This window comes from Natronospira bacteriovora, assembly GCF_030848495.1.
Lineage (GTDB): Bacteria > Pseudomonadota > Gammaproteobacteria > Natronospirales > Natronospiraceae > Natronospira > Natronospira bacteriovora.
Genome location: NZ_JAVDDT010000004.1, coordinates 1 through 115343, shown reverse-complemented (window position 1 = coordinate 115343; position 115343 = coordinate 1). Strand labels below are relative to the sequence as shown.

Annotated in this window: 103 protein-coding genes (1 of these 103 running past the window's edge); 50 read left to right on the top strand and 53 right to left on the bottom strand. The window is 63.2% G+C overall.

Annotated elements, in window-relative coordinates:
- Window positions 1-430 carry the start of a DUF885 domain-containing protein gene (locus tag RBH19_RS07775; protein WP_306728266.1) on the bottom strand. Its footprint begins 1358 nt before the window's first position, so the window shows 430 of its 1788 coding nt (coding positions 1-430); its start codon is at window positions 428-430; the stop codon falls past the left edge of the window.
- 144 nt (window positions 431-574) lie between these two features.
- Between RBH19_RS07775 and RBH19_RS07770 the strand changes: the two genes are divergently transcribed.
- The gene (locus RBH19_RS07770; protein ID WP_306728265.1) at window positions 575-1603 is read left to right on the top strand and encodes a YeiH family protein; all 1029 of its coding nucleotides are present in this window, start codon (window positions 575-577) and stop codon (window positions 1601-1603) included.
- A 134-nt stretch (window positions 1604-1737) separates the two neighbouring features.
- On the opposite strand, the gene RBH19_RS07765 is transcribed toward RBH19_RS07770, so the two are convergent.
- Genes RBH19_RS07765 through RBH19_RS07755 form a run of 3 tightly spaced genes read right to left on the bottom strand, consistent with a single transcriptional unit; the run spans window position 1738 to window position 6087 of the window.
- Window positions 1738-4152, bottom strand: a complete 2415-nt coding sequence (locus RBH19_RS07765; protein ID WP_306728264.1) for an FtsX-like permease family protein — start codon at window positions 4150-4152, stop codon at window positions 1738-1740.
- 26 nt (window positions 4153-4178) lie between these two features.
- Window positions 4179-4871, bottom strand: a complete 693-nt coding sequence (locus RBH19_RS07760) for an ABC transporter ATP-binding protein (RefSeq protein WP_306728263.1) — start codon at window positions 4869-4871, stop codon at window positions 4179-4181.
- 22 nt (window positions 4872-4893) lie between these two features.
- Entirely contained in the window at window positions 4894-6087 is a 1194-nt protein-coding gene (locus RBH19_RS07755; protein WP_306728262.1) for an efflux RND transporter periplasmic adaptor subunit, read from the bottom strand.
- A gap of 385 nt (window positions 6088-6472) precedes the next feature.
- On the opposite strand from RBH19_RS07755, the gene RBH19_RS07750 reads away from it, so the two are divergent.
- Together RBH19_RS07750 and RBH19_RS07745 are read left to right on the top strand one after the other, a co-directional pair.
- The gene (locus RBH19_RS07750; protein ID WP_306728261.1) at window positions 6473-7756 is read left to right on the top strand and encodes an acetyl-CoA C-acetyltransferase; all 1284 of its coding nucleotides are present in this window, start codon (window positions 6473-6475) and stop codon (window positions 7754-7756) included.
- Between the two features lie 342 nt (window positions 7757-8098).
- A complete protein-coding gene (locus tag RBH19_RS07745) occupies window positions 8099-9838 on the top strand; it encodes an alanine/glycine:cation symporter family protein (protein WP_306728260.1) in 1740 nt (579 codons plus the stop codon).
- A 613-nt stretch (window positions 9839-10451) separates the two neighbouring features.
- On the opposite strand, the gene gyrB is transcribed toward RBH19_RS07745, so the two are convergent.
- The 4 genes from gyrB to dnaA all read right to left on the bottom strand — a co-directional run bounded on the left by gyrB (window position 10452) and on the right by dnaA (window position 16850).
- Window positions 10452-12869: a DNA topoisomerase (ATP-hydrolyzing) subunit B gene (gene gyrB / locus RBH19_RS07740; protein WP_306728259.1), complete on the bottom strand. Its 2418-nt coding sequence runs from the start codon at window positions 12867-12869 to the stop codon at window positions 10452-10454.
- Window positions 12870-13075: 206 nt separating this feature from the next.
- Window positions 13076-14152 carry a DNA replication/repair protein RecF gene (gene recF / locus RBH19_RS07735; protein WP_306728258.1) on the bottom strand — a complete coding sequence of 359 codons (1077 nt, stop codon included), beginning with the start codon at window positions 14150-14152 and terminating at the stop codon, window positions 13076-13078.
- 24 nt (window positions 14153-14176) lie between these two features.
- Entirely contained in the window at window positions 14177-15277 is a 1101-nt protein-coding gene (gene dnaN, locus RBH19_RS07730; RefSeq protein WP_306728257.1) for a DNA polymerase III subunit beta, read from the bottom strand.
- A 241-nt stretch (window positions 15278-15518) separates the two neighbouring features.
- Window positions 15519-16850 (bottom strand): chromosomal replication initiator protein DnaA, encoded by a 1332-nt coding sequence (gene dnaA, locus RBH19_RS07725; RefSeq protein ID WP_306728256.1) that lies wholly within the window; start codon window positions 16848-16850, stop codon window positions 15519-15521.
- Window positions 16851-17067: 217 nt separating this feature from the next.
- Between dnaA and rpmH the strand changes: the two genes are divergently transcribed.
- From rpmH to yidC, 4 genes are read left to right on the top strand one after another with little or no spacing between them, the layout of a single operon-like run.
- Window positions 17068-17202, top strand: a complete 135-nt coding sequence (gene rpmH / locus RBH19_RS07720) for a 50S ribosomal protein L34 (RefSeq protein WP_253449863.1) — start codon at window positions 17068-17070, stop codon at window positions 17200-17202.
- An 8-nt stretch (window positions 17203-17210) separates the two neighbouring features.
- Entirely contained in the window at window positions 17211-17588 is a 378-nt protein-coding gene (rnpA, locus tag RBH19_RS07715) for a ribonuclease P protein component (RefSeq protein ID WP_306728255.1), read from the top strand.
- Complete coding sequence (gene yidD, locus RBH19_RS07710) at window positions 17564-17800, top strand: membrane protein insertion efficiency factor YidD (protein ID WP_306728254.1); 237 nt, start codon at window positions 17564-17566, stop codon at window positions 17798-17800. The genes rnpA and yidD overlap by 25 nt, the downstream gene beginning before the upstream one ends.
- Complete coding sequence (gene yidC, locus RBH19_RS07705; protein WP_306728253.1) at window positions 17793-19481, top strand: membrane protein insertase YidC; 1689 nt, start codon at window positions 17793-17795, stop codon at window positions 19479-19481. Before yidD ends, yidC begins: the two co-directional genes overlap by 8 nt.
- Window positions 19482-19528: 47 nt before the next feature.
- On the opposite strand, the gene RBH19_RS07700 is transcribed toward yidC, so the two are convergent.
- Window positions 19529-20755, bottom strand: a complete 1227-nt coding sequence (locus RBH19_RS07700; RefSeq protein WP_306728252.1) for a bifunctional alpha/beta hydrolase/OsmC family protein — start codon at window positions 20753-20755, stop codon at window positions 19529-19531.
- Window positions 20756-20855: 100 nt separating this feature from the next.
- Here RBH19_RS07700 and mnmE point away from each other — a divergent pair, with 100 nt between their 5' ends.
- Window positions 20856-22196 carry a tRNA uridine-5-carboxymethylaminomethyl(34) synthesis GTPase MnmE gene (mnmE, locus tag RBH19_RS07695; RefSeq protein WP_306728251.1) on the top strand — a complete coding sequence of 447 codons (1341 nt, stop codon included), beginning with the start codon at window positions 20856-20858 and terminating at the stop codon, window positions 22194-22196.
- Between the two features lie 6 nt (window positions 22197-22202).
- Here the strand turns inward: mnmE and RBH19_RS07690 are convergent, their stop codons facing one another.
- From RBH19_RS07690 to RBH19_RS07675, 4 genes are read right to left on the bottom strand one after another with little or no spacing between them, the layout of a single operon-like run.
- On the bottom strand, window positions 22203-23366 hold the full coding sequence (locus tag RBH19_RS07690; RefSeq protein WP_306728250.1) for a GGDEF domain-containing protein: 1164 nt from the start codon (window positions 23364-23366) through the stop codon (window positions 22203-22205).
- 16 nt (window positions 23367-23382) lie between these two features.
- A complete protein-coding gene (locus RBH19_RS07685) occupies window positions 23383-24552 on the bottom strand; it encodes an ABC transporter permease (protein ID WP_306728249.1) in 1170 nt (389 codons plus the stop codon).
- The gene (locus RBH19_RS07680) at window positions 24549-25286 is read right to left on the bottom strand and encodes an ABC transporter ATP-binding protein (RefSeq protein WP_306728248.1); all 738 of its coding nucleotides are present in this window, start codon (window positions 25284-25286) and stop codon (window positions 24549-24551) included. The genes RBH19_RS07685 and RBH19_RS07680 overlap by 4 nt, the downstream gene beginning before the upstream one ends.
- Window positions 25287-25298: 12 nt before the next feature.
- Window positions 25299-26729 carry an alpha/beta hydrolase gene (locus RBH19_RS07675; RefSeq protein WP_306728247.1) on the bottom strand — a complete coding sequence of 477 codons (1431 nt, stop codon included), beginning with the start codon at window positions 26727-26729 and terminating at the stop codon, window positions 25299-25301.
- 186 nt (window positions 26730-26915) lie between these two features.
- Here RBH19_RS07675 and mnmG point away from each other — a divergent pair, with 186 nt between their 5' ends.
- The 3 genes from mnmG (at window position 26916) to RBH19_RS07660 (ending at window position 30101) form a co-directional block, all read left to right on the top strand.
- Entirely contained in the window at window positions 26916-28820 is a 1905-nt protein-coding gene (gene mnmG, locus RBH19_RS07670; RefSeq protein ID WP_306728246.1) for a tRNA uridine-5-carboxymethylaminomethyl(34) synthesis enzyme MnmG, read from the top strand.
- 27 nt (window positions 28821-28847) lie between these two features.
- Entirely contained in the window at window positions 28848-29585 is a 738-nt protein-coding gene (locus RBH19_RS07665; protein WP_306728245.1) for a winged helix-turn-helix domain-containing protein, read from the top strand.
- Between the two features lie 105 nt (window positions 29586-29690).
- Window positions 29691-30101, top strand: coding sequence for a hypothetical protein (locus RBH19_RS07660; RefSeq protein ID WP_306728244.1), 411 nt, complete (start codon window positions 29691-29693; stop codon window positions 30099-30101).
- A 97-nt stretch (window positions 30102-30198) separates the two neighbouring features.
- Here RBH19_RS07660 and RBH19_RS07655 read toward each other — a convergent pair whose 3' ends face one another.
- A complete protein-coding gene (locus RBH19_RS07655; protein ID WP_306728243.1) occupies window positions 30199-31611 on the bottom strand; it encodes a DUF945 family protein in 1413 nt (470 codons plus the stop codon).
- Window positions 31612-31736: 125 nt separating this feature from the next.
- On the opposite strand from RBH19_RS07655, the gene RBH19_RS07650 reads away from it, so the two are divergent.
- On the top strand, window positions 31737-33515 hold the full coding sequence (locus RBH19_RS07650) for an SLC13 family permease (RefSeq protein WP_306728242.1): 1779 nt from the start codon (window positions 31737-31739) through the stop codon (window positions 33513-33515).
- A gap of 9 nt (window positions 33516-33524) precedes the next feature.
- On the opposite strand, the gene RBH19_RS07645 is transcribed toward RBH19_RS07650, so the two are convergent.
- Window positions 33525-34646: a histone deacetylase family protein gene (locus tag RBH19_RS07645; protein ID WP_306728241.1), complete on the bottom strand. Its 1122-nt coding sequence runs from the start codon at window positions 34644-34646 to the stop codon at window positions 33525-33527.
- A gap of 168 nt (window positions 34647-34814) precedes the next feature.
- On the opposite strand from RBH19_RS07645, the gene RBH19_RS07640 reads away from it, so the two are divergent.
- Window positions 34815-35774, top strand: a complete 960-nt coding sequence (locus tag RBH19_RS07640) for an MBL fold metallo-hydrolase (RefSeq protein ID WP_306728240.1) — start codon at window positions 34815-34817, stop codon at window positions 35772-35774.
- A 6-nt stretch (window positions 35775-35780) separates the two neighbouring features.
- Here the strand turns inward: RBH19_RS07640 and RBH19_RS07635 are convergent, their stop codons facing one another.
- The gene (locus RBH19_RS07635) at window positions 35781-36140 is read right to left on the bottom strand and encodes a hypothetical protein (RefSeq protein ID WP_306728239.1); all 360 of its coding nucleotides are present in this window, start codon (window positions 36138-36140) and stop codon (window positions 35781-35783) included.
- Window positions 36141-36233: 93 nt separating this feature from the next.
- Between RBH19_RS07635 and RBH19_RS07630 the strand changes: the two genes are divergently transcribed.
- Both RBH19_RS07630 and RBH19_RS07625 read left to right on the top strand, forming a co-directional pair.
- A complete protein-coding gene (locus RBH19_RS07630; protein ID WP_306728238.1) occupies window positions 36234-36428 on the top strand; it encodes a hypothetical protein in 195 nt (64 codons plus the stop codon).
- A gap of 91 nt (window positions 36429-36519) precedes the next feature.
- Window positions 36520-38715, top strand: a complete 2196-nt coding sequence (locus RBH19_RS07625; RefSeq protein ID WP_306728237.1) for a prolyl oligopeptidase family serine peptidase — start codon at window positions 36520-36522, stop codon at window positions 38713-38715.
- A 138-nt stretch (window positions 38716-38853) separates the two neighbouring features.
- Here RBH19_RS07625 and RBH19_RS07620 read toward each other — a convergent pair whose 3' ends face one another.
- Window positions 38854-39684 carry an aldo/keto reductase gene (locus RBH19_RS07620; protein WP_306728236.1) on the bottom strand — a complete coding sequence of 277 codons (831 nt, stop codon included), beginning with the start codon at window positions 39682-39684 and terminating at the stop codon, window positions 38854-38856.
- A 267-nt stretch (window positions 39685-39951) separates the two neighbouring features.
- Between RBH19_RS07620 and RBH19_RS07615 the strand changes: the two genes are divergently transcribed.
- Both RBH19_RS07615 and RBH19_RS07610 read left to right on the top strand, forming a co-directional pair.
- Window positions 39952-40155, top strand: a complete 204-nt coding sequence (locus tag RBH19_RS07615) for a cold-shock protein (RefSeq protein WP_306728235.1) — start codon at window positions 39952-39954, stop codon at window positions 40153-40155.
- Between the two features lie 142 nt (window positions 40156-40297).
- Window positions 40298-41290 (top strand): oxidoreductase, encoded by a 993-nt coding sequence (locus RBH19_RS07610; protein WP_306728234.1) that lies wholly within the window; start codon window positions 40298-40300, stop codon window positions 41288-41290.
- 94 nt (window positions 41291-41384) lie between these two features.
- Here RBH19_RS07610 and RBH19_RS07605 read toward each other — a convergent pair whose 3' ends face one another.
- Window positions 41385-41588: a cold-shock protein gene (locus RBH19_RS07605; protein ID WP_306728233.1), complete on the bottom strand. Its 204-nt coding sequence runs from the start codon at window positions 41586-41588 to the stop codon at window positions 41385-41387.
- A 387-nt stretch (window positions 41589-41975) separates the two neighbouring features.
- Between RBH19_RS07605 and prpB the strand changes: the two genes are divergently transcribed.
- The 22 genes from prpB to RBH19_RS07495 all read left to right on the top strand — a co-directional run bounded on the left by prpB (window position 41976) and on the right by RBH19_RS07495 (window position 65363).
- Window positions 41976-42851, top strand: a complete 876-nt coding sequence (gene prpB, locus RBH19_RS07600; RefSeq protein ID WP_306728232.1) for a methylisocitrate lyase — start codon at window positions 41976-41978, stop codon at window positions 42849-42851.
- 105 nt (window positions 42852-42956) lie between these two features.
- A complete protein-coding gene (gene prpC / locus RBH19_RS07595; protein ID WP_306728231.1) occupies window positions 42957-44084 on the top strand; it encodes a bifunctional 2-methylcitrate synthase/citrate synthase in 1128 nt (375 codons plus the stop codon).
- Window positions 44085-44271: 187 nt separating this feature from the next.
- Window positions 44272-45717 (top strand): bifunctional 2-methylcitrate dehydratase/aconitate hydratase, encoded by a 1446-nt coding sequence (locus RBH19_RS07590; RefSeq protein WP_306728230.1) that lies wholly within the window; start codon window positions 44272-44274, stop codon window positions 45715-45717.
- A 232-nt stretch (window positions 45718-45949) separates the two neighbouring features.
- Entirely contained in the window at window positions 45950-46600 is a 651-nt protein-coding gene (rsmG, locus tag RBH19_RS07585; protein WP_306728229.1) for a 16S rRNA (guanine(527)-N(7))-methyltransferase RsmG, read from the top strand.
- 9 nt (window positions 46601-46609) lie between these two features.
- A complete protein-coding gene (locus RBH19_RS07580; RefSeq protein ID WP_306728228.1) occupies window positions 46610-47401 on the top strand; it encodes a ParA family protein in 792 nt (263 codons plus the stop codon).
- A gap of 361 nt (window positions 47402-47762) precedes the next feature.
- On the top strand, window positions 47763-48638 hold the full coding sequence (locus tag RBH19_RS07575; RefSeq protein WP_306728227.1) for a ParB/RepB/Spo0J family partition protein: 876 nt from the start codon (window positions 47763-47765) through the stop codon (window positions 48636-48638).
- 424 nt (window positions 48639-49062) lie between these two features.
- Window positions 49063-49458, top strand: coding sequence for an ATP synthase subunit I (locus tag RBH19_RS07570; RefSeq protein WP_306728226.1), 396 nt, complete (start codon window positions 49063-49065; stop codon window positions 49456-49458).
- Window positions 49459-49479: 21 nt separating this feature from the next.
- Window positions 49480-50271: a F0F1 ATP synthase subunit A gene (gene atpB / locus RBH19_RS07565; RefSeq protein WP_306728225.1), complete on the top strand. Its 792-nt coding sequence runs from the start codon at window positions 49480-49482 to the stop codon at window positions 50269-50271.
- Between the two features lie 85 nt (window positions 50272-50356).
- A complete protein-coding gene (atpE, locus tag RBH19_RS07560; protein WP_445353969.1) occupies window positions 50357-50644 on the top strand; it encodes a F0F1 ATP synthase subunit C in 288 nt (95 codons plus the stop codon).
- Window positions 50645-50725: 81 nt separating this feature from the next.
- Window positions 50726-51196 (top strand): F0F1 ATP synthase subunit B, encoded by a 471-nt coding sequence (locus tag RBH19_RS07555; protein ID WP_306728224.1) that lies wholly within the window; start codon window positions 50726-50728, stop codon window positions 51194-51196.
- 13 nt (window positions 51197-51209) lie between these two features.
- Window positions 51210-51752, top strand: a complete 543-nt coding sequence (locus RBH19_RS07550; RefSeq protein WP_306728223.1) for a F0F1 ATP synthase subunit delta — start codon at window positions 51210-51212, stop codon at window positions 51750-51752.
- Window positions 51753-51770: 18 nt separating this feature from the next.
- Window positions 51771-53306, top strand: coding sequence for a F0F1 ATP synthase subunit alpha (gene atpA, locus RBH19_RS07545; protein ID WP_306728222.1), 1536 nt, complete (start codon window positions 51771-51773; stop codon window positions 53304-53306).
- A gap of 41 nt (window positions 53307-53347) precedes the next feature.
- Complete coding sequence (gene atpG, locus RBH19_RS07540; protein WP_306728221.1) at window positions 53348-54211, top strand: F0F1 ATP synthase subunit gamma; 864 nt, start codon at window positions 53348-53350, stop codon at window positions 54209-54211.
- A 51-nt stretch (window positions 54212-54262) separates the two neighbouring features.
- Window positions 54263-55660: a F0F1 ATP synthase subunit beta gene (atpD, locus tag RBH19_RS07535; protein WP_306728220.1), complete on the top strand. Its 1398-nt coding sequence runs from the start codon at window positions 54263-54265 to the stop codon at window positions 55658-55660.
- A gap of 13 nt (window positions 55661-55673) precedes the next feature.
- On the top strand, window positions 55674-56096 hold the full coding sequence (locus RBH19_RS07530) for a F0F1 ATP synthase subunit epsilon (RefSeq protein ID WP_306728219.1): 423 nt from the start codon (window positions 55674-55676) through the stop codon (window positions 56094-56096).
- A 611-nt stretch (window positions 56097-56707) separates the two neighbouring features.
- A complete protein-coding gene (glmU, locus tag RBH19_RS07525) occupies window positions 56708-58066 on the top strand; it encodes a bifunctional UDP-N-acetylglucosamine diphosphorylase/glucosamine-1-phosphate N-acetyltransferase GlmU (RefSeq protein ID WP_306728218.1) in 1359 nt (452 codons plus the stop codon).
- Window positions 58067-58219: 153 nt separating this feature from the next.
- Window positions 58220-60058 (top strand): glutamine--fructose-6-phosphate transaminase (isomerizing), encoded by a 1839-nt coding sequence (glmS, locus tag RBH19_RS07520; RefSeq protein ID WP_306728217.1) that lies wholly within the window; start codon window positions 58220-58222, stop codon window positions 60056-60058.
- Between the two features lie 171 nt (window positions 60059-60229).
- Complete coding sequence (locus RBH19_RS07515; protein WP_306728216.1) at window positions 60230-60625, top strand: hypothetical protein; 396 nt, start codon at window positions 60230-60232, stop codon at window positions 60623-60625.
- 326 nt (window positions 60626-60951) lie between these two features.
- A complete protein-coding gene (locus RBH19_RS07510; protein ID WP_306728215.1) occupies window positions 60952-61599 on the top strand; it encodes a methylamine utilization protein in 648 nt (215 codons plus the stop codon).
- A gap of 65 nt (window positions 61600-61664) precedes the next feature.
- Window positions 61665-64013: a putative bifunctional diguanylate cyclase/phosphodiesterase gene (locus RBH19_RS07505; RefSeq protein ID WP_306728214.1), complete on the top strand. Its 2349-nt coding sequence runs from the start codon at window positions 61665-61667 to the stop codon at window positions 64011-64013.
- Window positions 64014-64050: 37 nt separating this feature from the next.
- Window positions 64051-64917, top strand: coding sequence for a DUF3034 family protein (locus RBH19_RS07500; RefSeq protein ID WP_306728213.1), 867 nt, complete (start codon window positions 64051-64053; stop codon window positions 64915-64917).
- 14 nt (window positions 64918-64931) lie between these two features.
- Entirely contained in the window at window positions 64932-65363 is a 432-nt protein-coding gene (locus tag RBH19_RS07495) for a group I truncated hemoglobin (RefSeq protein WP_445353971.1), read from the top strand.
- Window positions 65364-65385: 22 nt separating this feature from the next.
- On the opposite strand, the gene xth is transcribed toward RBH19_RS07495, so the two are convergent.
- Genes xth through RBH19_RS07480 form a run of 3 tightly spaced genes read right to left on the bottom strand, consistent with a single transcriptional unit; the run spans window position 65386 to window position 68890 of the window.
- Window positions 65386-66174: an exodeoxyribonuclease III gene (xth, locus tag RBH19_RS07490; RefSeq protein WP_306728211.1), complete on the bottom strand. Its 789-nt coding sequence runs from the start codon at window positions 66172-66174 to the stop codon at window positions 65386-65388.
- Window positions 66171-66845 (bottom strand): SH3 domain-containing protein, encoded by a 675-nt coding sequence (locus RBH19_RS07485; protein WP_306728210.1) that lies wholly within the window; start codon window positions 66843-66845, stop codon window positions 66171-66173. The genes xth and RBH19_RS07485 overlap by 4 nt, the downstream gene beginning before the upstream one ends.
- Complete coding sequence (locus RBH19_RS07480; protein WP_306728209.1) at window positions 66842-68890, bottom strand: M3 family metallopeptidase; 2049 nt, start codon at window positions 68888-68890, stop codon at window positions 66842-66844. Before RBH19_RS07480 ends, RBH19_RS07485 begins: the two co-directional genes overlap by 4 nt.
- A gap of 145 nt (window positions 68891-69035) precedes the next feature.
- Between RBH19_RS07480 and gorA the strand changes: the two genes are divergently transcribed.
- Together gorA and RBH19_RS07470 are read left to right on the top strand one after the other, a co-directional pair.
- Window positions 69036-70394: a glutathione-disulfide reductase gene (gorA, locus tag RBH19_RS07475; RefSeq protein WP_306728208.1), complete on the top strand. Its 1359-nt coding sequence runs from the start codon at window positions 69036-69038 to the stop codon at window positions 70392-70394.
- A 243-nt stretch (window positions 70395-70637) separates the two neighbouring features.
- The gene (locus RBH19_RS07470) at window positions 70638-71165 is read left to right on the top strand and encodes a gamma carbonic anhydrase family protein (protein WP_306728207.1); all 528 of its coding nucleotides are present in this window, start codon (window positions 70638-70640) and stop codon (window positions 71163-71165) included.
- A 160-nt stretch (window positions 71166-71325) separates the two neighbouring features.
- On the opposite strand, the gene aroE is transcribed toward RBH19_RS07470, so the two are convergent.
- The 4 genes from aroE to RBH19_RS07450 all read right to left on the bottom strand — a co-directional run bounded on the left by aroE (window position 71326) and on the right by RBH19_RS07450 (window position 74648).
- Window positions 71326-72129: a shikimate dehydrogenase gene (gene aroE / locus RBH19_RS07465; RefSeq protein ID WP_306728206.1), complete on the bottom strand. Its 804-nt coding sequence runs from the start codon at window positions 72127-72129 to the stop codon at window positions 71326-71328.
- Between the two features lie 8 nt (window positions 72130-72137).
- On the bottom strand, window positions 72138-72815 hold the full coding sequence (locus RBH19_RS07460; protein ID WP_306728205.1) for a TIGR00153 family protein: 678 nt from the start codon (window positions 72813-72815) through the stop codon (window positions 72138-72140).
- Window positions 72812-73831 carry a porphobilinogen synthase gene (hemB, locus tag RBH19_RS07455; protein ID WP_306728204.1) on the bottom strand — a complete coding sequence of 340 codons (1020 nt, stop codon included), beginning with the start codon at window positions 73829-73831 and terminating at the stop codon, window positions 72812-72814. Before hemB ends, RBH19_RS07460 begins: the two co-directional genes overlap by 4 nt.
- 82 nt (window positions 73832-73913) lie before the next feature.
- Window positions 73914-74648, bottom strand: a complete 735-nt coding sequence (locus RBH19_RS07450) for a protein kinase domain-containing protein (RefSeq protein WP_306728203.1) — start codon at window positions 74646-74648, stop codon at window positions 73914-73916.
- A gap of 230 nt (window positions 74649-74878) precedes the next feature.
- Here RBH19_RS07450 and RBH19_RS07445 point away from each other — a divergent pair, with 230 nt between their 5' ends.
- The 3 genes from RBH19_RS07445 (at window position 74879) to RBH19_RS07435 (ending at window position 76976) form a co-directional block, all read left to right on the top strand.
- A complete protein-coding gene (locus RBH19_RS07445; RefSeq protein WP_306728202.1) occupies window positions 74879-75436 on the top strand; it encodes a peroxidase-related enzyme in 558 nt (185 codons plus the stop codon).
- The gene (locus RBH19_RS07440; protein WP_306728201.1) at window positions 75433-76410 is read left to right on the top strand and encodes a hydrogen peroxide-inducible genes activator; all 978 of its coding nucleotides are present in this window, start codon (window positions 75433-75435) and stop codon (window positions 76408-76410) included. Before RBH19_RS07445 ends, RBH19_RS07440 begins: the two co-directional genes overlap by 4 nt.
- Before the next feature lie 149 nt (window positions 76411-76559).
- Window positions 76560-76976, top strand: a complete 417-nt coding sequence (locus RBH19_RS07435; protein WP_306728200.1) for a VOC family protein — start codon at window positions 76560-76562, stop codon at window positions 76974-76976.
- 505 nt (window positions 76977-77481) lie between these two features.
- Here the strand turns inward: RBH19_RS07435 and RBH19_RS07430 are convergent.
- From RBH19_RS07430 to RBH19_RS07375, 12 genes are all read right to left on the bottom strand, one after another.
- Entirely contained in the window at window positions 77482-81291 is a 3810-nt protein-coding gene (locus tag RBH19_RS07430) for a translocation/assembly module TamB domain-containing protein (protein WP_306728199.1), read from the bottom strand.
- The gene (locus tag RBH19_RS07425) at window positions 81288-83033 is read right to left on the bottom strand and encodes an autotransporter assembly complex protein TamA (protein WP_306728198.1); all 1746 of its coding nucleotides are present in this window, start codon (window positions 83031-83033) and stop codon (window positions 81288-81290) included. Before RBH19_RS07425 ends, RBH19_RS07430 begins: the two co-directional genes overlap by 4 nt.
- Complete coding sequence (locus RBH19_RS07420) at window positions 83033-84952, bottom strand: S9 family peptidase (protein ID WP_306728197.1); 1920 nt, start codon at window positions 84950-84952, stop codon at window positions 83033-83035. The genes RBH19_RS07425 and RBH19_RS07420 overlap by 1 nt, the downstream gene beginning before the upstream one ends.
- 41 nt (window positions 84953-84993) lie before the next feature.
- Window positions 84994-85785 carry an NRDE family protein gene (locus tag RBH19_RS07415; protein WP_306728196.1) on the bottom strand — a complete coding sequence of 264 codons (792 nt, stop codon included), beginning with the start codon at window positions 85783-85785 and terminating at the stop codon, window positions 84994-84996.
- A gap of 21 nt (window positions 85786-85806) precedes the next feature.
- Window positions 85807-86376 carry a putative outer membrane beta-barrel protein gene (locus RBH19_RS07410; protein ID WP_306728195.1) on the bottom strand — a complete coding sequence of 190 codons (570 nt, stop codon included), beginning with the start codon at window positions 86374-86376 and terminating at the stop codon, window positions 85807-85809.
- 21 nt (window positions 86377-86397) lie between these two features.
- Window positions 86398-87861 (bottom strand): 1-acyl-sn-glycerol-3-phosphate acyltransferase, encoded by a 1464-nt coding sequence (locus RBH19_RS07405; RefSeq protein WP_306728194.1) that lies wholly within the window; start codon window positions 87859-87861, stop codon window positions 86398-86400.
- Between the two features lie 200 nt (window positions 87862-88061).
- Window positions 88062-88958 (bottom strand): DMT family transporter, encoded by an 897-nt coding sequence (locus RBH19_RS07400; RefSeq protein ID WP_306728193.1) that lies wholly within the window; start codon window positions 88956-88958, stop codon window positions 88062-88064.
- Entirely contained in the window at window positions 88955-89371 is a 417-nt protein-coding gene (locus tag RBH19_RS07395) for a hypothetical protein (RefSeq protein ID WP_306728192.1), read from the bottom strand. The genes RBH19_RS07400 and RBH19_RS07395 overlap by 4 nt, the downstream gene beginning before the upstream one ends.
- Complete coding sequence (locus RBH19_RS07390) at window positions 89364-90728, bottom strand: MFS transporter (protein ID WP_306728191.1); 1365 nt, start codon at window positions 90726-90728, stop codon at window positions 89364-89366. The genes RBH19_RS07395 and RBH19_RS07390 overlap by 8 nt, the downstream gene beginning before the upstream one ends.
- A 50-nt stretch (window positions 90729-90778) precedes the next feature.
- Entirely contained in the window at window positions 90779-91654 is an 876-nt protein-coding gene (gene nudC / locus RBH19_RS07385; protein WP_306728190.1) for an NAD(+) diphosphatase, read from the bottom strand.
- Window positions 91651-92106, bottom strand: coding sequence for a hypothetical protein (locus RBH19_RS07380; protein WP_306728189.1), 456 nt, complete (start codon window positions 92104-92106; stop codon window positions 91651-91653). The genes nudC and RBH19_RS07380 overlap by 4 nt, the downstream gene beginning before the upstream one ends.
- A 209-nt stretch (window positions 92107-92315) precedes the next feature.
- Complete coding sequence (locus tag RBH19_RS07375) at window positions 92316-92960, bottom strand: class I SAM-dependent methyltransferase (RefSeq protein ID WP_306728188.1); 645 nt, start codon at window positions 92958-92960, stop codon at window positions 92316-92318.
- 221 nt (window positions 92961-93181) lie between these two features.
- Here RBH19_RS07375 and RBH19_RS07370 point away from each other — a divergent pair, with 221 nt between their 5' ends.
- Entirely contained in the window at window positions 93182-94687 is a 1506-nt protein-coding gene (locus RBH19_RS07370) for an aminotransferase class III-fold pyridoxal phosphate-dependent enzyme (RefSeq protein ID WP_306728187.1), read from the top strand.
- 165 nt (window positions 94688-94852) lie between these two features.
- On the top strand, window positions 94853-97417 hold the full coding sequence (locus RBH19_RS07365; protein WP_306728186.1) for a M14 family zinc carboxypeptidase: 2565 nt from the start codon (window positions 94853-94855) through the stop codon (window positions 97415-97417).
- A gap of 92 nt (window positions 97418-97509) precedes the next feature.
- On the opposite strand, the gene RBH19_RS07360 is transcribed toward RBH19_RS07365, so the two are convergent.
- Together RBH19_RS07360 and RBH19_RS07355 are read right to left on the bottom strand one after the other, a co-directional pair.
- Window positions 97510-98028, bottom strand: coding sequence for a BsuPI-related putative proteinase inhibitor (locus tag RBH19_RS07360; protein ID WP_306728185.1), 519 nt, complete (start codon window positions 98026-98028; stop codon window positions 97510-97512).
- Window positions 98029-98135: 107 nt separating this feature from the next.
- Complete coding sequence (locus RBH19_RS07355; protein WP_306728184.1) at window positions 98136-100667, bottom strand: putative bifunctional diguanylate cyclase/phosphodiesterase; 2532 nt, start codon at window positions 100665-100667, stop codon at window positions 98136-98138.
- Window positions 100668-100873: 206 nt separating this feature from the next.
- On the opposite strand from RBH19_RS07355, the gene uvrD reads away from it, so the two are divergent.
- The 3 genes from uvrD (at window position 100874) to RBH19_RS07340 (ending at window position 106507) form a co-directional block, all read left to right on the top strand.
- Window positions 100874-103039 carry a DNA helicase II gene (uvrD, locus tag RBH19_RS07350; RefSeq protein WP_306728183.1) on the top strand — a complete coding sequence of 722 codons (2166 nt, stop codon included), beginning with the start codon at window positions 100874-100876 and terminating at the stop codon, window positions 103037-103039.
- Between the two features lie 572 nt (window positions 103040-103611).
- A complete protein-coding gene (trkA, locus tag RBH19_RS07345) occupies window positions 103612-104988 on the top strand; it encodes a Trk system potassium transporter TrkA (RefSeq protein WP_306728182.1) in 1377 nt (458 codons plus the stop codon).
- A gap of 67 nt (window positions 104989-105055) precedes the next feature.
- Complete coding sequence (locus RBH19_RS07340; protein WP_306728181.1) at window positions 105056-106507, top strand: TrkH family potassium uptake protein; 1452 nt, start codon at window positions 105056-105058, stop codon at window positions 106505-106507.
- Window positions 106508-106620: 113 nt separating this feature from the next.
- Here RBH19_RS07340 and RBH19_RS07335 read toward each other — a convergent pair whose 3' ends face one another.
- The 4 genes from RBH19_RS07335 to RBH19_RS07320 form a co-directional block, all read right to left on the bottom strand.
- Window positions 106621-106872 carry a putative signal transducing protein gene (locus RBH19_RS07335; RefSeq protein ID WP_306728180.1) on the bottom strand — a complete coding sequence of 84 codons (252 nt, stop codon included), beginning with the start codon at window positions 106870-106872 and terminating at the stop codon, window positions 106621-106623.
- 30 nt (window positions 106873-106902) lie between these two features.
- Complete coding sequence (locus RBH19_RS07330) at window positions 106903-107613, bottom strand: LOG family protein (RefSeq protein ID WP_374728966.1); 711 nt, start codon at window positions 107611-107613, stop codon at window positions 106903-106905.
- Window positions 107614-107674: 61 nt separating this feature from the next.
- The gene (locus RBH19_RS07325; RefSeq protein WP_306728178.1) at window positions 107675-107989 is read right to left on the bottom strand and encodes a tetratricopeptide repeat protein; all 315 of its coding nucleotides are present in this window, start codon (window positions 107987-107989) and stop codon (window positions 107675-107677) included.
- Window positions 107990-108022: 33 nt separating this feature from the next.
- On the bottom strand, window positions 108023-108964 hold the full coding sequence (locus tag RBH19_RS07320) for an EamA family transporter (RefSeq protein ID WP_306728177.1): 942 nt from the start codon (window positions 108962-108964) through the stop codon (window positions 108023-108025).
- Window positions 108965-109163: 199 nt separating this feature from the next.
- On the opposite strand from RBH19_RS07320, the gene RBH19_RS07315 reads away from it, so the two are divergent.
- Window positions 109164-109511 (top strand): hypothetical protein, encoded by a 348-nt coding sequence (locus tag RBH19_RS07315; protein WP_306728176.1) that lies wholly within the window; start codon window positions 109164-109166, stop codon window positions 109509-109511.
- A 108-nt stretch (window positions 109512-109619) separates the two neighbouring features.
- Here RBH19_RS07315 and tatC read toward each other — a convergent pair whose 3' ends face one another.
- The 10 genes from tatC to dtd all read right to left on the bottom strand — a co-directional run bounded on the left by tatC (window position 109620) and on the right by dtd (window position 115041).
- Window positions 109620-110369 carry a twin-arginine translocase subunit TatC gene (gene tatC / locus RBH19_RS07310; protein WP_445353968.1) on the bottom strand — a complete coding sequence of 250 codons (750 nt, stop codon included), beginning with the start codon at window positions 110367-110369 and terminating at the stop codon, window positions 109620-109622.
- The gene (locus tag RBH19_RS07305) at window positions 110362-110589 is read right to left on the bottom strand and encodes a Sec-independent protein translocase subunit TatA/TatB (RefSeq protein ID WP_306728175.1); all 228 of its coding nucleotides are present in this window, start codon (window positions 110587-110589) and stop codon (window positions 110362-110364) included. Before RBH19_RS07305 ends, tatC begins: the two co-directional genes overlap by 8 nt.
- Before the next feature lie 5 nt (window positions 110590-110594).
- A complete protein-coding gene (gene tatA, locus RBH19_RS07300; RefSeq protein WP_306728174.1) occupies window positions 110595-110849 on the bottom strand; it encodes a twin-arginine translocase TatA/TatE family subunit in 255 nt (84 codons plus the stop codon).
- A gap of 114 nt (window positions 110850-110963) precedes the next feature.
- Window positions 110964-111296, bottom strand: a complete 333-nt coding sequence (locus RBH19_RS07295; RefSeq protein WP_306728173.1) for a phosphoribosyl-ATP diphosphatase — start codon at window positions 111294-111296, stop codon at window positions 110964-110966.
- The gene (gene hisI, locus RBH19_RS07290) at window positions 111286-111669 is read right to left on the bottom strand and encodes a phosphoribosyl-AMP cyclohydrolase (protein ID WP_306728421.1); all 384 of its coding nucleotides are present in this window, start codon (window positions 111667-111669) and stop codon (window positions 111286-111288) included. The genes RBH19_RS07295 and hisI overlap by 11 nt, the downstream gene beginning before the upstream one ends.
- Window positions 111670-111685: 16 nt before the next feature.
- Window positions 111686-112498: an imidazole glycerol phosphate synthase subunit HisF gene (gene hisF / locus RBH19_RS07285; RefSeq protein WP_306728172.1), complete on the bottom strand. Its 813-nt coding sequence runs from the start codon at window positions 112496-112498 to the stop codon at window positions 111686-111688.
- Window positions 112499-112502: 4 nt separating this feature from the next.
- A complete protein-coding gene (gene hisA, locus RBH19_RS07280; protein ID WP_306728171.1) occupies window positions 112503-113258 on the bottom strand; it encodes a 1-(5-phosphoribosyl)-5-[(5-phosphoribosylamino)methylideneamino]imidazole-4-carboxamide isomerase in 756 nt (251 codons plus the stop codon).
- Between the two features lie 12 nt (window positions 113259-113270).
- Entirely contained in the window at window positions 113271-113888 is a 618-nt protein-coding gene (gene hisH, locus RBH19_RS07275; RefSeq protein WP_306728170.1) for an imidazole glycerol phosphate synthase subunit HisH, read from the bottom strand.
- Between the two features lie 20 nt (window positions 113889-113908).
- Window positions 113909-114502, bottom strand: a complete 594-nt coding sequence (gene hisB / locus RBH19_RS07270; protein WP_306728169.1) for an imidazoleglycerol-phosphate dehydratase HisB — start codon at window positions 114500-114502, stop codon at window positions 113909-113911.
- A 77-nt stretch (window positions 114503-114579) separates the two neighbouring features.
- Entirely contained in the window at window positions 114580-115041 is a 462-nt protein-coding gene (gene dtd / locus RBH19_RS07265; protein ID WP_306728168.1) for a D-aminoacyl-tRNA deacylase, read from the bottom strand.
- Window positions 115042-115343 lie beyond the last annotated feature (302 nt).

Below are 115343 nucleotides of genomic sequence, written 5' to 3'. Positions count from 1 at the left end.
CGGAACCCAGCTGGGCCATGGTGTTGCCCATGTTCCGGAACTGATTGAGGGGAAGCAGGTGGGAGGGAAACTGGTAGCCTCGGATGGCGCCCTCCCGCTCGCGGATGAAGATCTCCCGGCTGAGGCGATCCTGGTGATCCAGCAGCTCGGGGTCGATGGCCTCCACCCGCTGCAGATATTCCTTCTCGATGGCCAGGGTTTCAACCCGGTAGTCGGGCGCAATGGTAATGGCGAGACGGTCATTGAAACGATGATCGCCAAGGAAGGTTGCATACAGAGGGTTGCGCTCGATCTGTGTGTCGAAATAGTCATCGAAGGCGACATGCAATGCATCGGATGCCGCTTCGCGCTCGCGCTCCACGGGGGTGGCGCAGGCCGCTAGCAGTGCAAGGATCAGGCTGGCGGGAATCAGTGAGTATGAACGGGACATTCGGGCTCCATCCGGTCATGTCATTGGGAAAGGCACATCATTAGGCAGGTCGGGCGGCAGGTCAACGCCAGTGCGTTCTTTTATGTTATATTTCTCTAATATATAACCAGTGGCCGAGGGGGTCTGGTGTTTCGGGATATTGGAGTGAAAAAACAGGGCCTGCTGTTGGCCACCACGCTGGGGGTTTCAGTCAGTTTGGTGGCCTGGTGGCTGAGCCAGTTTGAAGCCATTGCGACACGGCTGCCGGTCAGTGCCGCCTTGCTGGCCATCCTGCTTGGCCTCGCCCTGGCGCCCTGGGCGGCGCGCCGACCCGGGTTCGGGCCCGGCCTTAAATTCGCCGCCGGGGACCTGCTGAAACTCGGGGTGGTGCTGCTGGGGCTGCGGCTCAGCCTGGCCGAGCTGTGGCAGATCGGGGCTTCGGTCTGGGTGCTGGTACTGCTGGTCATTGTCAGCGGGCTGCTGTTGATGGCCCTGCTCAGCCGCTTGCTGGCTCTGCCGGCGCGGCTTGGCATCCTGCTCGGTGTGGGCACCGCGATCTGCGGCGCCTCGGCCATTGCGGCGACCGCGCCAGGCATCCAGGCGCGCAGCGAAGAAACCGCCTACGCCATTGCCTGCGTGGCCCTGTTCGGCCTGTTGGCCACGCTTGCCTATCCCCTGCTGTTTCACTTCCTGCTCGACGACCCGCGCCTGGTCGGCATGGCCCTGGGCGCTGCCATCCATGACACCGCCCAGGTCACCGGCGCAGCCCTGATGTACGAACAGAGCCAGCAGGCACCGGAGGCCCTGAGCAGCGCCACGGTCACCAAGCTGATGCGCAACCTGGGCATCCTGGCCGTGGTGCCCCTGGCCATCTGGTGGGCCCGGCGGGGGGAGGCTACGAAAGGCGCTGGGCCGGCCTTCCCGCTCTTCATCCTCGGCTTCATCGCCCTGGTCGGCCTGCGTAGCCTGGGTGATGCCCTGTTCGGCGCGGACCAGGCGCACTGGCAGCAGTTCCTGTCCCTGGCCGGCCAGCTCAGCGCCCTGCTCTTCGCCATCGCCCTGGCCGCCATGGGCCTGGGAATCCGTCTGTCTGCCCTCCGCGCCCTGGGACCACGCCCGGCTATCGCCGCCCTGAGTACCGCCGTGCTGGTTGGTGTTGTCGCCATTGCCTGGCTGCAGTTTTTCATGCCCTAGGCAAAGCGCCGCTGTGAATATTCTACGGCTACCGCCGCTCCTCAATGAGCTCGTAGCCAGGCGCGGCCGGCTCGCGCATGGCCATGTGCTGGCGCTCCCTGGCTGGTGGTGTGGGCTGAAAGATTGAGGCGCGCTCAATCGCTGCGCAAGGCCGGCCCCGGATCGCGCCGGGCGGCCTGACGTGCGATGGGATGAATGGCCAGTAACAGCGCCAGGGCGAGCAGCGCTACAGCCACCAACACCGAGGGCAGTGCCAAGGCATCCACCGCGCCCAGGTAATCACTGAGCAAGGCGATGACGATGGTGGCGGCGGGCAGGCCCAGCAGCAGACCGGGCAAGGCCAGGACCAGCCCCGTCGACATGGCACTCCGGTACAGACTGGCGGGTCCGGCGCCCAGCGCGGCATTGAGCGCGAATTCGAATCGATGGGAGTCCATCAGGAAGCGCAGCGTCCCGTAGAAACCCAGGACCGCCATGATCAGCACGATGATGGCGCCCAGGCCGGTGAGCAGGGCCCGGGAACGGTCCTGCGCGAACAGTTCGCGGCGCTGGTCGCTGAGGCTGTTGACCGCCTGCACCTGAAGCGGCACCGAGTAGCTGTTGAGAAAGTCATCGAGTGCCGCTTCCGCCTGTTCCCGACTGACCTGTCCGTCAACCAGAATGTCGGCCATGATGAAGGGGCTGTCCCGGCCGCTCAGGACCATCGGACGCATGGGCTCCCGCGGGTGGCCGAAATGGACGTCCTCCACCACGCCGACGATTTCATGCGGGTCGGCCTCGTTGCTGCTGCCGCCACCCCAGGCACGCCTGTCGCGCTCCACATGTTCACCGATCACATCGCTGCGCCCCCAGAACACCTCGGCCAGGTGTCGGTTCACCAGGACCTCCTGCGGCGCGTCCGCATCGGGATAGCGGCCATGAATCAGGCGGATATCCATCATCTCCATCACATCCCGATCCCAGCCGCTGAAGATACCGGGCACCTGGGTTTCCAGATCCTCCGTGGTGTGGATGGCGTGATAGACAAGATTGCGTCCGCCGGGGCGGGTGGAGGCAAAACCAATCGCCTTGATGTTGCCAGCCGCGGTCAGGCGCGTGCGGATCTCCTCGCGAAAGGCGGCCACCTCTTCGGCATCGGCGTGAAGGGTGGCGAAGTCGGCAGCGGGCCGAAGCTCGATGGCGTGCAGCCCCTCGCTGTCATAGCCGGGATCCAGGGCCAGGCCCGCCATCAGGCTGTGCTGGGCGAAGAGGCCACCGGCGACAATGATCACGGCCAACAGCACTTGGGCGGTGGCAATCATGTGACGGGGGCCGGTGGAACGGCGACGCCCGCGGCTGTACTCCGCCAGGGAGGCCCGGGCCATGCCGAGTGAGGGAACCAGACCGACTGCAAAGGCAAGCAGCAGGGCCAGGGTAAAGGCGAACAGGGGAACCCGCCAGTCCATTCCCTGAGCCAGGAAGCTGCCGCCATCGAACAGCGGCAGACCCCGCAACGCCACGGCCAGCCACAGGGAGAGCAGGACTCCGAGCACGGTACCGAGCATCACCAGCGCGGACGATTCCGTCATCAGCTGGCGGACCAGGCGGGCGCGTGTGGCGCCCAGGCTCAGGCGCAGTGCCATCTCCCGCTGGCGGGCCGGTGCCCGGGCGAGCAGGAAGAGGCCCAGATTGCCTGCTGCTATTAGCGCAACCAGCACGGCGGCGCCGGCCATGAGCTGAAGCTGCTGGCGGGCCGCCCGATAGGCGCCCGGATCCGCCGACAGCTCCGGGGCGACACGAATGGACTGGCCCCTCAGGCGGCCGTGGAGTTCGCTGGGCAGGTCCGCGGCAATGTTGCGCACTTCGACAGCCGCCGCCGCCGGGGACACGCCGCTGGCGAGACGGCCGATGGCCTGCATGGGCAGCTGATGGAAGAATTGCTCAGGCACACTCCAGACCTGGGTGAGCAGCATCTCGCGGGAAATCCATAGATCCTGTGTCCGGCCCCGGATCAGCCCGTCGAAGCCCGGCTCGGTAACGCCGATGATCCGCCAGCTGTTGTCGTGGAACTGCAGCTCCTGGTTGAGAGCCGCGTCGGCCGCGCCGAACAGGGCAAGGGCAAGATCGTGGGAGATCACCGCGAGATGGCCGTCGCTGTCTGTCTCTTCCAGGGGGCGCCCATGCCGGATCCGGACGCCGAGCTTTTCGAAGTAGGCATCCGTGACGCCGCCGGCCGTCACCCGCTCGGGATGTTCCGGTGCTTCCAGCTCAAACTGGGTGAGTTGATAGCCTTCCACTGCTGCCAGGGAAGTGGCCTGTTCGGCAATGTGGTCACTTATACCGGTAGTCAGCAGATCGAAACTGTCGCCTTCACTCAAACCCAGAGCCACCAGCTGGCGCGAATCGTCCACGCCCGGCAGCGTGCGTAAGGCCAGGTCGCTGTAGAGACTGAAGAAGGCGGTGGCAAACGCGATGGCCACGCCCAGGGTGGTGATGGCCAGCGCGGACTGAAACGGCGTGCGGCTGTAGACACGCCAGCTGTGAAGCAGGTCATCCCTGATCCCCAACATTATCCTGTCTCTCCCTTGTCTTGAATTCAGGCGGCGTCGCGTTCGGCGATACGGCCATCCAGCATGGGCAGGCGGTGGGCGGCCTGGGAGGCATAACGCGGGTCATGGGTCACCATGACGATGGTGGCGCCATTGCCATGCAGCTCATCCAGCATCCGCATCACGGCTTCGCCGTTTTCACTGTCCAGATTGCCGGTGGGTTCGTCGGCCAGCAGCAGGGAGGGCCCACCCACCAGGGCGCGGGCGACAGCCACACGCTGCTGTTGGCCACCGGACAACTGGCCCGGGAAATGCCCGGCCCGGTGTTCCATGTTGACGCGCTCGAGTGAGGCCATTACCCGCTCCCGGCGTTCTTTCGCGTACACGCCTTTTCTATAAGTCAGAGGCAGGCCCACGTTATCCGCGACCGTCATTTCCGGTATCAGATTGAAGCTCTGAAAGATAAAGCCGATCTCCTGGTTGCGCAGGCGCGCCCGCTCCTCGGCATCAATCTCGTGGATCGGCACACCGGCCAGCTCATATTCACCGCTGGTGGGTGTATCCAGCAGACCGAGAATCGACAGCAGCGTGGACTTGCCGCAGCCCGATGGCCCTTCCAGGGCGAGGAAATCCCCACGCGCGACATCCAGATCGAGCCCCCCCAGGGCATGAGTTTCCACCTCCTCGGTGGTGTAGACGCGGGTGATGCCCCGCATGCGAATGAGAATGTCCTTGCTCATGCTTCCCTCCCTTCAATGTTGATCAGTTGATCCTGAGGCGCGCGTGATCCTGCCAGCGCGACATGTCTGGCAGCACGACCTGCTCACCCGGGACCAGACCTTCGAGCACCTCGATCTCGGTATTGGATGCCTGGCCGAATCGGACCTCGCGACGGTGCGCCTCACTCCCGGAGACCACAAAGACCACGGCACTGCTGTCCGGGTCCGCCCAGGGCGGACGCGGCATGTAGAGGGTGTCTTCCAGGCGGGCGACCTCTACCCGGGCGTTCACGGTGAGATCGGGGCGTAGATTGCCGGGGCGTTCATTGGGCAGGGTCACGTCCACTTCCACCCGGCGCTCGCGGACGGTGGGATCGATTCGATGAATCCGGCCTTCGAGGGTATGGCCGCCCACCGCGATGCGAACCGGCATCTCCAGCATCAGCTCGCCGGCCCGCCGCTCGGGCACGCGCAAGCGGGCAATCAGCATCTCCGGATTGACGATGCGTGCGACGGCCTCGCCGGCGGTCAGGCGCTGACCTTCTTCCACATTGATTTCCTGCACCACGCCGGCAAAACCGGCCGCAACGGAAAGGGAGTGGACCCGCTCCTCCAGCTGCGCCACTTCGGCCCGGCGCTCGGACAACTGCGCGGCCGTGGCCTCTTCCCGCGCGGTCTGGAGTTCATCAAATCGGTTCAGGCGTGATTGCTCAGCCTGCAGTCGGCGGTGAAGGGCTTCCACTCGCAGGCGGGTACGATGCACTTCCAGTTGCGACACAACCTGTTCCGCCTCGAGTTCTTCCAAGGCCTCGAGCTCCATTCGCTCGCCCAGGTACTCGGATTCCGCATTGGCCACGGTGGCTTCCAGCTGTAGGAATTCGTTGGCGGTTTCCACCCGCTCGCGGGCGGCATCGGCGCGGCTGGCTTCCAGCGCCCAACGGGACCGGGCCAGGTCATCCAGCAACTCGGGGCTGGACATCTCGATCAGGACGGTATCGGTGTCGGCCTCGGCCCCGGGCAGGAGCAGCACCTGCTCCACCACGCCGTCACTGCGGTTGGTCACCGCGCGAATCTCCGGTGCCACCAGCTGTCCGGTGGCCGTCACTTCAGCAAGCAGTTCACCCTGGCTTACACGGCCGGTCCAGATGTCGGCCTCGTTGATGGCGGGGGGCCGATTGAGCAGCCAGACGGCGACGATGACGAGTGCGAGCAGGCCTGTGAGCAGGGATCCCCACAAGGCCTGTCCCCTGCGCTTTCCCCGGCCCGAATTCCTCTTTATGTCCATGCGGCCCCCTTGAAGAACAATCTGTCGATGGCTGATTCCGACGGGACAATAGGCGCTTCACCTCCGACAGGAGGAATAGAGGGGTTTCAATGTACTTGCTGCTGGCATGCAGGATGGCAGTGCAATGACGTCCCTTTGCGCGGAATAGCTTGCTGTTTTCCCCAATCAAACAGAGCGTCCATAGCCTGCCAGCATTTTCCCGCTTTTACGAGACCCGGCAAGACGAGGTGTGGCTAGGACAGAATTCAAACGGTTGTTCGACTCGGTTCTGCGGTTGTGGCATGATGCTCGGCATCAGTAGAGTCAGCCTATCAACCGCTCTCAGGAGGTTTTCGCCATGAGCGAGAGAACCATGCGCCGTGTTGCCATTCTCGGTGGCAATCGCATCCCCTTTTGCCGTGTTGGCACCAATTACGCCTCGGCCAGCAACCAGGACATGGCCACGGCGGCCCTGCAGGGCCTGGTGGAACGCTGTCAGCTCAAGGGCGAAAAACTCGGCGACGTGAGCCTCGGCGCCGTGCTCAAGCACTCCAAGGACTGGAACCTTGCCCGAGAGTCCGTCCTGGGAACGGATCTGCACCCGGACACCCCCGGTTTTGACGTCACCCGTGCCTGCGGCACCAGTCTGGAAGCAGCCAATCTGATTGGCCTCAAGATCGCTGCCGGACAGGTCGAGGCGGGTATTGCGGCCGGAACCGATACCGCCAGCGACGTGCCAGTCACCGTCAATGAGGAGTACCGGCGAATCCTGATGGAAATGCGCTTTGCGCGTTCCGCCGGTCAGCGCATCAAGGCCCTGCTCAAGCTGCGGCCCCGGCACTTCAAGCCGGCCTTTCCGGGTGTGGGTGAGCCGCGCACCGGCAAGGGCATGGGCGAGCATTGCGAGATGATGGCAAAGGAATTCGGTCTCACTCAGAAGGAGCAGGACGAGCTGGCCTACGAGAGCCACCAGAAGGCGGCCAAGGCCTGGCAGGATGGTTTCTACGATGACCTGGTCACGCCGTTCCGAGGCGCCGAGCGAGACAACAATGTGCGTCCGGACAGCTCCCTGGAGAAGATGGCCACCCTGAAGCCCGCCTTCGATCGCAAGTCCGGCAAGGGCACCATCACCGCCGCCAATGCCACGCCGCTGACCGATGGCGCCGCCGCGGTGCTGCTCGGCTCCGAGGAATGGGCCAAGTCCCGGGGCATGGAGCCGATGGCCTACCTGGCGGATGTGGAAGTGGCCGCGGTGGACTTCGTCCAGGGCGAGGGCCTGCTGATGGCCCCGGCGTTTGCTGTCCCCCGCCTGCTGGCGCGCAACAACCTCACGCTGCAGGACTTCGACTACTACGAAATCCACGAGGCCTTCGCGGCCCAGGCCATCTGCACCCTGAAGGCCTGGGAATCTGCCGAGTTCTGCAAGGAGAAGTTCGGCCTGGACAAACCGCTGGGCAGCATCGACCGCAACAAGCTCAACGTGAAGGGCGGCAGCGTTGCCCTCGGCCACCCCTTCGCTGCCACCGGGGCGCGGGTACTGGCCACGGCGGGCAAACTGCTCAAGGAGAAGGGCTCCGGCCGAGTACTCCTGTCCGTGTGCACAGCCGGCGGCATGGGCGTGACCGCCATCGTGGAGCGGTGATGGTGTAACGCGGCAGCATCTGTGTTCTGGAACGGGGCCTTCGGGCCCCGTTTTTTCTGGGTTCTTCGAAAAAAGTCGGGGAGCGCCGGGCGGTTAGGCGGCGTCGGGCTGGTGGGCGCGTCTGGAGGGTGGAAAAGCTTGCGCGGCGTCAACTTTGGGGACGACATTGGTAAAGGGTCTTTTGGGCCGAGAAGCCCGTTGCGTCAAGACAACTTGCGGGCGGCGGCCGTTGCCGCCATCATGTTGCGCTGTCGTTTTTCGGTCAACGCTTACCTGGCCGACCTTTTCCGACGGCGCGAATGCCTGCGTCGACAACTGTGATTGCAGACCTCGGGGGTCTAAATGGATAGCTTCAACCAGACCATGGCAGCCATTGGTGATGTCATCTGGCATCAGAATGTGCTGTTCGTCCTGCTCGCCACGGGTGTGTTGTTCACCATCTGGAGTGGCTTTTCGCAGTATCGTGCATTGACGCACGGTCCGGCCGTACTCACCGGCCGCTACGACAACAAGGACGACAAGGGCGCGATCAGCCATTTCCAGGCGCTCTCCACGGTGCTTTCGGCCACTGTCGGCCTGGGCAACATCGCCGGTGTCGCGCTTGCGGTGGCCCTCGGTGGTCCCGGCGCGGTGTTCTGGATGTGGGTGATCGGCATCGTCGGCATGGCCATCAAGCTGACGGAAGTCACCCTGTCCATGCTGTATCGCAACATGGACGATCCGGACAATCCGCATGGCGGCCCCATGTGGGTCATCTCGCGCGGCCTGGCCGAGGTGAAACCCTCCCTGGGCTGGCTGGGCAAGACCATCGGCGCGATCTTCTGTATCACGCTGCTGGTTTCCACCATCACCGGTGGCAACATGTTCCAGGCCTGGAGCGTGGGTGAGATCACCAATGCCTACTTCGGCGTGCCGACGGTTCTGTCCGGCATCATCCTGGCCGTTGTCGTTGGCATGGTCATCATTGGTGGCGTGAAGCGCATCGGCCAGGTGGCATCGAAACTGGTGCCAATCATGGTCATCATCTACCTCATTTCCGCCTTCATCGTGATTGGCGCCAATTGGCAGGTGGTTCCGGAAACCCTGACGCTGATCGTGGTTTCCGCCTTCAATCCGCAGGAAGCGGCCGGCGCCTTCATCGGTGGCGGCATGGGGATGGCTCTGCTGATCGGTATGCAGCGCGCCCTGTTTTCCTCTGAAGCCGGTCAGGGCTCGGCCCCGATTGCCTATGCGGCTGCCAAGACACGCGAACCGGTCCGCGAGGGCGTCGTCGGTGCCATGGGCCCCTTCATCGACACCATCGTGGTGTGCACCCTGACGGCCATGGTGATTCTGACCACCGGCACGTGGAACCGCGATGCCGAAGGACGTTTCGATACCGTTCCGGAGATCACCCAGATCAGTGCCGAGGAGAACCTCTGGTCGCTGGGCACCACGCCGCTGCCCGAGCGCGACCTGGTTCGCGGTGACTGGAGCGGTAACGAGAATGTCTTCATGGTCGTGCGCGGCAGCACCAACCCCTCCACCGACATGCCCTATCACCGGGTCTACGGTGAGATCTTCGAGGAGAACGGCCAGCTGCATGTGAGCTGGGCCACCGTGACATCGGCCGAGCGGCCAGAACACACCGACATGGGCGTCTATGTCAGCTACCCGGGTGCCACGCTGACGGCACAGGCATTTGACAGCGTCATTCCCGGGCTGGGTATGTGGATGGTGACCATTGCCGTATGGCTGTTCGCCATCTCCACCATGATTGCCTGGAGTTATTACGGCGAACAGGGCGTGATTTTCCTGGCCGGTGAACGGGCGGTGCTGCCGTACAAGTTCGCCTTCTGCGCGCTGATCATCGTGGCGACTCTGGGGCTGATCACGACCGATGAGGAGATCAACAACTTCTCCACCATCGGTACCGGGGTGATGCTCTGGGCCAACATCCCCATCATGCTCTTCTTCGGTCACAAGGCCATGAAGGCGTACAAGGAGTACATCCGTCGCCTGAAGAGCGGGGAGATAAAGCCCTCCGAGAATCCACCGTCCTGGAAGGACGTATTCATTACCGGCAAGGACGTGGATCGCTGATCCAGCCTGTCATTCGACAGACCAAAGGCCGCAGCACCCGCTGCGGCCTTTTTTTGTTTGACGGAAAAGCGGGGAGGAAATTCGGGCATGGCTGCCGGGGCGGGTCTTGGTGGCCCTGACCAGAACACGCCGTGAATACGTCCCTGTAGGCTCGAGGGAAACACCCCTGTTTCCCACGGTTCTGGGCAGGGCCACCAAGACCCTTTCCAGAGCGGTGATTCGTCTCGTCCTGAGGCTCACCCCTCCCTTCGATCGGGGCCTCGCACGGGGTGCGAGTTCAAATGCGTTCCGGACGCATTTGTGTCGTTATTCGTCTCATCCATGAGACTTACCCCTCCCGCTGGTCGGGGCCTCGCGCGGGCGCGAGTTCAAATACGTTCCAGACGCATTTGTGTCGTTGTCGTTGTCGTTGTCGTTGTCGTTGTCGTTGTCGTTGTCGTTGTCGTTGTCGTTGTCGTTGTCGTTGTCGTTGTCGTTGTCGAAAAAAGGATAACCGCAAAACGCTAACTTAAATATAAATTACGTTTCACATATCGTTACATAAATCACCCCAGGCGCAAAAAAAACCGCCCCCAAAGGGGGCGGCTCCCAATCTACTCAAACAACAACTTTCTCAGATATCCAGATTGGCCACGTCCAGGGCGTGCTTCTCGATGAAATCTCGACGGGGCTCCACCTGATCACCCATGAGGGTCGTGAAGATCTCGTCAGCGCCCACCGCATCCTCGATCTGGACCTGCAGCATGCGCCGGTTGTGTTCGTCCATGGTGGTCTCCCAGAGCTGGTTCGGGTTCATTTCACCCAGGCCCTTGTAGCGCTGAATCTGCTGACCGCGCTTGGATTCTTCAAGCAACCATTCAATCGCTTCGGAGAAATCCGTCACGATCTGGCGACGCTCTCCGCGAGCCACGTAGGCACCCGGTTCGAGCAGCCCCTGCATGCGCTCACCAAGCTTGGCAATGGAAAGGTAATCCGCTGATTCAAAGAACTCCGGCTGGATGGTCTTTTCTGAGGTGATGCCGTGATGGGTTCTCAGAACCCGGATGGCGGTCACCGCCCCGGTTTCGGCGTCGTGCGCCAGTTCAATGCGATAACGGCTGCCCTCGGTCTGGCTCTGCACGGCTTCTTCGAGCTTTCCGCGCCAATCTTCCATCCAGCTGGCGTCGTTGAAGCGATCCGATCCGACCGTGGGCAGATAGACCATCCGGCGCAGCACGTTCTCGTCATAGCGGCGGGCCTTGCGGTGGATCATGGCATGGACACCCATGTAGGCGTCGGACAGTTCCGCCAGCGCTTCGGCGCTGATGGCTGGAGCTTCCGGGCTTACATGCAACTCGGCCTTCTCCAGTGCCGTGTGCAGCAGATAGGCATCGAGTTCGGCGTCGTCCTTGAGGTACACCTCCTGCTTGCCGCGCTTGATCTTGTACAGCGGCGGCTGGGCAATGTAGACATGGCCGCGCTCGATCAGCTCCGGCATCTGCCGATAGAAGAAAGTCAGCAGCAGGGTGCGGATATGGGAGCCATCCACATCCGCGTCAGTCATGATGATGATGCGATGGTAGCGAAGCTTGTCGGGGTCGAATTCTTCCTTGCCGATGCCGCAGCCCAGGGCCGTAATCAGGGTGCCGACTTCGACCGAGGACAGCATCTTGTCGAAACGGGCCTTCTCCACGTTAAGAATCTTGCCCTTCAGGGGGAGAATGGCCTGGGTACGGCGGTCACGGCCCTGCTTGGCGGAGCCGCCGGCGGAATCACCCTCGACGATGAAGATTTCTGATTTGGTGGGATCCCGTTCCTGGCAGTCCGCCAGCTTGCCGGGCAGGCCGGCCACATCGAGCGCACCCTTTCGGCGGGTCATCTCGCGAGCCTTGCGTGCAGCCTCCCGCGCCCGGGCGGCATCCACCACCTTGTTGCAGATGGCCTTGGCCTGTTGTGGATACTCCAGCAGAAAGTCATGCAAGGCTTCGTTCAGCAGACCTTCCACCACACCCTTCACCTGCGAGGAGACCAGTTTTTCCTTGGTCTGGGAGGAGAACTTGGGATCTGGCAACTTGACCGAGAGTACAGCGGTCAGACCCTCGCGGGCGTCGTCCCCGGTGGTGGCCACCTTTTCCTTCCTGGCCAGGCCTTCGGATTCGATGTAGGCATTGAGGGTTCGGGTCAGGCCGGCCCGGAAGCCTGCCATATGGGTCCCGCCATCACGCTGCGGGATGGTGTTGGTAAAACAGAAGACATTTTCCTGGAAGGAATCATTCCATTGCATGGCCAGCTCGAGCGTGACGTCATCACGCTCGGCGGTGACGTAGAAAACCGTCTCATGCAGCGGGTTCTTGTTGCGGTTGAGATGCTCGACAAAGGCGCGGATGCCGCCCTGGTATTCGAACACGTCTTCCTTTTCGCTGCGCTCATCCCGGAGGACGATGCGAACACCACTGTTCAGGAAGCTCAACTCACGCAGGCGCTTGGCCAGCAGGTCGTAGTGGAATTCCAGCTCCGTGAAGATATCCGCGCTGGGCTTGAAGCGAATCTCGGTACCGGTGCGCTCAGTCGGGCCCACATCCTTGAGCGGCGACTGCGGTTCACCGTCCCGGTACTCTTGTTCCCAGATTCGGCCTTCCCGCTGAATGCGCAGGGCCAGGTGCTCGGACAGGGCATTGACGACGGAGACCCCCACGCCGTGCAGACCGCCGGAGACCTTGTATGAGTTGTCGTCGAATTTCCCACCCGCATGGAGAACGGTCATGATGACTTCGGCCGCAGCTCGCCCTTCGTCTTCATGCCAATCCACCGGGATGCCGCGCCCGTCATCCCGAACGGTAACGGATTCATCGGCGTGGATTTCGACGACGATCTCGGTGCAGTAGCCCGCCAGGGCTTCGTCGATGGAATTATCGACCACCTCGAAGACCATGTGGTGAAGGCCGGTGCCGTCATCAGTGTCGCCGATGTACATGCCGGGACGCTTGCGTACCGCCTCCAGGCCCTTGAGTACCTTGATGTTACTGGAATCGTATGTCGGCTCACTCGCCATAGGGTCAACCCACTGCCGTGTAAATGGCTCAGTATACCAGTCTCCCGGGCCTGACGGCAGCTCAGGGACGGTCTTTTGCGACGGGACTGAGAGGATGTTTCACGTGGAACCGCGCGGGTGCCCGGGCGACAGAAAACAACCCTGCATTCGGGTAACGCCAAGCGCTTTGGTGACGGTGCCGGTGGTGCTGGAGAGGGGCCTGACTGTCACGCCTGAACCGGAACGAGTCCCCCCTGTTCCACGTGGAACAAGGTACTTCCTTCCGGAGCCAGGCTGACGAGCCGTTCGGACTCGATGCCGGTAATGAAGCACTGACCCTGTACGGTCGCCAGCAGCTCGGCAAAGCGGGCGGCGTGGACTCTGTCCAGCTCTGATGGCAGGTCGTCCACCAGCACCACCACCCCGCGCTGGCGCTCCTCCTCGAACACACGGGCACCGGACAGCAACAGGCAGGCCGCAAGCATCTTCTGCTGCCCTCGCGAGACCCGTTCCCGGGCCGGCGCACCCTTAACGCGGATCTGGAGTTCAGCGCGATGCGGTCCGGACAGGGTATGCCCCATGCGGATATCGGATGCGCGGTTTCGCTGCAATGCCTCCGCCAGTGGCAGACCTTCCTTCCAGCCGGACTGATAGCTCAAGACCACCCCATCGACACCTAGCGCACTCGCCGCCATGCTTTCGAAGACCCCGGCCAACCGCCTGACCTGTCGCTGGCGACAGGCGTCCAGCTGTTCACCGGCATCCGCAACCGCCTGATCCCAGGTGGCAATGGCACGCTCATTCAGCCTTCCCCGTATTGCACCATTCCGCTGGGCCAGCGCCTGGCGGTAGCGGCGCCAGACTTGCATGAACCCCTGTTCCACGTGGAACAAACCCCAATCCAGAAAACGCCTCCGGTTCTCCGGCCCGCCTTCGATCATCACCTGAGCCCCGGTATCGATCGAAAGCACCGGGAAGACATTGGCAATATCGGCCATCCGCCTCAGGTCACGCCCGTCCAGCCGCCACCTCGACTCCCTGGCCGCCCGGCGCACGCCAAGCCGGTGGTTGCGATCCGAATGAATGTCCCCCACCAGCTCAAAGGCCTGGGCTCCGGTACGGATCAGCTTTTCATTGCGTGCCGTACGGAAGGAGCGTCCACGGCCCAGAAAGAAAATCGCCTCGAGCAAGCTGGTCTTGCCCGAGGCGTTCTCCCCACTGATCAGCGTCCAGCGCTCCCCGGGATACCAGTCCAGCTGCTCGAAGCAGCGGAAGTCCCGCAGGCGCAAGCGAGTCAGTGTCATTGCATTCCTGTCGACCGCCGCCAATCAGAGCCGCATCGGCATGACCACATACTTGCAGTCATCCCGGCCCGGATCCCGAATCAGACAGCTGTTGTTTCCGTCGATTAGATCGATTCGTACCTGTTCACAGTCCAGCGCGGCCAGGGCGTCGAGCAGATAATTGACGTTGAAGCCGATCTCCATGCCCTCACCGTCAAATCCAACCTCGAGTTCTTCCTCGGCCTCTTCCTGCTCCGGGTTGTGAGCCTGAATCTTCAGGGCATTGGGCACCAGCTCCAGCCGCACACCCCGATACTTCTCGTTGGAAAGAATCGAGGCACGCTGCAGGGATTCCCGCAACCGCAGTCGTTCGGCGTCCACCACCTTTTCGCCAGTCCGCGGGATCACACGCTCGTAATCCGGGAAGCGGCCGTCAATCAGCTTCGAGGTGAACTGAAGACCCTCCACGCGAACCTGAAGGTGATTGGTTCCCAATGCCACTTCAACAGGGGTGTCCTGATCCGAGAGCAGCTTCTGCAATTCCAGCACGCCCTTGCGCGGCACGATGACCTGGTGCGTACCCACATCGGACAACTCCACTTCCCGTTCAGCGAGAGCCAGGCGATGCCCGTCGGTCGCCACTGCTCGCAGTCGATTGTCCGTTACCTCCAGCATCAGGCCGTTGAGGTAATAGCGCACATCCTGCTGCGCCATGGAGAACTGGGTGCTCTCCACCAGATCACGCAACATTCCCTGAGGAATCTCGAAGCGTCGCTGAACCTGAATGTCTTCCACCACCGGAAACTCGGCTGCGGGCAAGGTGGACAGGGTGAAGCGACTCTTGCCGGAGCGAATGATCATCCGTTCGCCCTGCAGCTCCGCCTTGACCTCGGCCCCGTCTGGCAGCGCCTTGCAGATATCCAGCAGTTTTCGACCCGGCACCGTGATCTCGCCGGGTGCCTCCACTTCCGCCAGACCTTCGGCCACCAGTTCGACCTCCAGGTCGGTACCGGTAAAAGTCAGACGGCCATCTTCCGCCGTGATCTGGATGTTGGCGAGCACCGGCATGGTCTGACGTTTCTCCACCACCCCGCTGACTGCCTGAACGGGTTTGAGCAACTGGTCTCTGTTGAGTTGGAATTTCATGTTTCCACCCTGTTGTCCACTGGCCTACGGTTTAAAAGATTAAGTGAATATATAAAACCTGTTGTTACTGCTAGGGCTGCCAGATTTTGTGGATAAAATACTTTTATCTTTTAATATCAGTATCTTGCTTCGTATAATCCTATCGACGAACACCGTTACCATCGCCTGAACGGGCGTGGGACAAACTGTGGATAACATGGGACAAAATCCGCCGCTCGATTTTATCCACAGCTTGTACACATCAAGTCGTCAGGGTTCTCAACAGGTTCTGATAGTCCTGGCTGATCTTGGTGTCCGTCTCCCTGAGCTCTTTCACCTTGCGACAGGCGTGCAATACCGTCGTGTGATCGCGGCCACCGAATTCCTCACCGATTTCCGGCAGGCTGTGGTTGGTCAGCTCCTTGGCCAGCGCCATTGCCACTTGGCGGGGCCGCGTGATGGCCCGACTGCGGCGCTTGCCCAGCAGGTCCTTCATGCCCATCTTGTAATAATTGGCCACCGTCTTCTGGATATTGTCGATGGTCACCAGTTTCTCATGCAGCGCCAGCAGATCCTTGAGCGCTTCCTTGGTGAAATCCATCGTAATTGGTTGACCGGTGAAGCGACTGGTGGCGATGACCCGCCTCAGTGCGCCTTCCAGCTCACGCACATTGGAGCGAATGCGCTGCGCAATGAAAAAGGCCACCTCGTCCGGCAGCACCACGCCATCCTGAGCAGCCTTGCGAATGAGGATGGCCACGCTGGTTTCCAGTTCCGGCGGCTCGATGGCCACCGTCAGCCCCCAGCCGAACCGGCTCTTGAGCCGTTCCTCGAGTCCGTCCACCTCCTTCGGGTAGCGGTCACAGGTGAGAATGACCTGTTGCTGACCTTCCAGCAAGGCATTGAAGGTGTGGAAGAATTCTTCCTGCGAACGCTCCTTGCCGGCGAAAAACTGGATGTCGTCGATCAACAGGGCATTGAGCCCCCGGTACAAGCGCTTGAATTCATTGATAGTGTTGTGCTGCAGCGCCTTGACCATGTCGCCGACGAAGCGCTCGGAATGCACGTAGGCGATGCGGGCGCGAGGGTTGTCCTCCAGAATCCGGTTGCCGACGGCGTGCATCAAATGGGTCTTGCCCAGTCCAACGCCGCCATAGATGAACAGTGGGTTGTAGGCCTTGCCCGGATTCTCCGCCACCTGGCGAGCCGCCGCCCGGGCCAGTTGATTGGATTTGCCCTCGATGAAATTCTCGAAGGTATGCTCGCCGACCAGGCGGCTTCCAAGCACCACCTCGGGAGTCTGCGCCGGCGCCTCGGTGGAATCGCTCTTCTTGCGCCGGGGCGCACGCCCCGCGCTGCCAATCTCCAGCGAGACCCGGGGCCCGCCGTCGCCGGCCAGGTCCGTCACGGCCATGCGGATGTGTTCCAGGAACTGGTCGCGCACCCAGTCACGCACGAAGCGGTTCGGCGCAAGCAGGCGCAGTGCATCGCCCTCTTCGGCCACCTGCAGGGGGCGGATCCAGGTGTTGAGTTCCTGTTCGCTCAGATCCCTGGCCAGACGATCGAGACAGCGTTGCCAAAGCGAGTCGCTCACCGAGTACTCCAGTTCGCCGAAAAATTGAGTGCGGAAAAGGCTGCCGGGAAGCCCGGCGAACCCCGCAGTTTATACCTCCCGAGGCTACTTATCCACAGCTTGCAGTGCTTGACATGCGAGGGTCATCGCGCTACATTTCGCCGCTTCCCTGACCGGGCCCCACAAGACCGCGTGCGGTGCACGGCCCGGCCAACACGGCAACATCTGGATCATCGCCATGAAAAGAACATTTCAGCCCAGCAATCTGCGTCGCAAACGGACTCACGGCTTTCGCGCCCGCATGGCCACCAAGGGCGGCCGCAAGGTGCTCAAAGCCCGTCGCGCCAAGGGCCGCGCTCGCCTGACCCCCTGAGGGTCGATATGGCCGTACCCGGGGAAAGGGGCTTCCCGCCCTGCGTACGCCTGAATCAGGGTGATGATTTCCGGCAGGTCTTCCGCCGGGGAAAGCGGTCGAAAGACCGCTTTTTCACGATTCTGGCCCGGACAAACGGTCTCGATCAGGCCCGTCTGGGCATGGCGATTTCCCGCCGCCATTCAGGCTCCGCGGTTACACGAAATCGCCTGAAACGTCTGGTACGGGAAAGCTTTCGTCACCACAAGGCCCAGCTGGCCGGTCTCGACATCGTGGTGATGAGCCAGCCCCAGGCCAGCCGGGCAGACAATGCCCAGTTGTTCGAGAGCCTGACACACCACTGGCAGCGGCTGATGAAGCAATGCGCGCCTTCTTCATCTTCTTGATCAAATGCTATCGCGTCCTGATCAGTCCCCTGTTCGGGCAGTGCTGCCGTTTCCATCCCAGTTGTTCCGAATACGCCATGGAGGCGGTTCAGACTCACGGCGCCCTGCGTGGCTGCTGCTTGAGTGTGCGCCGCATCCTTCGCTGTCACCCCTTCTCGGAGGGGGGCTTTGATCCGGTCCCGGAAAGTTGCCGACACAAACATCATGGATAACCAACGCTTTTTCCTGCTGCTTGCCCTGACCATCCTCGCCTTCTGGACCTGGATGGAGTGGAACGCCTATTTCGATGACAGCCCGGAGCCCGTCACCGAACAGGCCGAGGAACGTTTCGTCGATGACGATGTGCCGACTCCGGACGAGGCACCCGATGCCCCGCGCCCGGATCTGGATGACGATGAGGCCCCCGTCATCGACGACCTCCCCGAGCGTGTCGAGGGTGAGCGCATCGAGATAGTCACCGCCTCCAAGCGAGCCGTCATCAATACGCTGGGTGGCGAACTGCTGGAACTGGACCTGCTGGACTACCGCGAGGATCTGGATCAGGAAGCGCCGGTTCGTCTGCTGGACAGCCGTGAGGAGCGCCTATTCGTTCTCCAGCCGGGACTGATCGCTGCCGGTGACTCCGAAAGCATCCCTCGTACCATTCCCTTCCGTCAGGATCGGATATGGTCCATCAATGCCGATGGTGAAGAAGTGGCGGGCAATGAGGATGCGGGCAAGGCAGTGCGTCTGGTCTGGGAGTCCGAACAGGGCCTGCGTCTGTATCGCACCTTCAAGTTCCTGCCGGGCAGCTATCAGGTAAAGATGGAACAACGCCTGGAGAACCGGGGCGAACGGGAATGGCGCGGTGGCAGCTTCGTGCAGATCGAACGGACGGACCCACTTATCTCCCGTTCCATGTTCAACCCTTCCACCTTCTCCCATAATGGTCCGGCCTACCATGATGGTGATCGGTATGAGCGCTTGAGCTTTTCGGATCTGGCCTCCCAGAATCTGCAGCTCAACGTCCAGGGTGGATGGGCGGCCATGGTGGAACACTACTTCGTGGCTACCCTGATCCCACAGAGCCCGGATCATGCCGTGCGTTACTACACCCGGCATCGGGGTGCCAATCGCTATCTGATCGGCATGGCGGATCAGCGCGCCGCCCGTGTTCAGCCGGGAGAGAACCTCACTTTCAACCAGACCTTCTATCTCGGCCCCAAGATCCAGCGTGAACTGCGTGAAGCCGCCCCCAATCTGGAACGGGTGGTGGATTACGGCATCATGTGGATCATCGCCCAGCCGCTGTTCATCGCCCTCAGCTGGATCCACAAGGTTGTGGGCAATTGGGGCTGGGCCATCATCCTTCTCACCGTCCTGATCAAGCTGGCCTTCTACAAGCTGTCAGAAACCAGTGGTCGATCCATCGCGCGCATGCGCAAGCTACAGCCCCGACTGCAGACCATCCGTGATCGCTACAAGGACGACAAGCAGAAGATGAACCAGGCGATGATGGAGCTGTACAAGCGGGAAAAGGTCAATCCGGCCGCCGGCTGTCTGCCCATCCTGATTCAGATCCCGGTCTTTATCGCCCTGTACTGGTGCCTGCTGGAATCGGCCGAACTGCGTCACGCACCCTGGATGCTCTGGATTCAGGATCTGTCATCACCGGATCCCTTCTACATTCTGCCGGTGATCATGGGTGCCTCCATGTTCTTCCAGCAGAAGCTGAATCCGCCCCCGCCGGATCCCATGATGCAGAAGATGCTGATGCTCATGCCCCTGATGCTGATTGGTATTGGCATCTTCATGCCGGCCGGTCTGGTTCTCTACTGGGCGGTGAATACCATTCTCTCCGCTGCCCAGCAGTGGAAGATCAACCGCGTGGTTGAGAGCGGTATGGAGAAGTAACCGGATTGACGGGCGGGGTGTGCGAGCGCATCCCGCCCTTTATCCGCTCAAGCTTCATCCAGGCGTGTTTCGATCCGTATTTCGTTCTCCAGAGTGCGGTGAACGGGACAGCGATCCGCGATTTCAAGCAGGCGTTGCCGCTGTGATGAATCCAGCTTTCCCTTTATCCGGATGGTACGGGTGAAGCGATCCACCTTGCCTTCTTCCTTCTCGCAGTCCTCACAATCCCGGGCATGAATCCGATCGTGGCTGACCTGTACGTCCGTCTGCTCAAGTGACCATTGCTTGTGGCGGGCGTACATGGCCAGGGTCATGCCCGTGCAGCTGCCAAGAGCCGCGCCGAGCAGATCATACGGCGTTGGCCCCTGGTCGCTTCCGCCAACATTGGCCGGCTCATCGGCAATCAGGGAATGGCGGCCTGCACGGACATGACTGAGGAAGCCGCTACCCTGCGTGATGGTACGAACCCCCTCGCCCGGCTCCACTCCGCGCTCCACTTCATCCCCAACATTGCCCGCTGTCAGATAGCGTCCTGACCAGGCGCTGATGACCTCCGCCGCCCAGTCCGCATCCCGTCGTCGACTGAGAAGATGATCCGCCTCATCCAGCGAAACGAAACTCTTGGGGTGTTTGGCCGCCAGGAAGATCTCGGCCGCATTTTCAATCTCAACGATGTCATCCAGGGGGGCATGCATCACCAGCAGGGGTTTACGCAGCGCCGCGATACGCTCCCTCCATGGACGGTTCTCCATGCCCCTGATGAAGCCCTTGTGAATGTTGAAGGGCCGGCCGCCGATATGCACTTCCGCCACCCCTTCCGACTCGATCGTGTCCCTTTGATCACCCAGCAGATGCAGCACGTGGGCCGGGTCCGCGGGTGCACCCAGCGTGGTGACTGCCCGCACACCATCCAGGTCGCCGGCGGCATGGAGAACGGCTGCCCCACCCAGGGAATGGCCAATCAGCAGCGCGACGGATCGCCCGCTTTCATCCATGGCCCGCACCGCCGCCTTGATGTCTTCGATATCTCCACCGATGCCATCCCGGCCGAACGCACCCTCGCTTTCCCCCAGGCCGGTGAAATCGAATCGCAGCACCCCGATGCCGCGTGCGGCCAGCGAACGGCTGATGGCCACCGCCCCCACCGACTGGCTGCCGCAGGTGAAGCAGTGGGCAAACACCGCCCACCCGCGTGGCTCCCCACGCGGGTTCTCGATCACACCCGAGAGCCGCTGGCCCTGTCCACCGTCAAACTCGAAGCTTTCTCTTGCCATGCAAAAGCCCTCCTTATGGTCTTTGTCCCGAGGATACAGAGGTTACGGATACTGGCCTGTTACAACGGAGCAGGCAGGCGCATGCGGTACACTCTGCACCATGAGCCGGACAGACGACATCATCGCCGCCGTTGCAACACCGCCTGGCCGCGGTGGTGTCGGTATCGTCCGCCTTTCAGGCCCGGCACTGCAGGGCTTTGCGCGGCAACTGACGGGGCGTGATCCCGCCCCGCGCAAGGCCATGCTGGCCGAGTTTCTCGACGAACATGGACGCGCGATCGATCAGGGAATTCTGCTCTATTTCCCGGCGCCGCATTCCTTTACCGGTGAGGATGTCCTGGAACTGCAGGGTCATGGCGGCCCGGTGGTGATGGACATGCTGCTGCAGCGCACGATCGCGCTGGGTGCGCGCCCCGCCCGCCCGGGGGAGTTCTCCGAACGGGCCTTCCTGAACGACAAGCTTGATCTTGCCCAGGCAGAAGCCGTCGCCGACCTGATCGACGCCGGTTCGGCCCAGGCGGCGAGGGCGGCTTCCCGTTCACTGAGTGGCGAGTTTTCCCGTGTGGTCCATGAGCTGGTGGAAAAACTGATCGAACTGCGAATGTTCGTGGAAGCCGCCATCGATTTTCCCGAAGAGGAAGTGGATTTTCTCTCCGATGAGCGCATTGAGCACCAGTTGAGCGACATCATCGAGGCCTTCGACGTTCTCAACGCCCGCGCGGAACAGGGGCGACTGATGCGTGACGGCCTGACCGTGGTGCTCGCCGGACGACCCAATGCCGGCAAGTCCAGTCTCCTCAATCGACTGGCCGGCCATGACGCGGCCATCGTCACCGATATTCCGGGCACCACCCGCGACGTGCTGCGCGAGTATATTCATCTGGATGGCTTGCCCCTGCACGTCATTGATACCGCCGGTCTGCGCACGGGCGGCGATGCCGTGGAGGCCGAAGGCATGCGCCGGGCCCGGGCCGAGATGGACAAGGCCGATTGCATTCTCCTTCTCTGTGACGAAGCCACCGGTGACGACCCGGCCGTCCTTCGTCGCGATCTGCCTGCTCACATCACCGCCCTGACCGTTTACAACAAGGTCGACATCAGCGGTGGCAAGGCAGGGCGCCGCAACAGCGAGCGACAGTTCGGTGTTTCCGTCAAGACCGGCGAAGGCATGACCGAGCTGATCCAGCAACTGAAAGGTCTGGCTGGCTATCGCCCCGGTGGCGAGGATCTGTTCATGGCCCGTCGCCGGCATCTGGATGCCATTGATCGCGCGCGTGCCCATGTGGACGCCGGTCAGGCCCAATTGACCGAAATGCGTGCCGGCGAGCTGTTGGCCGAGGAACTGCGACTGGCCCAACAGGCCTTGAATGAAATCACCGGCGAATTCACCAGCGACGATCTGCTGGGGAGAATCTTTTCCAGTTTCTGCATCGGCAAGTAGCCGAGTTCAATTCACTTCGACCCGATTTCTGCCGGCTTCCTTCGCCCGATAGAGGGCCCGATCCGCGCGCCGCAGAATGTCCTCCGGGCTGTCGCCCTGTCGGTACTCGGCCACCCCGATCGAAACCGTCACGGGAACCTCGCCGGCCTCCGTAGTGAAGGGCGAGCAAGCGATGGCCTCCCTCAGACGTTCGGCTGCCGCACGACCGCCTGCCAGATTCGAACCCGGCAGAACAACGAGAAACTCCTCGCCGCCGAAGCGTCCAAGCTGTTCAGCGGGGGCGCCCTGAATGAAGTCCTCCCCTCTGAGCTCGTGTTCGATACGCTGGACGAACTCCCTGAGAACCGCATCACCGCTGAGATGGCCAAGCTTGTCGTTGAGCGCCTTGAATCGATCCAGATCCAGCAGCGCCACGGCCAGGGCACCGCCATGCTCCACGCACGCTTGCAGCGCGGATTCCAGGGTGCCGGTGATGGCGCGGCGATTGCCGGTACCGGTTAGGTGATCTCGATGGGCCAGCTCTTCGATCCGGCTCAGGGCGGATCGCAGATTGGCCCGAAGCCGCGCAACGTAGCCGCCCATGAAGGACATCCAGATGAGCACCACGGTAAGGAACAGCCATTGGGCGATTTCCGTCTGTCGGGTATCGGCATCCATCAGGTTCCAGTCGAGCCGCAGCAGGGAGGCATAAGCCAGGGAAGCAAACAGGGTGAGGCCGAGAAACTGGCGGGTGGTCAGCCGGAAGACGCCGAAAAAGAAACCGGTAACGAAGATCAGGAGCATGCCGCCTCTGGCCACCGGTTCCGCCTGATACAGCAACACCATGCCCCAGAAGATGCCAAAGCCGATCTGGACGAGGGTCATGCCCGGATCACGGAAACGCAGGTTCCAGTCCAGGCGAATGATCACCAGAAAGACGACATTGGTGATCAGCGTCAGCAGGATGTAGCTGAGCAGCCAACCCAGCTCCACGCGCATCAGCCCCATCACGTGGAGATAGATACCCACCGAGATCCACATCAGGTAGGCGACCACGCCCAGCAGTGCACGCCGTACACGCAGTGCCTGACGATGATCCCGGTGAAGCCGGATGCCCAGCAGCCGATTCGTCCCTGTTCCCACGCCCATGCCCTGAGTGTAGCTGGCGATCACGACAACCGTTAGCAGCAATCCGGCCGTCTACCCGCTAACCCAGGACACTCTCGCGACGGTAGAACAGCCAGGCCACCCAGGCGACCACGGCGCTGAGGAGCAGGGTCAGTGCGGTATTGAGAATCAGGCCCAGGGTCGGAATCGCCTCGGCACCCAGCAGTTCGAGCATGGCCACATGCTGACCCAGAACGGGAATCGCCAGATTGAGGGTGGTGGCTTCGAAGGGCCGCACGAAATGCACGATCATGGGTGCCAGGGGCACTACCATCACCACTGACAACCAGGTCTGGGCTTCCTTGTAGCTCTTGGTGAATGATGCCACCAGGCACATGACGGACGCGCCCAGGAAGGCGAAGGGCGCCACGGTCAGGAAAAGCTTCACCGCTGTCGCCGCATCCAGCGACAGTGACATGTCCACCGTCTCCATGGGTACGAAACGCAGGGCGAGGGAGAAGGCAGCGATCACGATCATCAGTGCAAGCAGCGAAAAGGTTGCCGTGGCCAGCAGCTTGCCCAACAGGATTTCGCCCCGTCGTGCCGCAGTGCTCAGCAGCGGCTCCAGGGAACCCCGCTCGCGTTCACCGGCGGTGGTGTCGATGGCAAGATAGAAGCCGCCCATGAGCACGGTCAACAGGATGAAGTAGGGCAGCATGGCCGCGATCATCAGGCCACGGGCTTCCGGCGTTGACACGTCCACCTCTTCCAGCTGCAGGGGGTGAATAACCTGACTGTCGATGCCCCGTGCCAGAAGGCGCAACTCCGTCAGGGTACGATCCCAGCCATTGACGGTGCTCCGCACCCGTGCCAGCTGGCCTGCCAGACGCTGACGCGAGCGATCCGCCACCAGCTGCAGGGGGGCCGAACGACCCTCCCGCATGGCTTCGGCGTAACCACTGTCGATCACGAGGACGTAATCCACCTCGCGATCCCGCACCGCCTGACGGGGGTCGCCCTCGAAGGTCTGGATATCCAGACGGTTCTCCCGCAGCCAGGCAATCAGCTCCGGGGCATGCGACTCGCCCTTCACCGGCAGGGTCAGGCGTTTCTCGATCTCGTCGGCCCCCATGGTGATGGCGGTACCCATGAAGACAGCGAACAGGATGGGGCCAAACAGGGGACCGAACAGCAGCACCGACAACAGCGTGCGCCGGTCCCGCAGGTTGTCCCGCACTTCCTTGAGATAGACGATCCAGGTGCGTTTCATGCCGGCACCTCCCCGTCCTCTCGGGCGATGGCGCGGACAAAGGCCTCCTCGAGATTGTCCGTGCCCAGTTCGGCAAGCAGTTCATCCGGACGGCCCCGGGCCACCACCCGGCCATGGGCAATGATGACGATGCGGTCGCACAGGGCCGCCACTTCCTGCATGACATGGCTGGAGAAGAGAATGCAGTAACCGTCACGCCTGAGATCCCGGATCAGCTCACGCAGGGCGCGGGTGGCCATGACATCAAGGCCACTGGTCGGCTCATCCAGTATCAGATTTCCGGGCCCGTGCACCATGGCCCTTGCCAGGGCGGTCTTGAGTCGCTGACCCTGGCTGTAGCCCTTCGCCGGGCGGTCCACGAAGGCCTCCATCTCCAGGCGTTCCACCAGGCGCTGAATCGCCTTATCGAGAGGTTCGCCGCCAAGGCCGTTGAGTTCGCCGAAGTAGCGAATGTTCTCCCGTCCGCTCAGGCGGGGATAGAGGCCCGCATTGTGCGGCATCACGCCCATGGCCAGCCGGGCCTCTCGTGGCTGCGCCGCCACGTCGATCCCGTCCACGCTCACCGAGCCGGAATCCGCCCGGATGGCGGTAGAGATGATGCGCAGCGTGGTGCTCTTGCCGGCCCCATTGGGACCGAGCAGGCCGGTGATCTCTCCATCACGGGCGGACAGTGTCACATCGTGTACGGCCTGAACCTCGCCGAAGCGCTTTTTCAGGGCACTGGCTTCAATCATGAACTCATCCCCTCAGGCCGCCGGACCGGAAAAATCGAGAAAGAAGGGCATCGGCCGCATGTCGTCCAGGCAAGTGGCATCCAGTTCCCCCGGCTCACCGCCGGCGAGCAGGTCGCGCATCAGGAAAGGCACGCATCCCAGATGCACCACGTTATGGCCCTTGCCGCGCAGTACGAGATGGCGACTGTTGCTCAACTGGCTGGCAACCTGCTCCCCCCATTCCGGTGGCGTTACCGGATCCAGTTCCCCGGAAAGCAGCAGTGCAGGTACATCCGAACGCACCGGTTCCCAGCGCTGATCACCGACCTCCGCGACTGGCCAGTCCGCACAGATTCGAATGAGCAAATCGAGTGGATCGATGCCCAGAAAGCCGTTGCCCTGGGCAATCCGATCCTTTTCATCGAGAAAGGGAATGTCTTCGCTGCAGATCACCGCGTAGTGCATGCCTGTGGCGATGGTCTGGTCAAGAGACTCGCCCAGAGTCAGCCATTGGGCGGCCAGGGGCTGCCAGTCGCCCTCTTCGGCGGCGCGGTGAATCTTGAGCGGCATGAGGGCCAGCATCTCGGGTTGATAGGCGGCAAAGCGCAGCATCTGGGCAAACCGATCACGATCGAGACGAACCTCTGTGGGCTCATGGGTACGCGGATGCCGAATCCTCACCGGCCGGTCCCGCTCTCCGAGCCGGCGCATCACGCGATCGAGACTGCCTTCCAGATCGGGAAAGGCCGATCGGCACCGTTCATCGTCCCGGCAGCGTGCCAGCATGCGATCCACCGCGCGCTGGGCGAACGGCGCCAGCATGGGCCCCAGAATTTCCTCTGCGGGCACGACACCGTCCAGGGTCAGGCTGCTCACCTGCGCTTCGGACCCGCGCAGATACTCCAGGGCGACGCGGCTGCCGTAGGAGACGCCGTAAACATGCCATTCCGACAGGCCCAGTGCCTCGCGAACCACTTCCAGGTCACGCACTGCCGAGGCGGTCCCGTAATGCCTGGGATCCACGCCGATCCTGTCCAGACAGTCGCGGGCATGCTCGGCGGCCTCGTCCACGGAAATGGAATCCATGCCCGCATCCGGGCAAACGAGGGGATTGGAATCACCGGTACCGCGCTGGTCGACGAGGATGATGTCATGCTGCTGTCGAATCGGGCGCAGGGCGCGAAGATGGGGAACAAAACTGCTGAGCGCCGATTGTCCCGGGCCGCCGGCGATCATCAGCAGCGGCGGTCGTTCACTGTCCCCCTGTGTGGCCGGAATCCGGGCCGCCCGCAAGGTGATCTGATTGCCCTGGGGCCGCGACCAGTCTTCCGCAACCGAGACCGTGAAACACTCGGCCGAGACACCAGATCCGCGCCCGCTACCCCTTAACTCACATGGTTCGAATGACAGACTGTCGGTGCCCGTGGCCGCCGCCACGGCGAACAGCAATTCCCTGATCAGCATGCATACCCCCCGAAGGAAAATCGGTTCCCGGGAAAACCGCTGCCCGGGAAAGGGCGCATGATTCCCGTTTCGGCGAGTGTCGTCAAACCGGCCGTCGAAGGATGCTATCGTCCCGGCGAAAAGACGCGTAAAATAAGCCAGTTACGGATTCGATCGGGCTGCATGTTTGAGCCCGGGAAGGTGAGCATGGTCAGCAGTGAACGACAATTCGATGTCATCGTGGTGGGTGGCGGTCACGCCGGCACCGAGGCGGCGCTCGCCTCGGCACGGGCCGGCGCACGCACGCTGCTGCTGACACAGAACCTGGATACCATTGGCCAGATGTCCTGCAATCCGGCCATCGGCGGCATCGGCAAGGGGCATCTGACCCGCGAGATCGACGCCCTGGGCGGGGCCATGGCCCGCGCCATCGACCAGGCCGGCATCCAATTCCGCACCCTCAATGCCAGCAAGGGCCCGGCCGTGCGCGCCACCCGCGCCCAGGCCGACCGCAATCTCTATCGTCAGGCCATTCGTGCCATGGTGGAAAATCAGCCCGGCCTGTCCCTGTTCCAGCAGGGCGTGGACGATCTGATCATCGAGCAGGATCGGGTGCGGGGCGTCGTCACCAGCATGGGCCTTGAGTTCATGGCGCCGGCGGTGGTGCTGACCGTGGGCACTTTCCTCGGCGGGCGCATCCACGTGGGTCGTGCCCAGAGTGCCGGCGGCCGGGCCGGCGATGCCCCGTCCAATGCCCTGGCTGAAAAACTGCGTGCCCGTCCCTTCCGTGTCGGCCGGCTGAAGACCGGAACCCCGCCGCGCATCGACGGGCGCAGCATCGATTTCAGCCAGCTCGAGGAACAAGCGGGGGATGATCCGGCCCCGGTGTTTTCCTACATCGGGTCCGCCGAGGAACACCCGCGGCAGGTCTCCTGCTGGATTGCCCGCACCAATGCCCGCACCCACGACATCATTCGCGCCAACATGGCCGAATCGCCCATGTTCACCGGTGCCATAGATGGTGTCGGGCCGCGTTACTGCCCCTCGGTGGAAGACAAGGTGGAGCGCTTCGCCGACAAGGACTCCCACCAGATCTTCGTCGAGCCGGAAGGTCTGGATACCCACGAAATCTATCCCAACGGCATTTCCACCAGCCTGCCCTTCGAGGTGCAGGAGGCCTTCGTGCGCACGGTGGCCGGTTTCGAGAACGCCCACATCACCCGGCCCGGTTATGCCATCGAATATGATTTCTTCGATCCCCGTGACCTCAGACCGAGTCTTGAAACGAAATTCGTCGGCGGGCTCTTCTTTGCCGGGCAGATCAACGGCACCACCGGTTACGAGGAAGCGGGTGCCCAGGGTCTGCTGGCCGGCCTCAACGCCGCCCGTCAGGTCCAGGACGAGGCCATCTGGTGCCCCCGCCGCGACGAGGCTTACCTGGGTGTACTGGTGGATGACCTGATCACCCGCGGCGCCAGCGAACCCTATCGCATGTTCACCAGCCGGGCCGAGCATCGCCTGTTGCTGCGCGAGGACAATGCCGATCTGCGTCTGACGCCGGTGGGCCGCGAGATGGGCCTGGTGGACGACCATCGCTGGGCCCGTTTCGAGGCCAAGCGCGAGGCGGTGGAACAGGAAAAGCAGCGGCTCGCGGACCTGCTCATTCGACCCGGCCAGGTCAGCGCCGAGGAAGCCGAAAGCGTGCTGGGCGGGCAGCCCCTGTCCAGGGAGCAGCACGCCAGCGAGATCCTGCGCCGCCCGGAGGTGGATTACGCCGGTCTGACCCGTCTTGCGGCCGTGGGCGGAGCGGTGGCGGATCCGCGGGTGGCCGAACAGGTGGAAACCCAGATCAAGTACGCCGGCTACATCGAACGCCAGCAGATGGAAATCGACAAGGCCCGGCGGCACGAGGACACCCCCCTGCCCGAGGACATGGACTATTCGGCGGTGCGTGGCCTGTCCAATGAAGTCCGCCAGCGTCTGAGCGAGGCCCGCCCGGCCACCCTCGGTCAGGCCGGCCGCCTGCAGGGCGTCACCCCGGCGGCGATTTCCCTGCTGCTGGTGCATCTGAAGAAGAAGAAGGTCGGCGGCAAGCTTCGCCAATCCGCCTGACTTCATCCGGAACCGGGGGCTCGCCGAATGCGCATCGCGGACATGGAAGTGCAAGAAGCGCTCGGCGAAGTCAGAGGACCCAAAAGCACCCGCCGGCTGGAACCACAGCTCATCTCCGTGCTCAGGGCGCTGGCCGAGGCCGAGGGTAGATTGCTAAGCCGGGACGAATTGCTGAACAGGGCATGGTCTGGGCGAGTAGTGAGTGATGCCACCCTGTCCTCGGTGATCAGTCAGCTGCGACGCAGCTTGACCGAAATCGGTGTGCGCCAGGTTTGTATTGAAACCCTACCCAAGCGTGGTTACCGACTGGCTGTCCGGTCGGGGCCGCCGTCCTTTCTTCCGCATCGTGTGCCGGTTGGGCTATCAATTGTGGTCGCCGGGCTGACAATAGTCGGAGCATTTCTGGCCTGGGCCGGGAGTGGGTGGGGGGTGAACCCGGAAGCCGCCATGATCAGCCTTGAAATAACGGATCCGCGCGGTGTGCAGCATTCGCCCAGGATACTGATTCCGGTGGGTGAAGCCGGTTCAGTGCATCTGAACGACTACGATCTTGATCTTGAAGTCCGGATCATTGCTCTGAACCCGTCTGGCACGAGCATGAATCTGGTGCTGAGCAGCATCAGTCACAGCATTGGTATGCAACAGCAGGTCCGGTTCGATGAACCTGCCCGCTTCGACATTCGGCCACGGGGTTCAGACGAGGTGTTCCTGGTTGAGTTGAACGCCCGGCCAAGCGATCTGGCTTCACTGATTCCCGGCGATTGAGCATCCCAAGACAATTCCACGAAATTCCCAAGCTTTTCTCAAGGCTTCCCTGGCCTGGTTCGGGTCATGCTTTCGGCTCGTATCCGCTGAACGAGGAGTCCGATAATGAAGAAGATGCTCTGTGCGCTGTTTCTGTCCACCATGACCATGGCCACCGCCGGTGCTGAGACGCTGGCACGGCTAAATTTTGAATTGCACCTGGGAGATGAACTGATCTCCGCTCCCAGTGTTGCCGTCATCGATGGCAATGCCTCGCTGACCCAGGGGCTGGAACAGGAAGGTCTTACGATTCTGATCGGGATCCAGTCAGTCAGCCAGGGAGAGGAAAGCGTGGGTATGGCATTGAACTTCCGGGTGGAAGACCTGGAAGGAAACGTCCTGATGGAACAGTCGTCGGGCGAGATTCGGCTGGACTGGCAGAAGCGTTCTGAGTGGGATATACCACTTGGCCAGGGGAGTGCGCAATCGCTCACCTTGGCAATTACGCCTGAGGCCGTCTCACGAAACGATTTGTAACAAGCCGGTACCTGGTGGGCAGACCTGCCCACCAGGTACTCAGGGAAACTAACGGATCGATGCGTTCGTGCTCGCATCGCTAACGAGCAGGGGGATTTCAGAACCGCAGGATCTCGCGCTCGTTGATCCGCAACACGCCGTCACGGAGTTCCAGGCGAATCTCGTAACCGTCCTCGGTTTCGCTCAGCATGCCCTCGGCCACGGCGGCGGCGAGCTGCATGTCCATGAGCTCGGCCAGGTCATCCTCCAGTTCACCCTCCGGCAACCGGCCCAGCAGGCTCATGGCCAGGGCGCGGCGGGCCAGATCGCGAGCCGCTCCGATCCGGGCCTCGCCGTCCAGCAGCTGAAGGTACTGGCCGGCTTCCAGGTGCTCTTCCAGCGAGCGGGCGTCCAGCTCGATCAACTGAACGCGTCCCTCACCCGTAATGGCGCCACCGGGCAGCTGGATATCCAGCCGCTTGATGCGCACGCCGGGCTGGTGCATGGCCAGATCCAGGATGGGGCCACGCAGGGGTGCAAAGACATCCTCGCCATCGAGCATGGCCTCCGCATCCGGGGCTGACCAGTCACTCAGGGCCTCCTGCAGACGAGACAGGCTCTCGGCATGCAGATTGAAGAGATCCACATCCAGCGCGGCCGGCCCGGCCACGAAGTCGTCCATGCGCAGGGCCTCGACCCGGATCTCGTGTTCCTGGTCCACCAGGCCGTTGCGTTCACCCGCGCTGGTGGCCCAGACCAGGTTCTCGAGACGGGTGCGGCCCTCACCGGGCAGGCGGGTTTCCACCGCCGCCAGACGCAACTCGCTGCCGCCCAGCCAGATATCGGAGGGCCCGCGGCGCTGGTTGATGGTCAACCAGGGGTTCTCCAGCACGATGCCGACACCCGGTTCGCCCTGGATACGCAATTCCCCCACCCGTGCCCGCAAGTCCAGGCGATTGAAACGGCGGTCGCTGCCCCACTCGGCGCTGATCGGCTCACGCGTGCTGATGCGCAACTGCTCCTCTTCGTTGCGCACGTCAAAGGGGGCAATCTCGAAAAAGCCATTGAGGCGGCCGGTGAGACCCATGTGAACGGTACTGACCACATCCAGACCGTGCTCGGCAATGATGGGAATATTCTCGTCCAGGCGGCTGTCGACGATGGCGAAACCCGGACGCCAGCGCTGCCAGAACGGTGCCGGCGCGGTGAAGGGGACCGGCCCGTGATGCACGCCTTCGCGCAGGCGGATGAGGGCATTGTCTCCGTCCGCCTCGCCCCAGCCGAGTTCCAGCAGCATGGGTGCCAGGGTGGCGTCGCTGATGGTGAGCGTGACTTCGGCCCGTGACTGGTACCAGCCCCGTTCAAAGCCGGTGACTTCGGCCTGCATGCCGGGTTCACTCGCCAGCATGTCGCCCCAGAGCTGTTTGTAGCGGCCTTCCGCCAGCATGCCCACACCCGCCGGTGCCACCAGCACCAGCAGCAGGATGACCACCACCAGGCCACCCAGCCATTTGATCAGCTTTTTCTTCATTCCCTTATCCCCTCCGAGGAAATTGAGCCGCCAGTCTACACCGCTTGCGGTCATGGAATCACACAGCTGCTATCCTGCCGCCACGGCATGTCCCGACCCGGTACGTCCGACCCAGGGAGCTCACCATGATGGCGGACCATCATCTGATCCTCTTGCTGCTAGCGGCCACACTGATCCTGTTCATCTGGGCGCGCTGGCGCTATGACGTGGTGGCGGGCATGGCCCTGCTCGCGGCCGTTTTCCTGGGCCTGGTGCCGGCCGGCGAGGCCTTCGACGGTTTTGCCCACCCCGCGGTCATCACCGTGGCGGCGGTCCTTGTCATCAGCCGTGCCCTGGGGGCGGCCGGCGTGGTCGAGCTCATTGCCGGCCAGGCGGCGCGCATCGGCGACCGTGTCCTGTTGCAGACCCTGGCTCTCACCCTGGTGGTGGCCGTCTGCTCAGCCTTCATGAACAATGTGGGCGCCCTGGCCCTGATGCTGCCGGTGGCCATTCGCATTGCCCGGGACAATGATTTTCCCGCCTCCCGTCTGCTCATGCCCCTGGCCTTCGGCTCCCTGCTGGGTGGCCTGACCACCCTGATCGGCACGCCGCCGAACATCATCATCGCCACCTATCGCCAGACGGAACTGGGCGAAGCCTTTGCCATGTTCGATTTCAGTCCGGTGGGCCTTGCCATCATGGCGGCCGGCGTCCTGCTGGTGGCGATTCTGCCGCGTTGGGTGCTTCCCGACCGCAAGGGCGAGACCTCGCCCGAGGATCTGTTCGAGATCGAGAACTATCTGCTTGAGCTGAAAGTCGGTGAAGAGTCCGGGCTGATCGGCGAACCCCTGAGTGCCCTGGACGAAGCCCTGGAAAAGATCGACTACACGGTGGTGGGGCTGGCCAGGGAGAAGCGGGTCACCAGCCCGGTGCGGAGCTGGCAGCGGCTGCGGGAGGGCGACATTCTCCTGGTCGAGGCCGATCCTTCGGAACTGGAAGGCCCGGCGGAGAAACTGGGCCTGAGCATCAAGGGTCTGGAAACCCTGGATCGGGAACAGATGGAGGCCGAAAACCTGGCCACCATGGAGGCGGTGGTGCTGCCCGAGGGCCTGATGACCGGGCATACCGTGCGCACGCTCAGCCTGCCGGAGCGTTTCGGGGTCAGTCTTCTGGCCGTGGCCCGTCAGGGTGAACGCCTGCGGGAACGGCTCAGCCGCATCCGCTTTCGCAGCGGCGATGTGCTGCTGCTGCAGGGCGAGCGGGAGGCGCTCGGTGAAGCCGCCAGTCGCCTGGGCTGCCTGCCCCTGGCGGACCGGGAGCTGAGCGTCGGTTCACCGCGCAAGCTGTTCACCGCCCTGGGCCTGTTCGGCCTGGCACTGGGGGCCATCATCAGTGGCGTGCTGCCCCTCCAGATCGCCCTCGCCGCCGCCGCCCTGGGCATGGTGCTCGGCAGTGTGCTCACCCTGCGCCAGGCCTATTCCGCCGTGGACTGGCCGGTGATCGTGCTGCTGGGTGCCATGTTGCCGGTGGGTATGGCCTTCGAGAGTTCCGGCGCCGCCGGCATGCTGGCGGATGCCATGGTGCGCCTGTCCGGTGATCTGCCGCCCGCGGTGACCCTGGCGGCCTTGCTGATCATTGCCATGCTGCTGTCGGACATCATCAACAACGCGGCCGCCGCGGTGCTGCTGGCACCGGTCGCGGTCGCCATCGGACTGGCGCTGGAGGTCTCGCCCGACCCCTTCCTGATGGCCGTGGCGGTGGGTGCCTCCTGTGCCTTCCTGACCCCCATCGGCCACCAGTCAAACACCCTGGTGATGGGCCCGGCCGGTTACCGCTTCAGCGATTTTGCTCGCCTGGGCCTGCCCCTGAGCCTGCTGGTCTTCGCCCTGGGCATGCCCATGATCATGCTGGTGTGGCCGTTCTGATGCGGCGTTTCAGGCCCGGTCGTCCTCTTCATCCGCAAAGGCGCTGAGGTGAAACTCCCGAGCCTCGTCTACGGCGGACAGGCCGGGGTCGATCGGCTGGCGGGGCGCATTCCCACTGAGTACGCCCAGCACCGTATGAACCCCACGGGCCAGGGGGACGAGGTTGTAGCCGCCCTCCAGTACGAAGGCCAGCCGGCCGTCACACAGGCGGTCAGCCATCTGCTGAAGAATGGACGTCAGGACGCTGAAGCCTTCGTGGGTGGCATTCAGGCAGAGATCCAGGCGGTGGGGGTCGAAACCCGCGGACACCAGGATGAGATCGGGCTGGAACCATTCGGCGGCCGGCGTCAGGATCTCCTCGAAGGCCTTGATCAGGGCCGCGTCGCCCGAGCCTTCCGGCAGGGGCACGTTGATGGTGGTGCCCTCGCCGATGCCTTCACCCACTTCCTCCATGGCGCCGCTGCCGGGATAGAAGGGCGAGGAGCGGTGGGTGTCGAACAGCATCACGTCCGGATTGGCCCAGAAGATGTCCTGGGTGCCATTGCCATGGTGGGCGTCCCAGTCCACGATCAGCACTCGCTCGCAACCCAGTTCCATCTGCGCATGGGCCGCGGCCACGGCCACGTTATTGAAGATGCAGAAACCGCGGGCACGAACGGCATTGGCATGATGCCCCGGCGGACGGCAGAGGGCGAAGGCACTGTCCGCCTCGCCCTTCATGACGGCCTCCACCGCGCGAACTGCCGACCCGGCCGCGACTTCAGCCGCCTGCACGCTGCCTGGTGACACCGCCGTGGTATCCACATCCAGCCAGGCGTGCTTGTCCCGCAGCTTGTAGATGGATTCCAGATAAGTGGCCGTGTGAACGCGACTCAGCTCTTCGCGGCTGGCCGGCCGGGCCTCCTCCATGCGCAGCCCCTCTATGGGTTCGCTCGCAAGTAGATCGGTAATGGCGGTAATTCGCCCCGGATGCTCGGGGTAGTTCCATTTCACCACCAGACTCGAAAGAATGCCCCGGACCCGCTTGTTGAGGCGCCCGGGAAGAAACTCGTCTTCCACATCTGGTCGGTGATCCAGCACCCGCGGATCATTGATGAGAAGAACCCGGCGCTGATTCCCTGCGTCACTCATTGGATCACTCCCGAACAAGCGGTGATGCTTCCCTTACTGCATCATAGTTCAGACCACAGGGAGCACAACGCTGGATGCGACCCGCCAGGGAAAGCGCGCAAGGGTCACCTGCAGGCGCGTTCCGCACGGTAGAATGGAAGGATGCGTGACAAGCCCACGGAGCCCGCTATGAGCCGCAACACCAACCGTCCGCGACTGACTGCCTTTCCCCACGGCATCACGGCCATCGACACCGATTACCATCGGGCCCACTTCGATGCCAGCCATCTGATCGTGGATCAGGGGCGAGCCGCCTACGTGGACACGGGCACCACCCATTCGGTGCCGGCCCTGCTGGCGGCCCTGGACGAGGCCGGCCTCAAGCCGGAAGCCGTGGACTACATCCTGCTGACCCATATTCACCTGGATCATGCCGGGGGCGCCGGCGAACTGATCCGCCACCTGCCCAATGCCATCTGCATCGTTCATCCCCGGGGTGCCCGGCACATGGTGGACCCGAGCAAGCTCGTGGCCGGCACCCGGGCAGTCTACGGGGATGAGGCCTTCCACAAACTGTATGGCGAGATCCCGCCGATTGCACCGGAACGGGTGCGGGAGTCGCGGGACGGCATGGTGCTGCGACTGGGCGAGCGCCGCCTCACCCTGTTTCACACCCCCGGCCATGCCAGGCATCATTACTGCATCTTCGATGACCGCTCACACGCCGTGTTCACCGGCGACACCTTTGGCGTTTCCTACCGGGAACTGGATACCGACCAGGGCGAGTTCATCCTGCCCACCACCACGCCGGTGCATTTCGATCCCGATGCCTACCACGCCTCGGTGGATCGCATCATGAGCTTTGAGCCAAATGCCTGCTTCCTCACCCATTACAGCCGCGTCACGGATCTGGATCGGCATGCCCGCACCCTGCACGAGGAACTGGATGCCTTCGTGGCCATCGCCGAGGCCAACCGGGACGCCGATGATCGCATCAGCGCCATCGAGCGGGATCTGATCGACCATGAGGCCGACCGCCTGGCCAGACACGGCATCGCGGATGCCGACACAAAGGCAAGGGAACTCCTGGGCATGGATCTGCAGCTGGATGCCCAGGGCCTGGATCACTGGCTGAGTCAGCGGGGCTGAGTACCCTCAATCGGTCTCGCTCATCAGACCGGAGACCACGGTGAATACCAGGCCGCCGCTGCTGCCGAGCACAGCCAGGGTGAGGCCCACACCGGTGTAGGCGCCGGTGAGCAGGATCAGGCCCAGCTCCAGCACCGTGACCACCATGATCAGGGCAGCGGCACTGAGAACATGGGCACGCGCCCGGCGGGGTCCGAACAGGCGCCAGGCGGCCAGCAGCCAGAAGGCGCCCGTCAGCCCGGCGTACAGGGCGGCAATCAGCGGGTCGATGGGCGTCCACAGCCCGCTGGCCACCAGCCAGGCCAGCAGGCCCAGACCCGTGACCAGAATGATGACGGCGAAGACGATCGCCAGCAGTTGCTGCATTGCCCTTCTCCTCCAGAATCGGCCGCTGCGGAATCACGTCCCTGATTATGCCAACATGGGCCGGTTTTCGAAGCCTACTGACGGGAGAGAATCATGGCCATCATTGCCCTGCTGCTCGCAATCATCGTCGGCGTGAGCTGGTACCGCATCGCCGGCAAGGCGGGTTTCAGCCCCTGGCTGGGTCTGCTGATGCTCCTGCCCCTGGTCAATATCGCCTTTCTGCTCTGGTTTGCCTTTACCGACTGGCCGATTCACCGCCAGCCGGATTCGGGCGATGAGGGCCGTTGAGGCCGGTTTTGCCTGAACCCCGGATTTGTCCTACTGTCTTTTCCTTGTCTGACAGTACTCACCTGCACGACAAACACGACAGGAGTCCCTGATGAAAGATCGCCTGAAACCGTTTCCGGCTTCCGCCGTGGCCCTCGGTGTGGCCGCGGCGCTTGCCCTGTCTCTCACGGCCTGTGAGCGTGACCAGAGCGAACGGGTGGCCGAGCGTGCCGCTTACGACTATCCCGAGACGCGCCGCCAGGATCTGGTGGAAACCATCCACGGTCACGAGATCGCCGACCCCTACCGCTGGCTGGAAGAACTGGACAGCGAGGAAGTGCGTGACTGGATCAACGCCCAGAACGAGCTCACCTTCAGGCACCTGGAGGGTCTGGAGGGTCGCGAGCGCTTCAAGGCGCGCATGACCGAGCTGTGGGATTTCGAGCGTTACTCGGTTCCCAGCGAAAAAGCCGGGCGTTACTTCTATCGCCACAATGACGGCCTGCAGGACCACGATGTCCTCTACTGGCTCTCCGAGCTGGACGATGAGCCCAGTGTTCTGATCGACCCCAACCGCTTCTCCGAGGATGGCACTGTCTCGCTCACCATGACCTCGGTGCGTGAAGACGGGGAATACATCGCCTACGGCAAGGCCGAAGGCGGATCCGATTGGCAGAGCTTTCATATCCGTCATATCGAGTCTGGTGAGGACACCGGCGACTTCCTGGAGTGGATCAAGTATTCGCCAGCTGCCTGGACCCACGATCATGCCGGTTTCTTCTACAGCCGCTATCCCGAGCCCGAGGGCGATCCCCTGACCGCGCCGAATGAGGATCATCGGGTCTTCTATCACCGCATGGGTCAGGATCAGGACGACAACGTTCTGGTCTATGAACGGCCGGACCGGCCCGACTGGCGATTCGTTCCCGAGGTGACCGACGACGGTCGCTACCTCATTCTGACGGTCCGCGAGGGCACCGATCGCCGCAACCGGGTCTATTACATGGATCTGCAGGATCCCGAGAACCCCTCACTGGACGGGACCGTGGTGGAGCTGCTGGACGATTTCGATGGTGGCTACCATTTCCTCGACAACGACGGAGAGACCTTCTATTTCCACACCACGGCCGATGCCCCCCGTGGCCGCATCATCGCCGTGGACATTACCGCCTCCGAGCGTGATAACTGGCAGACGCTGGTGGAAGAAGGCGAGCGTGTTATCCGTGGCGTCAATGCCATGGAAGACTTCTTCGTGGTCAATTACATGGAAGATGCCCACAGCCGTCTGACCTTGTTCAGCCGCAACGGCGACGCCGCCCATGACATCGACTTGCCTACCCTGGGTACCGTCGGCAGCGTCAACAGCGGCCGTGACGGCGAGCTGTTCTTCTCCTTCAGCTCCTTCCTCTATCCCACCACGGTCTTCCATCACAAGCCGGGCGACTGGGACGAAGCGGAAATCTTCCGCCAGCCCGAGTTGAGTGGATTTGACCCCGAGGACTACGTCACCCGGCAGTTGTTCTACGAATCGACGGATGGCACCGAAGTGCCGATGTTCATCACCCATCGTCGGGATATCGAGATCGATGGCGCCACGCCGACCCTGCTCTACGGCTATGGCGGCTTCAACATCCCCATCCTGCCTTCCTTCTCGGTGGAGAACCTGGCCTGGATGGAGCAGGGTGGCATCTACGCCTCCGCCAATATCCGGGGCGGCGGCGAGTACGGGCGTGAATGGCATCAGGCCGGGGTGCGCGAGAACAAGCAGAACGTGTTTGATGATTTCATCGCCGCCGCCGAATACCTGATCGACGAGGGTTACACCTCGCCGACCAATCTGGGTATCTATGGCCGTTCCAACGGCGGCCTGCTGGTGGGCGCGGTGGTCAATCAGCGCCCCGAGCTGTTCGGCGCCGCCCTGCCCGCGGTGGGCGTGATGGACATGCTGCGCTTCCACAAATTCACCGTCGGTGCCGGCTGGGCACCGGACTACGGCAACCCCGAGGTGAAGGAAGACTTCGAGGTGCAGCTGACTTACTCGCCGTATCACAACATCGCCGAGAATCATGATTACCCGCCGATTCTCGTCACCACCGCCGATCACGATGATCGCGTGGTGCCGGGCCACAGCTTCAAGTACGCGGCCATGCTGCAGTACAAGCAGTCCCCGGACAGCAGCAGCCCCATGCTCATTCGCATCGAGGACCGCGCCGGCCACGGCGCCGGTATGTCCACCTCCATGCGCATCGAGGAAGCCCGCGACCGCTGGGCGTTCCTGGCGGAGCATCTGGGGCTGGAATTAGAGTGAATTGGCAATAAGGAAGGTTAGCGGGCCCCGTCAGGGGCCCGTTTTTTTCCGCGAGAGTGAACAGTGAACAGTTCCCAGTGAACAGAAAAACCAGGGCTTCGGCACCGTCTGTTCACTTTCATCTGTTCACTGGGAACTTTATTTGGGGTCCCATTCCGGCGCCAGCCCCTCAGGGCTGATGACGCGCCCGTTGGGGTCGGCCAGGTCGGCGACCTGTGACATTTCCTTTTCGCTCAGCTCGAAATCGAAAATGTCGATGTTGGCGCTGGCGTTGGCTTCCCGACTGGAGCGCGGGATGGCGATGACGCCGTCCTGCTGGATCAGCCAGCGCAGGGCCACCTGTCCGGGGTTCTTGCCGTGGGCCTCGCCAATGGCCTTGAGGGTGTCGCTCTCGAACACCCGGCCCTGGGCCAGGGGGCAGTAGGCGGTCACGGCCATGCCGGCCTCGCGCAGCATGGGCTGCAGGGTCTTCTGGGCCAGGAAGGGGTGGTATTCGATCTGGTTGGTGACCAGCGGGCCACGGCTCGCCTCGCGGGCCCGGGCCAGCCAGTCACTGGGGTAGTTGCTGACACCGGTATGCCGGGCCAGGCCTTGCTCCCGCACCGCGTTGAGGCTGTCGAACATGGCCTGGAACTCCACCTTGGGATTGGGCCAGTGCAGCAGAAGCAGATCCACGTAGTCCGTCTGCAGCTTGCCCAGGCTCTCCTCCACCGAGGCCTCCAGCTTGCCCGGGCGCATGGCATTGATCCAGACCTTGGTGGTGAGAAACAGCTCTTCCCGGCGCACCGGGGCATGGGCAATGGCTTCGCCCACGGCGGCCTCGTTATCGTAGATCTGGGCGGTGTCGATATGCCGGTAGCCGGCCTGGATGGCGTGGTCCACCATGCGCAGGGCGTCCTCCGGCTCGAGCTGAAAGGTGCCAAAACCGAGCGCGGGAATCTGCGCGCCATTGCATTCCACGGTCCACATCGTGCCATCTCCCAGTTGGCCGTCACCAAAATTTCACCCAGGGTGACTTGTCATTTTCCGAAATCGCCAACTATTATTGATCGTGCTGGTTATTGAATGTGAAAGCGAGGCCGCAAACGACAGCCAACCGCCGAATCATCAGAGTAACAGGGGCCGAGGGCCCCGGTGAAATTCCCCCCGCGTGATTTTCTCGCCAGGTATTGGAAGCTCCCCGGACCATCGAACCCCGCCAGCATTCTCCATTACACAAGTAAGGAAGGTAGAAGTATGCAGACCGGTACCGTTAAGTGGTTCAACGAGTCCAAGGGTTTTGGTTTCATCGCACCCGAGGACGGTGGCAAGGATGTCTTCGTGCACTTCTCCGGCATCGCCGGCGACGGCTTCAAGACCCTGGCTGAAGGACAGCGTGTGCAGTTTGAAACCAAGGAAGGCCCCAAGGGTCTCCAGGCCGTGGAAGTGACACCCGCCTAAGGCCACCGATGTCGGTCTGCAGTGATCGACACCGGATCTGGAAAGGCCCCGCCGAGGCGGGGCCTTTCTTTTTCCCCCAATGCCGCCTCATGGCACAATGCCGATCCTCGATGTTCATTCAGCCCCGCAGGGAGAGACGACCATGTCCGATACCTTTCGCGCCTTTCGCATCCATGACGAGGACGGTCAGATCCGTTCCGGATTCGAGACCCTGACCCTGGATGATCTGCATGAAGGCGAGGTGGTGATTCGGGCCGAGTACTCAAGCGTCAACTACAAGGACGCCCTGGCGGCCACCGGCAAGGGCAAGATTCTTCGAACCTCCCCCTGCAACGGCGGCATCGACGTGGCCGGCACCGTGGAAAGCAGCCGCGATTCTCGCTTCAGCGAAGGCCAGAAGGTGCTGGTGACCGGCTGCGGGCTGGGCGAGGCCCATGACGGTGGCTACTCGGAAAAAGTGCGGGTGCCGGCCGACTGGATCGTGCCCCTGCCCGAGGGCATGGACAGCCGCCAGGCCATGGCCATCGGCACCGCCGGCTTCACCGCGGCGCTTGCCATCCACCGCATGGAACACAACGGCCAGGCCCCGGATCAGGGCCGGGTGGTGGTGACCGGCGCCACCGGCGGGGTGGGCAGTTTCGCCATCAACATGCTGGCGGGCCTGGGCTACGAAGTGAGCGCTCTCACTGGAAAGGCCGAGGAGGCCGATTACCTGAAGGAACTGGGCGCCAGCGAGATTCTGCTGCGGGACGAGACCGACTTCGGCAAGCGGCCGATGGAGAAGACCCGCTGGGCCGGCGCGGTGGACAATGTGGGCGGCGAGGCACTGACCTGGCTGACCCGCACCGTGGGCTGGTGGGGCAACATCGCCGCCATCGGCAACGCCGCCAGCCCCAAGCTGGAGACCACCGTCTTCCCCTTCATCCTGCGCGGCATCAACCTGCTGGGAATCAACTCCATGGCCACCCCCATGCCCCTGCGCCGCCAGGTCTGGGAACGTATCGGAACCGACCTGAACCCGAGCAAGCTGGATCTGATCCTGAACCAGGAAGTCGCCTTCGACGAGCTGCCCCCGGTCTTCGATCAGGTCATCGAAGGCAAAATCCGCGGCCGCACCGTGGTCCGAATCCAATAGGTGCAGATGCGTAACCCCGGAAAAGAAAAAGCCCCGCCGAGGCGGGGCTTTTCCGTATCGAATTCAGTGCCGCGCGGGCGACTGAGTCGATACTTCAGATTGCGGAAACTTCCACAGCCTGGAGACCCTTCGGGCCTTCTTTCGACTCAAACTGAACGCGCTGGCCTTCGGCCAGGGTCTTGAAGCCGTCGCCGGCGATGCCGGAGAAATGGACGAAAACGTCCTTGCCGCCATCTTCAGGAGCGATAAAGCCAAAACCCTTGGATTCGTTGAACCACTTAACAGTACCGGTTTGCATGTTACTTACTACCTTTAACTACTTGATTTTGAGCGAGCCCGTCATGGACTCCGTTAATGCTGTTCTTGAAATGCCGATCCTGGGGGGCAGTTTCAGCCTGCGGGCGACTTGATCCCGGCGGGCAGCATCCTGCAGAGGGTCTTTCGATCGGAGGGGAAAACCAGACGGGATCCTGCTCTTTTCGAACTACTTACTGCGACAGCGATGTCCCTTATACGCGGGTTGAGGGGGGAATGCAAGAAAATTCGGAAATTATTTTCCGCGCCTACAGGGGGCAATAGGGGCCACCGCCCTCGGGTAAATGGCGCCGAATCACCCAATCCGGTAGAATCGGCGGCCCCAAAGGGGCTGGGTCCCCTCCCGAACGTCTTATCGAATGAGGTCCGCATGAGTCAGGATTCTGCCGGTGCCCGCCTTTGGCAGGCCCTTGAAGCCGAGCGTCCGCTGCAGGTGGCGGGTACGATCAACGCCTATTCCGCCCTGCTGGCCGAGCAGGCCGGTTTCCGTGCCATCTATCTGTCTGGCGCCGGGGTGGCCAATGCCTCCTTTGGCCTGCCCGATCTGGGCATGACCAGCCTCAATGATGTCTGCGAGGACATCCGCCGCATTACCGCGGCCAGCGATCTGCCCCTGCTGGTGGATGCCGACACCGGCTTCGGTCAGGCCTTCAACATCCAGCGCACGGTGCGGGAAATGACCCGCGCCGGTGCCGCCGGCCTGCACCTGGAAGACCAGGTGGCCGCCAAGCGCTGCGGCCATCGCCCGGGCAAGGCCCTGGTGTCACAGGAAGAGATGGCCGATCGCATCCGCGCCGGGGTGGATGGCCGCCAGGACGACAAGTTCGTCATCATGGCGCGCACTGACGCCCATGCGGTTGAGGGCCAGCAGGCCGCCATCGACCGGGCCTGTGCCTATGTCGAGGCCGGTGCGGACATGATCTTTGCCGAGGCCCTGCAGACCCTGGACGAATATCGCCAGTTCATCGATGCGGTGGGCGTGCCGGTATTGGCCAACATCACCGAGTTCGGCAAGACCCCGCTGTTCACCACCGAGGAACTTGGCGACGCCGGTGTACGCCTGGCCCTGTATCCCCTGTCTGCTTTCCGCGCCATGAGCAAGGCGGCGCTGGGGGTCTATCAGACCCTGCGTCAGGAAGGCACGCAGAAGAACGTGATTGATCGCATGCAGACCCGCGAGGAGCTGTATGAAGTACTCGGCTACCACGAGTACGAGCAGACCCTGGACAAGCTCTTCAAGCAATAAGTCAATGAAGTGGGAGGGGCTTGCCCGCCCCCGGCCGAGCGCGAGCGTGGCCAATCGCGGCAGAAATGCCACTCCCACAGCCTGCAAAAACTTAGGAGAAGGACGATGGCTGAGAAGAAGATGGGTGCCGGCCTGCGCGGCATGGTCGCCGGTGAAACCGCCTTGTGTACCGTGGGCAAGGAAGGCACCGGCCTGACCTATCGCGGCTACGACATCGAGGAACTGGCCGAGAAGGCCCGATTCGAGGAAGTCGCTTACCTGCTGTTGCACGGCAAGCTGCCCAACAAGGCCGAGCTGGACGACTACATTGCCAAGATCAAGAAGGGCCGCGGTCTGCCCCAGGCCCTGCGCGAAGTGCTGGAGCGGATTCCCGCCGATGCCCACCCCATGGACGTGATGCGCACCGGCGCCTCCATGCTGGGTAACCTGGAGACCGAGGCCGAGGACTTCTCCGATCAGGACGATGCCGCCGACCGCCTGCTGGCCGTCTTCCCCTCCATCATCTGCTACTGGTACCAGTACAGCCACAACGGCAAGCGCATCGAGACCGAAACCGATGACGAGTCCGTGGGCGCCCACTTCCTGCACCTGCTGCACGGCAAGGCGCCCAATGAACTGCACGCCCGGGTGATGAACGTCTCCCTGATCCTGTACGCGGAGCATGAATTCAACGCCTCCACCTTCACCGCCCGCGTCTGCGCCTCGACCCTGTCGGACATGCACTCCTGCATCACCGGCGCCATCGGTTCCCTGCGTGGGCCCCTGCATGGCGGTGCCAACGAGAAGGCCATGGCCCTGATCGAGACCTTCTCCAGCGCGGATGAGGCCACCCAGGGCATCCACGGCATGCTCGAGCGCAAGGAAAAGATCATGGGCTTCGGTCACGCGGTGTATACCGAGCGGGATCCGCGCAATGCCATCATCAAGGAATGGTCCAAGAAGCTGGCCGAGGAAGTGAGTGATACCACCCTGTATCCCATCTCCGAGGCGATTGAGAGCGTGATGTGGAACGAGAAGAAGCTGTTCGCCAACGCCGACTTCTTCCACGCCTCGGCCTACAACTTCATGGGCATCCCCACCAAGCTGTTCACGCCCATCTTCGTGATGTCGCGCCTGACCGGCTGGGCTGCTCACGTGAAGGAACAGCGGGCCAAGAACCGCATCATTCGTCCCAATGCGGAATACGTCGGGCCCGAGCTTCAGCGCTACGTACCGATCGAAGAGCGATCATAAGTACTACGGGCCTGGGGCTTCGAGCCCCGCGCCCGACGAGTGAACAGTTCCCAGTTCCCAGTGAACAGTGGCTCGGAGCCACATTCTGCTCACTGGGAACTGTTCACTGTTCACTCGGCGGCCCGAAGCCGCCCAAACCTAAATTCAGTAAAACCTTTCAGAACAGAGAAAACCCAGGAGAACCCCCATGTCCGCCGACATCCGTTCCGCCAAGCGGCCCGATCCCGATGACGTTCTGGTCGCGATGACCGACTATGTGTGCGATTATGAGGATTTCAGCAAGGAATCCCTGAGCACCGCCCGTTACTGCCTGATGGACTCCCTGGCTTGCGCCATGCTGGCCATGGAATACCCCGCCTGCACCAAGATGCTCGGTCCGGTGGTTCCCGGCGCCGACATGAAGGGCGGCGCCCGCGTGCCCGGCACCTCCTTCGAGCTGGACCCGGTCACCGCCGCCTTCAACATCGGCGCCCAGGTTCGCTGGCTGGACTTCAACGACACCTGGCTGGCCGCCGAGTGGGGTCACCCCTCCGACAACCTGGGTGCCATCCTCGCCGTGGCCGATTACGAGTCCCGCCGCCGTCTGGCCGAGGGCAAGGCGCCGCTGAAGATCCGTGACGTGCTGCACGCCATGATCAAGGCTCACGAAATCCAGGGCGTGCTGGCGCTGGAAAACAGCTTCAACCGGGTTGGTCTGGATCACGTCCTGCTGGTGCGCCTGGCCTCCACCGCCGTGGCCACCCGCATGTTCGGCGGCAGCCGCGAAGACGTGCTCAACGCCATCTCCAATGCCTGGATCGATGGCGGCGCCCTGCGCACCTACCGTCATGCGCCGAACACCGGCTCCCGCAAGAGCTGGGCCGCCGGCGATGCCTCCGCCCGTGGCGTGCGCCTGGCCCTGGTCGCCCTGACCGGCGAGATGGGTTATCCCTCCGCCCTGTCCGCGCCCAAGTGGGGCTTCCAGGACGTGCTGTTCAAGGGCAATGACATCAAGATCCCCCAGGCCTTCGGCCACTACGTGATGGAGAACGTGCTGTTCAAGATCTCCTTCCCGGCCGAGTTCCACGCCCAGACTGCGGTGGAATGCGCCATGCAGCTGCATGAGCAGGTCAAGGATCGCCTGGATGAGATCGAGCGGGTGGAAATCGAGACCCAGGAGCCGGGCGTTCGCATCATCGACAAGACCGGCCCCCTGGACAACCCGGCCGACCGTGACCACTGCATCCAGTACATGGTCGCCATCCCTCTGATCTACGGCCGCCTGACCGCCGAGGATTACGAGGACAACATCGCCCTGGACGATCGCATCGACGCCCTGCGCGACAAGATGACCGTCAAGGAAAACGAGCAGTTCACGACCGACTACTATGACGCCGACAAGCGCGCCATCCCCAACGCCATCAAGGTGGTGTTCAAGGACGGCAGCGAAACCGACCGCGTCCAGGTGGACTTCCCCATCGGCCATCGCCGTCGCCGCGACGAAGGCATCCCGGTCCTGCTGCAGAAGTACGATGATGCCCTCACCCGGATCCTCAGCCCGCGCAAGGCCCGTGAAATCATCGAGCTGTGCGACGACCACGGTGCCCTCGACGACACCCCGGTGCACGAGTTCATGACGCTGTTCGTGAAGTAATTCGCAGCGGGTACTGCATGCGAGAAAGGCCTCCGCAAGCCGGAGGCCTTTTTTAATGCCACCGTAGGAGCGGATTCATCCGCGATGACAATCTTCCGGTTGGTATGCTGCTATTTGATGCCGCGCCCACAGCGAGGCCATAGAGGGTGGCGCGCCAACCGATTGATTGTAATCGCGGATAAATCCGCTCCCACGGTGCGGTAAACGTGCCTGGTGCCAGCCGAGGGTGATGATGGATCAGTTTTCAATTGAGCATTTGCGTCCGCGTCTGAACGACGGCCTGGCGGCCATGGGCATCGAGCTGGACGCCACCGCCCGGGAGCGGCTGCTGGCCCTGATCGGCCTGCTGATCAAGTGGAACAAGGCTTACAATCTGACGGCGGTGCGGGATCCGCTGGAAATGGTGCCCAGGCATCTGCTGGACTCGCTCAGCCTGCTGCCCGATCTGCAGGGGGAGACGGTGCTGGATGTGGGTACCGGTGCGGGTTTTCCGGGCCTGCCTCTGGCGATTGCGCGTCCGGAGACGGCATTCACCCTGCTCGATTCCGCCCTCAAGCGCACCCGTTTCGTGCGCCAGGCCGCGCTGGAATTGGGCCTGGAGAATGTCGAGGTGGTGCAGAGCCGAATCGAGGACTACCGTCCGGCCCGACGCTTTGATACCGTGACCTGCCGGGCGTTTTCCTCGCTCGGGGCCTTCGTGGAAGCGGCCGGGGGACTGGTGGCGCCAGGCGGTCGCCTGGTGGCCATGAAGGGCCGTTACCCGCAGGAAGAGCTGGCCGACTGTCCGCCGGAATGGCGCCTCCAGAGTGCCCGCCCGGTCCGGGTGCCGGGCCTGGACGCCGAACGCCACCAGCTCATACTCGCCCGCGTGCAGGAAGACTGAGGGAAAGTCATGGCCAATATCATTGCCGTTGCCAACCAGAAGGGCGGGGTCGGAAAGACCACCACCTGCATCAACCTGGCCGCCTCCCTGGCCGCCACCCGGCGCCGCGTGCTGCTGGTGGACATGGACCCCCAGGGCAACGCCACCATGGGCTCCGGTGTCGAGAAGAATCAGCTCAAGCTGTCCGCCTACGATGTGATCCTGGGTGAGTGCAATGCCCGGGAGGCCATCCAGCACATGGAAGACAGCGGCATCCACGTGCTGCCGGCAAACGGCGATCTCACCGCCGCCGAGGTCAAGCTGATGCGGGCCTTCGGACGCGAGTCCAAGCTGCGCAAGGCCCTGGAACCGGTTCTGGATGATTACGATTACATCCTGATCGACTGCCCGCCTTCCCTGAACATGCTGACCGTGAACGCCCTGGCCGCGGCCCACGGCATCCTGATCCCCATGCAGTGCGAGTACTACGCCCTGGAGGGCCTGTCCGCCCTGCTCAACACCATTGAGCAGATTCGCGAGGCCGTGAACCCGGAACTGCAGGTGGCCGGTCTGCTGCGCACCATGTACGACCCGCGCAACAACCTGGCCAACGAGGTCAGCGCCCAGCTGATCGTGCATTTCGGCGACAAGGTGTATCGCACCATGATCCCCCGCAATGTGCGCCTGGCCGAGGCCCCCAGCTACGGCGTGCCTGCCCTGCTGCATGACAAGAACTCCCGTGGCGCCCTTGCCTATCTCGCCCTGGCCGGCGAAATGCTCCGCCGGGAAGAAAAAGCGCGCGTGGCCCAGGCGGCTGGCTAAGGTGTTCTCGCGCAGAGACGCTGAGACGCAGTGATTGCTGGGGCCGTGCATCGCCTGGCCAGCCGTACTGCTTCGGGCGGATGGTTGCCGACCCCGGGCCTTGACTGGGCCTCGCGCTGAGAGCGCCAAGGACGCAATGAGTGTGATTTCTTTGGCGTTTCCGTCGCGCTCCTGGCGCCCTTGGCGCGAGGCAAATCCCGCCACCGCGCCAGCACGGCCCTTCCGGAGTAGCACGGCGGCCAGCCCCGGCAGGGCCCACAAAGCCTCCGCGTCTCGGCGTCTCTGCGCGAGAACCCCAGAAACCTAGATGCCTGCGCTATAATCCGCGGCATTATCCATTTACCCAGCATTCAGGATGACCATGGCAGCCAAGAAACGCGGTCTGGGGCGGGGTCTTGACGCCCTGCTGGCCGGCTCCTCCGAAGACAGCCCCGAACAAGCCGTCGAGAAAGGCGAGGCCTCCCTGCGCGACCTGCCGGTGGATCTGATCCAGCCCGGCCGCTACCAGCCGCGTACCGGCATGGATCCCCAGGCCCTGCAGGAACTTGCCGATTCCATCCGTTCCCAGGGGGTGGTGCAGCCGGTGGTGGTGCGTTCCATCGGTGACGGTCGCTACGAGCTGATCGCGGGCGAGCGGCGCTGGCGCGCGGCCCAGAAGGCCGGTCTGCACGAGGTCCCCGCCGTGATCCGCAAGATCCCGGATCAGGCCGCCATCGCCATGGCCCTGATCGAGAACATCCAGCGCGAAAACCTCAGTGCCCTGGAGGAAGCCAAGGCCCTGGCCCGCCTGATCGAGGAATTCGAGCTTTCCCACCAGGCCGCCGCCGAGGCCGTCGGCCGCTCCCGCACCGCCGTGACCAACCTGCTGCGTCTGCTGGAGCTGGAGCCGGATGTGCGGGAGCTGGTGGAGAAGAAGAAGCTGGACATGGGTCATGCCCGGGCCCTGCTGGCCATCAAGGGCCATGCGCAGGTGGCGCTGGCGAACAAGGTGGTGGCAAACGATCTGTCCGTGCGCGAAACCGAGAAACTGGTTCGCCGCCAGCAGAGCGAGGGAGCCAGCAAGCCGAAACAGGACGGTCGCCGCCGTGATCCCGATCTGGAACGCCTGGAGCAGGATCTGACCGACCGCCTGGGTGCCCGTGTGGCCGTGGAAAGCGGCCGCGGCGGCAAGGGCAAGCTGGTCATCCGCTACAACAGCCTCGACGAACTGGACGGCATCCTCGACCGAATTAAATAAGTCCGAACGTCCGTGCCCCGTTGACGGAACGCCCCCTGTAGGCAGCGGAAGAAGGTTCCATTATCCGCGCAATGATCCCGGCTGCCGTTTGATTCTCTAATGGGGGCGTTGCGATCCGTGATGCACCTCATGAAAGGCATTAACGTCGGATTCCAGCCATTGCGCGGATGAATCCGCGCCTACAGGGGGCCGCGATCCACGCTGTGCCGATGTCGGGGCCGCGCGGGCTTGAGACCGCGGGGCAGGCCTTGTATACTTGCGCGCCTCGAATCCGAGGGGGCTTGGCCGCGCACGTTCGCGCCACCCCGCAAACCACCCAGAGGTCTGGTTCTAGCTAGGCAAAACGCTCGCCCCCGCAGGGCATTCAACCCGGCGAAACAGAGGGCTTTTTTCCGGTTCCCGTACGTTCAGCGCGGAGAGTGACATGTCGGCCAATGCACGCTGGCGACTGACCCTGCGCGTTTGCGGTGTGCAAATGGCCTTTGCGGTAGTGGTTGCCCTGATCTGGGGCCTGTTTGGAGGCAGCGCGCTGGCCGTGCTGATCGGCGGTGGGGCCGCCACCTTCCTGACCCTGTGGTTCGGTATTCGCGTCTTCAGCGTGGACGCCGCCGCGGACCCGGAAGGCTTCCTGCGGCGCTTCTACGGGGCCGAGCTGTTCAAGCTCGTGATGGCAGTACTGTTTTTCATTGTCGCGGCCCGCATGGGCGGCGATCAGATGGGCGAGATCATCAGCGGCTTCATTGCCGCCCTGGTCGGCTTCTGGTTCGGGCTGTGGCCGGCCATGAAGCTGATGTCTCCCCCCGGCGATCGAAACGCGTAAACAGCAAAGGCACAGGCAGCGATGGCGACCAACCAAACTCCCGCTGAATACATTGACCACCACCTGGGTCACTGGGTGCTGGGTGAGAAAGGCAGCTTCTGGTCCATCCACGTGGACACCATGCTCTTCTCCGTGCTGCTGGGCGCCGTCTTCTTCGCCGTCTTCTACGCCGCTGCCCGCAAGGCCACCAGTGGCACCCCGGGTAATCTGCAGAACTTCATCGAGACGGTGGTCGATTTTGTCGACAGCAACGTCAAGGATTCCTACCACGGCAGCAACAAGCTCATCGGTCCCATCGCCCTGACCATCTTCGTCTGGGTGCTGTTGATGAACATCGTCAAGCTGCTGCCCTACGACCTGCTGCCCTGGCTGGCCAGCTTCGTGGGTGTGGAGTACCTGCGCATCAACCCCACGTCCGACCTGAACGCCACCCTCGGCGTGGCCCTGGGCGTGTTCCTGATGATTTTCTGGTTTGGTTTCAAGGTCAAGGGCGTCGGCGGCGTCGGCAAGGAATTCCTGACCTCGCCCTTTGGCGCCACCAGCCCGGTAATGAAGGTGATCCTGGTGCCGGTGAATCTCTTCTTCAAGACCCTTGAAGAGATCGTCAAGCCCTTCTCGCTGGCCATGCGTCTGTTCGGCAACATGTACGCCGGCTCACTGATCTTTACCCTGATTGCCATCAGCCCCTGGTACATGCAGTGGGCCCTGGGTCTTGGCTGGTCCCTGTTCAAACTGCTGGTGATCGTGCTCCAGGCCTTCGTGTTCATGGCGCTGACCATCGTGTACCTGAGCATGGCCGAGGAACACCACTGATTTTTTGAGCCGACCGGCTCGGCCCAAGCCGATCGGTCAACGTGTTTATTTAACTTGTCTGCACTATCCAAAGTCGGAGGAAGCTATGGAAACTGAAATCGCTGCTGCAATTGCCCAGCTCCAGGGCATGACTGTTCTCGCCGTCGGCATCATCGTTGGCCTGGGCGCCATCGGTACCGCCATCGGTTTCGGCCTGCTGGGTGGCCGCTTCCTGGAATCCGCTGCCCGTCAGCCCGAGCTGGTCGGCATGCTGCAGGTTCGCATGTTCATCCTGGCCGGTCTACTGGACGCCGTGGCCATGATCGGTGTGGGTCTGGCGGCCTGGTTCGCCGTGGCCAGCCCCTTCCTGGCTGCCCTGGAAGGCATGCTCTAAGAGTTCGGCTGTGAACGGGCGCATTGCGCCCGTTTTGCAGGCATTGCCGTTTTGGAACCGTAGTCAACGAGGGTTCGCGACGTGAATCTGAACGCGACAATTTTAGGCCAGATCGTCACCTTCGCCATTCTGGTGTGGCTCACGCTGAAGTTTGTGTGGCCGCCCCTGGTGGAAGCGATGCGCGAGCGTCGCGAGAAGATCGCCGAAGGTCTGGCTGCCGCCGAGAAGGGCAACAAGGCGCTTGAAGAGGCCTCCACCGAGACCGAACGTCTCATCCGTGAAGCCCGTGAGCAGTCTTCCGAGATCATTGCCCAGGCCAACCGCCGCAGCACCGAAATGATCGAGGAAGCCAAGGCCGAGGCCCGCCGTGAAGGCGAGCGTCTGCTGGAAAACGCCCGCGCCCAGATCGAGCAGGACGTGGCCCGTGCCCGTGCCGAGCTGCGCCAGGAAGTGGCCGAGCTCACCGTGCTGGGTGCCGGTCGGATTCTCGGCCGCGAAGTGGACGCCAAGGCTCACGGCGAGCTGCTCGACCGCCTCGCCAAAGAGCTCTGAGGAGCCCATCGCCATGTCCCAGAGCAGCAACTTAAGCACCGTGGCCCGGCCCTACGCCCAGGCAGCCTTTGAAGTGGCCAGCGAAAGCAGCCAGTTCGATGCCTGGTCGAAACTGCTGGGCGGCCTGAGCGCCCTGGTGCGGGACCCGGCGGGTGCCGCGCTGGTTCGCCACCCGGCCATTGCGCCGGCGGATCTGGCCGAGGCCATCCTCGAGGCCCTCAAGGGGGCGGACGAGGCGGGCAGCAACTTCATACGCCTGCTGGCCGAACGCCGCCGCCTGGTGGCCGCCGCACAGATCGCCGAGCAGTACGAGGCCCTGCGTGATGAGGCCGAGGGCCGCATCAATGTGGAGGCGCGTACCGCCCACGCTCTGGACGACAAGGCCGCTGCCGCCCTGCGCGACAGCCTGGCCAAGCGCTTGGGTCGCAGCGTTGAGCTCAAGGTGCAGGAAGACGAAGGCCTGATCGGCGGCGTTGTGCTGCGGGCAGGCGATCTGGTTATCGACGGTTCCGTGAAAGGCCAGCTCGATCGGCTGGCCACGGCCATGAGTCACTAATTTACGTAGGACAGGACCATGCAAGTCAATCCAACCGAAATCAGCGATCTGATCAAAAAGCGCATCAAGAATTTTGATGCCGACGCGGAAGTCCGCAATGTGGGCACCGTGGTCAAGGTCACCGACGGGATTGTCACCATCCACGGTCTGGGTGATGCCCAGTACGGGGAAATGCTGGAATTCCCGGGCGACACCTTCGGCATGGCCCTGAACCTGGAGCGTGACTCCGTCGGCGCCGTGGTGCTGGGTGACTACAAGCACATCTCCGAAGGCGACACGGTCAAGTGCACCGGCCGCATTCTGGAAGTGCCGGTGGGCGAAGGCATGCTCGGCCGCGTGGTGGACTCCCTGGGTCGTCCCATCGACGGCAAGGGCGAGATCGAAAGCAAGCAGACCTCTCCAATCGAGAAGGTCGCCCCGGGCGTGATTACCCGTAAGTCCGTGGACCAGCCGGTGCAGACCGGCCTGAAGTCCATCGACTCCATGGTGCCGATCGGCCGCGGCCAGCGTGAGCTGATCATTGGTGACCGCCAGACCGGCAAGACCGCCGTGGCCGTGGACGCCATCATCAACCAGAAGGGCACCGGCGTTAAGTGCATCTACGTGGCCATCGGCCAGAAGGCTTCCTCCATTGCCACCGTGGTGCGCAAGCTGGAAGAACATGGCGCCCTGGAGCACACCATCGTGGTTGCCGCCACCGCCTCTGAAAACGCCGCCCTGCAGTACATCGCGCCCTACGCCGGTTGCGCCATGGGCGAGTACTTCCGTGACCGGGGTGAAGATGCCCTGATCGTGTATGACGATCTCACCAAGCAGGCCTGGGCCTATCGTCAGGTCTCCCTGCTGCTGCGTCGTCCGCCGGGCCGTGAAGCCTACCCGGGTGACATCTTCTACCTGCATTCCCGTCTTCTGGAGCGTGCCGCTCGCATCAACGAGGAAGAGGTGGAGAAGCGCACCAATGGTGAAGTGAAAGGCAAGACCGGTTCCCTGACCGCCCTGCCGATCATTGAAACCCAGGCCGGTGACGTGTCCGCCTTCGTGCCGACCAACGTGATTTCCATCACCGACGGCCAGATCTTCCTGGAGACCGACCTGTTCAACTCCGGTATCCGCCCGGCCATCAACGCCGGTATCTCGGTGTCCCGAGTGGGTGGTTCGGCCCAGACCAAGATCATCAAGAAGCTGGGTGGCGGCATCCGTATCGCCCTGGCCCAGTACCGTGAGCTCGCGGCCTTCGCCCAGTTCGCCTCCGACCTGGATGAAGCCACCCGCAAGCAGCTTGAGCGCGGCAAGCGGGTGATGGAGCTGATGAAGCAGAAGCAGTACAGCCCGCTCTCCATCGCGGAAATGGCCGTCTCCCTGTACGCCGCCAACGAAGGCTACCTGGATGACGTTGAGGTGGAAAAGATCGTGGACTTCGAAGCCGGTCTGCACAGCCATCTCAAGGCCAGTCACAAGGAACTGTTCGAGAAGATCAATGAATCCGGTGGCTACAGCGACGAGATCGTTGAAGGCATGAAGACGTGCATCACCGAATTCAAGCAGTCCTGGTAAGTCGGCAACGTCGCGACGACACGAGATAACGGGCAACGCTTATGGCAGGCGCTAAGGAAATCCGGACTCAGATCAAGAGTATCGGTAACACGCAGAAGATCACCAAGGCCATGGAAATGGTCGCGGCCAGCAAGATGCGCCGCGCCCAGGACCGGATGGAGGCCTCCCGCCCCTATGCCAGGAGCATTCGGCGGGTGATTGGCCATCTGGCCAACGCCAACCCCGACTACCGGCATCCCTACCTGATTGCCCGGGAGCCGAAGCGGGTCAACATCATGGTGATCTCCACCGATCGCGGCCTCTGCGGCGGCCTGAACATCAACCTGTTCAAGGCCGTGCTGCGGGAAATCCGTGACTGGCAGGACAAGGGTGTGGAAGTCGAACTGACCCTGATCGGCGCCAAGGCCTCGGCCTTCTTCAGCCGCCTCGGTCTCGACATTGTCGCCCAGGCCAGTCATCTGGGTGACACCCCGCACCTGACCGATCTCATCGGCACCGTGCGCGAGACCCTGAATCGCTTCGATGACAAGCGCATCGACCTGATTCGGATCGCGCACAACGAGTTCGTCAACACCATGACCCAGCAGCCGGAACTTCAGCAGCTGCTGCCGGTGGAGCCCTCGGCCGACGATGAACTGCTGGAACACTGGGACTACATCTACGAGCCGTCCACCCCGGAGGCCCTGCTGGAAGAGATCCTGACTCGCTATGTGGAGTCACAAGTCTATCAGGGCGTGGTGGAGAACGTGGCCTGTGAACAGGCTGCCCGGATGGTGGCCATGAAGGCCGCCACCGACAACGCCGGCGAGATGATCGACAGTCTCCAGCTTGAATACAACAAGGCCCGTCAGGCCGCCATTACCCAGGAACTGGCCGAGATCGTCGGCGGTGCCGCGGCAGTCTGACGTCCCTAATCAAATTCGATTTCGAAACACGCAATTTCAGAGGATTCGCTCATGAGCTCCGGAAAGATCGTTCAGGTTATCGGCGCGGTGGTGGACGTTGAATTCCCCCGTGACGCCATCCCGAAGGTCTACGACGCCCTCGTCCTTGAAGACGGTGGCCTGACCCTTGAGGTGCAGCAGCAGCTGGGTGACGGTGTCGTTCGCACCATTGCCATGGGCTCCAGTGAAGGCCTCAAGCGTGGACTGAAGGTTCGCAACACCGAGGCACCGATTTCCGTGCCGGTGGGCAAGGCCACCCTGGGCCGGATCATGAACGTGCTGGGCGATCCGGAAGACGAAAAGGGCGAAGTGAAGAGTGAGGAGCGTCGCTCCATTCACCAGGAAGCCCCCAGCTACGAAGATCAGGCCGGTTCCACCGAGCTGCTGGAAACCGGCATCAAGGTGATCGACCTGCTCTGCCCCTTCGCCAAGGGCGGCAAGGTGGGCCTGTTCGGCGGCGCCGGCGTGGGCAAGACCGTGAACATGCTCGAGCTGATCAACAACATCGCCAAGGAACACTCCGGTCTGTCCGTGTTCGCCGGGGTGGGTGAGCGTACCCGTGAAGGTAACGACTTCTATCACGAGATGTCCGATGCCGGCGTGATCGACCTGGACAACCTGGAGAACTCCAAGGTGGCCATGGTCTACGGCCAGATGAACGAGCCGCCGGGCAACCGCCTGCGTGTGGCCCTGTCCGGTCTGACCATGGCGGAATACTTCCGTGATGAAGGCCGTGACGTGCTGTTCTTCGTGGACAACATCTACCGCTACACCCTGGCCGGTACCGAAGTGTCCGCCCTGCTGGGCCGCATGCCCTCAGCCGTGGGTTACCAGCCCACCCTGGCCGAGGAAATGGGTCAGCTGCAGGAGCGAATCACCTCCACCAAGACCGGTTCCATCACCTCCGTGCAGGCCGTGTACGTGCCGGCGGATGACCTGACCGACCCGTCGCCGGCCACCACCTTTGCTCACTTGGACGCCACCGTTGTGCTGTCCCGTGACATCGCCTCCCTGGGTATCTACCCGGCCGTGGATCCGCTGGATTCCACCTCCCGCCAGCTGGATCCGCAGGTGATCGGCCAGGAACACTACGACACCGCACGTGCGGTGCAGGGTGTGCTGCAGCGCTACAAGGAACTCAAGGACATCATCGCCATTCTCGGCATGGACGAACTGTCCGAAGACGACAAGCTGGCCGTGTCCCGCGCCCGCAAGATCCAGCGCTTCCTGTCCCAGCCCTTCTTCGTCGCCGAAGTCTTCACCGGCATGTCCGGTCAGTACGTGTCCCTGAAGGACACCATCAAGGGCTTCAAGGCCATTGTGGACGGCGAATGCGATGATCTGCCGGAGCAGGCCTTCTACATGGTCGGCACCATTGATGACGCCCGCGAGAAGGCCCAGAAGCTCTAAGGAGCCCTGACTCATGTCCAAGACCATTCGCGTCCATATCGTCAGTGCCGAGTCGGAGATCTGGGAAGGTGAAGCCGAGATGGTCTTCGCCTCGGCGGAGCAGGGCGGCATGGGCATTGCGCCCCGTCACGCCCCCCTGCTCACCCGCCTGGAGCCGGGCGAGGTGCGCGTGCGCAAGCCGGGTGGCGAGGAGCTGGAGTTCTACGTCTCCGGCGGCATCCTGGAGATCCAGCCACATCTCGTGAGTGTCCTGGCGGACACGGCCGAACGTGCCGCCGACGTCGACGAGGCCGAGGCCATCGAGGCCAAGCGCCGGGCCGAGGAAGCCATCGCCAATCGCAAGGGTGACGTGGACATCTCCCGCGCCCAGGCCGAACTGGCCGAAGCCGCCGCCCGCCTCAAGCTGATCCAGAAGCTCAAGAAGAAAAAGGGCTGAGGGAACCGCATCGGAACGACAAAAAAGCTGTGCCTGTCGGCACAGCTTTTTTTTGGTCACGCAGAAACGTTACCCAACCGCTCGGCCCGCCCGCTGCAGGCGCTGGAGCCTCTTCCCGCTGCCTTCGCCCGCGCAGCCAAGGGGATTTTTTTCTCTCGCGAGGCGCAGGGAGCGCGGTGTAGCTATGTGCTACATAAGCGAGCTGCAACGACGTCGAGAGGAAAAATCCCCTTGGCCCTTCGGGTTGGCACAGAGAGCACCTGCTTCGGCGTTGCATTGCTTACCCGTAGCCCGCGCTACTGTGCGGCGCAATGCGCCTTGAATCAGGCACTCTCTGTCCCAACTGCGTGGACGTAGGCAGCGGGAAGAGGCTCCATTATCCGCGCAGGGGCCAAAATTCGCCGCCCCACCTCATTTGTGAACCCACCCTGAACACGGCCAACGGGCATTCAATCAATACCGCGAACCCTGTCAGCGGGCTGACCATCGAATTCCGGCCATTGCGCGGATGAATCCACACCTACAGGGGGGTTCCGATAAGGCGTAGCGGCGGGCGTTAGGTAATGCCCAAATTGGGCCACCCACACCGAAATACGATAAACTGCGCCCCCATGAAACTCTCAGTCGTCATTCTCGCCGCAGGACGCGGCAAGCGCATGCGATCGGCCCTGCCCAAGGTTCTTCAGCCCCTGGGCGGTGAGCCCCTCTTGGCCCATGTAATCGAAGGCGCGCGGCCTTTGTCCCCGGAACAGACCGTGGTGGTGATCGGCCATGGCGCCGAGGCGGTGCGTGAGGCCTTCGGCGAAGCACCCCTGCACTGGGCCGAGCAGCACGAGCAGCTGGGTACTGGCCATGCCGTGATGCAGGCCCTGCCGCAAATCCCGGATGATCATGTGGTGCTGGTGCTGTACGGGGATGTGCCGCTGGTCAGCCCGGCCACCCAGAAAGCACTGGTGGAAGCCGCCACCGATTCGGTCGCCGTGCTCACGGCTGAACTGCCCGACCCGAGCGGTTACGGGCGCATCCTGCGCAACAGCGAAGGCCTGGTCGAGGGCATCGTCGAACACAAGGATGCCAGCCCGGAACAACGGGGAATCCGGGAGATCAATACCGGTCTGCTGGCTGCTCCGGCCGGCCGCCTGCGTGACTGGCTGTCACGCGTGGGCAACGACAATGCCCAGGGCGAATACTATCTCACCGATATCATTGCACTGGCCGCCAGTGACGGCGTTCCCGTTCGCGGCGTGGTCGCGCATGACGACAGTGAGATTCAGGGTGTCAATAACCGGATTCAGCTGGCCGAGGCCGAAGCCATCCTGCGTGGCCGTCGCGCACAGGCATTGATGGAGGATGGCGTGACCCTGGCCGACCCGACACGCATCGATATTCGCGGACGGGTCGAGTGCGGGCGGGATGTCTTCATTGACGCCAATGTGCTGCTGGAAGGCGAGGTACAGCTCGGCGATGGCGTCCACATCGGCCCGGGCTGCGTGATTCGCAACAGCCAGATTGCGGCCGGTACGGTGATTGATGCGCATACTGTGCTGGAGCAGGCCCGGGTGGGCAGTGATGCACGAATCGGCCCATTTGCCCGCCTCCGTCCCGGCAGTCACCTGGCGGCCCGGGCCAGAATCGGCAACTTCGTTGAGACCAAGAACGTCGAGCTGGGTGAAGGCAGCAAGGTCAATCATCTGAGTTACATCGGTGATGCCACCGTGGGCCGTGACGTCAACGTGGGCGCCGGCACCATTACCTGCAACTACGATGGTGCCAACAAGCACCAGACGATCATCGGTGACGGCGCCTTCATCGGCTCCGACACCCAGCTGGTAGCGCCGGTCACCGTGGGTGCCCACGCCACCATTGGAGCCGGCTCCACCATCAACAAGGATGCCCCGGCCGGTGAGCTGACGCTTTCCCGCTCGAAACAGAAGACCCTGGAAGGCTGGAAGCGGCCACAGAAAAAGTGAACAGTGAACAGGTGCAAGTGAACAGAAGCACGGGCCACCGAGGTTTCCTTTTCTGTTCACTGGGAACTGTTGACTGGGAACTCCCAGAAACCGTCACGCGGCTACGCGGACTGTTTTATCGCCAATTCAACCTGAGCGGATAACGGAGCCCCCATGTGCGGAATCGTAGGTGCCGTCGCCGAACGAGATGTTGTGCCCATCCTGATGGAGGGGCTGCGTCGTCTGGAATACCGGGGTTATGATTCCGCGGGCCTCGTGGCCCTGGACGATGACGGTGACCTCAAGCGGGCGAGGGAAGTGGGCAAGGTGGCTGCCCTTGCCGAAGCCCTCGACAGCAACCCCGTTCATGGGCGCATCGGCATCGCCCACACCCGCTGGGCGACCCATGGCGCCCCGGCGGAACGCAATGCCCATCCCCAATTCTCCTCCAATGAGCTGGCACTGGTTCACAATGGCATCATCGAGAACCACAGCGCCCTGCGTGACTCCCTGAAAGCCAAGGGCTACCGTTTTCTGTCCGACACCGACACCGAGGTGGTCGCCCATCGCATCCACGAGCATATGCAGACGCGGGGCGATCTGCTCGCCAGCGTTCAGGAGGCGGTGCGTGAGCTGGACGGCGCCTATGCCCTGGCCGTCATGGATCGTCGTGATCCGGAGCGCATCATAACCGCCCGGCAGGGCTGCCCGGTGGTGATCGGCATCGGCATTGGCGAGCATTTCGTGGCTTCCGACATTGCCGCCCTGCTCCCTGTGACCCGGCGTTTCATCTTCCTGGAAGAGGGTGATGTGGCCGAGCTGCGCCGGGAAGGGGTGCGCATCTTCGACCGCAACGGCCAGGCGGTGGAGCGCAGGGAAACGGAAAGCCAGCTCTCGGCCGATGCCGTGGAGCGCGGCGAGTATCGTCATTACATGCTCAAGGAAATCCATGAGCAGCCCAATGCGGTGGCGGAGACCCTGGAAGAGCGGGTTACCCATGACCATCTGCTCGCCGCGGCCTTTGGCCCGGATGCCGAACGACTGCTGGCCGAGGTGGAGGGCGTGCATATCATTGCCTGCGGCACCAGCTATCACGCCGGCATGATCGCCCGTTACCAGATCGAGCAGCTGGCCGGCCTGCCCTGCAACGTTGAGATCGCCAGCGAGTACCGCTATCGCGATCCGGTGGTGCCCGAGCGCCACCTCTTTGTCTGCATCTCCCAGTCCGGCGAGACGGCCGACACCCTGGCCGCCCTGCGACTGGCCGGTGAAAAGGGTTACCTCGCGCGTCTGGCCATCTGCAATGTGCCCGAAAGCTCCATGGTGCGGGAATCGGATCTGGTGCTGATGACCCGGGCCGGGCCGGAAATCGGTGTGGCCTCCACCAAGGCCTTCACCACCCAGCTCAGCGCCCTCGCCCTGCTGGCGCTGGCCCTGGGCAAGGCCCACGGTCGCCTGGATGCCGAGGCGGAAGCGAATGCCGTGGCCGAGCTGCGGGCCCTGCCCACCGCCATCGAGGCGGCCCTGGAGCTGGATGGGCCGATCGAGAAGCTGGCCGAGCACCTGGTGCATCGACACCATGCCCTGTTCCTCGGCCGCGGTGTCCATTATCCCGTGGCCATGGAAGGGGCGCTCAAGCTCAAGGAGATTTCCTACATCCATGCCGAGGCCTATGCGGCCGGCGAGCTCAAGCATGGTCCCCTGGCCCTGGTGGATGAGGACATGCCCATCATTGCCGTGGCCCCCAGCGATGCCCTGCTTGAGAAAATCCGCTCCAACCTGGAAGAAGTCCGCGCCCGCGGCGGGGAGTTGATTGTCTTCTCCGATGCCGAGAGCGGCTTCCTCCCCGATGAACGCACCCACGTCATCGCCCTGCCTCGCGCCGGTGGCCCCCTCACCGCCCCGGCCATCTTCACCATCCCCCTGCAACTGCTGGCCTACCACGTGGCCGTCCACAAGGGCACCGACGTGGACAAGCCCCGCAACCTGGCGAAGTCCGTCACCGTGGAATAGATCTCTCAAGGGGCAAATGCTGTCACCGGGCAGCAGGAGGGGCGCTTGAGGGTGGGTCTGCTCTGAGACCGAGGTCTTGACGAGCGGGCGCCGGGTTTTTAATATTTTTCCCAAGGCGTGTGGGGACGCCTTGTCTATCATAGAGTTGATTTATCTTTAAAGGGGAAGATAATGAAAAAAATCTCATTGCTTGCCATCGGTTCCATTCTGTGCGTTGTTGTTTTTCTTGTTGGCCATCCGATTACCGCTTCCGCGGGGAATGGCTGGAATGAAGCACAGCCGCTTGATAATCGAACGTTGGTACGCGACCTGCGCCAGCTGGAGCGATTTGGCCAAGCCATTGACCCCAGCTTCACCATTGTCTCCGTTGAGACCAAGAACAAGGCCTTGATCGGGGGTCAGGATTTGCTTTCTGCAGAGACCCTGGATGAGGAAGGTTCCTGTACGATTACCGTCACAGTGAGCATTGCCGGGCAATCCGCCGAGGTGGAAGCCACCGCTTCAACCTGTACGGCCGCCTATGGGATGATTCGTGCGATGCTTCGCGCAATGCTTCAGGAGCCGTAAAACGGGTCGTTCCGCACAGTCCACCCACATCGCCGGAAAGCCCGGCAGGCCAATAACAGAGAGCCTGCCGGGTTTTTCTATTTTCGAGGTGTACTGGCTCAGGAGACGCTGATATTCACCCCCACCGGGGCGTGGACGGAGGGGCGTTCGGCCTTGCGGGGTTCGATGTCGATCCAGCTGGCCTCGACCTGATTGCGCAGGCCGCGGTTGGGCTCTTTGGGCCAGGCATCCCGCTGATCTCGAAGCGGGTACCGCCGGGAGTGCAGTGCTTGGCAGCCGCCCTGGGTTCACCTAGGCTGTCCTGAGTGTCCCACGGAGATATCTGCATGTCCCGTTCTACCCTTCCCCTTCTCAGCACGATCCTCGGATTGGCCCTGATGCCTGGGCAGCCCATAGCGAGCAACCTAACGCTTGAACTCAGCGCCGAAAGTGGTGACATCAGCGAAACGCTCGTCTCATTGCAGCCCGTTGACGCTGACACCGAGGTGCAAGGGGAAGATCTGGCGAAAATGGATCAGATCGATCGGCAGTTCAGCCCGCGTGCGATCGCCATCAAGCCCGGCAGCCATGTTCGCTTTCTGAACAATGATGACGTGCGCCATCATGTCTATTCCTTTTCCGCTGCAAAACGATTTGAGCTGCCCCTGTTCAAGGGTGATCCACCCGAAGACATTCATTTCGAAAAGACGGGTGAAGTGGTGCTCGGCTGCAACATCCACGACTGGATGGTTGGTTGGGTGCACGTCATGGAGACACCGTACTTCGGATTCGCTGACAACGAGGGGCAAATCACACTGGAGGTGCCGCCGGGTGAGTATGAACTGGTCATCTGGCACCCCGATGCCACAAGCGACAGCCGCCGTGTCGAGGAAACCATCAGGATTACCGAAGATGGTGTGACGCTGGAGCGCGATCTCGAACTGACGCCGGCGGCCGACGATCAGATTGACCGTCGGCGCCGACGACGATTCTGATCACGAAATTCATGCACACCCTGAATTCATAAAATCACCCATCCTGTCGCCGCTGCGGAGTTACCATGACCAGCCTCAAGGCCCGCATGACCCTCATACTGCTTGGCTTCGTGAGCGCCGTGCTGGCAGTCACTCTGTTGGCCGTTCTTCTCTCAACGGCCGCGAATGTACGAGAACAGGCCAGTGAGGAACTGCGCGTCGGTGCCCGCGTATTCGAAGAGCTGCTCAGCAACCGGGATCGCCAGCTCAGCAGCACCACGCAGGTTCTGGCAGACGACTTCGCCTTCCGCGAAGCCGTGGCAACCGAAGATGCGGCCACCATCCGATCAGCCCTGCTCAACCACGGTGGGCGAATTGATGCTGATTTGATGATTCTCAGTGATACCAAGGGCCAGTTCATTACCACCGCCCTTAGGGAAAATGACAATCGATTCCGGGAGCTGGATCCTGCAATCGGCCAAAATGACCTGCGCCAGGGTGTCATTTCCCTTGAGGGTGAGGCCTGGCAGATGGTGGATGCCACGGTACGGGCACCCTTGCCACTGGCGCGGGTCTCAATGGGCTTTCGCCTCGATGATCGGATTGCAGCCGACCTTCGCAGCCTGACCGGACTGCATGTCAGTTTTCTCTCCTCGACGGATGAAACAGCGCCCTATGCCAGCACTCTGCCGGGCCACGTTAGGCGAGAACTGCCTGAGCGCCTGGCCGAGCAAGCCACGGCGATTGACGACGTGCGCACCCTGACGATTGCGGGCGAAGACTACCTCAGTCTGCGCCTGACCCTTGATGGGCATCCCGGTTCACCCATTGTACTGTTGCAGACTTCCCTGTCGGAGGCCCTGGCGCCCTACCGCCCCCTGTGGCTGCAGATGGCCATCATCGCGCTGATTGCCTTCACTCTGACACTGATCATTGCCGGGCCTCTGGCCAATCGGGTGACACGCCCGACTCGTGCACTGGCCGCCGCGGCCGCCCGCATCAGTCAGGGGGATTACAGCCGTTCCGCACCGGTACCGCCCATTGCGGAACTCGCGCAACTGGGTGAAGCCTTCAACGCCATGCAGGAGGGCATCCGCCAACGCGAGCAGCGAATCCTGCACCAGGCCTACCACGATCCCCTGACCGGCCTGCCCAATCGCACTCTGGCGGCCGATCGCCTGGAACAGGGTATTGAGCGGGTACAGCGCGAGGGACGGGTTCTCGGGGTGCTGGTGCTGGATGTCAATCGCTTCAAGGAAATCAACGACTCTCTCGGCCACCCCACCGGCGATGCGGTACTGCGGGCAATTGCCAGTCGTCTCTCGAGTCGGCTTCGAGGCAGTGACACCGTTGCCCGCCTGGGTGGTGACGAGTTCCTTGTCCTCGCTGAAGTGGAGGACAAGCAAGGCCCGGAGCGTCTGGCTGCCGAGCTTATTGATGCCATCAGTGGCCAGGAGCTGGAGATCGAGAATATCCGGCTGCAGCTGGCGATCAGTCTGGGGATCGCCCTTTGCCCGCGCGATGGGACGGATGTGGAGACACTGCTTCGTCGAGCCGACATCGCCATGTACCAGGCCAAGGAGCGCCAGCTTACTTCGAGTGTCTACGCCGCCGGCCATGACGAGGCGCATTTGCGGCGCCTGAAGATGTTGTCTGACCTGCGCACCGCCATTGATGATGAGCAGTTCCATATCCAGTATCAGCCCAAGATTGCCGTCAGTAATCGCCAGGCTACCCAGCTCGAGGCGCTGATACGCTGGAATCATCCCGAGCAGGGCTTTGTACCACCGGACGAGTTCATCCCCCTGGCGGAAAATTCCGGCTACATTCGCACCATCAGCCGCTGGGTGTTGCAAACGGTGATCCGCCAGCTGGCCGAATGGCGGCGCAGTGAGCTGTCCATTGCCGTGGCCGTGAACATCTCGGCATTGGATCTGGTGGACGCCGGTCTGCCACGCTACGTTCAGGCGCTGCTGGATCAGCACGAGCTGCCGCCATCGGCACTGGGTCTGGAGATCACCGAGACCACCGTCATGAAGGACGCCCGACATGCGCTGCACATCCTCCAGGAGCTGCGTTCACTGGGCGTGGCAATCGCCATTGATGACTTTGGTACCGGCTATTCGTCACTGGCCCAGCTGCGCAGTCTGCCGGTGGATGAGCTCAAGATCGACAAGTCATTCGTCATGAAGCTGGCGGGCCAGGCGGAGGACGCGGAGGATCCGGTCATCGTCCGCTCCACCATTGACCTGGCCCATAACATGGGCCTCAAGGTAGTGGCCGAAGGCGTGGAGGACGAGGCCACCTGGTGGCGTCTGGCTGGCTACGGCTGCGACTCCATCCAGGGCTACTGGATCAGTCGACCCATGCCCGCCGACGCCTTGCCAGAATGGCTCGGTGAGTTCGCGAACCGGCAGTGGCGGGAGCCAGACTAGCGGCCCCAGACCCTGTCGCCATCAGGAGGATGAATCAATGCCAGGAAAGACATACCGGGGATTTCTCGCCCTGATACTGACCCTGCTCTCGCCCTGGGCAATCGCCCAGGACGGACGCATTCTCGCCACTGGCGGAGTTACCCAGATCGAAGGCAGTGCGGGTGGCGGGCTTGTGCCCTGGGCCGTGATGGCCGGCTACGGGGCAGAGGGTGAGCAAGGCGGCACCGTCAGCCTGAGTCACGTGTCCCTGGCCGATTACCGTCTCTCGACGGTGGCCGCCAACTGGAGCTGGAACAATCGGGTGGAAGTTTCGGCAAGCCGCGGCCAGTTCAACCTCGGTACCCTGGGCATCGCGCTGGAAGCCCCGGATGCCGTGCTGCGCATGAACACGCTCGGGCTGAAGACCCGCCTGGGCGGTGACCTGATCTACGGCACATTGCCGCAGATCGCCTTTGGTGTGCAGTACAAGGATCTGCGCGACCCCACCATCCCGGAGCTGGTGGGTGCCCAGCGTGACAGCGATGTGGATGCCTATCTGGCAGTCACGCGCCTGTTTCTCGGTGGGGCCGGTGGTTACAACCTGCTGCTGAACGGCACCCTGCGGGCGACCCGGGCCAATGAACTCGGCTATCTTGGATTCGGTGGCGACCGCAATGACGACCACGAGCTGCAGCTGGAAGCCAGCGCGGCCATTTTCCTCAATCCGCGCACAGCCGTCGGCATGGAATACCGCCGAAAGCCGAACAACCTTTCCTTCGCGGAAGAAAACGACTGGGCCGATCTTTTCATCGCCTGGTTCCCGAACAAGGACCTCGCCCTTGCCGCCGCCTGGACCCGGCATGGCGCCATCGCCGGCCTGGAAAATCAGGATGGCTTCTATCTCAGCCTACAGGCCAGTTTCTGAAGGAGATGACCATGTTGAAGCGATTGTCCATCCTGGCTGTCTTCTCTGCTCTCGTACTCGCCGGCTGTGTCGCCAGCCCGGAGCCGGCCGAGGACGACCGTCTCTATCAGGCCCTGGGCGAGCGAGAGGGTATTGAGCGCATCGTCGAGGACATGCTGATCCGCGTGACGGACGATGTCCGGATTGCGCATTACTTCCGCGGCATTCCTCTGGGCGATCTACGCGACGAGCTCGCCGACCAGTTCTGCGAACTGGCCGGTGGCCCCTGCGAGTACACCGGCCGGGACATGCGCGAAGCCCACGAAGATCTGGATCTGAGCCGCGCGGACTTCAATGCCCTGGTCGAACATCTGATCGCCGCCATGGAGCGTCACCACGTCCGCGTCCCGGATCAGAACCGCCTGCTGGCCAAGCTAGCCCCGATGGAGCGCGACATGGTCGACTAAGGAGACACCTAAGTGGAACTGTTCAAGGCTCGATGTTGACCCCCACCGGGGCGTGGTCGGAGGGCCGTTCGGCCTTGCGGGGTTCAATGTCGATCCAGCTGGCCTCGACCTGATTGCGCAGGGCATGGCTGGTCAGGGCCAGATCGATGCGCAGGCCGCGGTTGCGGCGGAAGGCACGGGTGCGAAAGTCCCACCATGAAAATTGTTCGGGTTCCTGATCGAAGAGCCGGAAGCTGTCGTCCAGGCCGAGGTCGAGCAGCTTGCCGAGGGCGGCATGCTCCGGTTCGGAGAAGAGAATCTTTCCGCGCCAGGCCTCCGGGTCGTGCACGTCCTCGTCCTTGGGCGCGATATTGAAGTCCCCCATGACTACCACCTTGTCGTGGCGTGCCATTTCCTCCTTCAGCCAGTCGTGCAGATGGGCCAGCCAGCTCAGCTTGTACTCGTATTTTTCGCTGCCCACGGCCTGGCCATTGGGCACATAGAGATTGATCACCCGCAGATCGCCAAAGGTGCCGGCCAGTACCCGGCGCTGGGGGTCGTCGAAACCCGGAAGATCGAAGACCAGGTCCTCGGCGGGCTCGCGGCTGATGAAAGCCACCCCGTTGTAGGTGCGCTGGCCGTTGCTGACGGTGTGATAGCCCAGTGATTCAAAGGCCTCTCCCGGCCAGACATCGTTGGGAACCTTGGTTTCCTGCAGACCCACCACGGCGGGTTGATACTGTTCGATCCACTCCCGCACCTGCGCTTCACGCACGCGGATGGAATTGACGTTCCAGGACACCACGGAATTGCGGCCGGGTTTTCCACTCACAGGCTCAGACCTCCCAAACGATTGCGAATCTGGCGTTCACGCAGGATGAAGCCGAACAGGCCGGACAGGAACAGAGCGATCAGCAGCAGTCCGCCCGCCAGTAGACCCTCGCGCCAGCCCATCACCAGCCCGACGTCTCCGGGCGGGGTCGCGGCTTCGACCGGCGCCGACTCCGCCGTGGCGGCCTCTTCAAGCACCGGGTCTGTCTCGGCATCTGCGGCGTCGGGCTCGACGGCAGTCTCGATCTCCTCGTCCAGCACCGGGCTCGTGGCCAGGGCGTCTACCGCCTGACCCAGTTCCGCCTCCAGCTCGGCCACCCTGGCTTCCAGGGTACTGATTGCCCCCTCACGGTTGGCCAGTTGATTGCGCAGACTGTCCCGCTCGCGTTCCACATCGTCGATCCGCACCCGTGCCGGCAGGCTATTCACGAGAAAATCCTGATTCACCCAGCCCACCGTGCCATTGGCGGTTTCCACCTGGGCAAAGCCGTTCTGTACCTCGCCCAGCCGTTCCAGCTCATCCCCGCTTTCCAGCAGGGTAATACGCTGGGTGCTGCTGTCCGGCTCCGGGTAGAGACTGAGATAGAGGCGGTCGATGACCCAGGCCGGCTCGGCCAGCAGCAGGGCCGGGCTGAGCAGCAAGCCCAGGATCAACAGGCGAATACGCTTCATGCGGCATCTCCAATACCGTGGTGGCGCAGAAAGGCGGACAATTCCGGATCCCGTCCGCGGAACTGCCGAAAGACATCGGCGGCTGGCAGGCTGCCGCCCAGGCCGAGCACGGTGCGCCGGAATCGCTGCCCGGTCTCGCGATCAAACAGGCCGGCTTCCTCGAAGGCGGCGAAGGCATCCGAGGAAAGCACCTCGGCCCAGAGGTAGCTGTAGTAGCCAGCGGCATAGCCGCCGCCGAATATGTGCGCGAAACTGTGGGCAAAACGATCGTAGTCCGCCACGGGCACTACCGTGACCTTCTTGCGGACCTCATCAAGCAGGCCCTGAACATCGAAGCCCGTCTGTCCACGGTACTCCCGGTGCAGGCGCATGTCGAAAATGGCGAACTCCAGCTGTCGCACCAGCTTCATCGCGGCCTGGAAGTTGCGGGCCGACAGCATGGCCTGGTGCAGGGACTCCGGTAGCGGCTCGCCGGTATCGTGGTGCTCGGCCAGGCGGTCGATGCCCTCGCGAGGCCAGGCGAAGTGTTCCTGGAACTGGCTGGGCAGTTCCACCGCATCCCATTCCACCCCGTGGATGCCGGCCACATCACTGACATTCATTTCGGTCAGCAGATGCTGCAGACAGTGGCCGAATTCATGGAACAGGGTGATGACATCATCATGATTGAGCAGGCTCACCTCGCCTCGGGCGGGCGCGCCGAAGTTGCAGGTCAGATAGGCCACCGGGGTCTGCAGGCCCTCCACTGTGCGTCGCCGGTTGATGCATTCGTCCATCCAGGCGCCGCCGCGCTTGCCGGGGCGGGCGTAAAGATCCACGTAAAGACGGCCGATGCGCTCGCCGCTTTCGCCGTCGCGCAGTTCGTAGAGCCGCACGTCCTCGTGCCAGGCATCCACCTTACTCTGGGACTCGACGCTAATCCCGTACAGCTCGCCGGCGATCTCGAACAGACCAGACAGCACCTTCTCCAGCGGGAAATAGGGCCGCAGCTGCTCGTCGGAAATGGCATGCAGGGCCTCGCGGCGTTTCTCGCTGGCGTACAGGGTGTCCCAGGGCTGCAACGTCTCGATACCCAGTGACTCACGGGCGAAGGCGGCCAGCTCCGCGAACTCCTGCTCGGCGGCCGGGCGGCAGCGCCGCAGCAGGTCCTCCAGGAAACCCATTACCGCATCACCGCTCTCGGCCATCTTGGTGGCGAGGGAGAGTTCCGCGAAATCGGAAAAGTCGAGCAGCCTGGCGGCCTCATGCCGCAGGGCGATGATTTCGGCCATCACCGGGCCGTTGTCGAACTGCCCGCCCTGGGGGCCGATCTCGGAGGCCCGGGTGGCATTGGCCTGGTGCATCTGAGCCCGAAGCTCCCGGTCGTCGGCATGCTGCATGATGGCGAGGAAGTCGGGAAATTCCAGACTGAACAGCCAGCCGTCCTGTTCCTGATCCGCCGCCCGCCCCTTGGCCCGGGCCAGATCGGGCTCGGGAATCCCGGCCACCCGGGCCGGGTCGTTCACCGCCAGTGTCCAGCTCTGGGTGGCGTCGAGCACGTTCTCTTCGAAGCGGCTCTGCAGGCGTGACAGGCTCTCCTGGATCTCGCGAAAGCGGCTGCGCTCGGGCTCGTCCAGGGCCACGCCAGAGAGACGGAAATCACGCAGGGTATCGTCCACGGTCTTGCGTTGGGCCTGGTCCAGTCCCGCCCAGACCGTGTCCGCCTTCAGGGCCTGCCAGGCCTCGTACAGGCCCCGGTTCTGGCCCAGTTCCGCCTCATAGCGGGTGATCTGCTCCAGGCAGGCATTGAAGGCCTCGCGCACGGCCTCTTCGTTACGCACGTTGTTCAGGTGCGAAATGGGTGAAAACACCCGGGCCAGGCGGTCATCAAAGGCCTCCAGGGGTTCGGCCAGGGATTCCCAGGACCACGGCCCGCCCTTTTCAAGTAGTGCCTCGATGCCTCGGCGGTTGTCCGCGAGGACCTGCTCCACGGCGGGCAGGAAGTGCTCGGCCTGCAGCTGGCTGAAGGGTGGCAGGTCAAATTCGGCCAGCAGTGGATTGTTCATGGCGGTGCACCCCGTAAAAAGAGCTGTAACTTAACATGGCCCGGACCGTCTTTCAGCAGGCGGTCGGGTGCTTGACAGTCTCTGTGTGAGACCGTCCAATGAGCGGCCTGTTCGCTATCGAAGCACACGCATTGCGGGGTTTGCCATGGCCAGCGGCCAATACGACTTTGACCTGATCATCATTGGGGGTGGCAGCGGCGGTATCGCCACTGCCCGCCGTGCCGCCGAATACGGTCAGAAGGTGGCCGTGGTGGAGGCGCAGCGCCTGGGCGGGACCTGCGTCAACGTGGGCTGTGTCCCAAAGAAGGTTATGTGGTACGCAGCCAGCCTGGCCCATGGTCTGGAGGAAGCCAGGGACTACGGCTTTGACCTCAGTGTCCACGGTCACGACTGGACGGCACTGAAGCACGCCCGGGATGCCTACGTGGAACGCCTCAACGGCATCTACGCCCGCAACCTGGAAAAGAGCGGCGTCACCCATCTGCAGGGCTTCGGTCGCTTTCTTGACGCCCACACCGTGGATGTGGATGGGCAGCCCTACACCGCCGAGCGCTTCCTGATTGCCACAGGCGGCTACCCCGTGCGGCCCGACATTCCGGGCGGGGACCTTGGCATTACCTCGGATGGTTTCTTCGAGCTGGAAGAACGGCCCCGACGGATTGCCGTGGTCGGCAGCGGCTACATCGCCGTGGAGCTGGCCGGCATGCTGCGCGGCCTGGGCAGCCAGGTCAGCCTGATCGTGCGCCGGGATGGGGTGCTGCGGGATTTCGATGACAGTCTGCGTCAGGCCCTGAGCCGCGAGATGGCCAGTGACGGCATCGAGCTGGTGACCGGTTTCGTCCCGGCGCAGGCGGAGCAGGGTCAGGACGGTTACCGCCTGAGTGCGGAAGACGGTCGGCTGCTGGAAGGATTCGATGAGCTGCTGTGGGCCATCGGCCGCGACCCGGCCACGCCGGACCTGGGTCTGGAGGCGGCCGGTGTGGAACAGAACACCTGGGGCTTCATTCCGGTGGATGAGTGGCAGGCCAGCAATGTCCCGCATATCTTTGCCGTGGGTGATGTCACCGGCCGCGCCGCCCTCACACCGGTCGCCATCGCCGCCGGCCGTCGCCTGGCGGACCGACTCTACGGCGGCATGAGCGAGCGCAAGCTGGATTACGATGGCATCCCCACCGTGGTCTTTTCCCACCCGCCCATTGGCACGGTCGGCCTGACGGAGGCCGAGGCCCGCCGGGAATATGGAGACGAAAAGGTGCGTTGCTACGAAGGCAGCTTCGTGGCCATGTACTACGCCCTGGGCGAGCGCAAGCCCCGTGGCCTGTGCAAGCTGGTCTGTGTGGGCGAGGAGGAACGCATTGTCGGCTGCCATGCCATCGGCATGGGCGTGGATGAAATGATGCAGGGCTTCGCCGTCGCCGTGCGCATGGGCGCCAGCAAGGCCGACTTCGACGACACCGTCGCCATCCATCCCACCACCGCCGAGGAAATGGTGACGCTACGGTGACTGAATGCCTCCCATCGGGCCACACAAAGCCCCCTGTAGGCGCGGATTTATCCGCGCAATGGCCGGAATCCGCCGTCCCACCATCCAATGAGGCGCACCACGGATTGCAACGACCCAATTAGAGAATCAAACGGCGCATTTTTCCCATTGCGCGGATGAATCCGCGCCTACAGGGGGCTTGATCGAGTCACCCTCCAGCATCCATATTTCCGTCACAGCAATTTGCCAAACGGGTACAAAGCCATGCCAATCCGCCCCTACAAGGACACCCACCCCCAAATCGCCGAGCGCGTCTACATCGATGACATGGCCTCGGTCATCGGCGATGTGGTGCTGGCCGATGATGTCTCCATCTGGCCCATGTGCGTGGTGCGTGGGGATGTGAATGCGATTCGTATCGGGGCGCGCAGCAACATTCAGGACGCCACGGTAATTCATGTCACCCATGATGGGCCCTATACCCCGGACGGCGGGATCCCCACGATTGTGGGTGAGGACGTGACCGTGGGGCACAAGTGCCTGCTGCATGCCTGCACCATCGGGGATCGTTGCCTGATCGGCATGGGCGCCATCATCATGGACGGCGTGGTGATCGGCGATGATGTGATCATCGGTGCCGGCAGCCTGGTCACGCCTGGCAAGCAACTGGAATCCGGCTGGCTCTACCGCGGTTCCCCCGCCCGCCCCGCACGGAAACTGACGGATCAGGAGCTGGAGCAACTGAAGTACTCCGCCGCCCACTACGTCCGCCTCAAGGATAATTATCTTTGATAAGAGCAAGGAGCAAGGAGCAAAAACCGGCACCGTGGGAGCGGCTTCAGCCGCGATGACAATCCTTAAATTGGCACGCTCCGTTATCGTCGCCCCCTGTAGGCGCGGATTCATCCGCGCAATGGCCAGAATCCGACGTCCCGCCATTCCATGAGGTGCATCACCGTTTCAGTAAAACCGCCGTCTCCGGCCGCACCCCCCGCCAGAGAAAAAACGATTCCGCTGCCTGTTCCACCAGCATGCCCCAGCCGTCGCGGCCTGGAACACCGCGCTGCTCGGCCCAGCGGGTGAAAGGGGTTCCGCCCTCGGCATAGGCCAGGTCATAAGCGAGTGTGTCGCGGGCGAGCAGGCCGGACGGCAGGGTCAGGGCCTGGCCCTGCAGGCTGCTGGGTGTCGCGTTGATGATCAGATCGAAGGCGCGGGTGGGCAGTCTGTCCAGACCGCTGACGGTCACGGCCGTCATCTCCGGGAAACGTTTGGCCAGGGCCTCGGCCTTCGCCACCGTACGGTTGGCGACGTGCAGGGTGCCGATGCCGGCATCCACCAGGGGGCCGAGGATGCCGCGGCTGGCGCCGCCGGCACCCAGGATCAGCACCGACGCCCCGCCGAGTTCAACGCCCAGGTTGTGAGTCAGATCCCGAAGCAGACCGGCACCGTCGGTGTTTTCGCCCAGCAGACGGCCGTCGTCGAGCACCTTCAGGGTGTTTACCGCCCCGGCCCGGGCCGCCCGTTCCGTGCACTCATCGGCCAGCGCAAAGGCCGCTTCCTTGAACGGCACGGTGACATTGGCGCCCAGGCCGCCCTTGTCGAAAAAGTTCGTGATCCCTGCCGTAAAACCTTCTGCGCCGGGATCAATGGCCTCATAGACGAGCGACTGCCCCGTCTGCTCGGCGAAGTGCTGATGGATGGCGGGTGAGCGGCTGTGGCTCACCGGATGGCCGAAGACTGCATAGCGATCAGCCATGGTCTGACTTACCTGGCCAGCAGCAGTTGCAGGCGGCTGCCCACATGCTGTGCACAGTCGGCGACGTCGCCGATCTGATCAATCACCTTGTACATGAACATCACATCCACGGGATCGAGCGATTTTTCTTCCCGGTACAGGCTGTGACGCGCTTCGATCTCCATGCGGTCGCTCTCCTGCTCCAGCCGATCGACCTCTTTGATCATGTCGCGCACGATGTCCCGGCGCTGCGCGGAAAAACCGGCTTCGAGCAGTTCATGCAGCTCGCTCACACTGCGCTGAGCCTGGCGGGTAGTCTCCAGCGTGCGTTCGACGAAGCGCAGCAGGTCGACGCCGAGGGTCTCCGGGAAACTCAACTCCCGGCCCAGAACATGGCCACTGAGATCGCGAATGGTGTTGGCTATCTCGTCCTGGGCCGTGAGCAGATCCAGCAGGTCTACCCGTGCGAGGGGCAGGAATAGCGGGCTGCGCAGATTCAGGCGAATATCCCTTTTGAGTTCGTCGCCGGCGTGTTCTTGCCGGATAATCGCCTGGCGTAGTTCGCCTGCCCGTTTCCACTGGCCGGCAATGGCCGCCTCCATGAAGGGATACAGTTGATCCGCGCAGGCACCCATGGCTTCCATATGCTTCTGAAGCGGCCCCAGGGGTGAACCGGCGAAGTGCCGTGCCAGATACCGTTTGATCATGACTCCGCCTGCAGCCACTCCGCCGCGCGCCGCGCGAAGTAGGTCAGGATGCCGTCCGCGCCCGCTCGCTTGATGGCGGTCAGGGACTCCAGCACCACGGCCTGCTCGTCCAGCCAGCCATTCTCCGCCGCCGCCATGAGCATGGCGTACTCGCCGCTTACCTGGTAGACGAAGGTGGGCACGCCGAACTGCTGCTTTACCCGATGCACGATGTCCAGATAGGGCATGCCGGGCTTGATCATCACCATGTCGGCGCCTTCCTTCAGGTCCAGTGCCACTTCGCGCAAGGCTTCGTCGCTGTTGGCCGGATCCATCTGGTAGGTCTTCTTGTCCGCCTTGCCCAGTGCCGTGGCCGAGCCCACCGCATCGCGGAAGGGGCCGTAGAAACTGGAGGCGTACTTGGCCGCGTAGGAAAGAATCCGGGTATGCCGATGGCTGGCGCCTTCAAGGGCATTGCGGATGGCTCCGATGCGGCCGTCCATCATGTCCGAGGGTGCCACCACATCGGCACCCGCCTCGGCATGGGACAGGGCCTGCCGGACCAGGGCCGCGGTGGTCTCGTCGTTGAGGACATAGCCCTCATTGTCGATGATGCCGTCCTGCCCATGGCTGGTGTAGGGATCCAGGGCCACATCGGTGATGACACCCAGTTCCGGGAACTCCGATTTGATCGCGGCCACGGTGTTCTGCACCAGCCCCTCCGGATTCCAGGCCTCCGATGCATCCAGGCTCTTGGCCTCGGGCGGCACCACCGGAAACAGGGCAATGGCCGGAATGCCCAGTCGCAGGAGTTCCTCGGCCTCGCGCATGATGCCGTCGATGGACAGGCGCTCAATGCCGGGCATGGAAGGCACCTGCTGACGCTGGGCCTCACCCTCCAGAACGAACATGGGGTAGATCAGGTCATCAGCGGTCAGCACCGTCTCCCGCATTAGTCGACGGCTGAAATCGTCCTTGCGCATGCGCCGCAGGCGGGTGGCGGGAAAGGCGCCGGGGAAAGGGGACTGACTGGCCATGGTGATCTCCGAAATCGCAATGCCGTCATCCTAATCCCTATCGGCACCGGAATCGACCACAGGCATCAGCACGACATCGGCCTCACTCCCCCCAATCCATTGTTTCCAGATGCCGCCTCAGGGCACCGGCGGTGCGAAAGCGGCGGGAGATCAGGCTGCGCTTCAGGCCCAGGCAAATGTTCTTCACCAGGGCAGGCTGTCTTGCGTAGTGCTTCTGCCCGCCCAGGGCGTCGTAGAAGATGCGGATGATGTCACGCACATCCTCGCGGATGTTCTCGCCGGTGGGGGCCTTCCAGCGGTAGAAATCGATCAGCTTGACCTCGAAATGAATACCCCGGCGGGCCACGATGATGTTTTCACTGTGCAGGTCACCGTGGTAGTCCCGCAGCTGGTGAACTTCCTCCAGACCGGCTGCCAGCGCGTGCAGCAGATGCAGGGCCTCGAACAGGGGCAGGCGTCGGCCGGGGCGGCGATGAATGAAGTCTTCCAGCAATTCCCCTTCCACGAACTCCGAGACCAGAAAGGGCACATCTCGGCCGCGGTGTTCCACGTGATCGTGGGTGAGATAGGGAATCAGAATGCGGCAATGGCGCAGGCGGTTGAGCTTGCGCGCATGGTAGGCCACGGCGCGGTTGCCCATGTTGCGTTCCGGATAGAAGAACTTGGCCGCGCGTTCGATGCCGGTGGCCCGCTCGCGCACCTTGTAGACCTCACCCTCCCAGCCCCGGCCGAGCTGTTCGACCACTTCGTACTTCCCGGCCAGCTGGTCGCCCGGTCGGAAGTCGAAACGCTGCACGGATTTCTTGCGCTTGGCCATGGTCCCAGCTCCGGGCTTGGCTCCCTGACTGTGGAAAATCGCCATTCCTATGGCGGTCGGCGGCAACAGGCGTACAATGGGGTCAGGGACGGGGGAGCAGAGTCCCGTCGGGGATGGTCCAATACCCCCGGGACCTGACCGGTTCGACAGCATGCAGCAGCCTTTGGGGGTGGTCAATCCGGTGCGGCACTTGAAAGCGAACCACCGGTTGCCGATGGAGAACGTTACCCATGGCCTGGATAGACACCATCAAGGAAGCCGAGGCGAGCGGCGACCTGAAGGAAGCGTACGAGGCGCTTGATCCGCAGCAGCAGAAGATCGCCAGCATTCTGCGGGTGCACAGCCTCAACGCCGGCGCCATGGAGCGCCAGATGTCGCTCTACAAGCACCTCATGTTCGGCCGCAGCGGCCTGTCCCGGGCCGATCGGGAAAGTATCGCCGTGGTCGTCTCGGCGGCCAACAACTGTGGCTATTGCGTCAGCCACCACGCCGAAGCGCTGTCCCACTACGAGCAGGACAATTCCCGGCTGCGCCGCATGGTCTCCGATTTCCAGTTTCTCGACCTGCCCGACAAGAAAGCTCGCATGCTCAGTTATGCCCTCAAGCTCACCACCTCGCCCAGCCAGGTCAGTGATGAAGATATCCAGGAGCTCAAGGAGGTGGGCTACAGTGATCGCGACATTCTGGACATGAACCTGATCGCGGCCTATTTCAACTTCATCAACCGCGTGGCCCTTGGCCTGGGCGTCGACTGCAACGAGCCCGAGGGCGACGCCGAAAGCTCATGACGCTGACCCAGCTCCGCTACATCGTCGCCCTGGCCCGGGAAGGGCATTTCGGCCACGCGGCGGAAGCCTGTTTCGTCAGCCAGCCCACCTTGAGTGTTGCCGTGCGCAAGCTGGAAGACCAGCTGGGCGTCCCTCTGTTTGAACGCCGGTCAGGCCATGTGGTGCCGACGGATGTGGGCCGCCGCATCGTTGCCCAGGCCGAAACCGTTCTGGCCGAGGCCAATAGGATCAACGAACTGGCGCGTGCCGGCCAGGATCAGTTGGCCGGGGAGTTGCGTATTGGTGCCATCTTCACCATCGGCCCCTACGTGCTACCCCACCTGATTCCCCGTTTGCACCGCGTGGCTCCCCGCATGCCACTGATCATTGAGGAAAACTACACCCGGGTCCTGGCGGAAAAGCTGCGTCAGGGCGATCTGGACGTGATTCTGATCAGTCCGCCCTTCAGTGAACACGGCATCAATCTCTGGCCCGTGTATGAAGAACCCTTCAGCGTGCTCCTCCCCAGCGAGCACCGCCTGCGGGAGCGTGAATCCATTCCTTCCGCGGAACTGGCCGGTGAAAACATGCTCTTGTTGGGCGACGGTCATTGTTTCCGGGATCAGGTGCTGTCCGCCTGTCCGGAATGCATCGGCAGTGACGAGCGCATGCGCCCGGCGCGTACCACCGAGGGTTCCAGCCTGGAAACGATTCGTCACATGGTGGCCAGCGGACTTGGTGTGACGGTGGTGCCCAAGACCTCACTGGGGCGCTGGGTCGGCCTCAACGACCATAATGATCTGCTGATGGAACGTCCCTTCGCCGATCAGGCGCCCACCCGTCAGGTGGCCATTGCCTGGCGCGAAACCTTTCCCCGTCCCGAGGCGGTCCGCGCCGTCCGGGATGCCCTTGTGGATGCCCGTCTGGAGGGTGTGGATTATCTTCCCGAGGCCGAACCCCGTAACAGCGAAACCGGCAAATCCCTCCCCCTATAATTTTCTCGTAATCGGATTTCCTCCCACACCCGAAAAAGCCGATTACGATTACGACTACGAGTACGATTACGAACGGCACTGCCAACTCAGCACTCAGTACTCAGCACTCAGCACTCAGCACTCAGCACTCACCGCAAAAGGAGCCCCCCATGACTACCATCCCCTTCCACCTTGCCTTCCCGGTCCGCGATATTGAGAGTACCCGCCGTTTCTATGTCGAGCAGCTGGGTTGCTCCGTGGGCCGCGAAGCCGAGCGCTGGATCGATCTGGATTTTTTCGGCCACCAGATCAGTGCCCATGTGGCGGAGCTGGATGAGCCGGAAAAACACAATGAAGTGGATGGCGATGCCGTCCCGGTCCGTCACTTCGGCGCCGTGCTTCCCTGGCCCCGCTGGGAGGCTCTGGCGGATCGACTGCGTCAGCACGGCGTGGACTTCCTAATCCCGCCCCGCATCCGCTTCGAAGGCGAGCCGGGCGAACAGGGCACCTTCTTCATCCGTGACCCCTCCGGCAACGCCCTGGAGTTCAAGACCTTCCGCGAAGCGGAGCGGCTGTTTCAGCGTTGAGGGTGTTGGCACCACGAAATGAACACGAAATGCACACGAGATAAAACACAAAAGAATTTTTAGCCACAGATGCACACGGATGAACGCAGATGCAGGGCCGTGCCATATGGGACGCCGTGCGGCTTCGGGAAGGCCGTGCCCGGAGATGGCACGGGATTGCTATAGGCAGCGTGGGAGCGGATTTATCCGCGATATCAATCGTGCGGTTGGCACGCCCGGTCCTTGAAACCCCCTGTAGGCGCGGATAAATCCGCGCCTACAGGGATTCCGGTATAGCAGCGTGCCAACCGATCAATTGAAATCGCGGCTGAAAGCCGCTCCCACAGCGGCTAGAAAACGGCGTGCCAGGTGATGGATTGCCATCGCGGCTGAAAGCCGCTCCCACAGTGCCGGTCGAATGGCCCCGCCATCTTCAAGCACGGGCCCTCGGAAGCCGCACGGCGGCTCTCCACGCACGGCCCACATCTCGTGTGCATTTCGTGTCCATTTCGTGGTCCCAATACCTTCACCCGCGCTCGAGGCTGTAGATGAAGTCGGCGCCGGAGCGGGGGCCGGTCTGGGCTTCCAGGAACCAGCGGCTGCTGATTTCGTAGCGAATGCGGAAGATGTTGACGCTGTCGAACAGGCCAATGCCATAACTGATGAACAGGCGTGGCGAGAGGTATTCGCCGAACACGACCTGGGCGTCATCCGGCGTATCACCGGTTTCGATGGTGACCGTATCCACCCCCAGCCGCCGGCCCACACTGCGACCCACCGCCGCCCCGCCAGCCAGCTGCAGGGCCAGTGTGGCTTCCCGGATCAGATCCATGTCGGCTTCGCGACCTTCGGTGAGGGGCTGGCCGGTGAGCAGGTAGGACAGCTGTTCGGACTGCTGCATGGGCGGATCGGAGAACAGCTCCAGCTCCGGTTCACGCAGGGTGCCGCGAATGTTCACGCCCACAACCACACCGCGAGGCCGGCGGACGGCCCGAATGTCCAGGGCCGGATCGGAGACAGGCGTGTCACTGAAGAACAGGCGTCCGCGTTCGATCTGAAGCCGCTGTCGCCAGGCCTGGTAATGGCCGTCAAGAATTTCCAGTTCGCCGGTGCCCCGGGTCAGGGCCCCGGGTTCGTCGCGGATGACCAGGGAGCCGGCGATGCGTCCACTCAGGCCATATCCGCCGAAACTGACATCGTCCCCGAGGGAGGTGCGGACACGGGTGTAGATATCCCAGCCATTGTCCTCGGCGGCGGCAGTGATGACTTCTCCCACCAGTACCTCGTCAGGTGAAGGCTGAATGGTGGTACGTACATCACCGGGGGTGATGCTTGCCCAGGGAATGTGCAGGTCGCCTGTGATGTCCAGGCGATTGCCTGGCGATACCAGGATTTCCAGTTCCGGGTTGATTCGGATTCGGGCGTCGGGAGTGCTCAGGGCCAGAAAGTCCTCGCCCCTGAGTCGGGCTCCACCCTGCCAGTCACCGGCGAGACGATCCAGATCGGCGTCGAACTCGAGTTGCCCGCCGCCCGATTGGGCGCTGGCCGTCATGCTGACCGTCTGCATGCCGCCGGTAACATGAACATTGACGGCCTCGGCGGTGATACCCAGATCCGGAAGACTCAGAATGGCATCGTGTACCCGAACGTCGCCGGTAAAGGACGGGTCATCCAGCTGCCCGTCAATGTCCACCGCCAGAGTCAGCCGTCCTTCCGCCCGGCCCACTTCTGCCACCAGCACCGGAAGCAGGCCCAACTGCGGGATGTCCGCGTCCAGCCGTCCCTGGAGGGGCCCATCCATGCCGTCCGGCAGTTCCGCCCAAAGCCGGAAATGACCGCCGTCGCTGAGATCCAGGGCAATGTCGCCGTCCGCCGAATCCGGGGTCCAGTTGAAGCGTCCCCGGCCGCCGTCAATGGCCATCAGCGTCATGGCTTCGCCATCCACGGCCTGCCGAATTGCCCCGGGGCTGAACTCGAGTTCGCCTTCCGCCCGGATTCCGTCACCCCGGTCATGGGCGCGGGCGCCCAGGTCGAACAGCCCTGTCACATCGACACCCATGGCTTCCGGGTTCACCAGCATGGCGAGAGGGAAGTCGCGGGCACGGATGTCGGCCTGCCAGTGGCCCTCGGCATCGCCATCGCCGGCGAAGCAGAGGCTGCCTTGATGTTCAGGGGTGCGCAGACAGGTCTGATCCAGCCGACCCCCGTCAGGGCCGGCAACCAGGCGACTGGCCTCCTGCTGTTGCCAGTCACCGACAAGGGCATTGCTCAGACGGGTGTCAAGCAGTTCCCCCTCCCAGCGGAAATCCGCGTCCAGGCCGCCGGCCAGGCTGAGGCCAAAGTGAATCAGTTCCTGCTCGACCGTCATCAACAGGCGATGTGAATCCTGTTGCCCGTCCAGGGCGACATGAATCCGTTCAACGAGCTGATCGTCGTACTCGATGCCTTCGGCCAGCAGTTCGGCCCGGCTCTGGCCGCGTCCGGAATCCCGCAGCTTAATGTTGAGCGCCATCTCGCGCAGGCGCAGTGACTCCTGCGCCAGATTGGCCCCTTCAACCTCCAGCTCCAGGTCCAGGGCGTCCAGCGTTCCGGCCAGGGCGCCGCTGGCCGTCAAGCGACCGGCGGCATCGATGGGCCAGTCGGCGAGCTCTTCCACGGCCAGGTGGAAGCGAATGGCGCTTTCCCGCTCACGGGCGAGCCGGCCATCCGCCTGCAACTGGCTGTCCCCGAGGCGCAGCCGAAAATCATCGAATTCCAACTGTTCATCGCCATAGGCCAGCCGCCCACGCCCCTCCAGGGGGTGTTCCAGCAGCTGCCCGCGTGCCTCGGCGAGGGTCAGGTCAAGCCGCGGTTCCCCATCCCGCCAGGAAAACAGCAGTTGCCCGCTGGCGGCCAGCTCGCCGGGCCAGTCCGGCGCCAGGCGCCCCGGATCCAGCCGGGCGATGCGGAAGTCACCGTCCACGAAGCTGCCTCGATCACTCCAGTCCACGGCGCCGCCAAAACCCAGTTCTGCCCCGTCGTCCAGGCGCAGGAGGAGATCGTCGATATCGGCCCGCTCCGGCCCGCCCTGCAGCCCGGCATGAATCTCACCGCTCAGCGGCCCGGCGATGTCCGGGTGGTGACCGAGCCAGGCAAATCGCGTGGCCAACTCCAGACGGTAGTCGCTCTGTCGGCCCTGCAGCCTGAGCTCGCCTGCCTCGGAAACGTACTCGGGAATGTCCAGCGGCCAGGCCAGCGACACCCACTCCAGGGCCAGATCCACCAGCGGGTCATCCTCCAGGGGATTCTCCACCCGGCCCTGTGCACGGATGCGCATGGGGTGTTGCTGGTGATCCAGCTGGAGACTGCGCAACTGCAGCCAGGTCAGGTCCGTCGGCAGATTGACATCGCCACGCAGGCCAAGGTCGCCCCAGGGGGTGTCGGTGGCGTCCACATGCCCCCGCAGGCGCAGATCGTCCAGTGGGCCACTGAGCTGGAACTGCCCGGCAAGCAGACCCTCCGGTGCTTCGTCCAGGAAACGCGAGGGCCGCAGCTCGCGGAAGCGGAGCGCCAGCTGAACTCGGGGTGCTTCCAGTGCTTGCCGAATGTCACCGCTGACGTCGGCCACCAGCGGGCGACTGATCTGCTGTTGCAGACGAAGGTGCTGGAGGTCGCCCTCCAGCCGTGTCGCCCCTTCCACCTGCGGCAAATCGGGCAGCCGAAGCAGCCAGTCACTGTCCAGCTGGAGCGGCCAGTCCCCGGCCATCTCCAGTTCGCCTTCCAGACGGGCGAGCAACAGCGGGCTGTCAAGATCCAGTTCATCAATGCGCAGGCGCTTGCCGCGTGCCAGTGCGTCCAGCCGCAGCTGCCGGAGCTCGAACTGCAGTTCATCGTCCACGAACAGGCGGGCGTCACGGAGCAGCAACTCCGTCAGGTTGATCCGCAACGGCAGCTCGATGGCTTCCGGCAGGCGGAAGGGTTCATCGTCCGCCGTGGCATCCGGATCGGGGCTCAGTCGCAGCCGCAATCCCTCCACATGGAGCTGATCCACATGCAGTGTGCGCAGCAGTAGCAGTCCCAGGCGCCAGTCGGCCCGCAGTTCCGCCGCCTCGATCTCGAGGCCTTCTTCGCGGTAAAGAATGTCGCCCAGGCGCAGTGGACCGCCAAGGCTGCCCTGGATCTCGCCGATCTCCAGCTCGCCCGGGCTGAACTGGCTGGCCTGCGAGACCGCCCAGCGCAGCCCGGCCTCGGTATACAGAAGCGCCACCAGTGCCAGGATCACCGCAGTGAGCAGGCCGGTGGAGCCAATCACCAGCCAGCCACGCCAGCCGATCGCCTTTCGCCTTTGTTCGCTCACAGGTCAGGCCCCACGGTCAGGTGAAATCGCCAGCCCCGATCCGGATCGGACAGGGGGCGGGCCACATCCATGCGAATCATGCCGATGGGTGATGCCCAGCGGACGCCCACGCCCGCTGATGTCTCCAGGGATTCCGAGAAGGACATCATGGCATTGCCCGCATCCACGAAGGCAGCGCCGTACCACTGGCCGCTCAGTCGTCTGTCGAATTCGACACTGGAAACGGCCAGATAACGCCCGCCCACCCGTCGACCATCGTCATCCACCGGACTGAGTTCCTGGTAGGCAAAACCACGCACACTCTGGTCACCACCGGTGAAGAATCGCTGGGACAGGGGCAGGCGGTCGAAGTTTTCGGTGCCGGTGCCCCCAAGCTCCAGGCGGATCAGAAAGCGGTTGTCCTCCCCGGCCGGCTGCACCCGCTTGGCGCGCAGGGTGGTCTGGAAGAAATTCAGATCCGAGAGGAACTCTTCCCGGGCACCCCGCACGTCCAGGGAGAGGCTGAGGCCACGGCGGGGAAAGGTCGGATCATTGGCGCGGGTGCGGGACCAGGTCACGCCGGGAACAACTATTTCGGACACTGGCTGGTTGTCGGCGTCGAAGATGGAGCGCTCACGCTCGTAACGCAGGAAGACGGTCTGAAGCCAGTTCCATTGCACGGTGGTGCGCCCGACACCAAACTCATTGCGGCGGCTGAGAAAGTCACCGCGATCCTCGCGGATGGTGTTGAGATCCCAGACGAGTCGTTCCTGCACGGGATTGTCCAGGGGCACGATGTAGCGAAGCTCCGTTGCCCGACGGACATCGGAGATGCTGTATCCCAGTGCGCCACGGTGCCCGTACTGGTTGATGCGGCGATAGTCCCAACCCAGGCCATAACGCGGGCCGGTATCGGTGCCATAGCCGATGCTGGCGGTATAGCGATGCTTGGGCCGTTCGCTGACTTCCACATCGATGGGAATGCGGCGGTCCTCGTCTGCCTGATCCCGCTGCGGTGTCACCTGCACGAAATTGAAGTATTCACTGTCCGACAGGCCGTACTGCAGGCCAAGCAGACGGTCGGCATCGAAGGGCTCGCCCTCCTCGAAACGCACATAGCGTTGCACGAAACTGTCGGACAGGATGTCCTGGTGAATGGTGACGGGCCCGAAACGATAACGAGGGCCGCTGTCCAGAATCAGGATGGCGCGGGCACTCAGCGTCTCGGGATCCACCAGCAGGCTGCGCTGCTCCCAGCGCGCCTCAATGTAGCCACGGCGGTCGGCGATGGCCAGCAGGGTGCTTTTCGCATCCTCGTAGTGCTGGTGATTGAGCGGCTGGTTCTCGCGGATGGGCATTTCCTGCAGGGCTCGCATGAAGGCCCGGTCATCGGCCCCGTCGCCTTCGATGCGCACGATGACTTGCGTCAGTTGAACCCTTGGGCCGGGGGTGATGCGGTAGCGCAGGCGCCAGCCTTCCTCCTCGGCCTCGATTTCGCTTTCCGTTTCCGGGGCGTAATAGCCGAAGGGACGCAGCGCCTGGCGGATCTCGCTTCCCGCTCTGGCGTGCAGCCGGCGCAGACGGGGTTCGCCCATGCTGTCGTCTCGATAGCGGAAGACCGACAGTGTACCGAGCACGTTCTCACGCGCCTCCTCGTGCTCATCCAGCCCCAGAATCTCGATCTCGATGGACTGGGCATGAGCGATGCCCGGGCCGAGCAGCAACGCCGCGAGGATGGGGAGAAGAGCTGAGGGTGCACGCATCACAGGCCGTCAATCTTCAGTTCGGGGCTGCGGTCAGCCGGATTGAAGCCAAGTACCCGGCCATAGAAGGCGAGTTCCATCTCCAGTGCCTGGCGAATGTTCTCGGCGCGGCGGAAGCCGTGCCCTTCGCCCTCAAAGACCACATGAGCAACCGGCACCCCCTTCTGACGCAGGGCGCCGGCCATGGTTTCGGCCTGATCCGGCGGAACCACGCGGTCCTGGTCGCCCTGAAAGAAGATGACCGGTGCCGACAGGCGATCCACATGGTTAATGGGTGAGCGTGCCTGCCACTCGGCTTCGGCGGGCCCCACCAGTCGGCTGGTATAGCGGGATTCGAACTTGTGAGTGGCCGCATCCAGCGCCTTCAGATCACCGATGCCGTAATGACTGGCGCCGGCACTGAAGCGCTCACTGAAAGTCAGTGCGGCCAGTACGGTGTAGCCACCGGCGCTGCTGCCGGATATCAGACAGCGTTGGGGGTCGGCCAGCCCCTGTTCGATCAGCCAGTCCGCCGCCGCCACGCAGTCCGCTACGTCGGCCCGCCCCCAGGCGCCATAAAGCCGGCGGCGGTAGGCGCGGCCATAACCGGTACTGCCCCGGTAATTGACGTCCACCACGGCGAAGCCGCGGCTGGTCCAGAATTGAATGCGGGGATCATAGGCGGACTGGGTCGCTCCCGTGGGGCCGCCGTGACACTTGAGCAGCAGTGGCGGCCGTTCCCCTTTCGGGGCAATGCAGTCCGGGTTGCGGGGCGGATAATAGAGCCCGTGGGCGGTGTCGCCGTCACCGGTGCGGAAGCTGATGGCCTCGGCTTCGCTGACCCAGTCCCCGGCAGCGGGAGCCGGTGCCGAGATGGCCAGCACTTCCAGCGGGCCTTTCTGCGGGTCGAGGCGGACGATGGCCATGGGGTGGTCGGGACGGCCCGCCAGCATGACCGCCTGCCCGTCCGCCGCATGCAGATGGGCAATGCTGGACCATTCCCGGTCAAGGCAGTGCAGACCTTGCTGATCCAGGCGGTTCAAGTGCCAGAAACCGTCCGCGGTGCTGGCCGCCAGCACGGTGTCGGCGTCCACGTGTCCCCAGCTGCGCATGTTGAACTGCCACCAGGGCATGCCGAACTCGGCTTCCTCATCGGTCAGAGCGGCGATGCCTCGCTCGTCCCAGCTGTAGAGGTTCCACCAGCCGGTATCACGATCGCTGACAAAGCAAAGCTGTCCCCGGCTGCGCCATTCCGGCTGAAACACGGCTTCCGGCCCCTTGCCTGGCAGTTGGCGCACGGCCTGCGGCCGACCGTCCCCATCGAGCACGGCACGCATCAGCCGGCTGGCGTCCCAGGGCATGTCGGGGTGGTTCCATTCCACCCACGCCAGTTCGTCACCATCGGGGGACAGGCGGGGCGCGGTATAGAAATCCGCCCCGCTCACCAGCGTCGTCAGCGTGCCCGAGTCCACCTGGATGGCAACCACGGATGCGCTGGGCTCCATGTCCGGGTCGCGGTGGTCCTCACAGATGGCGATGATCCGGTTGCGGCCACCATCCCATTGCAGATCGGCGAAGCGGAGGCCGTCGAGGAGACACAGGGGGCGGATGCCGGCGGTGTCCTGTACATACACACCCTGATCACTGTCCTCCACGAAGAAGCGTCGCTCCCTGTCTGCCGGGCACCACACGCCCCCGCCGTACTCCTGCGCCCGGGTACGCAGGCTGTAGCCACCTGGCGTCAGTGTCTCGATCCGGCCCGCCTGCCAGCGGCGCAGGACGGTGCGGCCCCCTTCCTCGGGCAGACCCTCCAGCCAGTAGATGTCACCGCCATGGCAATGCGGCTGGGCCAGGCGCCGGCCACCACGTGCAATTCCTTCAGCCGTCAGCGGTGAAGTCCATTCGCCGTAGGGTCTGGTCTCGGCCTGTGCGCCCTTCATGTCGCAGTCAATCCTTGTTCTTCTCCGGGGATGAACGCCCTTCAGTCATCGGGCGGGGATTCGATCGTGAGGCGGAATACCTTATCACCCTGCTCTTGACCATACGGCCCGTAGCGGCGTTCCAGAAACTCGCCATGACCGTCCTCATGCAGCCACACCAGGGTGGAGGAACGGGTGCCATAATCCTGGCCCAGCACGAAGGCGGCCGACAGGCGGCGTTCCAGTTCCGGATCAAGACCGGTGTCCGGCAGCTGACCCGGCTCGGCGGTGTCGCTGTTCTTGAGCAGGCTGAGCAGATGCCGACTGTCCAGCCGGCCTTCCTGCAGCGCTGCCTCAAAGCCGGAGCGCAGGCGCAGCAGTTTGGGCCAGGGGGTTTCCAGGCGATGATTGCTCAGGGCGTGAACACCGGGTCCGAGTCGTTGTGGTGCACGCCCATCCCGATTGCTGTAGTAGCCCAGATGCTCGCCATCACAGACCAGAAGATTGAAGCCGTCGTAATCATTGGCCCGGTTCTGTACGTCCAGAAGGAAGTCATCCGTCGTGTGCCGGCTGGTGAGGAAATCCACCGGCAGTTCGCCCCGGGAATGGCGGCCGGGCCGACCGGGGTCCTCGCCGAGCCCGGGGCGTACATTGGTGATTGCGGCAAAGCGTCCCTGGCGGCTGATGCCCATCCAGGTACCACCCGCGGTCACATCCCGGCCAGCCAGCAACTCCGGATGATCCGGCCAGAACCCCGCTGCCTCGGTCGGGCGGGCATGGAATTCATCGCGATTGCCGGCAGCCAGAAGGCGAATGGCGGGATGGCTTTGCCAGGCAACAACCAGCAGGCACATGCGGATTCCCGGTGATCGGCTTCAGAAGGTGATGCGGAGCCCCAGGGCCGCCGTGCGGGCATTGAGGCGACTGATCTCCTGGACGGTTACGTCCAGGCGGCTGTTGGGCGCCACATCAATGCCGAGACCGAGGCGAAGCATCGGGGCGGTGTCCTGGGTGTCGTCATACTGGCCATCGGGCATGTCCAGGCGCCAGCGAGCGGCGCCCAGCCCCACGTTGGGGTGCAGGAAACCGAGCAGGGACCAGTGCATTTCCACATGGGCGGTCCAGGCACTGACCGAGGTGCGGCGGCGATCATCCACCACCATGTCGCCGTCTTCGTCTTCCACCAGCAGGTCGGTGGCAAAGCGACCCAGATCCATGTAGCCGCCGACGATGTTGATGTTGCGGGTGATTTCGTAACCGGCCATCAGATGCAGGGAGGTGTCACTGTCGTCAATGCGGTAGTTGTCCTTGCTGATGTCCAGTTGCGTTTCGCCGGCCTCCAGTGCCAGGTGCCAGCTGTAGGGTTCCCAGGGCTGGCTCCAGGCCATGGCGGGGCAGGCGACAAGAAGCAGGCCGAGCAGTCGTGCGGGCGGTCTGAAGGACATGGTGTGTGATCCCCCTGGGTGTCAGTGAGCGGTAGCGCTTTCGGCTGCCGCCAGTATGGACTGGCGGGGCAGGTCGCGCATCAGATGGTCGATGGCATTGGCATAATACTGCAGCACCGGTGTTTCCTCTTCCAGCAGACGATAACCGTCTTCGTCATCCTGGATGAGACTGCGAACCCGCAGCATCTTGAGGCCAATCTCCACCGCATAAGCCGCTTCCCGGCGCGGGACATAGGCCTTCGCATGCCGTTCCCGCAGGGCCGCGATGGCGGCGGCATAGCTTTGCTCCAGCTGTTCCCGCGTCCAGGCACGGGCCGGTGCCGCCAGCATGAGCCAGCTGATGAGCGAGACCGGCAGAACCGGCATGGTTTCAGCGATGCGTGTCATCAGTTCGTCGGCGAAGCGCCGGGTCTGGTCAATGCGTTCCTTGCGCGGCAATTGATTGAAATGCACACCCTGTTGGCGGCACCAGTCACGCACCGAGATCGGTTGCCCGAATCCCGCCGCCGCATAGCCCATGCGGTGCCAGCGACCGGCCCGCCAGGGATTGAGACTGCGACCGAGAAAGCGCAGCGTTCCCCAGATGGCGGAGATGGCGGACTTGCGTTCGGCGCGCTTGCCGCTGGCTTCGCGCAGGAGCGTACGGTCTTCGATGACCCGGTCATAGTTGATGCACACGGGAATGAAGATGATGTCCCGCTCCGATTCCGGGTCATGGGCTCGCAGCATGTAATCGATCAGGCCGATTCGAGGCTCGCGGAAGTGGCCGTCCCGGCTCAGGCCACCTTCCGGGAAGACCGCCTGAACCACGCCGCCTTCCACGGCCATCTGCACATAGCGTTCCAGTACCCGGCGGTAGAGGGCATTGTTTGAACCACGGCGGACAAAATAAGCGCCCATGGCCTTGACCATCTGCTGCAGCGGCCAGACCCGGGCCCATTCCCCCACGGCATAGGACAGGGCGGTCTTCTTGTGGGCCAGGTGTGAGACCAGCACATAGTCCATGTTGGAGCGATGATTGATGACGAAGACGATGCTGGCCGCGGGATCGATATTGGCCAGGTCCCCCTGTTCATGCTCCGACAGGCGCACCCGATAGAGGCGCTGCACCAGCCAGCGGGCTATCTGATTGCCGAAGCGAAAATAGAAGTAGGCATTGAAGGAGGGCACGATCTCCCGGGCATAGGATTCCACCTGCTGCAGGGCCGCGGCCCAGGGCGCGCCGGTTTCCTGGCAGTGCTGTCGGACTTCCTCCAGGACCGTCGGATCGTAGACCAGGCGATCGATCAGCACCCGTCGCTTGGTGAGGGAAAAGGTGGGCAGACGCAGTTTCAGGCGCCGGTTGAGCTGGTCGATGAGCAGATTCACCCGGCGCCGGAAGAACCACCGGACGCTGGGCAGCAGCAGGCGCTCCAGCAGCACCCAGAGGGCCAGCAAGGCAATTGCCAGCAGCAACCAGAGCGGCACTTCAATGGTTTCCGTCATGCCCTGAGCTCACCCCCGCTGTACCCGTCCGCTGTTGTGCCAGTATGCCCCGAGGAAGCGATGATCAGTCACTTCGTGTCCGCCGCCTTGGGTGGCAAGGGCGGGGATGAAGCGGCTGGTCAGAGTCGCCTATGGTAATCGGAATCGCCAACCCTGTCAGACGGTCGTGGCTGGAGAGCGCGCAGGTGGGGGTGATCGGGTCATGCCCGTGCCCTGGCCCGACGCCAGTGCCACCAGCCCCGAATGCTGAGTACCGCCAGGGCCAGCACGATCAGCGCCATGCCCATGCCTTCCAGCTGGCTGGGTCGCTCCCCCAGCTGGAGCCAGGCCGCACTCATGCCGATGACGGGAATCACCAGGGCGTTGAGGCCGGTCAGGCCGGCCGGCAGGCGGCTGACGATATACAGCCAGAACAGCCAGGCCAGGGCATTGGCCGGCAGGATGTTGAACAGGAGGGCGGCAATGAAGGTTCCGCTCCATTCAATGGGCGGGCGATCAAAGACCGGCATCAGCAACATCAGCGGAATGGCCCCCAGCAGCATCTGCCACCCGGTGATGGGGATCAGTTCCCAGCGACTTTGCATGGGGATCTTCTTGGCCACGATCACGCTGGCGCCCCAGCAGGCACCCGCGGCCACCGCCAGCAGACTGCCCGGGGTGCGCAGGGACGCGTCCCAGGGTCCGATCAGCAGAATCAGGCCAGTGAGCGCCAGTGCCACGGCCAGCCACTGCCAGTCGCGTACTTTCTCGCCCAGGGCCAGGGCGGCAAAGATCAGTACCCAGAAGGGCATGGTAAAGGCAAGGATGGCGGTCTTGCCCGCCCCCTCGCTGGCCAGGCCAAGGGTGACCAGGCCGGTAAAGCCGGTGGTCTGGAACAGGCCGAGCAGCAGGACGCGCCAGGGCGCGGTGGGGATAAGGGTCTGACGAAAGGCCAGGCTGAGCAGCAGCAGGCACAGGGCACCACCCAGACTGCGCAGGACGGCGAAGTCCAGGGCGCTGCTGTAATCCAGGGCGATCTTCATCACCACCCAGTTGTAACCCCAGACCAGCGTCAACAGGGCAAAGGCGGCGATGGCGCCGTAATCGGAGCGGCTCATCCGCGTCGGCGCAGGAACCGCAGGCGCATCCAGAGGCCGGGCAGACTGCCCACCGCCGCCAGCACCAGACCGCCCGAGACCAGGCCGCTGATCAGGCCCAGGCCGATCTCCTCGCTCTGGATCCAGCCCCAGATGAACATGGCCAGGTAGAGCACGCCAAAAAGCAGCCCGTGGGCCACCGTGACCAGGGGCTTCCGGGTCCAGTTGGCCAGCCCGGTGGCGATGCCGCCGAACAGGAAGGGGACGAGAAAGCTGATGATGGAGACGACACTGTCATGACGCAGGTCATCCAGCAGCAGCGATTGCAGCCAGAAAGCCATGGCCAAAATCAGCATGGCCACCACCATGCCGACCGACAGGCTGATCAGGCTGCGGATGAAGATGAGCAGTTTCTCGGTTCCGTTCTCAGTCATTGAGTGCCTCTCTTTCTGCGTCACTGGCTTCCGGCATGAACCAGGCGGCGGCCGCGCCGGCCAGGCAGAGCGCGACAATGGTCAGCATCATGGCTTCCAGCCCGGCGAACTGGGCAATCAGGCCAAGGCCCCCCGCCGCCAGGGTCAACAGGCCGATGGAAGTATTGGAGAAGGCCACCCAGGTCGGGCGATCCGCAGCGGGCGCGGCATCCACCAGCCAGGTCTTGCGCCCCAGCCGAACCCCGGCTTCGGCCAGTCCGATCAGCACGAATACCACGGCATAGAGCGGGGCCACTCGCCAGCCCTCCGGCAGCAGGCCGATGGCGATGGCAACCATCCCGGCCGCGGCGGCAATCAGGGCGCTCCAGTACAGCACCCGGCGCGCCGAAGCATCGGCAAAATACCCCCAGAAGGGGCTGCCGATCACCTGGGCCACCCCCACGGCGATGACGAACATCCCCAGGCCCACGGCACTGCCCACCACCACGCCCTGACCGAACAGCACGAACAGGGGTGTGGCCACCTCCACCGTCAGCAGCAGGGCCCGGGCAAGCAGGTAGCGGCGGTAAGCGCTTAGGCGTTTCACCAGGCGAATGCCATTGCCCGCCTCCTGAATGGCATTGCGGCCACCCTCCGTGGCACCCGGCGTCTCCTTGATCATGAGGAAAAGCCCGGCGGCCAGGAACCAGAGCATGGCGCCAAAGAAGACCAGGCCCAGATAGATGAGCATGTCCTGACCATGGCCGATGTATTGATTGATCAGCAGCCCCGCCACAATCGTCAGGGCGCCCCCAATGGCGGCACGGTTGGCCAGCAGGCGCCCCCGACGGCCCTTGGGGATGGTCTTGCCCACCACGTCCTGGAAGGCCACCGAGGCGGTGCCGGAGGCGATGGCGAAAACCGCCAGCAAGGCAATGATGACCCAGCCGGCGGTGGCGGCGGGCAGGAACTCGGCGGCGGGGATCATCAGCAGCAGGCACAGGGCCTGGACCACGCCGGCCAGCACCCAGAAGAACTTGCGGCGGGCGGCGGAGCGGATCCAGCCGGCAATGGCCAGCTGCGGCAGCAGGGAGCCGGCCTGCTTGATGGGCATGAGCAGACCAATCAGGGCGGCGGGGGCACCAATCGCACCCAGCAGCCAGGGCAGCACCACATTGGGCCCGGCTACCTGTTCGGCCAGCTTGCTGCTGGCGCCGTTGCCCACGTTCAGCAGATAGTTGCGCGGCAGATTGCTGCAGGCGGATTCGGGGATTGCCTCGCAAAGGCGATCCGTCTGGTCGTCACCGCTCAGCACCGCGTAGGCGCGGTTGCTCAGCTGTTCCGGATCCCGCACCTTGATTTCCGATCGCTCGCTCACCGCTGCCTCCAGAGAATCGACGCAAGCTGAGGAGTCTACCAGAGGGGCCGCTAGGGTCTGGCAGCGAGCCAGTCCTCGATCAGGCTGCGGGCGACCGAGCGATGGGTGGGAAGCTGGATGTCTCCGTTGCGGACCGCGTCGCGCAGGGCATCGCGTGTCCACCAGGCGGCCTCGCGCAGCTCTCCGTCCAGGCAACGGATGGTTTCATCCCGGGTTTCGGCGGTGTAGGCCAGCATGAGCGAGCCCGGGAAGGGCCAGGGCTGGGATTCGAAATAACGCAGGCTGTCGGCATCGATGTCCAGGCCCGCTTCCTCGTGAATCTCGCGGATGGCCGCCTGCTCCGCCGTCTCACCGGGCGAGACGAAGCCGGCAAGGACCGAACGGCGCTTCTCCGGCCAGCTGGGTTGCCGGGCCAGCAGCAGCCTGTCCCGATGGCACACGCGGACGATCACAGCCGGATCGGTGCGGGGGAAATGCCGTGTCGCGCAGGCCGGATTCTCGCAACAGCGGGAGAGCCCGGCCGCCTCGCGCCGGGTCGGATGGCCGCAGCGCGCGCAGAAACCATGGCTGTCGTGCCAATGCACCAGGGCCTTGGCTCGTGCCAGCAACTGCCACTCCGCGTCGCTGAGGAAACCGGCCACCGAGCGCAGTTCCGTGAAGTCCCCGCCGGGGATTCGTTGCCGGGGCGAGAAGCGGTGCAGGCGCACCGCAAAACAGGGCTGGCCTTCCAGTTCACCCACCCACACCGGTGTATCCGCATGGGACAGCAGCTCGCCGGCTTCGTGGCGCCGGGGCGCCAGCAGTCGTGGCGCCTGTTCGCTTGGCTCCCGGCAAAGCAGGAAGACGCGCTCTTCACACACCGGCAGAATCCGGCATTCCGGATCCTGCCACCGCGGCTCCAGACCTTCAGCGCTGACAAAGGTCAAAACTCGGCATCCCGTCCGGCCCGGCGCCACTGGGCGCGGATGACCCGCCATTCCCCGTCCTCTTCCAGGTCCAGGGTCAGTGTGATCTCGAAGGCATCGGCCTGCAGCCGGCCCATGCCGGTATCCGCCATGCCGGCCAGCAGCCGGACCTCGGCCCGCACGCTGGTGACGAATTCGATGGAACGAATGCGAGTGAGAATGCGCGGATTCTGATGTCGCAGCAGATAGAGGCGAACCAGGTCCCGAAGCGCCTCATGATCGCGCCCGGATTGGTCACGATAATTCTCCGAGACATGACGCATCAGCCGTCGCGTGGAGCGATCCTCGGCCGCCTCCTCCGCCGCCGCAATCACCGCCCGCACCTGCTGCTCTGGATCCGCGGGGTCACGGCTGCAGCCGACCACGGCCAGCAGGGCTATCATCAGAATGAGTGGGAGTAATCGATGCACCATGTCTCTCAGTTTATCCTTTTCATCGTTGTCGTTGTCGTTGTCGTTGTCGTTGTCGTAATCGGCTTTTCAAAAGCAGCAACGAGCGGCGAGCCACGAGCAGCGACCTAAAAGACGAAAACCTTGCCGTGCCGGCTTTTCTGGTTTTGCTCGTAGCTCGTGGATTGATTAAAAGCCGATTACGACAACGACAACGACAACGAGAAAAACATTCACGTCTTCACGGACAGCGTCACATCCCCCTCATCGTAGACCCGCTCATAGCCATAATGATCTCCGATCCACTCAAGGGTCTCCTGGCGATAGAAACAGACATGGGTCGGATCATGCCGGTAACGCCAGCGGGCGAAGCGGGCATCCTCGTCCAGGCGGCCGGTCATCAGGGCCAGCAGCCCGCCGGGGCGCAGCAGGCCGTGCAGGCGGTCGAATTCCTGCCGGGGGTGGTGGAAATGCTCGGCCGTCTCGCTGCAGACGATGAAGTCGTATTGGCCTTGCAGCACCGTCGGGTCGGGATGAAAGAAGGGGTCGTACAGGGCCAGGCGGTGTCCGCCGCTGGCCAGCAGGCCGGGCATGGCCGGGCCGGGGCCGGCGCCGTAGTCCAGGCCCTCGGCGGGTTCGGGCAGTCGCGCCAGCAGGGGCTCGCTAAGGCGGGACAGGAAGCGCTGATAGCCTGGGTCCTCGGGGTCGTTCTGATGCTGTTCGTACTCCTGGCGTTCCCGTGTCGGCGTCGGACGCTGGGCCGCGTCGCGCCAGCTCAGGCGGCAGTGGCGGCAGCGCCAGTAGCCCCAGCCACGGCGGAAATCCAGACAGAAGCGCTGGATGGAGGGGGCCTGGCAGAGGGGGCAGGAACTGGACATAAGGGCGGTTTTTCGGGTAATCTAGCCGGTCTTCGCAATTCAGCTGAACAAGCTGCAGTCTACAGCAACCGGGCGGAAGCCGGGCGAGGGACATTGCCCCGAGCGGGTCGTGATCCAGTCGTTCGAATGCTCCGTCCGGTGTTTGTTTTTGGGGTCACGGAACGCAGGCAGGCAAACGGGACGTGGCCGTGCCGGTTCCCTAACGACAGAGAGGCCGGAACATGACGGTACTCGAGCAACTGAATGAAATCCGCGCCGTGGGTGGCGCCGTTCGCACCGCCGGTTTGAGTGATGAGGTCATCAGCCGTTTCGCCGAGCGCGACCCGCTGCTGGGCCAGGCCGTGAACGAGGCCGTGGTGGCCTTCCGTGAACTGGCTCAGAGCCACGGTGAGCTGCTGGCGCAGGACGAAGAGGCCATCATCGAGGCCATCCAGAAGGATTTCGTCAACTTCTACCCGGACGATGCCCTCAACCCCTATGTGGCCCTGGCTGCCCGCGGGCCCTGGATCGTCACCAGCAAGGGTGCCGTGCTGCACGACAATGGCGGCTACGGCATGCTGGGCATGGGCCACGGCCCGCAGAAGGTGCTCGAGGCCATGAACCGGCCCCATGTGATGGCCAACATCATGACCGCCAGCTTCAGCCAGCTGCGCCTGATCGAGGCCCTGCGCCGCGAGATCGGTCATGCCCGCTCCGGCGACTGCCCCTTTGATCGCTTCCTGTGCATGAACTCCGGTTCCGAGGCGGTCACCGTGGCCGCCCGCATTGCCGACGTGAACGCCAAGCTGGCCACTGACGAGGGCGGAAGTCATGCCGGCAAGCCCATCCGTCGCATGGCCCTGCGTGGCGGCTTCCACGGCCGCACTGATCGCCCGGCCCAGTTCTCCGATTCCAGCCGCGGCACCTACGCCAAGCACCTGGCCAGCTTCCGTGACCGCAAGGACGATCTGGTCACCGTGGAAGTCAACAATGTGGACGACCTCAAGGCCAAGTTTGCCCAGGCCGAGGCGGATGGCGTCTTCATCGAGGGTCTTTTCATCGAGCCGGTGATGGGCGAGGGCAATCCGGGCATGGGCATCACGCCTGAGTTCTATCAGGCCGCCCGCGACCTGACCCGCGAGCACGGCACCCTGTTGCTGGTGGACAGCATCCAGGCCGGCCTGCGTGCCACCGGCTGCCTGTCCATCGTCGATTACCCCGGCTTCGAGCAGCTGGACGCCCCGGACATGGAGAGCTATTCCAAGGCCCTCAATGCCGGTCAGTATCCCCTGTCCGTGCTGGCCATGAACGATCGCGCCGCCAGCCTGTATCGCAAGGGCATCTACGGCAACACCATGACCGCCAACCCGCGGGCCATGGATGTGGGCGTGGCGGTGCTGGAATCCATCACCGATGAGCTGCGCGAGAACATCCGCAAGCGCGGTGAAGAATGCGTGGCCAAGCTGAGTGGGCTGATGCAGGAACTGGGTGGCAAGATCACCAAGGTCCAGGGCACCGGCCTGCTGTTCTCCTGCGAGCTGGATGCCGGGGAATACAAGTGTTACGGCGCCAACAGCACCGAGGAGTATATGCGCACCCAGGGCCTGGGCGTGATTCACGGGGGCGAGAACTCCCTGCGCTTCACCCCCCACTTCGCCATGACCTCCGAGGAAGTGGACCTGCTGGTGGAAGCCACCCGTGAGGCGCTGGAAAACGGCCCGCGCAAGGAAATGCGCCAGACCGGTTGATTCCGGTCTGCCGAGAGAAAGTGAAAGGGCACCCGTCGGGTGCCCTTTTTTTATGGTTCTTCACATTGGGAACCATCGGGCAGGATGCTGGTCGGCAAATAGGTCAAGTCATAAAATCCCGCCACGAAGAAACGAAGGAAATCCTTCCCGAACAAGGAGTCTTCCATGCTGCAGTCTGTGCGTACCACGGTTCTGGCCCTGGGGATCATGGCACTCATGAGTCCGCTCAAGGCCGAGGAGCTGAGCTATGAAGCCGTCATCGGTTATTCCCTGGGAGAGCGTATTGCAACGAGTTACGACGCCCGGCGTTACATGGAGACCCTGGCCGGGGAAAGTGACCGCATCAGCCTGGTGCACCAGGGGGAAAGCTATGAGCGCCGTCCCCTGATTGCCGCCATCATCACCCACCCGGACAACCACGCCCGCCTGGACGAGATCCGGGAAACGGCCCAGCGCCTGGGGGATCCGCGGCGGGGCGAAGCCCGGATCGAGAACCAGCCGGCGGTGCTGTGGCTGGGCGGTTCGATTCACGGCTTCGAGCTGTCCGGCACCGATGGCCTGCTCAAGCTGATGGAAGAGCTGGTTACCAGCGACAGCGACGAGGTGAGCGAGTGGCTCATGAACACCGTGGTGATCATCGACCCGACGCTGAACCCCGACGGCCGCGACGCCTTTGCCATGTTCAACCATCGCCGCATCGGCCGTGCTCCCAACCCTTCGCAGAAGGACTGGTCCAATGATTTCACCGGCTGGGACGCCCTTGGTTTTCGCACCAGCCATTACTTTTTCGACATCAACCGTGACTGGTTCGCCCACACCCACCCGGAGACGCGGGCGCGCATGCCCCTGATCCAGGCCTGGCGGCCCCAGGTGGTGGTGGATGCCCATGAGATGGGTCATGACACGGAGTTCTACTTCGACCCGCCCACCCAGCCCCGCAATCCCTTCTTCCCGGACTTCGCCTGGGACTGGTTCGAGGATTTCGGTGCCGCCTACGCCGATGCCTTTGATGCCGAAGGCATCGAATACACCAAGCGCGATATCTTCAACTACTTCTACCCGGCCTACACCACCTCCTGGGGCAGCTACCAGGGCGCGGTGGGCATGCTCTACGAACAGGGTTCCACCCGGGGTCTGGCGCTGGAACTGAGTGACGGCTCCGTGCGTACCCTGGAGCAGGCACTGCATCAGCAATACGTGGCCGCCCGTGCCGCGGTGGCCCTGTCCAGCCGGGAGCGGGAACGCCTGCTGCGGGATTATCACTCGGCCCATGAAGCCGCCATCCATGATGGCCGCAGCGGTACCCGCCGCTACATCCTGACGCCGGAAGGTGACCCCGGGATTCTGGCCGAGACAGTGGCTATGCTGCTACGCAATGGCATTGAAGTGCACCGTCTCGAGGAGTCGGTTCGCCTGCGCGGGCTCAGTGATCGCCTGGGTGAACGGGTGGGTAGCCGCGAGATCCCGGCCGGCAGTTTCGTGATCGAGGCGGCACAGCCGCGCAACCGTCTCATCCGCGCCCTGCTGGAGCCGGAAACGCCGGTGCCCGAGGACTTTCTGGCCCAGGCCCGCGAGCGTATCGACCGGGGCGAGAACCCGCGTTTCTACGACATCACGGCCTGGTCCCTGCCGCTGCTCTTCGATCTGCCGGCCTACGCCAGCAGCAGCGGCGCCAGCCTGCCCCTGGTGCCCCAGGAAGCCCGGCCGGTCATGGGTGTCGAGCTGCCTGACGCGGCCTACGCCTGGCTGATCGATGGCCGCCAGACCGCCGCCGTGGCCGCCGCCTTTCAGCTGCGCAATCAGGGCTATCGCGTGTCCGTGAGCCCCCGTGCCTTCGAAGCCGGCGGCGAATCCCTGGCCAGCGGCACGATCATCGTCCGCCGCGGGGGCCAGAAGGAAGGCCTGGAAACGGCCCTGGCCGGCCTGGTCAAGGATTATGATCTGCGCGTCGTCCCCGTGGACGGAGGCCGGACCACCGGCGGTGATCTGCCGGCCCTGGGCGGGGCCGACACCTTTGCCCTGGCCGCTGGTCGCATCGGCCTGCTGGCCGAGCATCCCATGCATGCCTATTCCTTTGGCTGGGCCTGGCACACGCTGGATCAGACCTACGGCCTGGACACCACGGTGCTACGGTTGGAATCCCTGGGAGGGACACGCCTGGAATCCTTCAGCACCCTGATCCTCAGTGACACCTTCAATGCCTCCGCCCTGGCCGAGCGCATCGGTGAGGAAGGCATGGAGCGTCTCAAGCGCTGGGTGCGTGACGGCGGCAACCTGGTGGTGATCGGCAACTCGGTGGATTTCGCCCGTGAGCACCTGGAGCTGATTTCCCTGGAGGACGACTGGGCCCATGAGGAGGGCGAAGCCCCCGCCCACCGCATCAGTGTGCCGGGCGCCTTCTTTGCCACCGAGATGGACGCGCGCCACTGGCTTGCGGGGGGTTACACCGCCGCGCCCAAGGTACTGGTGAACTCCTCACGTATCTTCCGTGCTCCGGATCAACCACCGTCCACCGGGCGCAACGCCGTGCTCCGCTACGCTCAGGGCCCGGTCGCCGGTCATGCCTGGGAGGAAAGCATCGAGCGCCTTCCCGGTGGCGTGTTCGCCTGGGAGGAACGTGCCGGCAGTGGTCGCGTGATCGCCTTCCCGGAGGACATCAACTTCCGCGGTTACTGGCGCGGGGTTGATCGCCTCTTCCTCAATGCCGTGGTGCTGGGTCCGAGTGCCTGAGCGGCCGGCCCGAAGTGGAAAAAGGGGCACCTTCTGGAAGGTGCCCCTTTTTTGTTGGCGGGCTCGGCCGGGGCCTGTCCTTGCTCTTTGTACTAGCGATCGTCACCGATGGTGAACGGCACCAGGGTCGAACGCAGGGGCCCCGGTGACAGATCATCAATGCCATCTTCACCCAGGGTGGGTAGCCAGCCCTGGATTTCATACTCCCCTTCGGGCAGCGGCGAGCGGTTGTCGTCATCCAGACCGGGCCAGTCCATTTCGAAGCGTCGGGTGCTGTTGGCGGCGATGGTTACTTCGGTCATGGCCGCGGCGAAGAGGCGGGTTGTGGACCAGACACGGACGGCATTGCCGCTTGCGTCGAGGACCACGAAATCATTCGTGCGCGCGTTGTTGAAGGTCAGTGTCTGATCGGTCCAGCTGCGGTTTCGTACCAGCAGCACCACCACGGCATCATCGCCCTCATCAAACCGGTCCGTGGGGGTTCCGTCCGCTGTTTCGAGACGCAGTTCGGTCACGAAATCCGGGGCGTCAACGGCGTCGTCGCTGTTGCAGGCAGTCAGGGCGATCAGGGCGCAAACCAATACGAGTACCCATCCAGTTCGCGAAAACATGTCAGCCTCCCGGCTCAATGATGGCGATAAGAAACGTCTGCTCAATCCCCTGCCATTCCCGGCAAGGGGGATTGCGTTCAGGGAAGCGCCGATGGATCAGTGCTTCCCTACAACCCTGGTTTGCGGCGCAGTTGAACCGCTATTGCCTCGGCCGACTGCGGCCGGCTGAACAGGAAACCCTGCCCCAGTGGGCAGCCATGGCGCCGGAGAAAGGCAGCCTGGTTCTCGTACTCGATGCCCTCGGCCACCACGGACAGGCGCAGACGACGGGCCATGGTCAGCAGACTGCGCAGGATCTCCCGCTCGGCCTCGGAATGGGACAGACGCCCCATGAAACTGCGGTCAATCTTGAGTGTATCAATGGGCAGCTCCCGAATGTAGCTGAGTGAGGAATAGCCCACCCCGAAATCGTCCACGCTGATGCCCATGCCCTGGTCGGCAAGACGCTGCAGGCGATCGCGGGCCGTGGCCAGATTCTCCACCAGGGTGTTCTCGGTGATCTCCAGAGAGACTTGCCGCGCGGTCAGGCCGTGTTCGGCAATGGTGTCCAACAGCCAGTCCTCGAAGTGCGGGTCGCGCAGCTGCAGGGGGGAGAGGTTCAGTGAAAGCTTCGTTGCACCGAGAATGCCCAGCGCCTGCCAGCGGGCGAAATCGCGACAGGCCTGTCGTACCAGTTGCCTGCTCAGAGTCTCGATGATGCCCAGGTTCTCCGCCACGGGGATGAAGATGCCGGGGGAAATCTCGCCGAACTCCGGGTCGGTCCATCGCGCCAGCGCTTCCAGCTGACGAATGCCACCGCCAGCCAGATCCACGATGGGCTGATAATGAACCCGGATTTCCTCTGCTTCCATGGCGGCCGTGAGCCGCCGCCCCATGGACCACCGCTCCCGAAAGCCGGGCCCGTCGTTTCTCCCGAAAAGATGAAATGCCCCGTGCTCGGCTTCCCGGGATTCGAACAGTCCCGCTTCCGCCTGTACCAGTAGCTGCTCCCCGCTGTTGGCCTGCAGGGGATAATGACTGCCACCCATGACGCACTGCACGCGAATCTCTTCCGAGCCCACCGTCAGTCCCTCGCTGACGGCCGCGTGAATATCACCGGCCAGGGCATCGAGAATCGACTCCGCCGCACTTTCGGTGCCGGGGAGTGGCAACAACAGACTGAACTCGTCGGTTTCCGTTCGCCCGAGCACCCGGCCGCTGTTCTCGAACCGCTGCAGGCGCGCCACCAGTTGTCGTAGCAGGTCTTCCGCCACCTCCTGGCCGTGCAGGTGTCGCAGGCGACGAAAATCCGTGAACTCGATGCGTATGACCCCGACACCCTGTCCCTCGACCACATTGGCCACCCGTTCGCTGACCAGCTTGAAGAAACGCCGGCGATTGGGCAGTCCCGTTACGCCGTCGTAATCCACACGGTACAGGGCAATGCGTTGATGGGTTTCGGCCAGCAGCGAGGCCCGATCCCGTTGGCGTCGCAGGTTGGAAAACTCCCTCTCGGCGGCCAGGCCGATGGTCATGCCCCCGAGCAGCAGGGCGGACTTGAGAATATCAATGCTGTTCATCCCTGGCGACGGCAGCCAGCCGAGACGCACCAGGCTGTTGATGACCAGGGCAAGGGAAAGGATCACAAAGCCGATCAGCAGCGGGCCGGCATTGCGGCGTCCATGCAGCACGCCTTTCGCCGTGGCCGCGAGTCCACCGAAGGCGAAGACCAGGGCTCCGGTTTCGCTGGCCCATTGTGTCCAGTCCAGACGCAGAGCGGCCAGCCACATCAGGCCCGGCCCGACAATGCCGATGACCCAGAGCAGAAGGTGCTGCCATGGATCATTGTGGCGGCTGCGCAGAAAGTGTCCAAGAAAGAGGGTGCCCGCCAGCAGGGCGACACCGAGCAGGGCGAAGGCCAGGTGTGTGCCGCCGATGACCGTGCCGATGCCGAACCAGGCCAGGTGCAGGCCTTCGGCCAGAAAAAGGGCCAGGGCGAACAGGCCGAAATAGCCGGAAAAATAAAGCAGGCTGAGATTGCGGGTGGTGCCCAGCAGGAGCAGGCCGTAGATCACGATGGACAGCAGGATGCCATAGGCGGCGCCGGTGAACAGGCCGGAACGGCCGTGAGCCGAAAGTAATTCCGAAGCGGAAGCGATTTCGATTGGCGGCAGCGCAAAGAAGGGTGATTGGGCGCTGATCAGCACGTTCCTGTCAGCACTCATCCCCTCTGGTGCCAGAAAGATACGGTGTTGATGCCTGACAGCATCTGCGCCGGCTTCCCGATTGTTGCCAGCGCATTGTCTATGCCAGCCCTCCCCGACCAGCGGCCAGTGCACGCAGAGTTCACGAAAGCCCATCGCGGGAACGTGCAATCCCCAGCCGCTAAGGAGAATGTCCGGTTCCGCCAGTGCGGAGGCATCCAGTGCGATCCAGTGACGTTGCCCTCTCCGGGTAAATGCCCGTGCCGGTCTGAGATCGTCGCAATCCTTATCCCGAACCAGACGCGCGGCCTGCCATTCCTGCCCGGGATCAGCGAGGGCCAGTTGCTGCTCCCGCGTCACGGGCGCCCGGCCCTCCTTTGGCAGGCTCAACGGCTCGCCGCCGGGGCAGAGGCCGCTGCTTGCAATCACGAGCCAGTGCAGGGTCTGGATCAGCATGGAAGGTCTCTGGCTGCCCCCCGCTTCCCTGGGCCGAGGCAGTTGACGAGTACGGGTGACACACCGGCTTCCTGTCGGTGCATCCTTCGCCGGGCCGGCACTCGATGGATCATGCCGTGGAAAAACATCCCAATAATGGCAGCACCCGGAGCCGTGGACAAGCGACCTGCCTGCCTCGACTGTACGGCGGCTGGTAGAATTGAGCCATGGATGACGTGACCGCAATTCTCGACCCGCTCAACGATGCCCAGCGTGAGGCCGTAACCGCCCCGGCCGTGCCCATGCTGGTACTGGCCGGTGCCGGCAGCGGCAAGACCCGGGTGCTGGTTCATCGTATCGCCTGGCTGATGCAGGTGGAGGGAGTCACCCCCTTCGGCATCATGGCCGTGACTTTCACCAACAAGGCCGCCGGCGAGATGCGTGGTCGCATCGAGCAGCTGATTGGTGGCCCGGCCGGCAGCATGTGGGTGGGCACCTTCCATGGCCTCGCTCATCGGCTTTTGCGTCTGCACTGTCGGGAGGCCGGTCTGCGCGAGGGTTTTCAGATTCTGGATGCGGAAGATCAGCACCGCATGATCAAGCGGCTGCTGCGGGCCATGGAAATGGACGACGGGCGCTGGCCGCCGCGCCAGATCCAGTGGTTCATCAACGCACGCAAGGACGAGGGCCTGCGGGCACGCCATGTGGCGGACAATGATGATCCGGTCCAGCGCCAGTTCATCCGCGTCTATCATGCCTACGAGGAGGCCTGCGAACGGGCCGGTGTGGTGGATTTCGCGGAACTGCTGCTGCGTGCCCACGAATTGCTGCGTGATAACGAATCCATACTGCGCCACTATCAGCAGCGCTTCCGGCATGTGCTGGTGGATGAGTTCCAGGATACCAATGCCATCCAGTACGCCTGGATTCGACTGATTGCCGGCAAGGATGGCTGCCCCTTCATCGTCGGTGACGATGACCAGTCCATCTATGGCTGGCGTGGCGCGAAGGTGGAAAATCTCCAGCGCTTCCAGAACGAACACCCGGAGCACCGGGTGGTTCGTCTGGAGCAGAACTATCGCTCCACCGGCACCATCCTGCGCGCCGCCAATGCCCTGATCACCCATAACAATGATCGTCTGGGCAAGAATCTCTGGACCGACGGCGAGGAGGGAGAGCCGGTCACCCTCTATGCGGCCTACAACGAAAGGGATGAAGCACAGTATGTGGTCGAATCCCTGCGTCAGTACCTGCGCGACGGCGGGGCGCGTTCCGACATTGCCATCCTGTATCGTTCCAACGCCCAGTCCCGGGTGTTCGAGGAACTGCTCATGGCCGAAGCCATTCCCTACCGGGTCTATGGCGGTCTGCGCTTCTTCGAGCGCCAGGAGATCAAGGATGCCCTGGCCTATCTGCGGCTGATGGCCAATCGCGACGACGATCCCTCCTTTGAACGGGTGGTCAACGTGCCCACCCGGGGCGTGGGGCAGCGAACCGTGGAGCAGGTGCGTGCCCAGGCCCGGGCCGACGGCAGCAGTCTCTGGAAAGCGGCCGGTGAACTGGTCAACAGTGGCCGGATCTCGGCACGGGCCGGCAGTGCCCTGACCCGTTTCATCGATCTGATCAATCGCATGGCCGAAGACAGTGCGGATCTTGACCTGCATGAACAGGTGGATCACGTCATTCAGGTGTCCGGCCTGTATGAACATTACGGCAAGGAAAAGGGCGAAAAGGCCGATGCCCGGCTGGAAAACCTGGACGAACTGGTGTCCGCCGCCCAGGCTTACGAACCGGATCCCCTCGAAGACGAATTGCCACCGCTTGCCTCCTTCCTGTCTCACGCGGCGCTTGAGGCGGGAGAAGGTCAATCCGACGCCTGGGAGGAATGTGTTCAACTGATGACACTGCATTCCGCCAAGGGCCTGGAGTTCCCACTGGTATTTCTTACCGGCCTGGAGGACGGGCTCTTTCCCCACCAGCGCTCCATCCAGGACCCGGATGGCATCCAGGAGGAGCGGCGTCTGTGTTACGTGGGCATGACGCGAGCCATGCGCCATCTGTATCTCAGCTATGCTGAAAGCCGGCGCCTGCACGGCAGCGAGACCTATGGCGTTCCTTCCCGCTTTCTGGCCGAGATTCCCGCCGACTGTCTGCATGAAGTTCGCCCGCGGGTACAGGTCAGTCGCCCCGCCACCTTGACCGGCGGTGGCCTGGCTCAGGCCCCGGTGGACGGGATCACCCTGGGCAGCCGCGTCCACCACGCCGCCTTTGGTGAGGGCATCGTTCTCAACCGGGAAGGCGACGGCCCCCAGGCGCGGGTCCAGGTCAATTTCGAAGGCGTGGGCAGCAAGTGGCTGGTGCTGGCTTATGCCAAGCTCGAGTCGCTGTCTTGAGTGGGTGGGACCACGAAATGGACACGAAATGCACACGAGATAAAACCTGAAAAACATTTGGCCGCGAAATGCACGCTAAATGGACGCGAGATTTGGGCCGTGCCGGGTGGGGTGCCGTGCGGCCTCGGAGGGGCCGTGGCTGTTGACGGCATGAAAGGGATTGACCACGAGATGAACACGAAATGGACACAAGATAAGGTTTGGCACCGGAGGTGCTGACAGCCACCTGTGGGAGCGGCTTTCAGCCGCGATTTCAATTTTTCGGTTGGCACGCCCGGTTGTTGGAACCCCCTGTAGGCGCGGCCATAGAGGATGGCGTGCCAACCGGGAGATTGTCATCGCGGCGGACGCCGCTCCCACAGACGGTGCCAATCAAAAGGGCCGTGCCATCCTCTGGCACGGCCCCGCCGAAGCCGCACGGCGGCTCACCTGGCACGGCCCACATCCGCGTTCATCTGTGTCCATCTGTGGCCAAAAAAAGGTTTAATTTCGCGTTCATTTAGCGTCCATTTCGCGGCGCTTTTCCCCGCAGCTGTTGCGCCCGGAGGTCGGCGGGCGTAATCTGCAACCGCATGAAGATTCTCATTCTTGGGGCCGGGCAGGTGGGGTCCACAGTGGCTCAGCATCTGGCCCGTGAAGAGGCCAACGAAGTCACGGTGGTGGACATCGACGCCGAGCGCCTGCAGGAAATGCAGGACCGGCTGGATATCCGGACCGTGCGTGGCATGGCCTCCTATCCGGATGTGCTCGCCCGTGCCGGGGCCGATGACGCCGAGATGATCGTGGCCGTCACCGACAGTGACGAGACCAATATGGTCGCCTGCCAGGTGGCCTACACCCTCTATCACACCCCCACCAAGATCGCCCGCATCCGCGCCACCGAATACATCCAGGCTGAAGCCCTGTTCGTCCAGGAAGCCATGCCGGTGGATGTGGTCATCAGCCCGGAAAAGCTGGTGATGGACTACATCCGCCGACTCATCCAGTATCCGGGGGCGCTGCAGGTGCTGGACTTCGCCGATGGACGGGTTCGGCTGGTGGCCGTGCGCGCCTATTACGGTGGCCCACTGGTGGGCAATGAGCTGCGCAACATCCGCGACCATCTGCCCAACCTGGATGCCCGGGTGGCGGCCATCTACCGTCGTGGCGAGCCCATCATTCCGGAGGGGGATACCGTCATCGAGGCGGACGACGAGGTCTTCTTCATTGCCGCTCGCGAGGATATTCGTCAGGTCATTTCGGAACTCCGAAAGCTGGATCGGCCTGCCCGACGGGTCATCATTGCCGGTGGCGGCAACATCGGTGAACGACTGGCGGCGGCCCTTGAAGAAACCCATAACGTCAAGCTGATCGAGCGGGACAAGGATCGAGCCCGGCAGCTGTCCGAGCGCCTCGACAAGACCATCGTGCTGCACGGAGATGCCGCCGATGAAGAGCTGTTTCGAGATGAAAACATCGAGCATGTGGATGTCTTCTGTGGCGTGACCAATGCCGAGGAAGCCAACATCCTGTCGTCCATGCTGGCCAAGCACCTGGGCGCAAAGAAAACCATGGCGCTGATCAATCGCCCCTCCTATGTGGATCTGGTCCAGAGCGGGGCCATCGATATCGCCATTTCGCCCCAGCAGATCACCATTGGGTCATTGCTGACGCACATCCGACGCGGTGATGTGGTGGCCGTTCATTCCCTGCGTCGAGGTGCCGCCGAGGCCATCGAGGCGGTGGCCCATGGTGATCCTGATACCTCGGAAGTGGTGGGCAAGGCCATTGAAGATATCGCCCTGCCGCCGGGTACCACTATCGGTGCCATCGTGCGGGACAAGGATGTGATCATGGGGCATCGGGATATCGTCATCGAGCCCGAGGATCACGTGATTCTCTTCCTGGTGGATCGCAAGTATGTGCCGGCCGTTGAACGTCTGTTCCAGGTCGATGTGACCTTCATATGAACGGCCACGGCTTCACCGTGACAGGCAGCCCACGCTTCAGCCACACGGGGCAGGGAGGGGCAGAGTCATGCATCTGAAGGTGATTCAGCGAGTGCTGGGCCTGCTGTTGATGGCATTCAGCCTGTCCATGCTTCCGCCCATCGGTGTCTCCTGGTACTACGACGACGGAAGCGCCTTCGCCTTCATTGCCGGCTTTCTCATCGTGGCCAGCCTGGGTCTGCTCATCTGGCTGCCGGCCCGGCGGGAATATCGTGACATGCGCGCCAGGGACGGTTTTGTCATTGTCGCCGGTTTCTGGACGGTACTGGGTCTGGCCGGTGCCGTGCCCCTGATGCTGTCGGAAAACCCGGACATTTCGTTTACCGATGCCGCCTTTGAGTCCGTCTCCGGTCTCACCACCACGGGCTCCACGATTCTGACGGGCCTGGACACCATGCCCGAATCCATACTCTATTACCGTCAGCAGCTGCAGTGGCTGGGCGGCATGGGCATCATCGTGCTGGCCATTGCCGTTCTGCCCATGCTGGGTGTGGGTGGCATGCAGCTGTTTCGGGCCGAGATCACCGGCCCCATGAAGGAAACCCGCATTACCCCGCGTATCGCGGAAACCGCCAAGGGCCTCTGGTACATCTATCTTGGCCTGACCGCTGCCTGTGCCCTGTCCTACTGGCTGGCCGGCATGCGACCGTTCGATGCCATCGGGCATGCCTATTCCACCCTCGCCATCGGTGGCTTTTCCACCTATGACGCCAGCCTCGGGCATTTCAACAGCCATGCCATCGAGATGATCGCCGTGGTGTTCATGCTTGTCGCCGGGGTCAACTTCGCCCTGCACTTCCTCACCGTGCGCAGGCGGATGGTCGGGCACTATTTTCAGGATCCGGAGTTTCGAACCTATGCCGTGATCCAGACCCTCCTCATCACCGGGGTAGTCGCCTATCTTCTGTTCACACGGGTCTATGATTCCGGCCTGGAGGCTCTGATCAAGGGTGCCTTTCAGGCCGTCTCCATTTCGACGACCACTGGCTTTACCTCGGCGGACTACCAGGCCTGGCCCGGTTTCCTGCCGGTGCTTCTGACTTTCTCAAGCTTCATCGGTGCCTGTGCCGCTTCCACCGCAGGGGGGATCAAGGTCATCCGCATGCGCCTGCTGGCCAGCCAGGGGGCTCGAGAGATCCAGCGCTTGGTGCATCCCAATGCCGAGATTCCGGCCAAGCTTGGGCGTCGCATCATTCCCCAGCGCGTGCTCGATTCGGTCTGGGCATTTTTCTCGGTCTATGTTGCCCTTTTCGTCGTCATGATGCTGACCCTCATAGCCAATGGCCTGGATCAGGTCACCGCCTTCTCCGCCGTGGCGGCGGCCATGAACAATCTTGGTCCCGGCCTGGGCGAAGTGGCGGCCAATTTCCAGGGTCTGGATGACCTGTCCAAGTGGGTGCTGGTCTTTGCCATGCTGCTGGGCCGCCTGGAGATCTTTACCCTGCTGGTGATTCTGACCCCGGCGTTCTGGCAGCGGTGAAAAGGGCGCGGCTCCAGCCGCGCCCCTAGTAATCGTAGTGGTAGTCGTAGTCGGCTTTTTTATCCGTGCGTAAAGAGCCGATTACGATTACGATCGCGATTACGAGGCAGTACTCAATCCCCACCCTTGTCCCACTGCGCATCCACATCCGCTGACCAATCGGTGTTCAGAATGGTGCGGGCTTCTTCCAGATGTTCGGCAGGGACCTGGAGGCGAACGTCATTGCTGCGCGGGTTGAAGAAGCCGGTCAGGGGCCCGAGGCCGATGCCGGCCAGAATCACCGGGATCCCTTCCGCTTCAAGACGCCCCTTGGCCACTTCCGCTTCCAGGCTATTGCGGAAGCTGGCAACGGTCTCGTAGTCCATGTCAGCGGCTCCCTTGCCTTCGGCCAGGCCTCAAAGGTCCAGCATCACTTCCCGTTCCGATTCCGAGGGTTCGAAACGGCGGGTGCTGTAGTGTTCGAAGATGCAGTCAATCACTTCATCCGGTGTTTCCACCACGTGGAAGAGACTCATGTCATCGGCCGAGATCATGCCCTCACCCACGAGACGCGCCTGGAACCAGTCGATCAGGCCGCTCCAGAAGTCCCGGCCCACCAGCACGATGGGGATACGTCGTGTCTTGCCGGTCTGAACCAGGGTCAGAATTTCCGCCAGCTCGTCCAGGGTGCCGAAGCCCCCGGGCAGCACCACGTAGGCCGAGGCGTATTTCACGAACATCACCTTGCGGGTGAAGAAATGCCGGAAATGGAGTTCGATGTCCTGATCCGGGTTCGGCGCCTGCTCCTGGGGCAGGTCGATATTGAGCCCGATGGAGGGTGCCCGGCCCTTGAAGGCGCCCTTGTTCGCCGCGCCCATGATGCCCGGGCCACCGCCGGTCACCACCGAGAAGCCGGCATCGGACAAGCTCAGGGCAATGTCCTCGGCGAGCTTGTAATAGGGGTGATCCTCCGGTGTGCGTGCCGAGCCGAAGATGCTGACCGAGGGGCGAATGCGGGAAAGCTTTTCGAAGCCCTCGACGAACTCGGCCATGATCTGAAAGATCTTCCAGGACTCGCGGGTCAGACTGCTGTCATTGCGCTGCCGACTGCGCTGGCGTTCCGTGATGGATTCAAAGTTGTCGTTATGCATGGTCAAGGTTCCGGCGAAATGGTGCTTGTTGAATGGTTCAGGAAAGGTTCTTTTCGATTCGCTTGAGAAAGACCTGCATCTCCCGGGCAGCCTGCTTGTCCCCTTTCTCTTCCGCCACCGCGATGCCCCGGCGGTAGACCTCGGCTGACTCCACGAGCGCGCCCTGGTTCGCCAGGGCCTTGCCATACCCCTTCCAGGCAGCGGAATAATCCGGCTGCTGTCGTACCGCTTCGGCGAAGTGGCGGGCTGCTTCCTCGTGACGGTCGCGGCGGGCATACTCCTGCCCCAGGCTGAAACGCAGCATGGCGTTGTCCTGACCTTTCTCCAGCATGGTGAGCAGACGATCCAGCATGGCTGTCAGCATAACAGGGTGGCGGGAACGTCGTCAGGGTCGTTTCATGCCGTCATCGTCAATGGCGGTTTCGGCCGCGCGGCCCCGTCGGCGGCTGGCCGGTGCCGTCACCAGTACGACGCCCAGGATGATCACGAAGACACCGATGAACTGGATGCCTTCCAGTGCCTCGCCCAGAAACAGCCAGCCCATGACGGTGGCAATGGCCGGGACGATGTAGGCCGTGGCACCGAGGCGGGCCGGGGTGGTGCGGTCGATCAACCAGACATAGAAGGCGTAGGCAATGCAGGAGCCAAAGATCGTCAGATACAGCCAGGCCAGGGTTCCCGGCAGGGTCCATTGCCACTGCCCCCATTCTCCATTGAGCAGGCCCACCACGGTCAGCAGAAGGCCCCCCAGCCCCATCTGCATGGCCGCGAACATCAGTGGGCCGGTACTCACTCGTACATTGCGCCGATAGGTGGTGCCAATGGCCCAGCCGACGGAGGAAATGAGGATCACGATCTGCGCCCACAGATAGCCGGTATCCAGGCCGTTCTCGGGTGCCAGCATCATGATCGCCCCGCTGAAGCCCACCACCAGGCCGGTACCGATTCGCAGGGTAATCCGGTGCCCCTTGGCGCCAATGGCACCGAAGAGGGTGATCCACATGGCGCCGGTGGTGATCAGCAGGGCGGCCTTGTTGGATGGCACCCATTGCTCGGCCCAGGTGACGAAGCCGTTGCCCACCGCCACCATCAGAATCGCCATGACGGTGGCCGTGACCCAGTCCGAACGGGTACCGGGTCGCTGGCCGGCCAGGAAGGCCACCGCTGCGAGCAGGCCACCGGCCAGCAGAAAACGGGTGCCGGCCATGAGCCAGGGCGGCAGATCCTGAACCCCGATGCGGATGGCCATGAAGGTGGAGCCCCAGATCAGGCAGATCAGCACAAAGCTGGCGATCAGGCCCAGGCGTATTTTCCAGTCGCTGGCCATGGGGACACTCCGGTGATGGATAAGGGCAAAGCTCGGGGCAATCCGAGCCTCCCTGGACTGCCCGCCATGGGCAAAGTTCAATTCTGCCGGCAGGTCGGATGCGGCTGGAACCGCATGGCCTGCGAGAAGTCTATACTCAATGAATGCCCGGGAATGTCCGGCTTGCTGTTGGGAGGCCTCGTATCTGGAGGTGAATGCCATGAATATCAGGGATTTGAAAACACTTGCCACGGCCGGCGCGGTGACCCTGTTCCTTGCCGCCGGCACGGCTCTTGCCAGTGACGCCCGGCAGGATCGCCCGAGCGGCGATGCGGTGGCCGCCTTTGCCACCGACAACGGGAAAATCACCATTACCGGCAGTCGGATCAGCCGCGACGTGAACCGCCTGAGTGTGCGCGGCCGTGTGGGTGCCGGTTCCTCGGGACTCAGGGTCTATACCCGCGAGGACATCTACCGGACCGGGGCCATGGATCTCGATGATGCCCTGTGGCGCCTGGATCCGCGCCTGTCCACGACGCGGGTGCAGATGCAGCCCAGTGAGCCCTGAGCCGGGTATCGGGATCAAGCCTGGATCCGACAACAGCGGGACATCCGAGCGGGTGTCCCGCTTTTTTGTGTCCATGGCCCGGGAAACCCCTGTGCAGGGCTGCCCTGATCAACGCTCGCCGCGTTGGGCCTCCACTTCGCGAATGCCCGGCACCAGCCAGTAGGCCATGACCAGCCCCAGTTCGAACAGGGCGTATACCGGCAGGGCCAGCAGCGTCTGGGAGATGACGTCCGGCGGTGTCAGCAGCATGCCCACGATGAATACACCCACCAGCACATAGGGGCGTTTGGTCTTCATGGCCGCCGGTGTGGTCAGGCCCGCGCGAACGATCAGCACGGTTGCCACCGGAACCTGAAAGGCCAGGCCGAAGGCCAGGAACAGGCTGAGAACGAAATTCAGGTAATGGTGGATGTCGGTCATCACCGCCACCCCTTCCGGGGCCACGGCGACGAAAAAGCCGAACACCAGCGGCAGCACCACGAACCAGGCGAAGGCGGCGCCCAGATAGAAGAGCAGGCTGCTGGCCACCATCAGCGGCAGCACCAGCCGCTTCTCGCGCTGATACAGGCCCGGCGCGATGAAGGCCCAGACCTGGTAAAGCAGATAGGGGATGACCAGGAATATGGCGGCCACCAGCGCCATCTTGAAGGGGGTCAGGAAGGGCGAGGCGACCTGGGTGGCAATCAGGCTGCTTTCCGCCGGCAGGTGGCGGGCCAGTGGCTCCGACAGCCAGGTGAACAGCGTGCGGGCAAATGGGGCAATGGCCACGAAGGCCAGCAGCACCGCCGCGATCATGCGCAGAAGGCGGTTGCGCAGCTCGGTGAGGTGATCGATCAGGGGCGTCTGCTGATCAGTCACGCTCCTTCTCCCTGCCCTCGGCATCCTTTCCGTCCTGATCCGTGTTCACGCCTCGCCGCAGTTCCTCGCCCTCGCGTTCCAGCTCGGCCTGAATGCCCTGCAGGGTGGCGCGACCGCGCCCCACCCAGCTGCCGATGCTGCGCATGATCACCGGCAACCGTTCCGGACCGGCCACCACCAGGATGACCAGGGCGATGAGCAGGATTTCCCAGATGCCCATGGCCGTCAGGACTTGTGTTCGTCGTTCTGACGATCCTTGCCGAAGTCGGCATCCTCGCTGCCGTCCTTCTGGTTCAGGCGCTCGGAGGTTTCCTCTTCTTCCGGCTCTTGCTGATCGCCGTCTTTCACGGCAGAGCGAAAGCCCCGAACCGCATTGCCAAGATCCTGGCCGATATTGCGCAGCCGCTTGGTGCCGAACAGAAGGATAACGATGGCCAGGATGATCAATAGCTGCCAGATACCGATGCCGCCGATGCCCATGATGTCCTACTCCTGCTGATTGCTCTTGTTTCCGGGGCGCGGGTCGCGTCCTGCCGGACTCAACGAATGATGGCTATTGTAGCTGACACCGCTCAGGTACCGACTTGTCCTGGATCAGTTTTCGCGACGGCGTTTTTCTTCCAGGCCGGAGAGGCCAAAGCGTTGTTCCAGCACCGACGTGACCGCCGTGGAGTCGAGGCCACGACTGGCCAGCAGTACCAGGCTGTGGAACCAGAGATCGGCCAGTTCAGCCGCCAGGGCTTCATCGTCCTCGCTGATGCCGGCGATCACCGCTTCCACGGCCTCCTCGCCCAGCTTGCGGCTGATGCGGGCCGGGCCGTCCTGCAGCAGGGACGCCACGTAGGAATGTGCCGGATCCGCGTTTCGACGTTCGCGAATGACCCGGTCAAGTGCCGCCAGCAGGGATTCCGCCGTTTCATTGCCCATAAATATCACCCGGGTTCTTGAGAACAGGGTCGGTGGTCTGCCACTGCCCGTTCACCAGCTGCCGGAAAAGGCAGCGCCGACGCCCGGTGTGACAGGCGATGCCCCCGTGCTGCCGGATGGACAGCAGCACGGCATCACCATCGCAATCCAGGCGAATGGACTCCACCTTCTGAACATGTCCGGAGCGCTCGCCCTTGTGCCACAGGCGCTGGCGGGAGCGGGAAAAATAGACGGCCTCGCCCAGGCGTGCCGTTTCCGCCAAGGCGGCACGATTCATCCAGGCCAGCATCAGCACATCGCCACTGTCGGCATCCTGTGCAATGGCGGCCACCAGGCCGTTCTCATCGAAAGCCACCGCATCCAGCCAGGCCATCTCCCTGTCACCCGCTTCACTCATGGTGGGCTCCCGCGAGCGGGCGCATGGGCAGGCCGGCGGCAATCAGGGCCTCGCGGGCCTGTTCGATGCTGTACTCGCCGAAGTGGAAAATGCTGGCGGCCAGAACGGCATCGGCTCCACCGTCACGCAGGCCGGCAATCAGATGATCGAGATTGCCCACGCCGCCGGAGGCGATGATGGGCACGGACACCCGCTCACTGATGGCGCGGGTCAGTGCAAGGTCGAAGCCCTGGCGGGTACCGTCCCGATCCATGCTGGTCACCAGCAGTTCGCCGGCCCCCAGCTCGGCCATTCGGGCCGCCCACTCAATGGCATCCAGGCCGGTGGGCTTGCGTCCGCCGTGTGTGAAGATCTCCCAGCGTGGTGCGTCGTCATTGCCACTGACCCGCTTGGCATCGATGGCAACCACGATGCACTGGCGGCCGAAGCGACGGGCCGCTTCCGCCACCAGCTCCGGGTCATGCACGGCCGCCGTATTGATGGCGACCTTGTCCGCCCCGGCCCGCAGCATGCGCCGGACATCCTCGCAGGCGCGGATCCCGCCGCCCACGGTCAGGGGCATGAAGACCTGGCCGGCCACTCGCTCCACCACATCCACCATGGTCTGGCGGCCTTCGTGGCTGGCGGAGATGTCCAGGAAGGTGATTTCGTCGGCCCCTTCCGCGTCATAGCGGCGGGCGATCTCGACCGGGTCACCGGCATCGCGGATGTTCTCGAACTGCACGCCCTTGACCACGCGCCCCTTGTCCACGTCCAGACAGGGGATGATGCGTTTCGCCAGGCCAGAACGGGTGCCGGAAGTCATGATCTCAGGTGGCATCCGCGTCCCGGATCGGGTCGCCATGGAAATGCCGGATGGCTTCGGCCAGATCAATGCCGCCTTCATAGATGGCTCGACCCACGATGGCGCCCTGAATCCCCTCGTCCTGGTAACGGGCCAGCGTCTTGAGATCGTCGAGCTTGCTGACACCGCCGGAGGCAATCACCGGGATGTTGATGGCCTGGGCCAGTTCCCGGGTGGATTCCACCGACGGACCCTGCATCATGCCGTCCTTGCTGATGTCGGTGAAGATGATGGCGCAGACCCCGTCATTCTCGTATTTCTGGGCCAGATCCAGCACATCGTGCTCGGACAGCTTGGACCAGGCGTCGATGGCCACCTTGCCGTCACGGGCATCCAGGCCGACGATGATGCGCCCCGGGTACTCCACGCAGAGGTCTTCGACGAAGTGCGGCGTGTTCACCGCCCGGGTGCCGATGATGACCCACTCCACCCCGGTGGAGAGGTAGGCGTCGGCACTGTCTTCGTCCCGGATGCCGCCCCCCACCTGAACCGGAATGTCACCACAGGCCTGAACGATGTCGGCGACGGTCTTGTGGTTGACCGGGCGCCCGGCCTTGGCCCCATCCAGATCCACGACATGAAGACGTTCGGCGCCGGCGTCCACCCAGCGTCGCGCCACCTCGGCCGGGTTGTCCGAGAACACCGTTGCGTCATCAAGGTCGCCCTGGCGCAGGCGAACACAGCGTCCATCCTGAATGTCGATTGCCGGAATAACGAGCATGCTCCTTCCTCCTCAAGGTCGCCAGTGGACGAAATTGCGCAGCAGGCGCAGGCCATCGCCCTGGCTTTTCTCCGGATGAAACTGAACGGCGAACAACTTGTCCTGGCTCACGGCCGCACAGAAGTTGCGGCCATAACGGCATTCACCGGCAATGGCCGAAGGCTCGGCCGGTTCGCAGTAATAGCTGTGAACGAAATAGAACCAGGCCTCATTAAGGCCGGACAGCACGGGATGCTCCGCGGTGGCGCATACCCGGTTCCAGCCCATGTGCGGAATCTTGAGCTCGGCCTCGGCCTCGAAGCGCCGGACACGGCCCTTTAGCAGCCCCAGGCCCTGGGAAGCGCCGCCCTCCTCGCTGTGCTCGAACAGGGCCTGCATGCCCAGGCAGACACCGAGGAAAGGGCGGTCGTTGGCCGCCTGGCGAATGGCCTCCAGCAGGCCGCGTTCACGCAGTGCCTGCATGCAGGCACTCATGGCGCCCACGCCGGGAAAGACCAGTCGGTCGGCCCGTTCAATGGCTTCCGGGGTGTCCACGATGCGAACCCGATGGCCATCGGCGACCGTCTCCAGAGCCTTGGCCATGGAATGCAGGTTGCCCATGCCGTAATCAATGACCGCAATCTCGTTCATGCTGGAATCCGTCGCGGCGGCTACAGGCTCCCCTTGGTGGATGGCGTGGCATCCCCCAGGCGCGGATCGCTTTCCACCGCCATGCGCAGGGCACGACCAAAGGCCTTGAAGACAGTCTCGGCCACATGATGGGCGTTGCGTCCGGCGAGGTTGTCCACATGCAGGGTGATGCGGGCGTGGTTGACCAGGCCCTGGAAGAATTCTCGGATCAGATCCACATCGAAATCGCCGATGCGTGCCCGCGGGTAGTCCACCCGATACTCCAGGCCCGGGCGACCGGAAAGATCCACCACCACCCGCGACAGGGCTTCATCCAGTGGCACATAGGCATGGCCGTAACGGACAATCCCGCGGCCGTCGCCCCAGGCCTCCGCCAGTGCCTGTCCCAGGGTGATGCCCACGTCTTCCACCGTGTGGTGGGCGTCGATTTCCAGATCGCCTTCGGCATGAACCTCAATATCCACCATGCCGTGGCGGGCAATCTGGTCGAGCATGTGCTCCAGGAAGGGGACTCCGGTCTCGAAGCGGCGCTCACCGCTGCCGTCCAGATCGAGCTTCACCCGCACATCGGTTTCGCGGGTCTTGCGATGAATGTCTGCCTTGCGGGCCGTCATGGCGTCAGGTTCTTTGTTGATGAGATTGAAAGAGCAAGCATACCGGATCAGGCCGCGGGCTCCCAGCGCGCCGGCGGTCAGTCCGGCCGTGCATTTGCGGGCGGGACGGAGAGCCAGAATGTCACCGGGCCGTCATTGATCAGTCCGACCTGCATGTCGGCGCCAAAGCGTCCGCTGGCGACCGATCCATGCTGTTGCCGCGCTTCGGCCAGGGCAAAGGCGAACAGCCTCTCCCCATCGGCCGGACTGGCGGCCGGCGTGAAGCTCGGGCGCATGCCCTTGCGGGTATCCGCCGCCAGGGTGAACTGCGGCACCATCAGGAGCCCGCCGCCCGTGTCTTTCAGGGCGAGGTTCATTCGACCTTCGCCATCATTGAAGACCCGATAGCCCAGGGTTCGTTCCACCAGCCGGCGGGCTTCCTTCTCCGTGTCGCCCGTTTCCACCGCCCACAGGGCGACGAGCCCCGGACCGATCTCGCCAACGATCTCCCCCCCTACTCGCACACTGGCTTCGCTTACCCGCTGCAACAATGCAATCACAAGCCTTCCCCTTGTCTGCGTGTCAGGCCTGTAGGGATTGTCCTACAGGCGGACGCGGATTCCACTGACTGTGAAAGTTTATCGAACCGTCCATACTCTAATCGTCCGTTGGCCAGGCAGACAAAGCGACAGGATGTCGCATAAGGGACCGATCGCAGGAAGACGATCAGCCGGCCACTGCAGGGAGGCACGCCAGGCAAGGTGGCGGACGCGCACTCAATCACCTTTCGCTGACAGGTGAACCCCGGCACAGGGCTGTGCCGGGGTTTTTTTTGGTGGGGATCGTTGGTGCGGGGGATCTG

Bases quoted from the DNA above. Each gene is read 5' to 3' on its own strand.
- RBH19_RS07765 (WP_306728264.1), bottom strand. From the start codon at position 4,152: ATGTTGGGGATCAGGGATGACCTGCTTCACAGCTGGCGTGTCTACAGC.
- RBH19_RS07760 (WP_306728263.1), bottom strand. From the start codon at position 4,871: ATGAGCAAGGACATTCTCATTCGCATGCGGGGCATCACCCGCGTCTAC.
- RBH19_RS07750 (WP_306728261.1), top strand. From the start codon at position 6,473: ATGAGCGAGAGAACCATGCGCCGTGTTGCCATTCTCGGTGGCAATCGC.
- RBH19_RS07745 (WP_306728260.1), top strand. From the start codon at position 8,099: ATGGATAGCTTCAACCAGACCATGGCAGCCATTGGTGATGTCATCTGG.
- gyrB (WP_306728259.1), bottom strand. From the start codon at position 12,869: ATGGCGAGTGAGCCGACATACGATTCCAGTAACATCAAGGTACTCAAG.
- recF (WP_306728258.1), bottom strand. From the start codon at position 14,152: ATGACACTGACTCGCTTGCGCCTGCGGGACTTCCGCTGCTTCGAGCAG.
- dnaN (WP_306728257.1), bottom strand. From the start codon at position 15,277: ATGAAATTCCAACTCAACAGAGACCAGTTGCTCAAACCCGTTCAGGCA.
- rpmH (WP_253449863.1), top strand. From the start codon at position 17,068: ATGAAAAGAACATTTCAGCCCAGCAATCTGCGTCGCAAACGGACTCAC.
- rnpA (WP_306728255.1), top strand. From the start codon at position 17,211: ATGGCCGTACCCGGGGAAAGGGGCTTCCCGCCCTGCGTACGCCTGAAT.
- yidD (WP_306728254.1), top strand. From the start codon at position 17,564: ATGCGCGCCTTCTTCATCTTCTTGATCAAATGCTATCGCGTCCTGATC.
- yidC (WP_306728253.1), top strand. From the start codon at position 17,793: ATGGATAACCAACGCTTTTTCCTGCTGCTTGCCCTGACCATCCTCGCC.
- RBH19_RS07700 (WP_306728252.1), bottom strand. From the start codon at position 20,755: ATGGCAAGAGAAAGCTTCGAGTTTGACGGTGGACAGGGCCAGCGGCTC.
- mnmE (WP_306728251.1), top strand. From the start codon at position 20,856: ATGAGCCGGACAGACGACATCATCGCCGCCGTTGCAACACCGCCTGGC.
- RBH19_RS07685 (WP_306728249.1), bottom strand. From the start codon at position 24,552: ATGAAACGCACCTGGATCGTCTATCTCAAGGAAGTGCGGGACAACCTG.
- RBH19_RS07680 (WP_306728248.1), bottom strand. From the start codon at position 25,286: ATGATTGAAGCCAGTGCCCTGAAAAAGCGCTTCGGCGAGGTTCAGGCC.
- RBH19_RS07675 (WP_306728247.1), bottom strand. From the start codon at position 26,729: ATGCTGATCAGGGAATTGCTGTTCGCCGTGGCGGCGGCCACGGGCACC.
- mnmG (WP_306728246.1), top strand. From the start codon at position 26,916: ATGGTCAGCAGTGAACGACAATTCGATGTCATCGTGGTGGGTGGCGGT.
- RBH19_RS07665 (WP_306728245.1), top strand. From the start codon at position 28,848: ATGCGCATCGCGGACATGGAAGTGCAAGAAGCGCTCGGCGAAGTCAGA.
- RBH19_RS07660 (WP_306728244.1), top strand. From the start codon at position 29,691: ATGAAGAAGATGCTCTGTGCGCTGTTTCTGTCCACCATGACCATGGCC.
- RBH19_RS07655 (WP_306728243.1), bottom strand. From the start codon at position 31,611: ATGAAGAAAAAGCTGATCAAATGGCTGGGTGGCCTGGTGGTGGTCATC.
- RBH19_RS07650 (WP_306728242.1), top strand. From the start codon at position 31,737: ATGATGGCGGACCATCATCTGATCCTCTTGCTGCTAGCGGCCACACTG.
- RBH19_RS07645 (WP_306728241.1), bottom strand. From the start codon at position 34,646: ATGAGTGACGCAGGGAATCAGCGCCGGGTTCTTCTCATCAATGATCCG.
- RBH19_RS07640 (WP_306728240.1), top strand. From the start codon at position 34,815: ATGAGCCGCAACACCAACCGTCCGCGACTGACTGCCTTTCCCCACGGC.
- RBH19_RS07635 (WP_306728239.1), bottom strand. From the start codon at position 36,140: ATGCAGCAACTGCTGGCGATCGTCTTCGCCGTCATCATTCTGGTCACG.
- RBH19_RS07630 (WP_306728238.1), top strand. From the start codon at position 36,234: ATGGCCATCATTGCCCTGCTGCTCGCAATCATCGTCGGCGTGAGCTGG.
- RBH19_RS07625 (WP_306728237.1), top strand. From the start codon at position 36,520: ATGAAAGATCGCCTGAAACCGTTTCCGGCTTCCGCCGTGGCCCTCGGT.
- RBH19_RS07620 (WP_306728236.1), bottom strand. From the start codon at position 39,684: ATGTGGACCGTGGAATGCAATGGCGCGCAGATTCCCGCGCTCGGTTTT.
- RBH19_RS07615 (WP_306728235.1), top strand. From the start codon at position 39,952: ATGCAGACCGGTACCGTTAAGTGGTTCAACGAGTCCAAGGGTTTTGGT.
- RBH19_RS07610 (WP_306728234.1), top strand. From the start codon at position 40,298: ATGTCCGATACCTTTCGCGCCTTTCGCATCCATGACGAGGACGGTCAG.
- RBH19_RS07605 (WP_306728233.1), bottom strand. From the start codon at position 41,588: ATGCAAACCGGTACTGTTAAGTGGTTCAACGAATCCAAGGGTTTTGGC.
- prpB (WP_306728232.1), top strand. From the start codon at position 41,976: ATGAGTCAGGATTCTGCCGGTGCCCGCCTTTGGCAGGCCCTTGAAGCC.
- prpC (WP_306728231.1), top strand. From the start codon at position 42,957: ATGGCTGAGAAGAAGATGGGTGCCGGCCTGCGCGGCATGGTCGCCGGT.
- RBH19_RS07590 (WP_306728230.1), top strand. From the start codon at position 44,272: ATGTCCGCCGACATCCGTTCCGCCAAGCGGCCCGATCCCGATGACGTT.
- rsmG (WP_306728229.1), top strand. From the start codon at position 45,950: ATGGATCAGTTTTCAATTGAGCATTTGCGTCCGCGTCTGAACGACGGC.
- RBH19_RS07580 (WP_306728228.1), top strand. From the start codon at position 46,610: ATGGCCAATATCATTGCCGTTGCCAACCAGAAGGGCGGGGTCGGAAAG.
- RBH19_RS07575 (WP_306728227.1), top strand. From the start codon at position 47,763: ATGGCAGCCAAGAAACGCGGTCTGGGGCGGGGTCTTGACGCCCTGCTG.
- RBH19_RS07570 (WP_306728226.1), top strand. From the start codon at position 49,063: ATGTCGGCCAATGCACGCTGGCGACTGACCCTGCGCGTTTGCGGTGTG.
- atpB (WP_306728225.1), top strand. From the start codon at position 49,480: ATGGCGACCAACCAAACTCCCGCTGAATACATTGACCACCACCTGGGT.
- atpE (WP_445353969.1), top strand. From the start codon at position 50,357: ATGGAAACTGAAATCGCTGCTGCAATTGCCCAGCTCCAGGGCATGACT.
- RBH19_RS07550 (WP_306728223.1), top strand. From the start codon at position 51,210: ATGTCCCAGAGCAGCAACTTAAGCACCGTGGCCCGGCCCTACGCCCAG.
- atpA (WP_306728222.1), top strand. From the start codon at position 51,771: ATGCAAGTCAATCCAACCGAAATCAGCGATCTGATCAAAAAGCGCATC.
- atpG (WP_306728221.1), top strand. From the start codon at position 53,348: ATGGCAGGCGCTAAGGAAATCCGGACTCAGATCAAGAGTATCGGTAAC.
- atpD (WP_306728220.1), top strand. From the start codon at position 54,263: ATGAGCTCCGGAAAGATCGTTCAGGTTATCGGCGCGGTGGTGGACGTT.
- RBH19_RS07530 (WP_306728219.1), top strand. From the start codon at position 55,674: ATGTCCAAGACCATTCGCGTCCATATCGTCAGTGCCGAGTCGGAGATC.
- glmU (WP_306728218.1), top strand. From the start codon at position 56,708: ATGAAACTCTCAGTCGTCATTCTCGCCGCAGGACGCGGCAAGCGCATG.
- glmS (WP_306728217.1), top strand. From the start codon at position 58,220: ATGTGCGGAATCGTAGGTGCCGTCGCCGAACGAGATGTTGTGCCCATC.
- RBH19_RS07515 (WP_306728216.1), top strand. From the start codon at position 60,230: ATGAAAAAAATCTCATTGCTTGCCATCGGTTCCATTCTGTGCGTTGTT.
- RBH19_RS07510 (WP_306728215.1), top strand. From the start codon at position 60,952: ATGTCCCGTTCTACCCTTCCCCTTCTCAGCACGATCCTCGGATTGGCC.
- RBH19_RS07505 (WP_306728214.1), top strand. From the start codon at position 61,665: ATGACCAGCCTCAAGGCCCGCATGACCCTCATACTGCTTGGCTTCGTG.
- RBH19_RS07500 (WP_306728213.1), top strand. From the start codon at position 64,051: ATGCCAGGAAAGACATACCGGGGATTTCTCGCCCTGATACTGACCCTG.
- RBH19_RS07485 (WP_306728210.1), bottom strand. From the start codon at position 66,845: ATGAAGCGTATTCGCCTGTTGATCCTGGGCTTGCTGCTCAGCCCGGCC.
- RBH19_RS07480 (WP_306728209.1), bottom strand. From the start codon at position 68,890: ATGAACAATCCACTGCTGGCCGAATTTGACCTGCCACCCTTCAGCCAG.
- gorA (WP_306728208.1), top strand. From the start codon at position 69,036: ATGGCCAGCGGCCAATACGACTTTGACCTGATCATCATTGGGGGTGGC.
- RBH19_RS07470 (WP_306728207.1), top strand. From the start codon at position 70,638: ATGCCAATCCGCCCCTACAAGGACACCCACCCCCAAATCGCCGAGCGC.
- aroE (WP_306728206.1), bottom strand. From the start codon at position 72,129: ATGGCTGATCGCTATGCAGTCTTCGGCCATCCGGTGAGCCACAGCCGC.
- RBH19_RS07460 (WP_306728205.1), bottom strand. From the start codon at position 72,815: ATGATCAAACGGTATCTGGCACGGCACTTCGCCGGTTCACCCCTGGGG.
- hemB (WP_306728204.1), bottom strand. From the start codon at position 73,831: ATGGCCAGTCAGTCCCCTTTCCCCGGCGCCTTTCCCGCCACCCGCCTG.
- RBH19_RS07450 (WP_306728203.1), bottom strand. From the start codon at position 74,648: ATGGCCAAGCGCAAGAAATCCGTGCAGCGTTTCGACTTCCGACCGGGC.
- RBH19_RS07445 (WP_306728202.1), top strand. From the start codon at position 74,879: ATGGCCTGGATAGACACCATCAAGGAAGCCGAGGCGAGCGGCGACCTG.
- RBH19_RS07440 (WP_306728201.1), top strand. From the start codon at position 75,433: ATGACGCTGACCCAGCTCCGCTACATCGTCGCCCTGGCCCGGGAAGGG.
- RBH19_RS07435 (WP_306728200.1), top strand. From the start codon at position 76,560: ATGACTACCATCCCCTTCCACCTTGCCTTCCCGGTCCGCGATATTGAG.
- RBH19_RS07425 (WP_306728198.1), bottom strand. From the start codon at position 83,033: ATGCGTGCACCCTCAGCTCTTCTCCCCATCCTCGCGGCGTTGCTGCTC.
- RBH19_RS07420 (WP_306728197.1), bottom strand. From the start codon at position 84,952: ATGAAGGGCGCACAGGCCGAGACCAGACCCTACGGCGAATGGACTTCA.
- RBH19_RS07415 (WP_306728196.1), bottom strand. From the start codon at position 85,785: ATGTGCCTGCTGGTTGTTGCCTGGCAAAGCCATCCCGCCATTCGCCTT.
- RBH19_RS07410 (WP_306728195.1), bottom strand. From the start codon at position 86,376: ATGTCCTTCAGACCGCCCGCACGACTGCTCGGCCTGCTTCTTGTCGCC.
- RBH19_RS07405 (WP_306728194.1), bottom strand. From the start codon at position 87,861: ATGACGGAAACCATTGAAGTGCCGCTCTGGTTGCTGCTGGCAATTGCC.
- RBH19_RS07400 (WP_306728193.1), bottom strand. From the start codon at position 88,958: ATGAGCCGCTCCGATTACGGCGCCATCGCCGCCTTTGCCCTGTTGACG.
- RBH19_RS07395 (WP_306728192.1), bottom strand. From the start codon at position 89,371: ATGACTGAGAACGGAACCGAGAAACTGCTCATCTTCATCCGCAGCCTG.
- RBH19_RS07380 (WP_306728189.1), bottom strand. From the start codon at position 92,106: ATGGTGCATCGATTACTCCCACTCATTCTGATGATAGCCCTGCTGGCC.
- RBH19_RS07375 (WP_306728188.1), bottom strand. From the start codon at position 92,960: ATGTCCAGTTCCTGCCCCCTCTGCCAGGCCCCCTCCATCCAGCGCTTC.
- RBH19_RS07370 (WP_306728187.1), top strand. From the start codon at position 93,182: ATGACGGTACTCGAGCAACTGAATGAAATCCGCGCCGTGGGTGGCGCC.
- RBH19_RS07365 (WP_306728186.1), top strand. From the start codon at position 94,853: ATGCTGCAGTCTGTGCGTACCACGGTTCTGGCCCTGGGGATCATGGCA.
- RBH19_RS07360 (WP_306728185.1), bottom strand. From the start codon at position 98,028: ATGTTTTCGCGAACTGGATGGGTACTCGTATTGGTTTGCGCCCTGATC.
- RBH19_RS07355 (WP_306728184.1), bottom strand. From the start codon at position 100,667: ATGCTGATCCAGACCCTGCACTGGCTCGTGATTGCAAGCAGCGGCCTC.
- uvrD (WP_306728183.1), top strand. From the start codon at position 100,874: ATGGATGACGTGACCGCAATTCTCGACCCGCTCAACGATGCCCAGCGT.
- trkA (WP_306728182.1), top strand. From the start codon at position 103,612: ATGAAGATTCTCATTCTTGGGGCCGGGCAGGTGGGGTCCACAGTGGCT.
- RBH19_RS07340 (WP_306728181.1), top strand. From the start codon at position 105,056: ATGCATCTGAAGGTGATTCAGCGAGTGCTGGGCCTGCTGTTGATGGCA.
- RBH19_RS07335 (WP_306728180.1), bottom strand. From the start codon at position 106,872: ATGGACTACGAGACCGTTGCCAGCTTCCGCAATAGCCTGGAAGCGGAA.
- RBH19_RS07325 (WP_306728178.1), bottom strand. From the start codon at position 107,989: ATGCTGGATCGTCTGCTCACCATGCTGGAGAAAGGTCAGGACAACGCC.
- RBH19_RS07320 (WP_306728177.1), bottom strand. From the start codon at position 108,964: ATGGCCAGCGACTGGAAAATACGCCTGGGCCTGATCGCCAGCTTTGTG.
- RBH19_RS07315 (WP_306728176.1), top strand. From the start codon at position 109,164: ATGAATATCAGGGATTTGAAAACACTTGCCACGGCCGGCGCGGTGACC.
- RBH19_RS07305 (WP_306728175.1), bottom strand. From the start codon at position 110,589: ATGGGCATCTGGGAAATCCTGCTCATCGCCCTGGTCATCCTGGTGGTG.
- tatA (WP_306728174.1), bottom strand. From the start codon at position 110,849: ATGGGCATCGGCGGCATCGGTATCTGGCAGCTATTGATCATCCTGGCC.
- RBH19_RS07295 (WP_306728173.1), bottom strand. From the start codon at position 111,296: ATGGGCAATGAAACGGCGGAATCCCTGCTGGCGGCACTTGACCGGGTC.
- hisI (WP_306728421.1), bottom strand. From the start codon at position 111,669: ATGGCCTGGCTGGATGCGGTGGCTTTCGATGAGAACGGCCTGGTGGCC.
- hisF (WP_306728172.1), bottom strand. From the start codon at position 112,498: ATGACTTCCGGCACCCGTTCTGGCCTGGCGAAACGCATCATCCCCTGT.
- hisA (WP_306728171.1), bottom strand. From the start codon at position 113,258: ATGCTCGTTATTCCGGCAATCGACATTCAGGATGGACGCTGTGTTCGC.
- hisH (WP_306728170.1), bottom strand. From the start codon at position 113,888: ATGAACGAGATTGCGGTCATTGATTACGGCATGGGCAACCTGCATTCC.
- hisB (WP_306728169.1), bottom strand. From the start codon at position 114,502: ATGACGGCCCGCAAGGCAGACATTCATCGCAAGACCCGCGAAACCGAT.